The 115,343-nt window shown below is 63.3% G+C and carries 99 protein-coding genes and 1 pseudogene (2 of these 100 running past the window's edge); 70 read left to right on the top strand and 30 right to left on the bottom strand.

Annotation, left to right across the window (positions count from 1 at the left end):
• A protein-coding gene (locus tag P8T11_RS02070; protein WP_268078565.1) for a phosphocholine-specific phospholipase C crosses the window boundary here: on the top strand, positions 1–1,804 show its 3' portion. Its footprint begins 368 nt before the window's first position; only the last 1,804 of its 2,172 coding nucleotides appear in the window; its start codon lies off the left edge, out of view; the stop codon is at positions 1,802–1,804.
• Positions 1,805–1,807: 3 nt separating this feature from the next.
• Here the strand turns inward: P8T11_RS02070 and P8T11_RS02075 are convergent, their stop codons facing one another.
• Complete coding sequence (locus P8T11_RS02075) at positions 1,808–2,710, bottom strand: LysR family transcriptional regulator (RefSeq protein WP_259248781.1); 903 nt, start codon at positions 2,708–2,710, stop codon at positions 1,808–1,810.
• Positions 2,711–2,824: 114 nt separating this feature from the next.
• Here P8T11_RS02075 and ggt point away from each other — a divergent pair, with 114 nt between their 5' ends.
• From ggt to P8T11_RS02125, 10 genes are all read left to right on the top strand, one after another.
• Complete coding sequence (gene ggt, locus P8T11_RS02080) at positions 2,825–4,453, top strand: gamma-glutamyltransferase (RefSeq protein WP_268078564.1); 1,629 nt, start codon at positions 2,825–2,827, stop codon at positions 4,451–4,453.
• Positions 4,454–4,499: 46 nt separating this feature from the next.
• Positions 4,500–6,014 carry an ABC transporter substrate-binding protein gene (locus P8T11_RS02085; RefSeq protein WP_268078563.1) on the top strand — a complete coding sequence of 505 codons (1,515 nt, stop codon included), beginning with the start codon at positions 4,500–4,502 and terminating at the stop codon, positions 6,012–6,014.
• Positions 6,015–6,158: 144 nt separating this feature from the next.
• On the top strand, positions 6,159–7,103 hold the full coding sequence (locus P8T11_RS02090; protein WP_050449337.1) for an ABC transporter permease: 945 nt from the start codon (positions 6,159–6,161) through the stop codon (positions 7,101–7,103).
• Entirely contained in the window at positions 7,100–7,978 is an 879-nt protein-coding gene (gene nikC / locus P8T11_RS02095) for a nickel transporter permease (protein ID WP_050449336.1), read from the top strand. Before P8T11_RS02090 ends, nikC begins: the two co-directional genes overlap by 4 nt.
• 14 nt (positions 7,979–7,992) lie before the next feature.
• Positions 7,993–9,861, top strand: a complete 1,869-nt coding sequence (locus tag P8T11_RS02100; RefSeq protein WP_268078562.1) for a dipeptide ABC transporter ATP-binding protein — start codon at positions 7,993–7,995, stop codon at positions 9,859–9,861.
• Between the two features lie 357 nt (positions 9,862–10,218).
• Positions 10,219–10,539, top strand: a complete 321-nt coding sequence (locus P8T11_RS02105; RefSeq protein ID WP_268078561.1) for a hypothetical protein — start codon at positions 10,219–10,221, stop codon at positions 10,537–10,539.
• 197 nt (positions 10,540–10,736) lie between these two features.
• Positions 10,737–11,273: a YaeQ family protein gene (locus tag P8T11_RS02110; RefSeq protein WP_050449334.1), complete on the top strand. Its 537-nt coding sequence runs from the start codon at positions 10,737–10,739 to the stop codon at positions 11,271–11,273.
• Between the two features lie 137 nt (positions 11,274–11,410).
• Positions 11,411–12,001: a TetR/AcrR family transcriptional regulator gene (locus tag P8T11_RS02115; protein WP_268078560.1), complete on the top strand. Its 591-nt coding sequence runs from the start codon at positions 11,411–11,413 to the stop codon at positions 11,999–12,001.
• A 117-nt stretch (positions 12,002–12,118) separates the two neighbouring features.
• Complete coding sequence (locus tag P8T11_RS02120; protein WP_268078559.1) at positions 12,119–12,811, top strand: SDR family oxidoreductase; 693 nt, start codon at positions 12,119–12,121, stop codon at positions 12,809–12,811.
• Positions 12,812–12,830: 19 nt separating this feature from the next.
• The gene (locus P8T11_RS02125) at positions 12,831–14,261 is read left to right on the top strand and encodes an MFS transporter (RefSeq protein ID WP_268078558.1); all 1,431 of its coding nucleotides are present in this window, start codon (positions 12,831–12,833) and stop codon (positions 14,259–14,261) included.
• Positions 14,262–14,307: 46 nt separating this feature from the next.
• Here the strand turns inward: P8T11_RS02125 and P8T11_RS02130 are convergent, their stop codons facing one another.
• Positions 14,308–15,666: an ATP-binding protein gene (locus tag P8T11_RS02130; RefSeq protein ID WP_268078557.1), complete on the bottom strand. Its 1,359-nt coding sequence runs from the start codon at positions 15,664–15,666 to the stop codon at positions 14,308–14,310.
• Entirely contained in the window at positions 15,663–16,334 is a 672-nt protein-coding gene (locus P8T11_RS02135) for a response regulator (protein ID WP_268078556.1), read from the bottom strand. The genes P8T11_RS02130 and P8T11_RS02135 overlap by 4 nt, the downstream gene beginning before the upstream one ends.
• 136 nt (positions 16,335–16,470) lie before the next feature.
• Here P8T11_RS02135 and P8T11_RS02140 point away from each other — a divergent pair, with 136 nt between their 5' ends.
• From P8T11_RS02140 to P8T11_RS02170, 7 genes are all read left to right on the top strand, one after another.
• Positions 16,471–17,097 carry a thermostable hemolysin gene (locus tag P8T11_RS02140; protein ID WP_268078555.1) on the top strand — a complete coding sequence of 209 codons (627 nt, stop codon included), beginning with the start codon at positions 16,471–16,473 and terminating at the stop codon, positions 17,095–17,097.
• A complete protein-coding gene (locus tag P8T11_RS02145) occupies positions 17,094–18,575 on the top strand; it encodes an AMP-binding protein (protein ID WP_268078554.1) in 1,482 nt (493 codons plus the stop codon). The genes P8T11_RS02140 and P8T11_RS02145 overlap by 4 nt, the downstream gene beginning before the upstream one ends.
• A 6-nt stretch (positions 18,576–18,581) precedes the next feature.
• On the top strand, positions 18,582–19,253 hold the full coding sequence (locus P8T11_RS02150) for a TenA family transcriptional regulator (RefSeq protein ID WP_268078553.1): 672 nt from the start codon (positions 18,582–18,584) through the stop codon (positions 19,251–19,253).
• A complete protein-coding gene (locus P8T11_RS02155; RefSeq protein WP_268078552.1) occupies positions 19,250–20,065 on the top strand; it encodes an SDR family oxidoreductase in 816 nt (271 codons plus the stop codon). Before P8T11_RS02150 ends, P8T11_RS02155 begins: the two co-directional genes overlap by 4 nt.
• Entirely contained in the window at positions 20,062–20,727 is a 666-nt protein-coding gene (locus P8T11_RS02160; RefSeq protein WP_268078551.1) for a hypothetical protein, read from the top strand. The genes P8T11_RS02155 and P8T11_RS02160 overlap by 4 nt, the downstream gene beginning before the upstream one ends.
• A 100-nt stretch (positions 20,728–20,827) precedes the next feature.
• On the top strand, positions 20,828–21,289 hold the full coding sequence (locus P8T11_RS02165; protein ID WP_268078550.1) for a GNAT family N-acetyltransferase: 462 nt from the start codon (positions 20,828–20,830) through the stop codon (positions 21,287–21,289).
• Positions 21,290–21,374: 85 nt separating this feature from the next.
• On the top strand, positions 21,375–21,938 hold the full coding sequence (locus P8T11_RS02170) for a cysteine hydrolase family protein (RefSeq protein WP_268078549.1): 564 nt from the start codon (positions 21,375–21,377) through the stop codon (positions 21,936–21,938).
• Positions 21,939–21,948: 10 nt separating this feature from the next.
• Here P8T11_RS02170 and P8T11_RS02175 read toward each other — a convergent pair whose 3' ends face one another.
• The 6 genes from P8T11_RS02175 to P8T11_RS02200 form a co-directional block, all read right to left on the bottom strand.
• Positions 21,949–23,106, bottom strand: a complete 1,158-nt coding sequence (locus tag P8T11_RS02175; RefSeq protein WP_268078548.1) for a hypothetical protein — start codon at positions 23,104–23,106, stop codon at positions 21,949–21,951.
• Complete coding sequence (locus tag P8T11_RS02180; RefSeq protein ID WP_268078547.1) at positions 23,099–23,782, bottom strand: hypothetical protein; 684 nt, start codon at positions 23,780–23,782, stop codon at positions 23,099–23,101. The genes P8T11_RS02175 and P8T11_RS02180 overlap by 8 nt, the downstream gene beginning before the upstream one ends.
• 399 nt (positions 23,783–24,181) lie before the next feature.
• The gene (locus P8T11_RS02185; protein ID WP_268078546.1) at positions 24,182–25,165 is read right to left on the bottom strand and encodes a Bug family tripartite tricarboxylate transporter substrate binding protein; all 984 of its coding nucleotides are present in this window, start codon (positions 25,163–25,165) and stop codon (positions 24,182–24,184) included.
• 42 nt (positions 25,166–25,207) lie between these two features.
• A complete protein-coding gene (locus tag P8T11_RS02190; RefSeq protein ID WP_268078545.1) occupies positions 25,208–26,146 on the bottom strand; it encodes a phosphoglycerate dehydrogenase in 939 nt (312 codons plus the stop codon).
• A gap of 249 nt (positions 26,147–26,395) precedes the next feature.
• Positions 26,396–27,247 (bottom strand): HpcH/HpaI aldolase/citrate lyase family protein, encoded by an 852-nt coding sequence (locus tag P8T11_RS02195; RefSeq protein ID WP_268078544.1) that lies wholly within the window; start codon positions 27,245–27,247, stop codon positions 26,396–26,398.
• Entirely contained in the window at positions 27,238–28,515 is a 1,278-nt protein-coding gene (locus tag P8T11_RS02200; RefSeq protein ID WP_268078543.1) for a CaiB/BaiF CoA transferase family protein, read from the bottom strand. Before P8T11_RS02200 ends, P8T11_RS02195 begins: the two co-directional genes overlap by 10 nt.
• 83 nt (positions 28,516–28,598) lie before the next feature.
• Here P8T11_RS02200 and P8T11_RS02205 point away from each other — a divergent pair, with 83 nt between their 5' ends.
• A complete protein-coding gene (locus P8T11_RS02205; RefSeq protein WP_268078542.1) occupies positions 28,599–29,138 on the top strand; it encodes a MarR family winged helix-turn-helix transcriptional regulator in 540 nt (179 codons plus the stop codon).
• 141 nt (positions 29,139–29,279) lie between these two features.
• On the opposite strand, the gene P8T11_RS02210 is transcribed toward P8T11_RS02205, so the two are convergent.
• Positions 29,280–30,161, bottom strand: coding sequence for a LysR substrate-binding domain-containing protein (locus P8T11_RS02210; protein WP_268078541.1), 882 nt, complete (start codon positions 30,159–30,161; stop codon positions 29,280–29,282).
• 119 nt (positions 30,162–30,280) lie between these two features.
• Between P8T11_RS02210 and P8T11_RS02215 the strand changes: the two genes are divergently transcribed.
• Both P8T11_RS02215 and P8T11_RS02220 read left to right on the top strand, forming a co-directional pair.
• Complete coding sequence (locus P8T11_RS02215; protein ID WP_268078540.1) at positions 30,281–30,904, top strand: glutathione S-transferase family protein; 624 nt, start codon at positions 30,281–30,283, stop codon at positions 30,902–30,904.
• Between the two features lie 128 nt (positions 30,905–31,032).
• Complete coding sequence (locus P8T11_RS02220; RefSeq protein ID WP_268078539.1) at positions 31,033–31,992, top strand: LLM class oxidoreductase; 960 nt, start codon at positions 31,033–31,035, stop codon at positions 31,990–31,992.
• Positions 31,993–32,076: 84 nt separating this feature from the next.
• On the opposite strand, the gene P8T11_RS02225 is transcribed toward P8T11_RS02220, so the two are convergent.
• Complete coding sequence (locus P8T11_RS02225; protein WP_268078538.1) at positions 32,077–33,057, bottom strand: Bug family tripartite tricarboxylate transporter substrate binding protein; 981 nt, start codon at positions 33,055–33,057, stop codon at positions 32,077–32,079.
• A gap of 42 nt (positions 33,058–33,099) precedes the next feature.
• A complete protein-coding gene (gene argH, locus P8T11_RS02230) occupies positions 33,100–34,623 on the bottom strand; it encodes an argininosuccinate lyase (protein ID WP_268078537.1) in 1,524 nt (507 codons plus the stop codon).
• Between the two features lie 133 nt (positions 34,624–34,756).
• On the opposite strand from argH, the gene P8T11_RS02235 reads away from it, so the two are divergent.
• The 4 genes from P8T11_RS02235 (at position 34,757) to P8T11_RS02250 (ending at position 39,770) form a co-directional block, all read left to right on the top strand.
• Entirely contained in the window at positions 34,757–35,656 is a 900-nt protein-coding gene (locus tag P8T11_RS02235; protein ID WP_268078536.1) for a LysR substrate-binding domain-containing protein, read from the top strand.
• A gap of 81 nt (positions 35,657–35,737) precedes the next feature.
• Complete coding sequence (locus P8T11_RS02240; protein ID WP_268078535.1) at positions 35,738–36,265, top strand: sigma-70 family RNA polymerase sigma factor; 528 nt, start codon at positions 35,738–35,740, stop codon at positions 36,263–36,265.
• Positions 36,266–36,270: 5 nt separating this feature from the next.
• Positions 36,271–37,233: a FecR domain-containing protein gene (locus tag P8T11_RS02245; protein WP_268078534.1), complete on the top strand. Its 963-nt coding sequence runs from the start codon at positions 36,271–36,273 to the stop codon at positions 37,231–37,233.
• Positions 37,234–37,322: 89 nt separating this feature from the next.
• Positions 37,323–39,770 (top strand): TonB-dependent siderophore receptor, encoded by a 2,448-nt coding sequence (locus P8T11_RS02250; protein WP_268078533.1) that lies wholly within the window; start codon positions 37,323–37,325, stop codon positions 39,768–39,770.
• 86 nt (positions 39,771–39,856) lie between these two features.
• Here the strand turns inward: P8T11_RS02250 and P8T11_RS02255 are convergent, their stop codons facing one another.
• Positions 39,857–40,201 carry a winged helix-turn-helix transcriptional regulator gene (locus tag P8T11_RS02255; protein ID WP_259248722.1) on the bottom strand — a complete coding sequence of 115 codons (345 nt, stop codon included), beginning with the start codon at positions 40,199–40,201 and terminating at the stop codon, positions 39,857–39,859.
• A 144-nt stretch (positions 40,202–40,345) separates the two neighbouring features.
• Between P8T11_RS02255 and P8T11_RS02260 the strand changes: the two genes are divergently transcribed.
• The 6 genes from P8T11_RS02260 to P8T11_RS02285 all read left to right on the top strand — a co-directional run bounded on the left by P8T11_RS02260 (position 40,346) and on the right by P8T11_RS02285 (position 47,701).
• Positions 40,346–41,329: an NADPH:quinone reductase gene (locus P8T11_RS02260; protein WP_268078532.1), complete on the top strand. Its 984-nt coding sequence runs from the start codon at positions 40,346–40,348 to the stop codon at positions 41,327–41,329.
• Positions 41,330–41,541: 212 nt separating this feature from the next.
• A complete protein-coding gene (locus P8T11_RS02265) occupies positions 41,542–42,060 on the top strand; it encodes a sigma-70 family RNA polymerase sigma factor (protein ID WP_268078531.1) in 519 nt (172 codons plus the stop codon).
• Positions 42,057–43,019: a FecR domain-containing protein gene (locus P8T11_RS02270; protein WP_268078530.1), complete on the top strand. Its 963-nt coding sequence runs from the start codon at positions 42,057–42,059 to the stop codon at positions 43,017–43,019. Before P8T11_RS02265 ends, P8T11_RS02270 begins: the two co-directional genes overlap by 4 nt.
• A gap of 96 nt (positions 43,020–43,115) precedes the next feature.
• The gene (locus tag P8T11_RS02275) at positions 43,116–45,524 is read left to right on the top strand and encodes a TonB-dependent siderophore receptor (RefSeq protein WP_268078529.1); all 2,409 of its coding nucleotides are present in this window, start codon (positions 43,116–43,118) and stop codon (positions 45,522–45,524) included.
• A gap of 154 nt (positions 45,525–45,678) precedes the next feature.
• The gene (locus P8T11_RS02280; protein ID WP_326494500.1) at positions 45,679–46,470 is read left to right on the top strand and encodes a PAS domain-containing protein; all 792 of its coding nucleotides are present in this window, start codon (positions 45,679–45,681) and stop codon (positions 46,468–46,470) included.
• Between the two features lie 157 nt (positions 46,471–46,627).
• Complete coding sequence (locus P8T11_RS02285) at positions 46,628–47,701, top strand: hypothetical protein (protein ID WP_268078528.1); 1,074 nt, start codon at positions 46,628–46,630, stop codon at positions 47,699–47,701.
• Between the two features lie 106 nt (positions 47,702–47,807).
• Here P8T11_RS02285 and P8T11_RS02290 read toward each other — a convergent pair whose 3' ends face one another.
• Genes P8T11_RS02290 through P8T11_RS02300 form a run of 3 tightly spaced genes read right to left on the bottom strand, consistent with a single transcriptional unit; the run spans position 47,808 to position 52,875 of the window.
• Positions 47,808–49,403, bottom strand: coding sequence for a GMC family oxidoreductase (locus tag P8T11_RS02290; protein WP_268078527.1), 1,596 nt, complete (start codon positions 49,401–49,403; stop codon positions 47,808–47,810).
• A gap of 60 nt (positions 49,404–49,463) precedes the next feature.
• On the bottom strand, positions 49,464–50,444 hold the full coding sequence (locus P8T11_RS02295; RefSeq protein WP_268078526.1) for a Bug family tripartite tricarboxylate transporter substrate binding protein: 981 nt from the start codon (positions 50,442–50,444) through the stop codon (positions 49,464–49,466).
• 58 nt (positions 50,445–50,502) lie between these two features.
• Positions 50,503–52,875, bottom strand: coding sequence for an arylsulfatase (locus P8T11_RS02300; RefSeq protein WP_268078525.1), 2,373 nt, complete (start codon positions 52,873–52,875; stop codon positions 50,503–50,505).
• Here P8T11_RS02300 and P8T11_RS02305 point away from each other — a divergent pair.
• The 4 genes from P8T11_RS02305 (at position 52,874) to P8T11_RS02320 (ending at position 59,002) form a co-directional block, all read left to right on the top strand.
• A complete protein-coding gene (locus P8T11_RS02305) occupies positions 52,874–54,271 on the top strand; it encodes a PLP-dependent aminotransferase family protein (RefSeq protein WP_268078524.1) in 1,398 nt (465 codons plus the stop codon). The genes P8T11_RS02300 and P8T11_RS02305 overlap by 2 nt on opposite strands.
• Before the next feature lie 302 nt (positions 54,272–54,573).
• Complete coding sequence (locus tag P8T11_RS02310) at positions 54,574–55,290, top strand: transporter (protein WP_268078523.1); 717 nt, start codon at positions 54,574–54,576, stop codon at positions 55,288–55,290.
• Positions 55,291–55,418: 128 nt separating this feature from the next.
• Positions 55,419–56,897 (top strand): DUF1254 domain-containing protein, encoded by a 1,479-nt coding sequence (locus P8T11_RS02315; protein ID WP_268078522.1) that lies wholly within the window; start codon positions 55,419–55,421, stop codon positions 56,895–56,897.
• A gap of 416 nt (positions 56,898–57,313) precedes the next feature.
• Positions 57,314–59,002, top strand: coding sequence for a sensor domain-containing diguanylate cyclase (locus tag P8T11_RS02320; RefSeq protein WP_268078521.1), 1,689 nt, complete (start codon positions 57,314–57,316; stop codon positions 59,000–59,002).
• 110 nt (positions 59,003–59,112) lie between these two features.
• Here P8T11_RS02320 and P8T11_RS02325 read toward each other — a convergent pair whose 3' ends face one another.
• Entirely contained in the window at positions 59,113–60,024 is a 912-nt protein-coding gene (locus tag P8T11_RS02325) for a LysR family transcriptional regulator (protein WP_268078520.1), read from the bottom strand.
• Positions 60,025–60,172: 148 nt separating this feature from the next.
• Between P8T11_RS02325 and P8T11_RS02330 the strand changes: the two genes are divergently transcribed.
• The 9 genes and pseudogenes from P8T11_RS02330 (at position 60,173) to P8T11_RS02370 (ending at position 68,302) form a co-directional block, all read left to right on the top strand.
• Positions 60,173–61,231, top strand: a complete 1,059-nt coding sequence (locus tag P8T11_RS02330) for a TauD/TfdA family dioxygenase (protein WP_268078519.1) — start codon at positions 60,173–60,175, stop codon at positions 61,229–61,231.
• A 29-nt stretch (positions 61,232–61,260) separates the two neighbouring features.
• Positions 61,261–62,217, top strand: coding sequence for a Bug family tripartite tricarboxylate transporter substrate binding protein (locus P8T11_RS02335; protein WP_268078518.1), 957 nt, complete (start codon positions 61,261–61,263; stop codon positions 62,215–62,217).
• 75 nt (positions 62,218–62,292) lie between these two features.
• Positions 62,293–63,270, top strand: a complete 978-nt coding sequence (locus P8T11_RS02340; protein ID WP_268078517.1) for a nitrilase-related carbon-nitrogen hydrolase — start codon at positions 62,293–62,295, stop codon at positions 63,268–63,270.
• 108 nt (positions 63,271–63,378) lie between these two features.
• Positions 63,379–64,215, top strand: coding sequence for an ABC transporter substrate-binding protein (locus P8T11_RS02345; protein ID WP_277549449.1), 837 nt, complete (start codon positions 63,379–63,381; stop codon positions 64,213–64,215).
• 44 nt (positions 64,216–64,259) lie between these two features.
• Positions 64,260–64,961 (top strand): amino acid ABC transporter permease, encoded by a 702-nt coding sequence (locus tag P8T11_RS02350; RefSeq protein WP_268078514.1) that lies wholly within the window; start codon positions 64,260–64,262, stop codon positions 64,959–64,961.
• Complete coding sequence (locus P8T11_RS02355; protein WP_268078513.1) at positions 64,958–65,659, top strand: amino acid ABC transporter permease; 702 nt, start codon at positions 64,958–64,960, stop codon at positions 65,657–65,659. The genes P8T11_RS02350 and P8T11_RS02355 overlap by 4 nt, the downstream gene beginning before the upstream one ends.
• A gap of 1 nt (position 65,660) precedes the next feature.
• Entirely contained in the window at positions 65,661–66,389 is a 729-nt protein-coding gene (locus tag P8T11_RS02360; RefSeq protein ID WP_268078511.1) for an amino acid ABC transporter ATP-binding protein, read from the top strand.
• 16 nt (positions 66,390–66,405) lie between these two features.
• Complete coding sequence (locus P8T11_RS02365; RefSeq protein WP_268078509.1) at positions 66,406–67,611, top strand: pyridoxal phosphate-dependent aminotransferase; 1,206 nt, start codon at positions 66,406–66,408, stop codon at positions 67,609–67,611.
• A gap of 8 nt (positions 67,612–67,619) precedes the next feature.
• A pseudogene (locus P8T11_RS02370) lies at positions 67,620–68,302 on the top strand (RraA family protein).
• A 294-nt stretch (positions 68,303–68,596) separates the two neighbouring features.
• Here P8T11_RS02370 and P8T11_RS02375 read toward each other — a convergent pair.
• The 7 genes from P8T11_RS02375 to P8T11_RS02405 all read right to left on the bottom strand — a co-directional run bounded on the left by P8T11_RS02375 (position 68,597) and on the right by P8T11_RS02405 (position 74,009).
• Positions 68,597–69,340, bottom strand: coding sequence for an SDR family NAD(P)-dependent oxidoreductase (locus tag P8T11_RS02375; RefSeq protein WP_268078507.1), 744 nt, complete (start codon positions 69,338–69,340; stop codon positions 68,597–68,599).
• A gap of 44 nt (positions 69,341–69,384) precedes the next feature.
• A complete protein-coding gene (locus tag P8T11_RS02380) occupies positions 69,385–69,645 on the bottom strand; it encodes a hypothetical protein (protein WP_268078505.1) in 261 nt (86 codons plus the stop codon).
• 140 nt (positions 69,646–69,785) lie between these two features.
• A complete protein-coding gene (locus tag P8T11_RS02385; protein ID WP_268078503.1) occupies positions 69,786–70,811 on the bottom strand; it encodes a Bug family tripartite tricarboxylate transporter substrate binding protein in 1,026 nt (341 codons plus the stop codon).
• A 55-nt stretch (positions 70,812–70,866) separates the two neighbouring features.
• Entirely contained in the window at positions 70,867–71,640 is a 774-nt protein-coding gene (locus P8T11_RS02390) for an SDR family NAD(P)-dependent oxidoreductase (protein ID WP_268078502.1), read from the bottom strand.
• Complete coding sequence (locus tag P8T11_RS02395) at positions 71,637–72,356, bottom strand: SDR family NAD(P)-dependent oxidoreductase (protein WP_268078500.1); 720 nt, start codon at positions 72,354–72,356, stop codon at positions 71,637–71,639. Before P8T11_RS02395 ends, P8T11_RS02390 begins: the two co-directional genes overlap by 4 nt.
• A gap of 12 nt (positions 72,357–72,368) precedes the next feature.
• Positions 72,369–73,265, bottom strand: coding sequence for an isocitrate lyase/PEP mutase family protein (locus tag P8T11_RS02400; protein WP_268078498.1), 897 nt, complete (start codon positions 73,263–73,265; stop codon positions 72,369–72,371).
• 21 nt (positions 73,266–73,286) lie between these two features.
• Complete coding sequence (locus P8T11_RS02405) at positions 73,287–74,009, bottom strand: GntR family transcriptional regulator (RefSeq protein ID WP_268078496.1); 723 nt, start codon at positions 74,007–74,009, stop codon at positions 73,287–73,289.
• Positions 74,010–74,306: 297 nt separating this feature from the next.
• On the opposite strand from P8T11_RS02405, the gene acnA reads away from it, so the two are divergent.
• Genes acnA through P8T11_RS02425 form a run of 4 tightly spaced genes read left to right on the top strand, consistent with a single transcriptional unit; the run spans position 74,307 to position 80,169 of the window.
• Positions 74,307–77,000 carry an aconitate hydratase AcnA gene (gene acnA / locus P8T11_RS02410; protein WP_268078495.1) on the top strand — a complete coding sequence of 898 codons (2,694 nt, stop codon included), beginning with the start codon at positions 74,307–74,309 and terminating at the stop codon, positions 76,998–77,000.
• Positions 77,001–77,030: 30 nt separating this feature from the next.
• Positions 77,031–78,392, top strand: coding sequence for a dihydroorotase (locus P8T11_RS02415; RefSeq protein WP_268078494.1), 1,362 nt, complete (start codon positions 77,031–77,033; stop codon positions 78,390–78,392).
• Positions 78,393–78,425: 33 nt separating this feature from the next.
• Positions 78,426–79,154, top strand: a complete 729-nt coding sequence (locus tag P8T11_RS02420) for an isochorismatase family protein (RefSeq protein ID WP_268078493.1) — start codon at positions 78,426–78,428, stop codon at positions 79,152–79,154.
• Between the two features lie 22 nt (positions 79,155–79,176).
• Positions 79,177–80,169, top strand: coding sequence for a CobW family GTP-binding protein (locus P8T11_RS02425; RefSeq protein ID WP_268078491.1), 993 nt, complete (start codon positions 79,177–79,179; stop codon positions 80,167–80,169).
• Positions 80,170–80,221: 52 nt separating this feature from the next.
• Here the strand turns inward: P8T11_RS02425 and P8T11_RS02430 are convergent, their stop codons facing one another.
• The gene (locus P8T11_RS02430) at positions 80,222–81,445 is read right to left on the bottom strand and encodes an MFS transporter (protein ID WP_268078490.1); all 1,224 of its coding nucleotides are present in this window, start codon (positions 81,443–81,445) and stop codon (positions 80,222–80,224) included.
• A gap of 189 nt (positions 81,446–81,634) precedes the next feature.
• On the opposite strand from P8T11_RS02430, the gene P8T11_RS02435 reads away from it, so the two are divergent.
• Complete coding sequence (locus P8T11_RS02435) at positions 81,635–82,222, top strand: TetR/AcrR family transcriptional regulator (RefSeq protein ID WP_268078488.1); 588 nt, start codon at positions 81,635–81,637, stop codon at positions 82,220–82,222.
• Between the two features lie 158 nt (positions 82,223–82,380).
• Here the strand turns inward: P8T11_RS02435 and P8T11_RS02440 are convergent, their stop codons facing one another.
• Together P8T11_RS02440 and P8T11_RS02445 are read right to left on the bottom strand one after the other, a co-directional pair.
• Positions 82,381–82,752 (bottom strand): hypothetical protein, encoded by a 372-nt coding sequence (locus P8T11_RS02440; RefSeq protein ID WP_268078487.1) that lies wholly within the window; start codon positions 82,750–82,752, stop codon positions 82,381–82,383.
• A gap of 171 nt (positions 82,753–82,923) precedes the next feature.
• A complete protein-coding gene (locus tag P8T11_RS02445; protein WP_268078486.1) occupies positions 82,924–83,253 on the bottom strand; it encodes a YciI family protein in 330 nt (109 codons plus the stop codon).
• Between the two features lie 399 nt (positions 83,254–83,652).
• Here P8T11_RS02445 and P8T11_RS02450 point away from each other — a divergent pair, with 399 nt between their 5' ends.
• Positions 83,653–90,633 (top strand): autotransporter domain-containing protein, encoded by a 6,981-nt coding sequence (locus P8T11_RS02450; RefSeq protein ID WP_268078484.1) that lies wholly within the window; start codon positions 83,653–83,655, stop codon positions 90,631–90,633.
• A gap of 83 nt (positions 90,634–90,716) precedes the next feature.
• Here P8T11_RS02450 and P8T11_RS02455 read toward each other — a convergent pair whose 3' ends face one another.
• Positions 90,717–91,166 (bottom strand): GNAT family N-acetyltransferase, encoded by a 450-nt coding sequence (locus P8T11_RS02455; RefSeq protein ID WP_268078483.1) that lies wholly within the window; start codon positions 91,164–91,166, stop codon positions 90,717–90,719.
• Between the two features lie 108 nt (positions 91,167–91,274).
• Between P8T11_RS02455 and P8T11_RS02460 the strand changes: the two genes are divergently transcribed.
• Genes P8T11_RS02460 through P8T11_RS02520 form a run of 13 tightly spaced genes read left to right on the top strand, consistent with a single transcriptional unit; the run spans position 91,275 to position 105,213 of the window.
• The gene (locus tag P8T11_RS02460; RefSeq protein WP_259248644.1) at positions 91,275–92,072 is read left to right on the top strand and encodes a GntR family transcriptional regulator; all 798 of its coding nucleotides are present in this window, start codon (positions 91,275–91,277) and stop codon (positions 92,070–92,072) included.
• A gap of 18 nt (positions 92,073–92,090) precedes the next feature.
• Entirely contained in the window at positions 92,091–93,296 is a 1,206-nt protein-coding gene (locus tag P8T11_RS02465; protein ID WP_230695476.1) for an ABC transporter substrate-binding protein, read from the top strand.
• Between the two features lie 9 nt (positions 93,297–93,305).
• Positions 93,306–94,178 carry a branched-chain amino acid ABC transporter permease gene (locus P8T11_RS02470; RefSeq protein WP_268078481.1) on the top strand — a complete coding sequence of 291 codons (873 nt, stop codon included), beginning with the start codon at positions 93,306–93,308 and terminating at the stop codon, positions 94,176–94,178.
• 2 nt (positions 94,179–94,180) lie between these two features.
• Positions 94,181–95,149 (top strand): branched-chain amino acid ABC transporter permease, encoded by a 969-nt coding sequence (locus P8T11_RS02475; protein WP_268078480.1) that lies wholly within the window; start codon positions 94,181–94,183, stop codon positions 95,147–95,149.
• Positions 95,142–95,897 carry an ABC transporter ATP-binding protein gene (locus P8T11_RS02480; protein ID WP_268078479.1) on the top strand — a complete coding sequence of 252 codons (756 nt, stop codon included), beginning with the start codon at positions 95,142–95,144 and terminating at the stop codon, positions 95,895–95,897. The genes P8T11_RS02475 and P8T11_RS02480 overlap by 8 nt, the downstream gene beginning before the upstream one ends.
• Positions 95,894–96,604, top strand: coding sequence for an ABC transporter ATP-binding protein (locus P8T11_RS02485; RefSeq protein WP_268078478.1), 711 nt, complete (start codon positions 95,894–95,896; stop codon positions 96,602–96,604). Before P8T11_RS02480 ends, P8T11_RS02485 begins: the two co-directional genes overlap by 4 nt.
• 2 nt (positions 96,605–96,606) lie before the next feature.
• Complete coding sequence (locus tag P8T11_RS02490) at positions 96,607–97,926, top strand: 3-isopropylmalate dehydratase large subunit (protein ID WP_268078477.1); 1,320 nt, start codon at positions 96,607–96,609, stop codon at positions 97,924–97,926.
• Positions 97,923–98,471, top strand: a complete 549-nt coding sequence (locus tag P8T11_RS02495; RefSeq protein ID WP_268078476.1) for a 3-isopropylmalate dehydratase — start codon at positions 97,923–97,925, stop codon at positions 98,469–98,471. Before P8T11_RS02490 ends, P8T11_RS02495 begins: the two co-directional genes overlap by 4 nt.
• A gap of 10 nt (positions 98,472–98,481) precedes the next feature.
• Entirely contained in the window at positions 98,482–100,161 is a 1,680-nt protein-coding gene (locus tag P8T11_RS02500) for a hydantoinase B/oxoprolinase family protein (RefSeq protein WP_230695472.1), read from the top strand.
• Positions 100,158–102,251, top strand: a complete 2,094-nt coding sequence (locus tag P8T11_RS02505) for a hydantoinase/oxoprolinase family protein (protein WP_268078475.1) — start codon at positions 100,158–100,160, stop codon at positions 102,249–102,251. Before P8T11_RS02500 ends, P8T11_RS02505 begins: the two co-directional genes overlap by 4 nt.
• Positions 102,252–102,260: 9 nt before the next feature.
• Positions 102,261–102,869 (top strand): cysteine hydrolase family protein, encoded by a 609-nt coding sequence (locus P8T11_RS02510; protein WP_268078473.1) that lies wholly within the window; start codon positions 102,261–102,263, stop codon positions 102,867–102,869.
• Positions 102,866–104,356 carry an FAD-dependent oxidoreductase gene (locus P8T11_RS02515; RefSeq protein ID WP_268078472.1) on the top strand — a complete coding sequence of 497 codons (1,491 nt, stop codon included), beginning with the start codon at positions 102,866–102,868 and terminating at the stop codon, positions 104,354–104,356. Before P8T11_RS02510 ends, P8T11_RS02515 begins: the two co-directional genes overlap by 4 nt.
• Entirely contained in the window at positions 104,353–105,213 is an 861-nt protein-coding gene (locus P8T11_RS02520; protein ID WP_268078470.1) for an isocitrate lyase/PEP mutase family protein, read from the top strand. Before P8T11_RS02515 ends, P8T11_RS02520 begins: the two co-directional genes overlap by 4 nt.
• Before the next feature lie 31 nt (positions 105,214–105,244).
• On the opposite strand, the gene P8T11_RS02525 is transcribed toward P8T11_RS02520, so the two are convergent.
• Together P8T11_RS02525 and P8T11_RS02530 are read right to left on the bottom strand one after the other, a co-directional pair.
• A complete protein-coding gene (locus P8T11_RS02525) occupies positions 105,245–106,894 on the bottom strand; it encodes a SulP family inorganic anion transporter (RefSeq protein ID WP_268078469.1) in 1,650 nt (549 codons plus the stop codon).
• A gap of 132 nt (positions 106,895–107,026) precedes the next feature.
• Complete coding sequence (locus P8T11_RS02530; RefSeq protein WP_268078468.1) at positions 107,027–107,647, bottom strand: chorismate--pyruvate lyase family protein; 621 nt, start codon at positions 107,645–107,647, stop codon at positions 107,027–107,029.
• Positions 107,648–108,042: 395 nt separating this feature from the next.
• Between P8T11_RS02530 and P8T11_RS02535 the strand changes: the two genes are divergently transcribed.
• The 7 genes from P8T11_RS02535 to P8T11_RS02565 form a co-directional block, all read left to right on the top strand.
• Positions 108,043–108,933: a nitrilase family protein gene (locus tag P8T11_RS02535; RefSeq protein WP_268078467.1), complete on the top strand. Its 891-nt coding sequence runs from the start codon at positions 108,043–108,045 to the stop codon at positions 108,931–108,933.
• A 36-nt stretch (positions 108,934–108,969) separates the two neighbouring features.
• Positions 108,970–110,136: a substrate-binding protein gene (locus tag P8T11_RS02540; protein WP_268078466.1), complete on the top strand. Its 1,167-nt coding sequence runs from the start codon at positions 108,970–108,972 to the stop codon at positions 110,134–110,136.
• Between the two features lie 55 nt (positions 110,137–110,191).
• Entirely contained in the window at positions 110,192–111,025 is an 834-nt protein-coding gene (locus tag P8T11_RS02545) for a branched-chain amino acid ABC transporter permease (RefSeq protein WP_268078465.1), read from the top strand.
• Positions 111,018–112,835 carry an ABC transporter permease subunit gene (locus P8T11_RS02550; RefSeq protein WP_268078464.1) on the top strand — a complete coding sequence of 606 codons (1,818 nt, stop codon included), beginning with the start codon at positions 111,018–111,020 and terminating at the stop codon, positions 112,833–112,835. Before P8T11_RS02545 ends, P8T11_RS02550 begins: the two co-directional genes overlap by 8 nt.
• A complete protein-coding gene (locus P8T11_RS02555; protein WP_268078462.1) occupies positions 112,832–113,545 on the top strand; it encodes an ABC transporter ATP-binding protein in 714 nt (237 codons plus the stop codon). The genes P8T11_RS02550 and P8T11_RS02555 overlap by 4 nt, the downstream gene beginning before the upstream one ends.
• 61 nt (positions 113,546–113,606) lie before the next feature.
• Complete coding sequence (locus P8T11_RS02560; protein WP_268078461.1) at positions 113,607–114,770, top strand: transporter substrate-binding domain-containing protein; 1,164 nt, start codon at positions 113,607–113,609, stop codon at positions 114,768–114,770.
• 2 nt (positions 114,771–114,772) lie between these two features.
• Positions 114,773–115,343, top strand: partial view of an ANTAR domain-containing response regulator gene (locus P8T11_RS02565; RefSeq protein WP_268078460.1) — the 5' portion only. The gene runs 47 nt beyond the window's last position; only the first 571 of its 618 coding nucleotides appear in the window; its start codon is at positions 114,773–114,775; its stop codon lies off the right edge, out of view.

Below are 115,343 nucleotides of genomic sequence, written 5' to 3' on the forward strand. Positions count from 1 at the left end.
GCATGACTATATGGATGCACAGATGGCATGGGACGGCGGCCGCATGGAGCAATGGCCGCGCTACAAGCAGAACCAGTCCATGGGCTACTACCGCCAGAAAGAAGTGGACTTTCAGTTCCTGCTGGCCGAAGCCTTCACGCTGTGCGACGCCTACCACTGTTCCACCCACGGCGGCACCAACACCAACCGCCTGTTCCTGTGGACCGGCACCAACGACCCGCTGGCCCAAGGCAATGGCCCGTCGACCCGCAACCAGTGGGACAGCCTGGGCGCATCCACCACCGGCTGGACGTGGAAGACGTATCCGGAACGCCTGCAAGAGAATGGCGTCACGTGGAAGGTCTATCAGAACCTGCCCGAGAACTTCGGCGACAACTCGCTGGCGGGCTTCCAGCAATACCGCCGCGCCAACGAACAGGCCGGCAACGCCGCCAACGGCTCGCCGTATCCGGCCTGGACGCCCAGCATGGACGCCACCAACCCCTTGTACAAGGGCACGGCCAACACCATGCCGGACGGCGGCTTCCTGCAATCGCTGCGCGACGACGTCAACAACGGCACCTTGCCGCAAGTGTCCTGGATCGTGGCGCCCGCCACGTATTCCGAACACCCCGGCCCGTCCAGCCCCATCCAGGGCGCGTGGTACATCCAGGAAACGCTGGACGCGCTGACGGCCAACCCGGACGTCTGGAGCAAGACCGTCCTCTTGATCAACTTCGACGAAAACGACGGCTACTTTGACCACGTGCCGCCGCCCGCCGCGCCGTCGTTGAACGCCGATGGCTCGATGGCGGGCGCGTCCACCGTCAACACCGACCTGGAACGCCACACGCACGCCTCGGCCCAGGATGCGGCCGACAACCGTGTCTACGGCCCCGGCCCGCGTGTTCCGATGTACGTGGTGTCGCCGTGGAGCCGTGGCGGCTGGGTCAATTCCCAGGCGTTCGACCACACCTCGGTGCTGCGCTTCCTGGAAGCCCGCTTCGGTGTGCCCGAAGACAACATCAGCCCGTGGCGCCGCGCCGTGCTGGGCGACCTGACCTCGGCCTTCAACTTCGCCACACCCAACGACGAAGCGCTGCCCGACCTGAACAGCCTGACGCGCGCGGGCGCGGACCAGGTGCGCGCCGACCAGCAAGCCTTGACCGCCGTGCCGCTGCCGGACACGACGGTGCAGGCCAAGCCCGAGCAGGAAAAGGGCTATCGCTATGCGCGCCCCTTGCCGTATGAGCTGCATACCAGCGGCCGCAGCGAGCCCAGCATGGGCGCCATGTGGCTGCTGTTCTCCAACACCGGCAAGCAGGCGGCGGTCTTCCATGTGTATGACCGCCTGCATCTGGACCGCCTGCCGCGCCGCTACACGGTGGAGCCCGACAAGCAGTTGGAAGGCAGCTGGGACACGGCGGCCGACGGCGGCAAGTACGACCTGTGGGTGTTGGGCCCCAACGGCTATCTTCGCCACTTCGCGGGCGACCTGGCCCTGGCGCGCACGTCGCAGCTGGACCCGGAAATCCGCGTCTGCTACGACATCGCCAACGGCGACCTCTACGTCAGCTTCATCAACAGCGGCAAGGTCGATTGCACCTTTGAAGTCACGCCCAACGCCTACTACAGCAATAACGAGCGTTGGACCCTGACCGTGCCGGCCGGCGCCAAGGTCGAACAACACTGGGCGCTGGAAGGCAGCGGCCACTGGTACGACTTCACGGCCCGCCTGGCTGAAGACCCGGCCTACCTGCGCCGCTTTGCCGGCCACGTTGAAACCGGCAAGCCGTCGGTGACCGATCCGGCTATGGGGTCTTAAGGCTCAGGCGGCAGTTTGCGGCTCGCGCGCCCGGAAAGCCGTGGCGCACGCGTCGCAGATTGCCGCCGTAATGCCCTGGCGCGCATGTTCGCGCCGTTCCAGCATGCCGATGGCCCGCGAAAGCGGGCCTAAGTCTTGGGGCAGCGTCAGAATGCGTAGTTCGGGGCTGTGCTGCCAGTTGGACCCATTGATCAGCGGCAGCAGGGTCACGCCCACTTCCTGACGCACCAGTTCCACCAGCGTCTCGATGGCGTTGAGCTCCAGGAATTCGTTCAGCGGCACCGCCAGGCGCCGCAGCAGGCGGTCGATCTGCAAGCCCGTGCGCTGGGTGCGGTCAAAGCGCAGGAAGGGGTTGCCGGCCAGCACCTGGCGGGCGTCCTTGCCGGGCGCCGACGCGGGCGCAATCACCACCAGTTGCTCTTCATATAGCGGCGTCCAGCGCGTGCTGGCCATCTTGCGCCCCGCTTCCACCAGAAAGGCCGCGTCCAGTTCGCCGTCTTCGACCTTGCCGGCCAGTTCACTGGCCTTGCCCGACAGAATGCGCACGTCCAGCTTGGGGTGGGCCTTCTTCAACCCCGATACCACCTTGGACAGCGTGCCCATGCACGACACGATGCTGCCCACCGATACCGCGCCGGCTAATTCGCCCGGCACGGTTCTCGGCAGCCGCATTCGGTCGTATAAATCCAGTAAATGCTTGATTTCAGGTAGCAATTCACGGCCAGCTGCGTTAAGAATGGCAAGTCGGCCGCTGCGGTCAAAGAGTTCACGGCCCAGCTCGGCTTCCAATGAACGCATCTGGAAGCTGACGGCGGCCTGGGTCAGCGCCACTTGCTCGGCCGCTTCGGAAAAAGAGCCATGGTGGGCGACCGCCAGGAAAGTGCGTAAAAACCGGATGGTGCTCATAGCGGCAACCCATAAAAATTTCTTTTATGACGGAACAAAAAATCAAATTGATTTAATTAGATCACGAGAGTACCTTCGCCTGCTTAACCGTTCAGACCGTTTAGAGACAAGCACATGAAAACCTTCGACTGGGCCAACCCGTATCCTTCCGTCCGCATTCCGCTGTTCGCGCGCAACGTGGTGTCCACGTCGCACCCGCTGGCGGCCCAGGCGGGCCTGCGCATGCTGCTCAAGGGCGGCAACGCCGTGGACGCCGCCATTGCGGCCGCCGCCACGATCGTGCTGGTGGAACCGGTGTCTTGCGGCCTGGGCGGCGACTGCTTCGCCATCGTCTGGGATGGCAAGGAACTGCATGGCTTGAACTCGTCGGGCGTGGCGCCCGCCGCGTGGAATACCGAATACTTCAAGGCCAAGTACGGCACCGGCCCCGACGGTCTGGCCATCCAGCCCAAGCGCGGCTGGGACGCCGTGACGGTGCCGGGCGTGGTGGCCGGTTGGGCCGCGTTGCACGAAAAGCTGGGCAAGCTGCCGTTTGAACAACTGTTCGAACCCGCCATCGAAATCGCCGAGCGCGGCTATGCCGTGCCGCCGGTGGTGGCGCACAAGTGGGCCGCCGCCGCCGACGAACTGAAGTCGCAGCCGGGCTACGCCGCCGCCTTCATGCCCGAAGGCCACGCGCCCAAGGTCGGCGAACACTTCCGTTTTCCGGATGCCGCCAACACGCTGCGCCGCATCGCCGAATCCAAGGGCCGCGACTTTTATGAAGGCGAGCTGGCCGAACGCATCGCCGCCTTCAGCAAGGAATGCGGCGGCGCGATGACGCTGGAAGACCTGCGCAACTACCGTCCGGACTGGGTCAAGCCCATTTCCAAGTCGTACCGTGGCTACGAGCTGCACGAAATCCCGCCCAACGGGCAGGGCATCGCCGCGCTGATCGCGCTGGGCATCGTCGAGCGCTTTGATCTGGCTGACATGCCGGTGGATTCGGTGCAGTCGCAGCACATCCAGATCGAAGCCATGAAGCTGGCATTCGCCGACCTGTACCAGTACGTGGCCGACCCGCGTTCCATGCAGGTGACGCCGGAACAGATGCTGTCGGACGCCTACCTGGACAGCCGCGCCAAGCTGATCCGCCTGGACCAGGCCACCCATTTTGAAGCCGGCCGCCCGCATGCCGGCGGCACCATCTACCTGACCGCCGCCGACGAAAACGGCATGATGATCTCGTTCATCCAGTCCAACTACATGGGCTTCGGCTCGGGCGTGGTCGTGCCGGGCACCGGCATCAGCATGCAGAACCGTGGCGTGGGTTTCTCGATGGATCCCAAGTCGGCCAACGTGGTCGAAGGCGGCAAGCGCCCGTTCCACACCATCATCCCGGGCTTCCTGACGCGCGGCGGCAAGCCGGTCATGAGCTTTGGCGTGATGGGCGGCGACATGCAGCCCCAAGGCCACATGCAAACCGTGGTCCGCATGATCGACTACCACCAGAACCCGCAGGCCGCTTGCTGCGCGCCGCGCTGGAAGGTCAACCGCGACTTCACGCTGGACATCGAAACCAACATGAAGGCGTCCACCATTGCAGGCCTGAAAGACCTGGGGCATGCTTTGAAGTCGGTAGACGATCCGTACATGGACTTCGGCGCCGGCCAGTTCATCTGGCGTATGTCCGAAAACGACAACGAGCTGGGTTATGTCGCCGCCAGCGATAGCCGTCGCGACGGCCAGGCAGTCGGCTTCTAAACGGCTTCCATACGTAACGCTCTCAAGCACAAGGGGAAATACCACAATGAAACGCTTGACCTTGACCTTCGGCGCCAGCGTGCTGGCGCTGGCCGCCGGCGCCGCGTGCGCCCAGAACATCCGCATCGGCCTGCAGGAAGATCCGGACGTGCTGGACCCGCACCGCGCCCGCACCTATGTGGGCCGCATCGTGTTCACGTCGCTGTGCGACAAGCTGGTGGACATTGATCCCAAGCTGCACTTCGTGCCGCAACTGGCCACGTCGTGGTCGTTCAGCCCCGACAACAAGGTGCTGACCTTCAAGCTGCGTGACGACGCGCTGTTCCACGACGGCTCGAAGTTCGACGCCGCCGCGGCGAAAGCCAACATCGAACGCGCCAAGTCCCTGCCGGACAGCCTGCGCAAGGGCGAACTGGCCTCGGTCGACAAGGTAGACGCGCCGGATGCCACGACGCTGGTGCTTACCCTGAAGAAGCCGGATGCCACCTTGCTGGCACAGCTGTCCGACCGCGCCGGCATGATGCTGTCGCCCAAGACCTTCAATGATGCCGATGTGGCCGCCGTGGGCCGCAAGCCCATCTGCTCGGGCCCGTACAAGTTTGTGGAACGCATCCAGAACGACCGCATCGTGCTGGAGAAGTTCGACAAGTACTACGACGCCAAGGACTATGCCTTCCAGCGCATCACCTTCCTGCCCATCCCCGACACCACTGTGCGCTTGTCGAACCTGCGCGCGGGTGACCTGGACATGCTGGAACGCCTGAACCCGTCGGACGCGCCTCAAGTCAAGACCGACGCCAGCCTGACCTTCGCGCCGGTGGCCGGCCTGGGCTTCCAGCAGTTCATGTTCAACGTGGGCAACGGCAAGCGCGCGGAAGACAACCCGTTCAAGAACAAGCTGGTGCGCCAGGCGTTCCAGTACGCCATCGACCGCAACGTCATCAATGACGTGGCAGGCGGCGGCATCTTCGAACCCGCGCAGCAGCCGTTCCCGCCGGCAAGCCCCTATCACAGCGACAAGTTCCCCGTCACCAAGCGTGACGTGGCCAAGTCCAAGGCGCTGCTGAAGCAGGCCGGCATGGAACGCGTGAAGGCCGAGCTGGTGTTCGGCAACAACACGACCACGTCGTCCATCGCCGAAATCGTGCAGGCCATGGCGGCCGAGGCGGGCTTTGATCTGTCCTTGCGTCCCACGGAATACGCGGCCCTGCAGAAAGAAGCGTCGGCCGGCAACTTCCAGATCGTGATGCTGGGCTGGTCCGGCCGGGTTGACCCGGACGGCAACATCTATGCGTTTGTGACGTGCAAGGGCGCATTGAACGACGGCCATTACTGCAATCCGGAAGTGGACAAGCTGCTGAATGAAGCGCGCACCATTCCCGATGAAGCCCAGCGCAAGGTCATTTACGAAAAGGCGCTGACCATCATGCAGGACGAGCTGCCCGGCGTGTACAACTACTACCAGCCGTGGCCGTTCGTGATGGCCAAGAAGGTCAAGGGCTTCACGCCGTATCCCGATGGCATGATCCGTCTGAAGGGCGTGACGTTCGCGCAGAAGTGACGACGAGGCGCGGCGGCCCGCCTGTTTGGTGGCCGCCGCGCGCGTGGGACGCAGCGATGCGTCCCATGGCTTTTTGCGGCGGACGTGCGCCAGGTGCTGTTGGCCTGAGCCCGTCCGCCGTTCCTGTTCTACGGTTTTCCCCACATGCTTAAACTTATCTTGCGCCGCGTGATCGTCGCGATACCGACCCTGATACTGGTGTCGATGATCGTCTTCATGCTGCAGAAAATCTTGCCCGGTGACCCGGTGCTGACGCTGGCCGGTGAAGAGCGCGACCCGGCCGTGCTGGACTACCTGCGCGACAAATACCGCCTGAACGACCCGCTGCCCGTGCAATACGCGGCCTGGGCCGGGCAGGTGCTGCAAGGCGACCTGGGCAAGTCCCTGCGCACCGACGTGCCCGTCACGACGCTGATCGCGCAAAAGCTGCCCGTCACCTTGCAACTGGCCGCCATGGCCATGTTCTTTGCGCTCTTGATCGGCATTCCCATGGGGATCATTGCCGCGGTGCGCAAGGGCAAGCCCATTGAAATGGGCGCCAACATCGCGGCGCTGTCCGGCATGTCGATTCCAAACTTCTGGCTGGGCATCATCCTGATCATGGTGGTGTCGGTGCAATGGCGGCTGTTGCCGGCCTCGGGCTATGTGTCGCCGGCCGAAGACTTCTGGCTGTCGATCAAGACGATGCTGATGCCGTCGCTGGTGCTGTCCACGGCAATCGCGGCGTATCTGATGCGGCACACGCGTTCTTCCATGCTGGAGGCGCTGTCGGCTGACTACGTGCGCACCGCGCGGGCCAAGGGCGTATCGCCACGCAAGGTGGTGCTGCGCCATGCCTTGCGCAATGCGTTGATGCCGATCGTGACGCTGGTGACTTTGCTGTTTGGTGAATTGCTGGCCGGCGCGGTGTTGACCGAGCAGGTCTTCACGATTCCGGGCTTTGGCAAGCTGGTGGTGGACGCGGTGTTCACGCGTGATTACGCGGTGGTGCAGGGCGTGGTGCTCTGCGTGGCGGTGGGCTTCATTCTGATGAACCTGCTGGCCGACATTCTGTACATCCTGGTCAACCCCCGCCTGAGGCACTCATGAGCGCAAATACTGCAACGGCCGCTGCCGTCACGCCGCCCCGCAGCCGCAACCGCGCCTGGGGAAAATTCAAACGTAACCACATCGCGATGCTGGGTCTGGGCATCGTGGCGTTCTTTGTGCTGCTGGCCGTGCTGGCGCCGTTCATCGCCAACCACGATCCCTTGCAAACCAGCTTCACCACCATCCGCAAGGCGCCGTCGGCGTCGTATTGGCTGGGCACGGATGAACTGGGCCGCGATATTTTCAGCCGCATGGTCTATGGCGCCCGCGCGTCGTTGATGGCGGGTCTGGTGTCGGTGCTGATCGCTTTGGTGGTCGGGGTGCCGTTCGGGCTTGCCGCCGGTTACTTCGGCGGCTGGACGGACAGCATCATTTCGCGCGCCACGGAAGCGCTGCTGGCCATTCCGTTCCTGATCCTGGCGATTGCGCTGGCCGCGTTTCTTGGGCCCAGCCTGACCAACGCGATGATCGCCATTGGCGTATCGGCCGCGCCCAAGTTCGTGCGGCTGACGCGCGGGCAGGTGCTGGCGGTGAAGAACGAAGACTATGTGCAAAGCGCGCGCGCGCTGGGCGCGTCCGACTTGCGCATCATCGGCCGACACGTGTTTCCCAACGTGATGCCGCCGCTGATCGTGCAGGCCACCATCACCATCGCCACGGCCATCATCGCCGAGGCCAGTCTGTCGTTTCTGGGGCTGGGCCTGCAACCGCCGACGCCGTCGTGGGGCTCGATGCTGAACACGGCCAAGAACTTCATGACCCAGGCGCCCTGGATGTCGATCTTTCCCGGATCGGCCATTTTCCTGGTGGTGCTGGGCTTCAATCTGCTGGGTGACGGGCTGCGCGACGCGCTCGATCCGCGTCAGGAAAAGTAATCACTATGGCAACAATGGATTCCAAACGCGTCGTCGAGGTCAATGGCCTTTCCGTGCGCTTCAAGACCCCGGATCGCACGGTGGACGCCGTGCGCAATGTGTCGTTCCATGTGGACCGCGGCGAAACCCTGGCCATCGTGGGTGAGTCGGGTTCGGGTAAATCGGTGACGTCGCTGGCGCTGATGCGCCTGGTGGAGTATGGCGGCGGCAAGATCATCAATGGCGACATGTTCCTGCGCCGCCGCAATGGCGAGGTGCTGGACCTGGCGAACGCGCCGGACACGACGTTGCAGCGCGTGCGCGGTGCGGACGTGGCGATGATTTTCCAGGAGCCGATGACGTCGCTGAACCCCAGCTTCACGGCGGGCAACCAGATTGCCGAGGCCTTGCAACTGCATCAGGGGCTGGACGCGGCCGCAGCGCGGGCAGAGACGCTGCGCATGCTGGAGCGGGTGCGCATTCCCGAAGCGCGCGCCATTCTGGACCGTTATCCGCATCAGCTGTCTGGCGGGATGCGGCAGCGGGTGATGATCGCGATGGCGTTGTCGTGCAAGCCGCAATTGCTGATTGCGGATGAACCGACCACGGCGCTGGATGTGACGATTCAGGCGCAGATCCTGCAACTGATCCGCCAGTTGCAGGAAGAGATGGACATGGGGGTGATTTTCATCACGCACGATATGGGCGTGGTGGCGGAAGTGGCCGACCGGGTGCTGGTGATGTATCGGGGCGACAAGGTGGAAGAGGGCGGTTCGGACGAGATTTTCGCGCGTCCGCAGCATGCCTATACGCGCGCGTTGCTGTCGGCGGTGCCGCGCTTGGGCGCGATGCACGGCACGGATGAGCCGGCGCCGTTTCCGCTGCTGAAGCTGGAAGAGGCCGCGCAGGTGGTGAACCCGGCTGCGCTGGTGGATGCGCCAGTGGCGGCGCCGTCAACGGTGCGTCGCGAAAATGGTCCGGTGCTGAAGGTGCGGGACCTGACGACGAGTTTCGATATTACGGGCGGCATTCTGGGCCGGGTGCAGAAGCGTGTGCATGCGGTGGAGAAGGTCAGCTTTGATCTGTACCCGGGCGAGACGCTGTCGCTGGTGGGTGAGTCGGGCTGCGGCAAGACGACGACGGGTCGGTCGCTGTTGCAACTGGTGAAGAGCAAGGGTGGGACGATCGAGTTCGATGGTAAGAACATTGGTGCGTTGCGCGGTAGCGCGATGCAGACGTTGCGCCAACATATCCAGTTCATTTTCCAGGACCCGTTCGCGTCGCTGGACCCGCGCATGACGGTGGGGTATTCGATCATGGAACCCTTGCTGATCCACGGCGTGGCAAAGGGCAAGGCGGCCGAGGAACGGGTGCGCTGGCTGATGGAAAAGTGCGGGTTGCTGCCGGAAATGATCGACCGCTATCCGCATGAGTTTTCGGGTGGGCAGCGTCAGCGTATCTGCATTGCGCGGGCGTTGGCGTTGAATCCGAAGGTGGTGATTGCGGATGAGTCGGTGTCGGCGCTGGATGTGTCGATTCAGGCGCAGATCGTGAATTTGCTGCTGGATCTGCAACGGGAACTGGGGGTGTCGTTCCTGTTCATTTCGCACGATATGGCGGTGGTGGAACGCGTAAGCCACCGGGTGGCGGTGATGTATCTGGGTCAGATCGTCGAAATTGGCCCACGCCGCGCCATCTTCGAGAACCCGCAGCATCCGTATACGAAGAAGCTGATGGCGGCGGTCCCGATCGCGGATCCGCAACGGCGGCATCGCGAACGGTCGCTGCTGGTGGATGAGATTCCCAGCCCGATGAGAAAGCTGGGGGACGATCCGCTGGTGGAGCCGCTGGTTGCCGTCGGAGAAGGGCATTTCGTGGCGCGGCATTCGGTTGGGGTTTATTGAGGCTTGGGGTTCTTTTGGGGCGAGGTAGGTCCTGGAATTCGATGCGGATCCTAGGCTGCCGTGGCTCCTGGGCTGCGATGTAGCTACTGGCTGCGATGTCGATCCTAGGATGCGATGTCGATTCTAGGATGCGATGTTGGTTCTTAAGACGCGTTCGGCGTTGGGGCGAGGATGAGCTTGGCTCAACGATTGCGGTCCGGAGCCTTCGCTCCGGACTGCCCCTTCGTCATCCTCGTTGCCGCCTGCGGCGGCTGCCTTCGGATTCCCTCGGGCGCATCGACTCGCCGCGCTCACCCTCGCCCCAACGCCAAACGCTCCAGCCATAGCCGGTGACGGACGCTGGGGCGAGCGGCGTGCTTGGCATTCTTGCCACGGGGGTGGTTTGGCGGAAGGTCTTGCAGGGCCGCCAAAGCCGGCCGCGCGGGCGGCCTTTTTTGGCATTTGGGTGGTGCTTGCCGCGCTAGTTATTCCCTGCTGTCGGCGGATGCCACCCATGGCACGGGCTTTACGGATGCCACCCATGGCACGTGCTTCACCGATGCCACCCATGGCACCGGCTTCACCAATGCCGCCCATGGCACCGGTTTCATCGATGCCACCCATGGCACCGGCTTCACCATTACCACCCATGGCGCGGACCTCACCACTGTAGGATGGGTGAAGCGCGGCATGCCTTGAATAAAAACGCCAACCGCCATCGCGCGTAACCCATCAACCACCCCGCAAAAAAACCTACCCCCTCTCCACCGCCAATTTCAACCCAAACGCAATAAACACCGCGCCCGTCATCCGGTCCAATCCCCGCATGACTTCCGGCCAGGCGGTATCATGGCGGGCTTCACGCAATTCGCACCATTCACTACGGATTTTTCGCCATGGCCCTGCGCGCCACCATCTACAAGGCCGAACTCAACGTCGCCGACACGGACCGCCATTACTACGGCAGCCATGCGCTGACGGTCGCCCGTCACCCCTCTGAAACGGACGAACGCATGATGGTGCGCCTGGTGGCGTTTGCCCTGCATGCGCAGGAAGAACTGGCGTTCACCAAGGGTTTGAGCGACACCGACGAGCCCGACTTGTGGGTCAAGGACCTGACCGGCGCGGTCAAGCTGTGGATCGAAGTGGGCCAGCCCGAAGAGCGCCGCATTCTGCGCGCTTGTGGGCGTGCCGACGAAGTCATCATCTATTGCTACGGCGGGTCGGCCAGCAAGATCTGGTGGGACGGCGTGCGCAACAAGCTGGAACGCACCCGCAACCTGAAGGTGGTGAATTTGCCGTCCGACCAGAGCCGGGCGCTGGCCAAGCTGGCCGAGCGCACCATGCAACTGAACGCCAACATCTCGGACGGCATTGTGTATTTCTCGGCCGACAAGGGCGAGGTCAGCGTCGAACCCGAGGTCTGGCGCTAAGCGCCGCGCCTGCGGGGTGCATCGTCGCAAACCCCGCAGTTACATCCCCCTCCGTTACAAAATCCCCCCAGATTTTTCTTGCGCCCCAGATTTTTGCGGGATTAATATGATGATCATCATATTTCAGGATCCCAAGCATGTCTGGCCCCTCGAACCGCAAGGCGCTTTCTCACGAACGGATTGTTGATGCCGCTGCGCGCGCCATCCGTCGGGAAGGGTATGCCGGGGTGGGGGTGGCCGACATCATGAAGGAAGCCGGGTTGACGCATGGCGGGTTCTACGCGCATTTTCCGTCGCGCGACGCGCTCTTGGCTGCCGCGACGGAACGTGCCGGGCGCGATGGTGCATCGCGCATGATGCAAAGCATGGCCAAGCGCCAGGCCGAGGGCGCCAGCGCGCTGCGGGCCTGGGTGGACGCCTATCTGGGCGACGCGCATCTGCAAGGGTGCGAGCGGGGTTGCCCGGTGGCGGCGCTGGCTTCCGAGATGCCGCGCCAGTCTCCCGACGTGCGCGAGGTGTCGGCCGCGCGTGTGCAGCGGCTGATGCAGGCGGTGCGTGGCGTTTTGCCCCCGGACGCGGGCGAACACGCCGCCGCAGCGGTGACCAGTACGCTGGTGGGTGCGTTGCAACTGGCGCGCGCGCTGGGCGATAACCCCGAGGGGCGCGCCGTGTTGGCGTCGGCCCGACAGAGCATTCTTGACCAATACGACACGGTGGCGGCCTCATGAGTTTGACCGCCTACCGATTTCCAGGCCGCCGTGCGCGGCCTTTTTACCCGACATGAATATGATGATCATCATATTTAAACCTGCCAGCAGTCTCCACTTTCCGACAAGGACCCCATCATGAATCTCAGGAATGCAGTCGTGTTGATTACCGGCGCCAACCGCGGTCTGGGTTTGGCTTTTGCGCGCATTGCGTTGGCCCGTGGCGCCCGCAAGGTCTACGCCGCCGCGCGCGACCCATCCACGATCTCCTTGCCTGGGGTCGAGGCCATCAAGCTGGATGTGTCCAACCCCGCCGACGTGGCGGCCGCCGCGGCGCGCGCCACGGACGTGACGCTGGTCATCAACAACGCGGGCATCGCGGCCATGGGTGGCTTTCTGGACGGCGACGCCATCGAGTCGGCGCAACGCCACCTGGACGTCAATCTGTTCGGTTCGCTGCGCGTGGCGCAGGCATTCGCGCCCGTGCTGGCCGCCAATGGTGGCGGTGCTTTGTTGAACGTGCTGTCGATCGCCAGTTGGATCAACGGCCAACCGCTGGGCCTGTACGCGATGAGCAAGTCGGCCGCCTGGGCCATGACGAACGGCTTGCGTCACGACTTGCGCGCGCAGGGCACGCAGGTGCTGGGCTTGCATATGGGCTTTGTCGATACCGATCTGACCAAGGGCATAGATGGTCCGAAGTCCACGCCGGACGCCATCGTCAACCAAGCGTTCGACGGCCTGGAAGCGGGCGCGCAAGAGGTGTTGGCCGATGAGCGGACTCGCCAGGTCAAGCAAGGCTTGTCGGCCAACCCGCCGGTCTACCTGTAAGCGCGGGGCTAAGACCACCATGCATGCCAACGCGCATTCTCAAACGCCGCCGACCGCAGCGGCGACCGCAACGTCCACCGCCGCGCCCGTCACTGTTTCGCCCTGGCCCGTCTTCTGGGTGGCCAGCATTGCCGTGTTCCTGGTGTCTTTAGACGCCACCATGCTGTACGCGGCCTTTGGCGCTTTGCGCGCGGGCTTTCCCGAGGCGTCGGCCGCGGATATGTCCTGGGTGCTCAACGCCTACACCGTGGTGTACGCGGCCATGTTGATTCCGTCGGGCGGCCTGGCCGACACGCATGGCCGCAAGCGCATGTTCATGATTGGGGTGGTGTTGTTCCTGGCCGCCTCTGCCGCTTGTGGCCTGGCCGGCAGCGTGGGGTGGTTGATTGCCGCGCGCGTGTTGCAGGCGGTGGGCGCGGCGCTGTTGACGCCCGCGTCCCTGTCGATTGTGCTGGCGGCGTTTCCCCCGCAAAAGCGCGCGGTGGCGGTCAGCTTGTGGGGCGCGGTGGGCGGTTTGGCCGCGGCCATCGGCCCCAGCCTGGGCGCGTTCGTGGTGGACATGGCGGGCTGGCCCTGGGCGTTCTACATCAATCTGCCGCTGGGCGCGTTGTCGCTCTGGTTTGGCGCCGGGCTGTTGAAGGAATCGGTCAAGCCCGAGGCGCGCCGCCGTGTGGATGGCGTGGGCATGGTCTTGTTGATGGTGGCGGTGGGCGCGCTGGCGCTGGCGACGGTGCAATCGGAATCCCCGTCCTGGACCCGCGTGGAACTGCTGGTGGTGGCGGCGGTGAGCGTGGTGTCGATGGGCGCGTTCGTGGCCTGGGCGCGTTCCACGCCGCATCCGTTGGTGGATCTGGCCTTGTTCAAGCACCCCACCTACCGCTATGTGAACCTGGCCACGCTCAGCTTCGGCATTGCGTTCGCCATGATGTTCTTCGCCTTCTTCTTCTACATGACGGGCGTGTGGCACTACAGCCTGCCGCGCGCGGGCCTGGCGGTCACGCCCGGCCCCTTGCTGGTGATGCCGACGGCCATCATCACCGGCCGGCTGGCGGCGCGCCTGGGTCACCGGCCGTTCCTGGTGATGGGTTCCTTGATCTACGCGGCCAGCGGTCTGTGGTTCTTGCTGGTGCCGGGCGAACAACCCGCCTATCTGACGCAGTGGTTGCCGGGCCTGCTGTTAAGCGGCATCGGCGTGGGGATGGTGCTGCCGTCCTTGTCGGGCGCCGCCGTCAGCCGCTTGCCGGCGCAACACTACGCGGTGGGCAGCGCCGTCAACCAGGCTACGCGCCAGATCGGTGGGGTGATGGGCGTGGCGATCACGGTGTTGCTGCTGGGGCAGGGCGCGGTCAGCCACGCGGATTTCTCGCCCTTGTATATGGGGCATGTGGGGCTGGCGTTGTTGACGGCCTTGCTGTGCCTGGCGGTGGATACGCGGCCGGGCAAGGGGTGAACGGGTGGGGGCACGAAGTGCGCAATACTGAAGGAGGCAAGCCGCGCTAATCTCCGCGCCGTATCGTCACACGTAGCCCGGGCTCAAAGTCGATCGCCGCCTCACGCATTGCAAACCGGATGTTCATGCCGTGGTTGTGAGCAATGCGGCGAGCAATCGACACGCCCAGCCCACTACCGGCTTCTTCATGCCCCGCCGCGCGCAAGAATCGATCGCCCAGCCTGGGTAGTACGTCGGGGGCGATGCCCGGGCCTTCATCATCAACGGTGATGTCCGTTGCCGAGAACGTCAGGCGTACGCGGGAATGCCGGGGTCCGTAGCGTATCGCGTTGTCCAGAATGTTCTTGAGCATGATCGTCAGCGCGCTTTCATCGCCCGCCATCGGCAGCGGCAACACGCCGCTTTCAGGCCATTCCACGGCGATGTCGATATCGCGCCGGTCGGCGATCCACAGGCAGTCTCCCACCGCTTGTTCAGCCACCACCCGCCAATCGACGGAGCCGCCAAAGTCGGCGTGGTTGGCGCTGTCCAGACGGGCCATGGTCAACAATTGAGACACCAGCCGGTCCAGCCTTTCCATGCCCCGAGTGACGCTGTCCTGAGCCTGGCGCCGTTCAGCGGCATCTTGGGTACGTTGCACCACATCCCATTGGGCTCGTACTGCCGCCAAGGGCGTGCGCAACTCGTGAGCGGCGTCTGCCGTCAGGCGTCGCTCTTGTTCGATCAGTGTTCCGACGCGCGCCAGCAAGCCGTTCATTGCGTCCGTAAGCACCTTCAGTTCGCCCGGTACTTGCGAGCTTGACAAGGGCGTGGCGTCATCAGGGCGACGTCGCTCCAACTGCTTCGATAGATCTCGAACCGGCCGCATCGCCTGGCGTACGGCGAATATCAGCAAAGCGATCAGCACGGGTAGCCCCACCAGCCAGGGAACAATCTGGCCAGCGATGTAGGCAACCACCAGGTCGTTGCGTTCGCCGATGCGCTGTCCGACCGCAATGCGGGTTTGGTTGGACGCATCGCTCAAGTAGACCAGCCGCCAGGGCTCGCCATTGACGACGCTTTCGACGAATCCCTCCCTGTTTTCCTCACGCGGAAACTGCATCGCTTCGGGATCCAGCACCAGCGGGGCACCGGCGCCCCGCCAGATCGCAACAGAGAGATCGCCCAGCCCAGCGTCGCCCGCGTCCGACCGAGACGGCGTCTTCGCGGGCGTGGGCAGCAGGGTGGCGGACGGGGGAATCAGCGCCGAGATGGCCAGCGTCTGCTGCGCCAGCCGCAGCATATCCGTGTCGTAGAGCTCGTTGATCTCGTGCGAGGCGCGCCAGTAGGTTCCGGCGATGGTGATCAGCCAAGCGATTGGCGCGGCCAGCAGTACGGCAACGATAAGCCTGCGTTGCAAGGTCATGAGTCGGCGTCCACTTGGCCCAACGCGTAGCCTGATCCACGCACGGTGCGCACAATCTTGGGATGAATTTTCTTGCGCAGGTGGTGCACGAATACCTCGAGCGCATTGCTTTCGAGGTCCGAGTCCCAGTCGTAGAGTTTGTCGCGAATAAAGTCGCGGGTAAGGACGCGGTTTGGGTGCGTGAGAAATAGCTCGAGCAGCAGCGCTTCGCGCGTGGTCAGATCCACCTTCTGACCCTTCCAGTGCACTTCGTGCAGGGCAGGGTGGTAGTCCAGATGGCCATGGCGCCACACGGGTTCGGGCTTGCCCGCCACGCGTCGTGTCACCGCCCGCAAGCGTGCTGCCAGTTCGTCCAATGTAATGGGTTTGATCAGGTAGTCGTCCGCGCCGGCATCCAGCCCCGCGATGCGGCTTTCGACGGCTTCGCGCGCGGTCAGGATCACCACCGGCAAGCTGCGGCCATTGCGGCGCCAGCGCTTGAGCAGCGCCACACCGTCTTCGCCCGGCAATCCAAGATCCAGCACCACGGCATCGTAGTGCACCACGTCCATGGCCTGGTCGCCTTCGCGGCTGCTGGTGAACCAGTCGACGGCATAGCCCAGCAAGCGCAGGCCGGATTTCAAGCCATCGCCGATCAGCGGGTCGTCTTCAATGATGAGGATTCTCATTTATTGCCTTCGCATTGCCTTCGCGCGATATTCGGCTGAGATTACCACCACGTACCCGTTAATTTCTCATTAAGGTTGGCTGCCTAAGCTGCGCACCAGATGTCGATAAACCGACTCACATCGACCGGATGCCAGTATGCCGCAAACCAAGTTTTCATCGTCTTTCACGCAGAGTTCGATCGCCACGCAGCCAAGGCCTGTGCCCCGCACGCTGCATATCCACCCCGTCGGCGACCCCATGCGTGGCCGCGTGGAAACCTACATTCATCAACGCTATCAGCAACGATTCGGCGCAACGCTGAAAGATTGGCTGCCCACGCTCGTAAGCGTGCAGGAAGACGGAGAAATCCTCGCGGCCGCCGGCTACCGGGGCGCGGACGATCCCTTGTTTCTTGAACGCTACCTGGCGGCGCCGATTGAGCAGTACTTGCGTGACCAGGACGCGCCGGTCGCGCGCCGACTGATCGTGGAAGCCGGCCAGTTTGCCTCGGCGCGGCCGGGAGGCGGGCGGCTGTTGGTGCCACTGCTTGCTCGTCATTTGCACCAGCAAGGCTTCGACTGGGCGGTCAGCACCCTGACCAGCGAACTGCACCACCTGTTCGCCCGCATGGGCTTGGCGCACCAGCCGATTTCAGCGGCTACCTCGGATCATCTGAACGAGCAGGAACGTGGCGACTGGGGCGACTACTACGCCCATGCGCCCCATGTCTTCGCGGGACGCCTGCACGCCATTCTTGAACACTTTCCGGAGCAGGATGCATGAACGCCGCCGAGTTTTTCTCCCTGATGCGGGACCCGAGCCGCGCTGGCCATCTTGCGCTACAGGCCGGCAAGGAATCACTGGATTACGAAGGCTTGCTTGGCCGGGTGCAAACACGGGCAGATCTGCTCGGAACCCATCGCGCGCAAGTCACCGCGTCACTGATGGACAACGGCGCCGACTGGATCGTCCACGATCTGGCGTGCTTGCTGGCGGGCGTGGTGCATGTGCCCTTGCCCCTGTTCTTCACGCCGGATCAGTGGCGTCAAACGCTGGACGCAGCCGGCGTGAATACCGTTATCGGGCCGGTGTCGATGCAAGCCATGCTGCACGCATTCGGCTTCGAACTGGCCGAGGCGTTGCCGGATGCGTCGGCGCTGTTCCGGCGTGCTGCAAGTGCCGCGCCTTTGCCGCATGGAACCGCGAAGATCACGTTCACCTCCGGCTCAACCGGCAGCCCCAAGGGGGTGTGCCTGGGCGCCACCGAAATGCTGGCCGTGGGCGCCAGCCTGGCGGCCGCGACCAGGCCGCTGGGCATACGGCGCCACCTGACCGCCTTGCCGCTTCCGGTGCTGTTGGAGAACATTGCCGGCGTCTACTCGCCACTGATCGAGGGGGCCACCATCACGACGCGCCCCTTGAGCGAGACCGGCTTGCAGGGTTCATCCCGCTTTGATCCCGCCATTTTTCATGCGGCGCTTGTCGATGCTAAGGCGCAAAGCGTCATCGTCTTGCCGCAGATGCTGCGCGCTTATACCGGCTGGCTGCGGGCGACAGGCTTCGGCGCCCCACCTGAGCTTCGCTTGATGGCGGTTGGCGGCGCGGCGGTGGGCGAGGACTTGCTGGCCACCGCCCGCGCGCAAGGGCTGCCCGCCTACGAAGGCTACGGCCTGTCCGAAGCCTGCTCGGTGCAGACCCTGAACTTGCCCGGCGCCGATTGTCCGGGCTCGGCGGGCCGCCCCTTGCCGCATGCGCGCTTGCGCGTGTCCGCCGACGGTGAAATCGAGGTGGCCGGCACGCATGCGTTGGGTTACCTGGGCCAGCAGGCCGAGCCACGGCAGTGGCTGCCAACCGGTGACCTGGGTCGATTGGACGAAGCAGGGTTTCTGCACATTGATGGACGCAAGAAGAATCTGTTGATCACCGGCTTCGGGCGCAACGTGTCGCCCGAGTGGATAGAGCTGCGACTGGCGAACCAGGCCGCTATCGCCCAGGCCGTGGTGCTGGGCGAAGGCCAGTCCGAGCTGGGCGCGGTGATCTGGCCGCTGGGCGAGGTGGGTGACGAGGCCATACGCGCCAGCATCGATCGCGCCAACGCCGCACTTCCCGACTACGCACGGATCGGCCCGTGGATGCGCGCGCTGGCCGACTTCAACGCGGCCAGCGGCATGGCTACCGCCAACGGCCGACCGCGCCGCGCTGCCGTGGCGGACCTGCATGCCGACCTGTTTTCGCGGACAACCGCACAACCTCTGGTGTAAATCGTCATGACCTTTTTTGAAAAACTGATTGCTCAGACCCGTGAAAGCCGGGAATCGCTGGTGGCGATTCCGATCATCCAGGATTGCTTGCGCGGCAAGGTCGCCTTGCCCGCCTACATCGCATTCCTGCGCGAGGCCTACCACCACGTCAGCCATACCGTGCCGCTGATGCATGCGGCCCGTGCCCGCATGCCGGCCCGGCTGGCCTGGATGCTGGCGCCCATCGACGAGTACATCGAAGAGGAAACCGGGCACGACGCCTGGATCCTGAATGATCTGCGGGCGCTGGGGCAAGACGCCGACGAGATCCGCCTGGCCGGCCCAGGCCCCCAGACCGAGGTGATGGTGGCCTATGCCTATGACACGATCGCCCGCAAGAATCCGATGGGATTTTTCGGGATGGTTCACGTGCTGGAAGGCACCAGCGTCGCGCTTGCGTTGAACGCAGCCGATCAGATCCAGCAAAATCTGGGGCTTCCGGCGTCCGCCTTCAGCTATTTGCGCTCGCATGGCACGCTGGACCAGGAACACACCGCGCACTTCGCCGAACTGGTGAACCGGCTGGATGATGCCGGCGACCAGGCAGCGGTGATCCATGCCGCCAATATGTTCTATGCGCTGTATGGCGCGATTTTCCGCGCATTGCCACGTGCGCAGACGCAAGCGGAGGCCGCATGAGCCCGCGCGATGCCTCCATTGTGTTGACCGGCGCCGCGGGCGGCCTGGGCAGCGCGATTGCTCGGCAACTATTCGCTGAAGGCGCGCGCCTGCTTTTGATCGGGCGCACGGCGGGTCCGCTGCTGGCGCTGGCGCAATCGCTGAATGCCGGCGCGCAGGACCGCTCGCGCGTCGACGCCCTGGTGGTGGACGTGACGACGGATCACGGGCGTGCCGCGATCATCGACGCCGCTGCCGCCAGATGCGCGAATGTGCTGATCAACAACGCGGCAGTCGCGGCGTTTGGGTCCGCGCAGGATGTTCAGACCGAAGACGCACGTCGCGTGATGGAAACCAACGTCGTCGCGCCCATGATGCTGACGGCGGGGATGCTGCCGCTATTGCGTAGCCGTCCGCGCGCCCAGGTGTTGAATATCGGATCGACGCTGGGCAGCCTGGGCGTGCCCGGATTCTCGGTCTACGGCGCCAGCAAGGCCGCGCTTCGCATCTATACCGAGTCGCTGCGGCGTGAACTCGCGGACTCAACGGTTCGGGTGCAGTACTACGCGCCCCGGGCGATTGAAACGCCCTTCAATTCGCTTCAGGTCCAGGCTTTCAATAACGCCACCGGCTCCGCCAGCGATACGCCAGAGACGGTGGCGGCGTGCGTGTCACGCATGCTGCGCAGCGAATCGCGCCAAGGTTTCGCGGGCGGCTTCGAAGCGATTGCGGCACGTTTGAACGGCTTGTGTCCCGAGTGGCTGGACGGTGCATTCGCAAAACACCGCCGCGCGCTCACGTCCTTGAAATTTCCTTCAGGAGCCTCTTCATGATTAAAAGACTTCCCTTACTGAATGCCGCCGCGGGCTTACTGGCCAGCGCCGCACTGTCCTTCTCGGCCTTTGCCGCACCGGCGCCCGCGCCCGCCGAGCTTGATCAAGGCATACGCACCCTGCAAAACGACTGGGCGGTGATCCAGTACCAGACTCCCGTCAAGCAGCGCGAGACCCGCTTCGAAGCGCTGTCGCAGCAGGCGCACGCGCTGACGGCGCGCTACGCCACCCGGGCAGAACCGCATATCTGGGAAGGCATCATCCTTAGCTCTTGGGCGGGCGCTAAAGGGGGGCTGGGCGCGCTGGGCCTGGCCAAGCAGGCCAAAGCGGAATATGAAGCCGCGATCCGGATCGATAGCAAGGCGCTAGGCGGCTCCGCCTTGAACAGCCTGGGCGTCCTGTACTACAAGGTGCCCGGCTGGCCGGTGGGATTCGGCGACAACAAGAAAGCCGAAGCCTTGCTGCAACAGGCGCTGGCCGTGAATCCCGATGGGATCGACGCCAACTACTTCTATGCCGACTACCTGGTTTATCGGAACCGGAAGACCGAGGCCATTCCGTATCTTGAGAAAGCACTGAAGGCGCCGCCCCGGCCAGGCAGGGAAGTGGCGGATGCCGGGCGCAGACAGGAGGCCCAGGCGTTGCTGGATACGGTGCGATAGGGGGTGTTGTGATGCCCCTGCCGAAGGCCGCCCTACACTTGCGCCTTCTGATAGCCAGGCGCAAGATTCGGGCCAGCACTTTCAAAGGGACAACACGTACATGACGCTCTCGCTGCACGCCTTTGCCGAGATCCCGACAGAAGATTGGCTGGGCCTGCTGACCCACCCCGACGTGGTTCGTCATATGCCGCTTGCGACCGGCGATTGGTCCGAGGAAGCCGTCGCCGACTGGACCAGGGGAAAAGACGCGCAATGGCTGACCAACGGCTATGGTCCATGGGCCATGCGGATTGATGGCAGGTTTGCGGGCTGGGGCGGCTTTCAAAAGGAAGGCGACGAGGCCGACCTTGCGTTGGTGCTGCTGCCGAAGTTTTGGGGGCAGGGCGCGATGATCTTTCGCCACGTAATGAGCCGCCGCGATGAACTTGGTATCGGCCCGGTAAGCATCCTGCTGCCGCCCAGCCGGTCACGACTGAGAGGTTTGGCCAGGCTAGGCTTTGAGTTTGTGGGTGAACTGGCCTACGAAGGTCAACGCTTTCTGAAGTTTCAAGCCGTCGGGTAAGCGTTGGGGGCGGGAAAAATCCCCCTTGATGCCAAGGCACCTTACCGTCGACACTTTCAATCTTCCCAGAATACGCACCAGCCAAATGACCACCTTAGCGGATCGCCCCAACACGGCATTAGTCGTTATCGACCTTCAAAACGGTGTCGTCGCGACCGCGCACCGACGGCAAGAGGTGCTTAACGCGGTCAACGTTCTTATCGAGCGGGCACGAGCGGCGCGCGTGCCGGTCATCTGGATCCAGCATGCCGGCAAAGACCTGGAAGTGAATAGCGAGGCCTGGAAAATCGTTTCCGAGCTTACTCCGGCGCCAGGCGAGGATATTGTTGAAAAGCACTATCGCGACGCCTTTGAAGACACCCGGCTGGAGCAGGTGCTAGCAAGCCACCGCGTGGGCAAGCTGGTTGTGACGGGCGCCCAGACGGATATGTGCGTTCGGTCTACGTTGCACGGCGCCTTGGCGCGTGGCTATGACGCGACGCTGGTCGGCGACGCTCACACAACAGTAGACATGACGCACAACGGCGCACCGCCGCCTGCCGCCGTGATCAGCCATACAAATATGTACTGGGCAAATCAAAGGGCGCCGGGTCGATCGGGCGGCGTGGTCGAAAGCAAGGACGTGGATTTCACACGATCCGGTTCTTGAACTCAGCCGTTCAGCCCGCGCAAGCATCCGCGGCCCTGTTACCCGGGTCGCTACACGCCTTCCACTTTTCCGGTGGCATCGCGGGTAGCAGCATCACCCGTGTCATTGGGTCCGGGTAGAAAAAGACGCGCCCTGGGTGTTCGCCCATGGCTTGCCACACCTGCTTCTGCTGTACCGGCGTCAAGGCCGCGCCGTTGGGCGTGCCCTGCGCTCCTTCGGCCAGCACAATCTGCGTGTCCGGGTCCCACGACATCATGTCGTCGTCCAGCGGCACGTCGTCCTTGATCTTGACGACGCGCCACGGGTTTTCGGGCACCTCGACCGGTAGCGCGGCCAGTACTTCACGATGCAAGGGAAAGAGGCGATCGGACGGCTTGCCCGGTGGCGCGGGATAGGCAGTCAGCGCTAGGTTGACGCCCGGCGCGTGGTAGTTGGTGCTCTGGCGCACGTAGCGGGGGCCGGGCTTGCCTTGCGCATCCACGGTCTGGACCGCCACCGGCTGTTCCGAGGACACCTTGTCTATCACGCGCAGCAAGCGGCCAGAGGGGTCTCGCACGTATTGACGGCTGGGGCCGACGCCTTGGGCCTCACCGCAGCCGTCGTCGATAAAAGCAGTCAGTTGGCCCTTGGCGTCGCGCTGCAGGCAGGCTCGGCGGGTGGCGGTGTAGGGCTGCGCGCGGGATGCGTCGGTCTGTTGATAGTCGCGTTGGTATTCGCGTTGGTATTCGATATACGCCGCCAAGGCGCCCGCCGTGTCGTATGACAGCGCGAAGCCGCCATCAAGCACGGCCTGGCCGCGTAGGGCGCGGTAGCGTTCCACGCGGCACAGGCGGCCGTCCGGGGCGAAGTACAGCTTGGTTGGCGCGGCGCTCGCGGTCTTGCCGCTGGCGCGATAGGCGGACCAGTCGACTTTGTCCGCCCAGGTGCGCGGCATCAGGTCGCCGGTGTCGTCGATCCAGGCAAGCTTGCGATGGGTCGGCACGCGCTCGCCGCGCTTGCCAAGCAGCACGCGGTCGTCGTCCATGGCGATGGCGATGGGTACGGCGGGCAGGGCGGGCGCCACCGAGAAATCGATATCAGCCGGGCCGCACGCAGCGTGGCCATTTGAGGCGAACAACACCGGCGTGGCCGCCAATAACAGCATCAAGACGTGCGGCAGCTTACGCATATTGCAGCGCGTCCATGAACTTCACCAAGTCCCAGAATTCCTTGGACACGCCACCCAGGCGCAACGTGCCGTGGCTGTCTTCAAAGAGCAAGAAGGGGTAGGCGTTGCGCTCGAACACGCCCGGGTCCGGCAGCCGGTAGGGCTTGAAAATCTCTGGGTTGTTGAAGTAGCGTTCCAGCCGCCCGCCACCGTCCACATGCATGTATCGCACGCGCAAGGTCTGCGACTTGTACTCGTCTTGCAAGTCGGGATACACACCGCCATCACCGGCCACTACCGATTCGGACAAGGCGCCCAGGAACACGGGCAGGATGCCTACGAAGCGGATTTCACCGTGCGTGCTTGCGCCCGGCGCCTGCACCAGCGACTTGACCACTTGCGTGGCGCGCGAGCCGGGCACCAGCGTCTTGGCGAACAGCGCGTCGATGTCGGCGTTGGCCGGGTCGGGCGACTGGCGCAGTGTCTGGAGGTCTTGCCGGAAGGCGTCCAGCCATTGTTGGTAGCGCTGGTTTTCCAGTTGGCGGTCAAACGGCTGGGTCTGTGCTGCGCCTGCATGGGATTCAGCCGGATGCACTTCAGCCACATGCACTTCAGCCACATGTAGTGCAGCCGGATTTACCTCGGCCGCATGTGGCGCGCCGACATGCAGCGCGATCAATGCGGTCGTGGCGAGCATGCCGATGCGTCCAAGCCACGAGCCTGACGCATGAATGGGGGTGGACAGGTATGTGCGCATAGGAGAGCGATGATACTGCCGCGTTCAACGTCTGCCCATCTGCCCTCGAACGACTCCCGTCCTCGCGTCAACACGTGTAGCTAATGCCCAATTGGGCGGTCCACGTAGCGCACGCCCAGGCCCAGGCCAATCCGCGCGCCGGGCCTTCGTGGAATTCGTACATGTTCAGCAGGCTGAACGTGTAGACCATCCATATGCCTGGCCGTTCGGGTTAGGGTCGTTGGATCGTAGGGAGCGATGCGACCACAACTCATCTCCGAGTCGATGCCGCATCGCCAATCGGATGGCAGGCGGTAAGCGCTGTAAACACCACGACGCCGCATGGTTACCTATGCGCTGTCAGTCCACCTTCGCGCCGGACAGGCGCACGAGTTCGGCGGCCTCCGGCATCTGTTTTTTCACGAAGGCCCAGAACGCGTCGGGGCTTGTTGGCTTACCGGGAAATGCGCCTTGGTCGATAAACTGCTTCTGCATCTCCGGTTTGGTCAGTGTCTTTTTCAAGGCAGCGTTAAGTGTTTCAAGCACCGGCGTCGGCGTGCCGGCGGGCGCCACCAGTCCATACCAGTTGTCTGTAAACAGCTTCATGCCCGCTTCCTCGAAAGTGGGAACATCCGGCATCGCCGGATGACGCTCGTGCGCGGCAACAGCAAGGGCTCGCAGTTTTCCGCTGCGGACATACGGCACGGGACCCGTGGTGATCGTGAAGTCGACGCGTCCGGCCATCAGGTCAATCAACATTGGCCCCGATCCTTTAAAGGGGATATGGGCGATGTTTACGTTGGCGAGCTTGTTGAACTGTGCGCCGGCCAGATGCTGGGACGACCCCGAACCGCCGGAACCATAGTTCAGTTTGCCTGGTTGCGCCTTCGCTGCATCGACGATGTCCTGCAACGATTTGAATGGCGAATCTACCGGCACCAGCAATGTCCCTGGCGACGTGTTGATCTGGCCGATGGGCGAAAAGTCTTCTATCGGCTTATAGGGAAGACGGGAAAAGAGAGCGGAATTGAAGCCGTGAGATGCGGATGTAGCGAGCATGATTGTGTACCCGTCCGGCTTGGCCTCGGCGACCAACTTCGATGCGATGTTGCTGCCCGCGCCGGGCCTGTTGTCAACAATGATAGGCTGATGCAACGTCGCGGCCATATCGGCAGCGATGATACGTGCCAGAACGTCGGCGGAACCGCCTGCGGCCCAACCTACGACCAGGGTGATGGGCCGAGTGGGAAACTCCCCTTGTGCGAATGCGGGTACGTGCACGGCAGCAATTCCTGCGACGGCAAGGCCGAGTAGGTGCCGGCGGGTGAAGGCCAAAGTTGTCATGTCTCTCTCCTGTTTTTTTTCAAGCGGGTAAAAATGGAGACGCTAGGGTTTCCTTGCGTCGGCTACCACACAGCTGGCTGGGATCGGCTTGCCCTGTAGCGCCGCGATTACGCATTGCGCGGCAAGCGAATTGGCGCGAGCAAGACCTTCCCGACTTGATCCACCGGTGTGTTGGGTGCAAATAACGTTGGGCAGCGCGAGCAACTCGCGCGTAACGCCGTCGAGCGACGAGTTCCGTTCCGAACCGAGCACGTCAAGCCCGGCGCCTGCCAGCTTTCCGGCCTTGAGAGCCCCAAGTAATGCAGCGTCATCGACCAGCTCTCCACGCGCCGTGTTCACGAGAATGGCGTCGGACTTCATGGCACTGATGGTGAGGTCGTTGATGAGGTGGTGGGTGGAATCGTTTAGCAAGGTTTGCAGGCTGATGAAGTCGCTCTCTGCGAGCAGCTGCGGCAGCGGTTTCAATTCCACGCCGGCCTCTCGTGCTGCGCTTTGCTCGGCATATGGATCGTAGGCGAGCAGTCTCACGTCGAAGCCTCGAAGTCGTCGGGCTACCAGGCGCGCAATCCGCCCCAGCCCGACGAGGCCGACTGTCTTGCCAGACAGCTCGGTGCCCACAAGCACACCCGTCTCTCCTGCCTGCATACGGCGGTGCGATTCAAACAGGCGTCTCGCTACGGCGAGCATCAGACCTACGGCTTGGTCCGCCACGGTAGATTCGTTGCTGCCGGGAGTGATCGTGAGCACTCTTCCCAGTTGTTTCACTGCTGCGACGTCAATGGTGTCGTAGCCCACGCCGCGCCGCGAAAGTACCGTCAGGTGGGGGTACCGCTCCAGCAGGGCTGCGGAAACAGGTGGGATGCCCATGATCCATGCACTACATTGCCCGAGAGCTTCATGCATGCTTTCGGTAATTACCGAATCGACGCCATCGTGTGCAATGCCTCCGGTTCGCACCGAGATACCCGCGTCGCGGAGCATTTGGATCGCTCGAGCGTCAAAGAAGCGGGCGGTGACCAGGACCTCTGGCTGCGCTATCACAGTGTTTCCTCGGCGTCTCGCCGACCACTCAGGCCGGCCAAAAGCGATGAGGCATATTGAGCAGTACGTTGCGCAAGCGCGGGAGATACGCGCGTAATATCCTTACGGATCGGTTTCAGATCTGAGGGCATGGGGAGTAGGAAAAATTCGAGATGCTCGAGGAAGTTGATGCCGACGGCGCTCGCGCCGCTAGCGATCTTGGAGGACGATCCACCGTCTGGCGCGTTCGATCACGGGCCGATCGACCATTCGCCCGTCCAGCATCGCCACGCCCTGACCTTTGGCGGCCGCCTCTTCATCGGCTAACAAGACCCGTCGGGCCCAAGCCAATTCCTGTTCGTTGGGACCGAAGCCCTCATTGGCAACTGCAACCTGGCGGGGGTGTACGCATACCGTGCCGCTAAAGCCCGCAGCTCGAGCTAGCTGCACCAGTTGGGCAAACGCCGTCATGTCTTGAATTTCTGCGACGCTTCCCGGCAGTCCCCAGCAGGCCAGCCGGTAAGCTCTGGCGCAGCACGCTATTGCCTGCGCCGGCCACATGAGAGACTGCGGCTCCGGTGAAACTCCCATTTCAACCGCGTAATCTTCCGCCCCGAATCCCAGGGCGCCCACGGTCGGATGCGCGGTTGCAATGCTCTGTGCCTGAAGGACTCCCAGCGGGGATTCGATGAGCGCGGCAATTGGCAGGGATGGTGTGCCGGCTTCCTGGCGGTCCGCGAGCCTGGTGGCTAGTGCTTGCACTTGCGCCGCCGACTCGACCTTGGGCAGCAGCACGCCTTGCAAGCGCGATAGAGGCAGCGCTTCGAGGTCGAAAGGAAGCAGATCTTCCGACGCATTAACGCGAACAAGAATCGGAGTCTGGCCGACCAATTGTTCAATCGCTTTCCGGGCCAGATCGCGGGCCTCCGACTTCCGATGCAAAGGCACCGCGTCCTCCAGATCGATGACGATGGCGTCGGCGCCGCGCTGTGCAGCTTTCGCCCAGAGGTGTGGCGACGTGGCGGGAACAAAAAGCAGGGAACGAGCTTCGCTCAGGAGCACCGGATCGCTCCTCGCGCGGACATCGCTACAATTTCGGCTTGGTCGACACCTGCCTCCTGAAGCAATTCAGCGGTGTTTTCCCCTAGCGACGGTGCGGCATGGCGGATGAGGCCGGGCGTACGGCTAAGGCGAGGTACGACGTTGTGCATCACCGTGCCGTTGGTATGAGCAGGCGCGACGAAGCACTCGCGTTCGATCACATGTCGATCCGCGACGATTTCCGCGACGTTGTAGACAGGGCCGACGGTGACCCCTTTGGACCGAAATTGCGCGAGGCATGTATCCTGATCCAGTTGCGCGATGCAGTCCTGAATGAGGGCGTCTAGCTCAATGTCGTTTTCCAGGCGCGCAGCGTTGCTCGCGAACCGCGGTGCATCGGCAAGGTCGCCTCTGCCAATTGCCTCGAGTAGGCGGCGGGCCATAGAGTCCGTGGATCCCGACAAGGCGACCCATCGGCCGTCTCTGCACCGGTATGCACCTCGAGGAGAAGCGATCTTTACGGAAGGTTTCGGGACGCGCCCCGTAGCTGAATAAGCGGTCACGTCCGGCCCCATGATGGCCAGCATAGGTTCAAGCAGCGACAGGTCGATCACCTGCCCTTGTCCAGCGTTTACCTCAACCTCTCGCAGTGCACCCAAGGTTGCGAACGCGCCTGTCAGTCCGGCCACCATGTCGGCAAGCGCCAGGTTGGGCAGTTGAGGTACTCCATCGATGGAGTGCTTATGGGCGAAGCCGCAAAACCCCTCCAGCAGGCTGCCAAAACCTGGCAGATCTCGATACGGGCCGGTCTGGCCCCAGCCCGACACACGCACGACTACGAGCTTAGGATTTGTCTTGTGCAGCGTCGCGGGTGCGAGGCCCATGGATTCCAGGGTTCCTGGCCGAAAGCTCTCGATCAGCACTTGCGCGCGGTCTAGCAGCTTGCGCAGAACATCCAGAGCGCCATGATCGCGCAGATCCAGCGCCAAGCTTTTTTTATTCCGCCCGTATACGCGCCACCAACTGTCGAGCTTCTCGCCGTTGTCCTGTTCTTCGCACCAGTGACGCAACGTGTCACCTTCACGGGCGGATTCCACCTTAATCACATCCGCGCCGAAGTCGGCGAGTTGCAGCGACAACATATTGCCAGCCACTAGTCGGGATAGATCAATCACGCGTACGCCATTGAGCATTCCGACCGCGGCCGCTCCATAAGAATCGCTTGAAAGGCCGCGGGTGATGCCTGTATCAGCCATGTTGCTGCTAGGTGGGGTTGAAGCGTCGGTCATGATTGTCTGCGTAGGTTGGCGCGCGAGCATTAGAATGCAGCAAGCGCTCAATGATGACGCGATACTAACGTACAATATGTGCTATGGCAAATAGTGAAGTAGCAACAAAAATCGATCGAAAGGGCGGAAAGAAGCGGCAGCGCGCCTCGGTTGCGCAGGTCAACGCCCACCGGCCGGAAGTGCTGATCACGTATCGGATTTCCGTTTTGGCCCAAGTGCTATCTCGCCTGGTGGATGCGTCAGTGCGCGAGAACCTTGAGCTATCCAGCCGACAATGGCGCGTGCTTGTTGTTCTGAATCGACTTGGTGGCACATCAGCGTCAGGCGCTGTCGCGCGTATGGCGAGCTTTGATCACAGCCAGGTGAGTCGCGTCGCTATGGAGCTTTCCGAGAAGGGATTGATCGCGCTCTCGAACGACCCGACGGACCGTCGTAAGCAAATCCTTTCCCTCACTTCGGTAGGTATCGAACACTTGCGTAGCGGCTTGCCGCATTCCCTTGAGCGCGAGGCAAAGTTGCGGGGACGCCTGACTGACGAGGAGTACACGAGCTTCGGACGTGTTCTGAGCTTGCTCGAGGACGAAGCCAATAAATTGCTGGAAGAGATCAAGCGCCAGGGATAGGCCGGATACGCAACGTCAGAGCGCAACGTGGCCGCAGCCTACCAAAGCGGATTTCACGGTGCGTGCTTGCGTCCGACGCCCGCACCAGGGACTTGACCAATTGTGTTGCCCTCCAGCGAAGCAGGCATTAGATTGCCGACGCTACAGCGCAGCCTCTTCAACTATCCAGTCCAGGAACGCACGCACTTCCGAGCGTTCCGCAGCCCCTGGCCGAGTCACCGCGTAATACGCGAATCGCGCGGGCCACGGCTTGTCCAGGACCTGCACGAGCCGACCCGCCGCGATTTCATCTTGGGCATAGGCTTCTGGAACCAGCGCCAAGCCTTGGCCCGCTTCTGCCGCGCGGATCAGCAGGAAGTCATCCTCGAATGTGTTGCCGCGCTCTGCGCGCGCGTCGTCATCGACCCCGTGCGCCTTCAGCCAAAGCGACCAATCCGCGCGGTCGGAATCATGCAGCAGGGGGTAGTTGAGGCAATTGCGGGCTTCACGGATCTCCGCCTGCTGGTTCTGCATAAAGGCGGGCGAAGCCACGGGTATCAATACGGGTGCCATCAGCGGCCTGACATCCAGCCCGGGATAGTCGCCCAGCCCATGGCGCAAAGCCATGTCCACGCGATCACGGCGCAGGTCAACCAGCTCGGACGTGGCTTCCACGCGGACTTCGATATCGGGGTGCAATTGCTTGAAGCGTCCCAGCCTGGGCACCAGCCAGGAAGCTGCGAAGGAGGCGACCGTACTGACCGTCAGACTCTTGCCGCCCTTGGCTGCTTCCAAGGCATGTACCGCCTGGTCAATTTGAAGGAACGCATTCAGTAGCTTGGGGTGGAAGCTTGCGCCGGCAGCGGTCAGGCGCATGCCAAGGCGCTCGCGCTCCAGCAATACAACGCCCAGGCGGTCTTCCAGCAATCGAATTTGTTGGCTCACCGCGCCTGGCGTGACGTGCAGCGCCTGTGCCGCGGCCTTGATGCTGCCGCGCTGTCCCACTTCCACAAAGGTGCGCAGCGCTTGCAAGGGATAAGTCATTTGGAGTTTAGATTTACTAAATTTAATTGGCAGAAAGCATCGCTTCTAACGAAGCAGAATAAGCATGAGAATTCGTGCTCCCCCTGCGAACCCATTAATTTAGTTTATCTATAGCCGCTATGCTGCATCTTTATTCAGACAGTTCGCCCAATGGCTTCAAGGCAAGCATTGCACTAGAAGAGCTTGCCTTGCCGTATCGCCTGCACCACGTGCGCATCGATGAAGGCGAACATCGCCAGCCGGACTTTCTTGCGCTGAACCCGCATGGCCGCATTCCCGTGCTGGCGGACAGCGAGACGGGCGTGGTGCTTTTTGAATCCGCGGCCATTCTTCTGTACCTGGCTGACAAGACGGGCAAGCTGCTGCCCCCGGACCCGCTTGCCCGCTGGGAAGCCATCAAGTGGTTGCAGTTCCACGCGTCCAGCGTGGGGCCGATGCTGGGCCAGCGCGTGCACTTCGAGCTCTTTGCGCCGGAACCCATCCCCAGCGCCATCGACCGATATCGGCGTCTTACCGAAGACGCGTTCGTGGTGCTGGATCGCGTGCTGGCAAATCGCGCTTATCTGGCCGGTGATGACTATTCCATCGCGGACATCGCCCATTTCGGCTGGACGCACATCGCGCGAATCATCCATTTCGACTTCAGCCGGCATCGTCACTTGAGCGCATGGCATGAACGCGTGGCGGATCGACCCGCCGTGCGCAAGGGCATCACGTTACCGGCACCGGCAACCGGCGCGTGAAGACAAGGCACGGCCCAACCACCACCCGATCACAATCCGACCACAACCCAATGAACGCAACCCACTTTCCCGCACACACGAGCGGCGCGTCCTACGCCGCGTTTTACGCACACCCCGGATACCGTCGCATGTTCGCGCCGGATAAATTAACCGTTGGCATCTTTCTGCCGCTGCGCCACTACGCGGGCGACATGAGCGTGCTCGCCGGCCAGGCCGACCTGGTCAGCCAGATCGACAGGCAGGGCTTCGCCGCCGTCTGGGTCCGCGACGTGCCCTTGTTCGATCCGTCCTTTGGAGACGCCGGGCAGGTGTTCGACCCTTTCACCTATCTTGCGTACCTGGCCGCGCGTACGAAGCACGTGGCACTGGCCACCGGCAGCGCCGTTGTCTCTTTGCGTCACCCCATCGACCTTACCAAAGCCGCCACAACGATTGATCAGTTGTCTGGCGGCCGCCTGGTGATGGGCGTGGCGTCCGGCGACAGGCCGATTGAGTTCCCGGCTTATGGGCTGGAACACGGGGATAGGGCAGGGCGCTTCGCCCAAGCGCTCAGCTACATGCGCCAGCTTATGCAGGCCGGGCCGTTGGCCATCGATTCCCCGCTGGGTCACTTCAAGGGCGCCGAGTTCCTGCCCAAGCCCGTCGCGGGCGCGATTCCGATGATGGTGACGGGCTCGTCCGGCCAATCGCTCGCGTGGATTGCCGAACACGCGGATGGTTGGCTGACGTACCCCAACGCAACCCATACCGCCACAGGCCCTCAGCATCTGGCCGAAAAAATCCGTGCCTGGCGCGACCTTATTCCCGGGGGCGCATTTCGTCCGCACATGACCAACGAATGGATTGATCTGGTGGATGACCCCGACCATCCGCGCACGCCGTTGCACGGCGGCTATGTGCTGCGCACCGGGCGCAAGGGCCTGATGACGCTGTTGGAAGCGTGGCAGGCGGCGGGCGTGAACCACGCCGCCCTGGGAATACAGTTTTCGCAGCGCCCGGCATCCGAGGTGTTGGAGGAACTGGCCGCCGACGTGCTGCCGCATTTTCCATCGCACGGGGCGGTGCCTGCGTCGACGGTTGCGTGGTGAAGGCCTTGCGCAAGCCGTCCGGCCGGGGAGGGTGACGCGATAGCGGCGACGGCGGAAAGGGGCCCCGGTGACGGGCCCGCCGCCTCAATTCACCTGGATCTTCGCGCTGTCGATAATCTGCTTCCAGCGTCGTGTTTCCTCGGCGGACAGCTTCGCCAGGTCTTCGCTGCTGCCCGGGAACGGCACCGCGCCTTGCTCAGCCAGTTGCTCCTCCATCGCCTTGTCGCGGGCCAGGGCGACGACCGTGTCCTGCAGTTTGCGCAGCACCTGCGGATCGGTGCCGGCCGGCGCCATCACGCCATACCAGGACTCGACGACCGCGTTCTTCACACCGGCCTCGGCCAGCGTCGGGATATCGGCGATGGCATCGCTGCGCTTGTCGCTGGCCACCGCCAGCACCCGCACCTGCCCTGAATTCACGTAGGGCAGCACATTCGGCAGGTTGGCAAACAGCACCTGTACCTGGCCCGACAGCAGGTCCGACGTCGCGGGACCCGCGCCGCGATACGGCACGTGCTCGAAGCGGGCGCCGGAACGGAACATGAACAGCTCGCCCGTCATGTGATTGACTGAACCGATGCCGGCCGATGCCATGTTCAGCTTGCCGGGATTGGCCTTGCCATAGGCCACCAGTTCGGCCACGGTCGTGGCCGGTGTGTTCTTGGACACCGCCAGCACATTGGGTACCGTCGAAAACAGCGCTACCGGCGCGAAATCCTTGTCAGCGTTGTAGGGCAGGCTTTTCGATATCAGCGGCTGAATCGACTGCTGTCCCATCGTCGCCAGCAGCAGCGTATAGCCGTCCGGCGCCGCTTTGGCCACGAAGTTGGCGCCGATGCTGCCACCCCCGCCGGGCTTGTTTTCCACAATGACTGTCTGCCCCAGCGTCTCGGACATGCGGTTGGCCAGCAAGCGTCCCATCAGGTTGACCGTGCCGCCTGGGGCGAACGGAACCACCAGCGTGATCGGCTTGCTGGGATAGTCGCTAGCCGCGTGGGCCAACGGGTTGAGGCTGATGGCCGCGGTCAGCGCCGCCGCAAAAGAAAGTGCTTTGACTTTGAACATGATTGAATTCCCCTTGCCTTGGTTGATTTATACGGCGAAGCCTCAGGCGGCGGCTACGCCAGATTCCTGGTTGACCAGCGCATTGACGCGCCGGCGCAGCATTTCGCTGGCGTCGGCGGCGCGTTGCCGCGCCGCGTCAATCACCGCCTGCCGCGCGTCTAGAATCGTTTGCTGTTCCCGCAGATGTACTCGCACCGATTGCGGTGCCGGGCCGCCTAGCGACACACGCGCGGCCACGTTGCGCACCGGGTCCAGGCAGGCGGCGATGTCGTCGGCCGCCAGTGCCACCGGCCGGCCCAACTGTTCTTGCGCAGCGGCCGAAATCATGGCTGGGGTGATGGCGTGCGCCGGCAAACCCTGCTCCAGCGCCTGCCGAACCACCGCGCCGATGATATGGTGCGCATCGCGAAACGAGGCGTCGGCCTTGCGCACCAACAGGTCCGCAAGATCGGTCACGGTCGAGAAATCATCCGCTGCGCGTGCCGCCATGCGCGCCCGGTTGGGCTCGACCTGCTCCACCAGCAGGCGCATCAGTTCCAGCGCCTTCAGAGATTCTTCGCAGGCTTCCCAGCAGGTGCGCGTGCTTTCCCGGCTGCTGTCGCCGGAGTGGGTGAAATGGGTGGACTTGACCGTGGATAGTGCTGCGGCGGTCAGGCCGATCAGGTGCCCCGTCTTGCCGCGCAGGTACTCCAGCACCGCCGGATTCTTTTTCTGCGGCATGATGCTGGACGTGCTGGCGATACTGTCCGGGAACGACAGGTAGCCGAATTCGGGCGTGGACCAGATATAAAAATCCTGCACCATGCGGCTGCAGGTCACCATCATGATCGACAGCGTTGCGCTGAGTTCCAGCGCGAAATCGCGTGACGCCACGGCATCCAACGCATTGGCCAGCGGCGCGCTGAAGCCCAGCATGGCGCTGGTGTCGGCACGGTCGATCGGAAACGACGTGCCCGCCAAGGCGCAGGCGCCCAGCGGCGAGGCGTCCGCCGTGTCCAGCGCGTGCGCCAGGCGGCCGATGTCGCGCGACCAGGCATCCACCAGCGCCGACAGGTAATAGCCATAGGTAATGGGTTGCGCTGCCTGCATGTGGGTGTAGCCCGGCATCACCCAATCGGCATAGCGCTCGGCCTGGGCCAAGGCGACGCGCGCCACCTCGATCAGCGCGGTAGCGATGCGGGCGGCGAAATCGCGGGCTCGCATGCGGTCGATGGTAGCGCCGATGTCATTGCGGCTTCTTGCGGTGTGCAGACGGCCGCCCAGCTCCTGGCCAACCGCTTTGATCAGGTGCGCCTCGTAGTTGAAATAGGCCTCTTCACGCGCCGGGTCCAGTTCAACCGCATGGGGCCCGTCGGCCTGCATTGTGAGCAGCGCGCGCGCCAGACGCAGCGTGGCGTCGTGTTCCAGGATGCCTTGCTCGCGCAGCATCAGCAGGTGCGCCAGGTTGATCTGGGTAAGCATCTCGAAATTGGTGAAGAACTCCCGGTTCAGGCGCGGAAGGAAAATGTGCTGCAGCACCTCTTTGGCAAGAGGTTGCTTGAGACGGGCGCTGACTTTGGATTCCATATCGGTCCGGTGGCTGTGAGGCTTAAAACCGTAGTCTCCCGCCGCGCCAATTCATGCGTCAAATCAGAGTTTTACGGCTTCAAATACAAAACTGATATGATTTGAACGCTCATTTCCGGACCCGATCCCGCGCATGAATTTCAAACAAGTCGAGGCCTTTCGCGCCGTCATGATGACCCGCTCCATGACCACCGCGGCGGGCCTGCTGCACACGTCGCAACCGAACGTCAGCCGCTGGATCGCGCTGCTTGAGAAGGCGCTGGGCTTCGTGCTTTTTCAGCGGGTCGGCACCCGCATCATCCCCACGCCCGAGGCCGAAGCGTTCTACGCCGACGTCGAACGCGCCTTCATCGGCCTTGAATCGCTGAACGACAGCGCCAGTTCCATACGCCGTCGTGGCACCGGCCTGTTGCGCGTCGGCGCGGTCGGCTCCATCACCCAGTGCGTGTTGCCCGACGCGATCGCGCTGTTCCGGCGCAAGTTCTCGGACATCCCGGTGGTGGTCAACACCGGCGGTTCGGACGTGGTCGCCAAGTGGCTGGCCACCGGCGTCTGCGACATCGGCTTTTGCTCGCTGCATACCGATCTGCCCGGCGTGCGCTACGAGCGCATCAACACGGCCCATGGCGTCGGCATCGTGCCGCGCACCCATCGCTTGGCGACGAAAAGGAAACTGGCGCCGACGGACTTCCGCGACGAGAACTTCATCTCGCTACCCACCGGCAGTTTCAACCGCGCCGCCATCGATCGCCTCTTTCCCGACGATGCGCGCATCCTCTCGATCGAAACCCCCTATGCGACCACCATCTGCAGCATGGTCGCCAAGGGGTTGGGCGTCTCTATCGTCAACCCCGTGGTGCCGCGCGCCCTGGGCATTTCCGCGCTGCGTGAAATCCCGTTTTCGGAAAAGGTGGAATTTCACAGCTATGCCGTTACCTCCGACCACTTCCCGGTCAGCACGTTAGCGCGGCGTATGGCCGAATGCGTGCGCGAGACCTTGGCCGCGGTCAATGCGCCGGCCAAGCGACGCTGACGGCCCGATGAAACTTCTCGACAAGATCAATAATGATTACAATTCCCATTCGTAAATTTGGGAAGCGATCGCGCTGCCGCCATGTCGTCCTTGGAATCTCTGGAGCACCGCGAGCTGGGCTTGCTCTACCGCGACCACCACGGGTGGCTGCGGAGTTGGCTGCAACGGCGCTTGAGCGTGCCCGCCGAAGCTGCTGACCTGACGCAGGACACCTTCATGCGCCTGCTGGCATCGCCGGCGTCGATGGCGCAGTTGCAGGGGGTGCGGCAACCGCGCAGTTTTCTGGCAACGGTGGCTCAACGCACGTTGGTGGATCACATCCGCCGCCAAGTCTTGGAACGCGCCTGGCTGGAAACGCTGGCGCAGCAGCCCGAGGCGCACGCCATTTCCCCCGAGACGCAGGCCATCCTGCTGGAAACCATCCGCGAGATCGACGCCATGCTGCACGGCCTGGGGCACAAGGTGCGACGCGCCTTCCTGATGTCTCAGCTTGAAGGCGCCAGCTATGCGGACATCGCCGGGCAGTTGGGCGTCACGGTCAGTTCGGTCAAGAAGTACATGGCGCGCGCCACCGAGCATTGCCTGGTGTATGCCTTGGAAAGGCAGTAGCGCCGATGGCCGACAAGACCATCACCGCGGCGGCGCAATGGTATGCGCGCTTGTGCGCCGACGACGTCAGCGCGGCCGATGTGGCGGCGCATGGCCGCTGGCTAGCGGCCGACCCGGAACACGCGCGCATCTGGCGCCAGGTGGAGCGGCTGCGCGGCACCTTGGGCTCGGCGCCCGCCCGGCTTGCCGCCGACACGCTGAACCGCGCCGATCATCACTTCGCGCGGCGACGCGCCGTCTTGCGCAGCAGCCTGGGCGCGGTGGCGCTGATGGGCGCGGGCGGTGTGCTGGCCTGGCGCGTCTTGCCGGTTGAGCAGATGGTGGCCGGATATCTGGCCGACTACCGTATGGGCACGGGCGAACGCCGCGAGCTCTTGCTGACGGACGGCACGTTGCTGTGGTTGGACAGCGCCAGCGCGGTGGATGTGGCGGTGGACGCACGCGGGCGCCACATCACCGTGCATGCCGGCGAAGTCCTGATCGATACCGAACACGCTACGCCGGGCCTGCCGCCGCTACGGGTGAGCACGCGCCACGGCACCGTGCGCCCCTTGGGCACGCGCTTCACGGTCAACCGGCTGGATGACATGACGCGCGTGGCGGTGCTGCGCCATGCGGTCGAACTGCTGCCGGCCGATGGCGGGGCGGCGCTGGTGCTGAAGGCGGGCGAACAAGGCGTGCTGCAAACGGCCGCCGCCCGCAATGAAGGCGCGATCACCGGCGAACCCGACGCCTGGACGCGCGGCCTGTTGGTCGTGGATGGCATGCGCCTGGCCGACTTCGTGGCCCAATTGGATCGCTACCGTCCGGGCCACCTGCGCTGCGACGAGGCGGTTGCGCAGTTGCGTGTGTCGGGCGCGTTTCCCATTGACGACACCGACCGCGCGCTGGCCGCCGTGGAACGCGCCTTGCCCGTGCGGGTATCCCGCTTTACCCGCTACTACACCCGGATCACCACCCGGGGCTGAATTTATTTTCGCCGGGCATTGTCCTTTTTCCGCGCTCATCCGACTTAGCAGGGATTACGTCGGATTTGATTCACGGAAACCTTCATCCCATGCCTTCCTTACCGTCCAAACATCGCCACCCCGGCACCTTGGCGCCCGTTGCGTGCGCGCTCTTTACCGCCTTGATGGCGCTGGCGTCCGCCCCGCCCGCCTGGGCCCAAGCCGCTGATTCGGCCGCCAGCGCGCGTCGTTATGACGTGCCTGCCGGGCCGCTGGGCTTGGCCTTGAGCCGCTTTGCCGCGCAGGCGGGCGTCGTGCTGTCCTTCGATGCGTCGCTGACGCAGGGCAAGCAAAGCGCGGGCCTGCAAGGGGAATACGGCATTGCCTCGGGGCTGGCGGCAATGCTGGCGGACACGGGGCTGGAAGCGGTCAGCCAGGGCGGCAACAACTACGGCGTGCGGCGCGCGTCCGCGCAGACGCTGGCGCCCGTCGAGGTCCTGGGTTCGCGTGAACCCGGCCCTAGCGAAGGCACGGACTCGTACACGGTGGGCGTGTCCACCACGGCCACCAAGCTGCCGATGAGCTTGCGCGAGACGCCGCAGTCGGTGTCGGTGATGACGCGCCAACGCTTGTCGGACCAGGGGCTCAATACGCTGGAAGACGCCATCGCCAACACGCCCGGGCTGACCCTCAAGAAGAAGGGATCGGCCGACGACAACGAAAAAGGCTTGTACGCGCGCGGCATGGAAGTCACCAACATGCAGGTGGACGGCGTGCCCACGCACAAGGACTTCAATGCGCTGGGGCTGGACACTGCGCTGTATGACCGGATTGAAGTGGTGCGCGGGTCAACGGGCTTGTTGAACGGCGCGGGTAATCCGGCGGCGTCCATCAACCTGGTGCGCAAGCGGCCGACGCCGGAATTTCAGGCCGGCGTGGGCGCGGCGGTGGGGTCATGGGACTACAAGCGCACGGAATTTGATTTGGGCAGCCCGTTGGACGAAGCCGGCAAACTGCGCGGCCGCGTGGTGGGTGCGTGGCAAGAGGGCGGCTCGTTCATCGACCGCGTCAAGCAGGATTCGCAACTGCTCTATGGCGTGATCGAGGCCGACCTGGGCGAACGCACGATGCTGACCTTGGGCGGCGAGTACCAGCGCAAGCACTGCACGGCGTGCTCGTACTTCGGCTTTCCGGCTGCATACGCGGATGGCACGAAAACGGATTTCCGCCAGAGCTTCAACTCGGCCACCGACTGGAGCCGCCAGACCCGCACCCGCTACAACGTGTTCGCCACGCTGGACCACGAGTTTGCCCCGCTGTGGAAAGGCTCGGTAACCGTGTCGCACACGGGTGACGACAACGACCGCACCTATGGCTGGTTCAGCAGCAACGGCTGGGCGGATCCCAACACGGGCCGGGGCGCATCACTGTGGGTCGCCAAATGGCCGATTCCCAAAACCCAGAACGCCGTGGACGCCAGCCTGAGCGGCGCCTTCAACGCGTTCGGCCGCCAGCACGACCTGGTGGTCGGGGCCAGCCTGTCGCGCACCCGGGGCGACTACGACATGTACCCGCTGTGGACGGCGCCGGGCTATGACGCCAAGATCCCCGACATCCGCGATTGGTCCGGCAACATGCCCGAGCCCGACTGGCAGACCACGGGCAAGCGTTACTACACCGAGAAGCAATCGTCGATCTACGGCGCGCTGCGCCTGCGCCCGACGGATGCCTTGTCAGTGGTGCTGGGATCGCGCGTGACGTGGTGGGACCAGCAGGCGTCCTACAACTACAACGACGGTACGTCGTACCCGGACAATATGCGCGAGCAGGGCGTCTACACGCCTTACGCGGGCCTGGTCTACGACCTGACGCCCACCTTGTCGGCATACGCCAGCTACACCAGCATCTTCCAGCCGCAGCAGGCGCAGGACGTATCGGGCGGCGTGCTGGAACCCATCAAGGGCAATACCTACGAGATCGGCCTGAAGTCGACGTGGCTGGATGGCCAGCTGAACGGGTCGCTGGCATTGTTCCGCACGCGCCAGGACAACTACGCCATGATCGACGGCGACAAGCTGGCGCCCAATGGCGACAGCGCCTACGTGGCCGCCGATGGCGCGGTGATGCGCGGTGTCGAAGCAGAGCTCAGCGGCGAGCTGACCCCAGGGTGGCAGATGCAGTTGTCGTACGCCTATGTAGACCGCCGCCTGCCGCAAGGCTTCATCACGCAGGTAGGCCTGCCGCGCCACATCGCCAAGCTGTACACCACCTATCGCCTGCCGGGCGACCTGAGTGGGCTGACGGTGGGCGGCGGGGTGCGTTGGGAAAGCGGCAGCGACTATTCCATGCGTGGCCCCGGTGGGCAACAGTTTGAATCGTCGCAAAGCGGCTATGCGCTGGTGGACCTGATGGCTCGCTACCAGTTCAACCGCCAATGGTCGGCGACCTTGAACCTGAACAACATCTTCGATAAGAAGTACTACGCCAGCACCAACGTCTACAGCAACTACTACGGCGCGCCGTTCAGCGCCATGCTGGGCGTGAACTACAAGTATTGAATGCTGAGTCCGGCACGGCGGCGTAGGCGGCCGTGCCGGACTTAGGGGCGTCCTTTCTCCAAGCAGGGAAGGGTAGTGCGCTGCGCTTAGCCCTTCCTTTTGCGGGTCTTGCTCGCCACGTAGTGTTCGCCCCAGGACTTCATCGCTTCCAGCGTCGGAGCCAGCGTGGTTCCAAGTGCCGTCAACGTGTATTCCACCCGTGGCGGCACTTCGGCAAACACTTCACGGCTGACTATGCCGCTTGCTTCAAGCTCGCGCAGTTGCAACGTCAACGAGCGCTGCGTGACGCCGCCGATCAGCTTTTTCAGTTCGCCGAAACGCTTGGTTCCGCTTAGCAGGTAGTGAATGATCAAGGGCTTCCATTTGCCGCCCGCGATGTGGACGGTGATCTCCACCGCGCATCGGTATTGATCGAGCTTGCCTTGGGCCATAGATGCTCCGTTAGTACGCGTAAAGTCGCAATAGTATAGTTTTTATCCTTATGTATAAAAGGTGTGCCTACTTGTAAAAAAGACACTGGGTTTTGATAATGCCGGCTGACGGAAGGAGCGCCTTCCAACACGGAGAACAAATCCATGAGAGCCGCCTTTTACGAACGCCAAGGCCCCGCCGATGAGGTGCTTTGCGTTGCTGAACTACCCATTCCCCAACCCGGCCCCGGTGAAGTCCGCGTACGCGTACACGTGTCGGGGCTGAACCCCACTGACCTCAAGGCCCGCACCGGGTTCTCGTCCGCGATGCCGTACTCGCGGATCATTCCGCACCAGGACGGCGCGGGCGTCATTGATGCCGTTGGTGATTCGGAAGCGGAAAATCGGCTGGGCCAGCGGGTATGGATCTACGAGGCGCAGTACGGCAGGCCGACAGGAACCGCGGCCGAATATGTGGTGGTGCCATCCGCGCAAGCCGTGCCACTGCCCGACAACGTGTCTTTCGACGTCGGGGCATCACTGGGCATCCCGGCGTTGACGGCCCATCGCTGCCTCTTCGCCGATGGTGATATTCAGGGGAAAAATGTACTGGTGCAGGGCGGCGCGGGCGTGGTCGGCACCGCCGCCATCCTGCTGGCAAAGTGGGCGGGCGCGTGGGTCGCGGCCACCGTCATGAACGAAGCGCAGGCCGCCGTTGCGCGCGCGGCAGGGGCGGATCTGGTGCTGGACCGCCTGAACGACGATGTCGCCGCGGCAATCAAGGCACGTACCGGCAACGTGGGCGTGGACCGCGTCGTCGATGTCAACGTGAAGGCGAACCTGGATATCGATATGGCGTGCCTGGCCCCCGGGGGCATCATCAGTTCCTACGCGATGACGCATGCCACCGATACGCTCACGCTGCCGCTGTTAAGCGCAATGGTGCTTGGATGCGTGCTGCGATTCGTGTACATCTATTCGGTGCCCGTGGCGGCGAAAGCCGACGCGATCAGGGAGATCACCGCATGCTTGGCCAGCGGCAACTATGCGCCGCATATCGGGATGAGGGTGGAGCTGGAAAGGATTGCAGAAGCCCACAATGCGCTTGAATCGGCGTCGGTCATGGGCAAGGTACTTATCGCTTTGTGAGCGGCGGCTGGTGGTTGATTGAACCGCTGCACGCCGTAACACCCCTCTTGCTGCAGTGGATTGCCGTTGGCCGCGTTACTGGCGGGGTGCTTTCGACCCAAGCGGTCATCCGTGCAGACGTGGCATCAGCGCATCGACGCAGCCATATCGGGATGCCAGATGTAGAATGAGATAGATTCCCATTCATTCTTCAGCCACCCGTTGCGCCGCACATGCTCCCGCGTTCCACGCTTACATCGGACCAGCACCTTCTGGCCCGCATCTATACCGAAGACAGGCCATGGCTGCTGGGCCGCCTCTACACCCGGTTACGCAACATTGAGGATGCGGAGGACGTCGCGGGCGACACGTTCGTCCAGTTGATCCAGAACCCCATGTTGGCTTCGGCGCGCGAACCCCGCGCGCTCATCATCACGATCGCGAAGCGGCTGATCTGGAAACTGTGGCGCCGCCGGGAACTTGAAGCCGCCTGGTTCGAAAGCCTGTTGGACAAGGGCGAGCAGTTCGCCCCGTCCCCGCAGGAGCAGCTCATTATTCTGCAGACGCTGCACCAGGTGGACCAGATGCTCGATGGCCTGTCCGCCAAGGCGCGTGCGGCCTTCCTATACAGCCAGCTCGACGGCCTGACGCACAAAGAGATCGCCGTCGCGCTGGGCGTATCGGTGAGCATGGTGCGGCAGTACATCGCGCAGGCTTTGCAGCGCTGCTATGCGCTGGCGGAGGCGCCATGAGCCGCGAGCCGGCAACTACCGACACCGGCGACCGCGCGATCGGCTTCTGGCTGAAGCTGACGTCCGGCGAGGCGACGGAAGCCGACCGCAGCGCATGCGCGGCGTGGCGCGCGGCCGATCCCGCCCACGAACGTGCCTGGGCCCGGCTGCAGCAAGGGCTGAGCAATTCGGTGGGGCGGCTCGAAGCCGTAATGAAGAATGAGCATCACGCCTTGCGGCGTACGCTGGTGCGTCCCACGCGCCGTCGCATGCTGCTCAATGTCGCCGGCCTGGTGGGCGCGGCGACGACCGGAGCGTGGGTGGCGAACCGGGTCTCGCCGCTGAGCAATCTGGTGGCCGATCTGGGCACCGCCACCGGAGAGCGCCGGGAGTTCACCCTTCCGGACGGCAGCCTGTTGACGCTGGACGCGCGCAGCCGTGTAGACCTGGAGTTCACGGCACAGACGCGCAGCGTGCGTCTCCTGGAAGGTGCCCTGGTCGTCCAGCCGCGCGCGGGCCTTCCCGCATTGTTCGACGTGCATACACCGCACGGGCAGGTTCGCAGCGCAGGTGCCGGCTGCATGGTCCGGCTGGAGCCGCAGGCCAGCGTGGCGGTGGCGTTGCAAAACAGTATCGAGGTCCTCCCGCGCGAGGCCGAGCGACTAACACTGGCCTTCGGGGAAGGGGTGCGCTTTGGCAATGCCTGGGCGGACCGGCCGCAACCAATGGAAGACGCGGCATCTTGGCGCGAGGGGTGGCTCAAGGCCCGCGACCAGCCGCTGGGCGAGATTGTCGCCGCGCTGGGCCGCTACCGGACGGGCCTTCTGCGCGTGAGCCCCCGGGCCGCCGCCCTTGCGGTGTCCGGCCTGTACCCGCTGGACGATACCGACCGTGCGCTCAGCGCGCTGGAACATACCTTGCCGATCACCGTCAACCGCTACACGCGTTGGCTGACCTTGATCGACGTACGTTCGGCCTGACCGGCTTTTTCAACTTTTTTCGCATGGGGAGTGTCACTTTTCCGATCTCGCGGCACATGTCTACATATCGCTGTGCGCAACGTATCGGAGATCTTCATGCGCGTATTTCCTGTTCCCCATGTTCTATGCACCGCCGTAGTCCTGGCGGCATCCAGCCTCACCCTGCCGGCTTATGCCCAGCCGCGGGCGTCCATTGCGTTCGATCTGCCGGCTGGCAGCCTGGATGCCACCCTGACCGAGATCGCGCGGTTGAGCCGGACCGTGGTGTCCTACGACCCGCGGCTCGTGCGCGGCTTGAATGCCCCCGCCGTGCGGGGCGTCTACACCACGGACGCGGCGCTGCGTGCAGCCTTGGCGGGCAGCGGGCTCGAATCGACGCGGGCTGGGGATGGCACGTTGACCCTGCGGCGTGCGCCGGACGCCCAGACCACCACGCTCGCGCCGGTCACGGTGTCCGGCATGCTGCCGCCAGTGGACACCAGCGGCACGTACGTCGTGCAGGCGACGAACAGCGCCACGCGTCTGAACCTGTCGCCGCGCGAAACGCCACAATCGGTGACGGTGGTGACGCGCCAGCGCATGGACGACCAGTCCATGCAGAACCTGGACGATGTGCTGCAGGCGACCACCGGCATTTCGGTGGTGCAGAGCGGTTCCGAACGCTCGGTGTACCAGGCGCGTGGCCAGCAGATCGACAACCTGCAAATCGACGGCGTGCCGGTCAACATCACCAACCCGTATTCGTTCGACGCCATCAATAAGCCCACCACCGAGATCTATGACCGGGTCGAGGTGGTGCGCGGCGCCACCGGCCTTTTGGAAGGGGCGGGCAATCCGGCAGCTTCCATCAACCTGGTGCGCAAGAGGCCTGGCTACGAGACGACGGGTGTCATGACGCTGTCGGCGGGTTCGTGGGACGACTACCGCACCATGCTTGACGTGTCCTCGCCCCTGAACGACGCCAAGACGCTGCGCGGACGCGCCGTGATGGCCTACACCAACTCGGGCGACTTTCAGCAACACGCGGGCAAGGAGAACTCGCTTTTCTACGGCATCCTGGAGGCCGACATCACGCCCGCCACCACGGTAACGGCGGGCCTGACCTACCAGAAGGATCGCAACCAAGGCTACGACTGGTCCGGGTTGCCGACGCAGGCCGACGGTTCGTTCTACCCGATGTCGCGCAAGACGGCGCTGGTTGGCGACTGGAACTACGTCAACAAGCGCTACACAAACCTGTTCGCCGACATCAAGCACGAATTCGACAACGGCTGGAAGTTCACCCTGGCCGGGAACTGGCTGTCCGCCAAGTCGGATTTCCTGGGTAATTACACACAGCGCACCACCGGCGACCTCTTCACACTAAATCCGCGCCTCTTCCATTTCAACGATACGCAGTGGGGGGTGGACGCTTACGCGTCCGGTCCGTTCCAATTGCTGGGTCGTCAGCATGAGCTGGTGGTGGGCGCCTCCACGCGCAAGGACGATTTCGATTATCACGGCGGGCGCGACGCCAGCTATTCGTACCTGTTCGACATGAACGAGCTGGGCGCCTTCAATCCGCCCGAGCCGACCGGGCTGGACGTGGACATGTGGCAATACAACATCACGCAGAAGCAGCAGGGCATCTACTCCGCCGGCCGCTTCAGCCTGACCGACAGCACGACCTTCCTCGTGGGCGCGCGCATGAGCTGGTTCGAATACGACAGCTTCGCGCAGACCACCGTGCGCACGGGAAGCCGCTATGAGCAGCGCGGCAAGGTCACACCGTATGCCGGCGTGGTGCAGGACCTGAATGAAAACCTGTCGGCTTACGCCAGCTATACCGAAATTTTCAAACCGCAGGCGAACATTGGCGTCGACGGCAGCGTGCTGCCGCCGATGACGGGGCAGAACTACGAGGTCGGCCTGAAGGGCGAATTCATGGACCGCCGGGTGAACGCCGCGCTGGCGTTGTTCCAGACGGACCAGAAGGGCCGGGCCGACCAGATCGACGACATCGACTTGTGCCCGCCGGGCGTCCTTTCCTGCTTCCGTGCTGCCGAGAAGGTGCGAAACCGCGGCGTCGACTTTGAGATCAACGGCGCCATCACGCCGGCGTGGAACGTCAGCCTGGGCTACACGTACACCCAATCGAAGTACGCGCAGGGTCCGCAGGCCGGCCAGACGTTTGCGAGCACCTTTCCGCGCCACCTGCTGAAGGTGTCCACCGACTACCGCCTGCCGGACCAATGGAACAAGCTGCGCGTGGGCGGCTCGGTCTATGCGCAGAGCGGCATTTTCAACGCCAGCGCGCCGGGTGAAAACGAGTACAGGATCTCGCAGGGCGCCTACACGCTGGTCGGCCTGCACGCGGTCTACGACGTCAGCAAGAACCTGGCGGTGCAGTTCAATGTGGACAATCTCTTCGACCGGCGCTACTACCAGTCGGTGGGCAACACCAACTACTTCAATTACTTTGGCCAGCCGCGCACGTTCCAACTGGCGCTGCGCGCTACGTTCTAGCGGTCTCGGGCCGGGGCTGTGGGTCCACTGCGATTCGTCATTCATGCGCGACAGCAAGGAACGTGGCGATGCAATTTTGGTATGAAACGTGACAAAATGTGAGGAACGCGCCACCCGGCTGTACCGGTGACTCCCGCATTGATCAGGTCCTGAAATGTCCGTAATCGGCGATCCGAACCCAAACCGCTCCCCTGGTGATGCCGCGGGCGGCGCGCATTGCGAACTCGACGGCACCCTGGACCGGCTGGCGCGCCTGACCCGACGCTTGTTCAGCGTGGACATGGCACTGCTGGCGTACACCGACGCCGATGGCGCATGGCGGGCGGTGGACGGCACGCCGCCGCCCGCGGATTCCCCGCCTTGGTCCATCGAATGCCCCGTGCGCGCCGCCGATGGGCGTCTGTTGGGCGGCTTGCGGCTGCTGCACGGGCAGGCGCGCGACTTCAGCGACGAAGACCGCCAGGCCTTGCAGGAGATGGCTGGCCTGGCGGCCGCGGCCATCGAACAGCGCCAGGCGCTGATGCGCGAACGCGCCGATGAAGACAACTGGCGTGAAGAAGCCCGCAAGCTGTCGCTGGCCATCGCGGGTAGCGGCACGGGGGTCTGGGACCGCAACGTGGTGACGGGCGAGATTACCTATTCGCCGGGCTGGAAGGCCTTGCTTGGCTATGGTGAATCGGAACTCTCGACGCGCATCGAGGACGCCTATACCCGCCTGCATCCGGACGACCTGGGCTATGTGCGCGCCGCCATGCAAGACCATTTCGATGGCAAGACCGATAGCTACGAAGTCGAGCACCGCATCCGTTGCAAGGACGGCAGCTACAAATGGATCTGCAGCCGCGGCAAAGTGATCAGCCGGCATCTATGGTGTCAGACTGCAATTTCGGCGCGAAATGGCATCTATGGTGTCAGACTGCAATTTCGGCGCGAAATCGCAGTCTGACACCATTGTTCAACGAATTCCGGTTGCGTCGTCAGGCGCGCAGCATTTGGATATCATGGCCAGGCTATTTTTCCTGCGCGAGCCTGTCGCCGAGGGCTTTGCGCGTGCCGCACGCGCCGCAGGGCAATCCCCCGACCCAACATAGGAACGAAAAACGATGTCGCCTTTGCCGGTTCTCGCCCGTCTTTGTCTTGTTGGATTGCTGGCACCCAGTCTTGCGTTTGCGCTACCGCCTCCCGACCCAGAGCTGATCGCCAAATCCAAGGCCGCGGCCGAGCGGACGCGCGAGAACCGTGACAGCGGCTTGGCCGAATTTGTGCAGGAAGGCATGGCCTTGCTGGTGATTCCGACCCTGAACCTGGATGACGGCCCCAAGCGAGACTTCGACGATCGGGCAACGCGCGAGAAATTCCTGCGTCAGCAAAGCATGTTGACGCGTTGGAATCACAAGACTGATCACGGCTTGGCGATCACCGTCGGCCATGGCGCGCACAAGCTAGATATCCTGGATACGGGACCCTTGTTCCAGACCGCGCACGGCAGGATGACCTATCAGGTCATTCCCGTCTGGCCAGGCGAATACCAGCTAGACCGGATCACTTACCACGTGCCCAACACGACGATTCCGCGTATGACATGGCATCCGGACACCACGGCGTTGCTGCAGAAGATCGGCATGTCGACGATGCGGTACCGCGATGATGACGTCTTCAAGAAGACGGGCCCGTGGCCTCAGCCCAAGAACCCAACCGACGACGGCCTGGGCGAGGGCTGCCAGGTGGTGTTGCGGCTGGGCGGAGGCTGCGATGAAGCCGCCCGCGAATTCCGCTGGCAGCGCAGTGCGGAACTCGCTGTCACCGAGGGTACGGCCGAGCTGGACTCGGCGGCGGGCTTGGATGTGGATCTGACGTTTGAGCCGATCGCCTCGATCAAGTTGGAAGCGGGCGAGGTGGTGCTGACTGATGGCTTCGTCCCGATGGAAGGTCAACCGGTGCTGATCAAGCAGATGTGCGAGCCGGGAGGCGATCAGGTCAGATGCGCCATGCAATCGATCACGGTCGAGCGACTGAGCACCAGTGTGCAGGATTTCCGCCAGGCACCAAGCGCCGCGAGCTTCAACATGCCCAAGCTGAACGGTGTGCTGGACAAGCTGGTTTACCGGGCGCCGACACTGCATATGAAACCGGTGGACAAGGCATCGCCGAATGTGATGCGGGCGGAACCGAAGTAGCTATTGGCAGCGGTGTCGAATTTCATCCCACTTGAGCTTTGGTTTACTGAATTTGGCCCGTAAAAAACGGACGTGTCAGCCTGACCGATTGCACGTCCGTGTCTGTCTACGACCGCGCATCCTCAAGTATCAGGTCGGATGCCCTTTCCGCGACCATCATGACCGCAGCCTGAATGTTGCCCGATATCATGGCAGGCATGACGGAAGCGTCCACCACGCGCAAGTTCTGAAGTCCCTGCACGCGCAGGCGAGGGTCCACGACGGCTCGACTATCGTTGCCCATCCGGCATGTACCGATGGGATGATAGATGGATTGACCATTCTGCTGGGCGAAATCCAGCCATGCCTCATCGCTCAAGGTGTTCAGCCCCGGGCTCAATTCATGGTCGATGTAATGCTGCATGGCAGATTTTCCAACGATTTCGCGGGCTAGGCGCATGCCGCGCACCAGACACTCCTGATCGCTTACGGCAGACAAAAAGTTCGGACGGATGGATGGCTGGCAGTCCGGCTCGGTTGATTTGATATGGATGGATCCCGTCGATTCCGGGCGTAGTTGGGATACCCCGATCGTCATGCCGGGTTTGCGGTCCAGAATGCGCTCTGCCGCGTTGGCATAGCTGGCGTGGACAAAGAAGTACTGGCAGTCTGCTTCGGAAAGCTGTGGCTCGGTTTTTACGAAAGCGTTAACCAGACCGGTGCCAAGCGTCAGTATTCCCTTACGGGTCGCGCCGTACTGTAGAACCGCTCTTGCCAAGCGCCAGCCACGTGCCATCTCGTTGAGGGTGACGGTGTTCTTGACCCGCCAGTTCATTCGCGTTGCGTAGTGGTCTATGTAGTTCTCACCCACGCCGGGCAGGGCATGGCGCACGGGAATCCCTATCGATGCCAGCAAGTCAGGTTGCCCGATGCCCGAGAGCTCAAGCACCTGCGGAGATTGCACGGCGCCAGCGGACAGGATGACTTCTGCCTTTGCGCTTGCGCATACCTGCTGTCTACCGATCCGATAAGTCACGCCAACACATCGTTTGCCGTCCAGGTTCAGCCGGAGTACCTGAGCGTTTGTGACCACGGTTAGATTCGGGCGCGCAAGCGCCGGGCGGAGGTAGGCATCATAGGCGCTCCATCTGCGGCCCTTATGCTGCGTAACTTGATAGAAGCCCACGCCAAATTGTTGAGCGCCGTTGTAGTCTTCGTTGTAGGGAAGCCCTGCCTGCTTTGCTGCGTCGATGAACGCGCTGGCAATTGGAAACCGCTCGCGCACGCGTTCCACGTGCACAGGCCCTTCGCGTCCTCGCTGCAAACTGGATTCCGCGTAGTGTTCGACTCTGTGGAAGTAGGGGGCCACCGTGTGATAGTCCCAACCCTGCGCACCCAGCCTATGCCAAGCGTCGTAGTCACAGGGACGGCCTCGCACGTAAATCATGCCATTGATCAACGTCGACCCGCCCAGGCCCTTGCCCCGTGGAATCGCGATGATGCGTTGCTTGGTGCCGGCCTCTGCCTCGGTGCTAAAGCGCCAGTTGTAGTTCCGGTTCACCAGCAGCTTGCTGAAGCCGGCGGGAATGTTGATCCAAGGGTTGCGGGGCTTGCCGCCGGCTTCCAAGAGCAAGACGCGGAATCGGCCCGTCGCGGACAGCCGGTTTGCCAGAATGCAACCGGCCGTGCCGCCGCCAACAATGATGTAGTCGAATTGATTCATGAATCGACGCGCTCAGGCGAAAAGTTATGCGTGTGGCAAACAGGCCGCTTGGGCGCCAGATTATTTGGCGAGCTGCACATTAGCGTCTTGCAGAAGCTTGGGCCAGCGCTCGCGCTCCTTCTCGATCAGCTCATGCAATGCCTTTCCATCGCTAAGCTGAGGTTCGGCGCCCATGAATGCAAGCGCATCCAGAAAATCTTTATTCGTTTTGAGCGCGGCGATTGCTTGCTCTAGCTTTGCCACGACTGCCGGGTTCATTTTTGCGGGGCCGAAAAGCGCAAACCATGCCGTGACATCAAAGTCGCTCATGCCCTGCTCTTGAACAGTCGGAATCTGGGGCAGGGACGGGGACCGGCTCACGCTGGTCACGGCCAGCGCCGTCAGTTTTCCTGACTGGATGAATGGCAGGGATGAGGTCAAATTGTCGAAGCCAAAATCCACTTCCCCACTGAGCAGGGCGGTGATTTCAGGCGCCGCGCCTTGATACGGAACGTGTGTTGAATCCGCCCCAACCCTTGCTTTGAACAACTCGCCAGTCAGGTGAGGGCCATTGCCTACCCCGGTCGAACCAAAAAAGGTGCCCTTGGTGGTTTTCAGATGGGATATCAAGTCTTGCAGTGATTTGATGGGCGATTTTCCGGCGACGAAAATCACATTTGGAACATCGGCGAGTACGCTTATCGGGGTGATGTCCTTACGCGAATCGTAGGGAATATTCTTGTAGGAAACATAGTTCAGAGCCAGGTTCCCCGCGGTGCCGACGCCAAGCGTGTAACCATCGGGATCAGCCTTCGCGACGATGGCTGCCCCCACATTACCCCCGGCGCCCGGCTTGTTTTCTACGACGATGGACTGGCCCAAACTGGCACCGAGTTCCTTTGCCAGCCTTCTGGCAAGCAAGTCGGTCGTGCCTCCAGGCGGATACGCAACAATCAATCGAATAGGCCGTTCCGGGTATGCGGCCGCCGCGGTTGGCGGAGCCGCGGTGGCGGCCGTCAGAAGCAGCGCACACAGTCCGCGCACTAATGCTGTTGTAAACATTGTCTCTCTCCACGGAATAATTATGGTTTTGCCGGGGATTTTTTCTCCCCGGAGATCACTACTGTTGCTTGAATACGGTCCAGGCCTGAGCCTCGCGATGGTCTCCGCCGTCGTCGGCCAGTTCTACGATCACGCGTTCAATTCCAGCCTGGAACCGGAAGGGCGGCTTGTAGTTCTCGCTTAATGGGACGCCGGCAAGGCCGCAGGTCAGGCCCGATGTTGTGCTGTATGTCCACCACATCTTGGGTAGGTCAATCGCGGCGGCGCGCGCTCCATTGACGATCATTTCCATCGTTCCCGCATTGGTTCCCGTTCGGGTAAAGCGGATTTCTACAGAGGCGTCGCCGGTGGGAAGGTCCGCCTGCATCTGATGAGAGACGGATTCTGTGTACGCATATTCGTAAACCAGTTTTCCCGCCAACGCATACAGCGCGAACCCTGCAAAGCGGCTTCCCCATGAAACAATTACGCCTTCGGTATCTTGCCGCAGGTCTTTCAAGATCGAGGTAATCGAATAGCTGCGATCACTGATTTCTGGCACCAGGAACCGGTCCACCCGCGCCATGTCAGGTAGGAACTCATACCGTGAACGCTTGGAGGCAAACAGGAATTCCCGGGCCCGTTCGGACTCTCGGTCGTCGAGCGGCAGAACGCCAAACTCATCGGCTTGCTGCCACCAGCGGTCTTGCATCTCTTTTAATTTCTCAGGATGGCTTTGCGACAAGTCCTTGGTTTCGGTGAAGTCTTCATCTAGCTTGTAGAGTTCCCAACGATCTTGAGTGTCGTAATCCTCGCCTTTCTTATGGCGTACGACTGCCTTCCAGCCTTCATGCCAGATGGCGCGGTCGCCCAGCAGCTCGAAATACTGCGTCGTTTTGTTGGTGGGTGCCTGATGCGCGTCAAAGCTATATCGCATGCTTTGACCGTGGATAGGCAGTTGCTCGGTACCTTGATAAACCTTCGGCGCTTGCACACCGATGCAGTCGAGCACGGTGGGAACGATGTCGACCACATGATGAAACTGCGTGCGGACCTCACCACGTGCGCTAATGCCTGCAGGCCAATGGACGATCAGCGGGGCGCGAATCCCACCGCCATGGGTGTCTTTTTTGTACCATTTGAGCGGCGTGTTCGAAACCTGAGCCCATCCCATCGGATAGTGGCTGAACGAGTACTCGCTACCGATCGTGTCCAGCTTGCCCAAGGCGTCAGCCACGGTTTCCTGTTCGTGCGTCATATGCTTGCGCATATTGATGGCGCCGGTCGGTCCGCCTTCGGGGCTTGCGCCATTGTCCGACACGAGAACGATGAGCGTATTGTCCAATTGCCCGGTGGATTCTAGAAAGTCGACCAATCGGCCGATCTCATTGTCGGTGTGTTCAAGGAATGCGGAATAGGTTTCTTGAAGGCGGCAGCCGAGCTTGCGCATGTCTGCCGGTATGTCCTCCCAGGCATCAACACCGGGGTTGCGGCCAGCCATCGTGGCCGAGCCCGGGACGATACCCATGGCCTTCTGCCGCTTGAAGCGTTCGTCGCGAATGGCATCCCACCCCTTCTCATAGGTACCCCGATAGCCTTGGATGTACGAGTCAGGTACCTGGTGCGGCCAATGGCAGGCGCCAAAAGCGAGATACGTAAAAAAAGGCTTGGCGTCGGACGACGTGACGTGGTCGCGAATGTGGCCAATGGCACGGTCCACCAAGTCTGTCGAAAGGTGGTAATCGGGCTCAGGTTCTTTATGAAAAGGGTGATTGTCTTCGTATAGCTCCGGGTTCCATTGGTCTATCAACGCGCCATGGAAACCGTACCAACGTGAAAAACCGCGGCCCAGGGGCCAGTCGCCATGCGGGCCGGAAGCACCGTAGTCGGCCATGTTGGTCAAGTGCCACTTTCCCGAGGCATAGCAGCCGTAGGCATGGTCGCCGAGAATCTCGGGTAAGGTGGCCGCCTTCCGGGTGATTCTTCCCTGATAGGCGGGAAAGCCGTTTGCCCATTCGGAAATAATGCCCACACCCACGGAGTGCGCATTTCGGCCTGTCATCAAGCAGGCGCGAGTGGGAGAACACATTGCCGTGACATGAAAGTTGCTGTACCTCAGTCCGCCAGCTGCCAATGCGTCCATGCGCGGAGTTCTGATCTCTGATCCATAGCAACCGAGGTCGGAAAAGCCGACGTCATCAAGCACGATGAAGACGACATTGGGTGAGCCGGCCGGCGCGCTGGCTTTCTTGGGCCAATCCGGGCGGGAATCCTTGTAGGTTCTACCTATGACGCCGTTGAAGCTGTCTTCTGATGATCCTGGCATGACTTTGTCTCCGATGAGTTCTTGGCCTTGGAGACGACTATAGATTGGTGTACCTACAAAATATTGGTACAGTTGTCCGCAACAGTTGACGACACTTGACCTTGTCAGGGCAGCGGTAATCTTCATGGAAATCTTCAAACCATTGACGCGTCAGATCGCTGACCAGATTCGGCTTCAGATCGCGAGCGGCCATTTCCCGCCGGAGTCAAAACTGCCTTCGCTGCGCACTCATGCCGAAATGCAAGGGGTCGCCAAGAACACGATGGTTCAGGCGTATGAGCTATTGGTCGCGGAAGGTGTTCTGGAGCCACGGCGCGGCGCGGGCTTTTACGTGACGGGCGCGCGGGGGGCTCCGATTTCGGCCGACGGCTGGGCACCCGCGCTGGATCAGGCGCTGGCTTCGGTAGGCATTGACCGATCGCAGTTCCACGCATTGGGCGGTAGCCCCTCGATCGGCGACGGTCTACCCCCCTCGAAGTGGTTGGAGACTTGCAGGCTGGATCGGTACATGCAAAAGATCGGTCGCAGTGGCCTGGGTACGAACTTCCGCTACGGTGATCCGTTCGGCTATCTTCCTCTACGACAGAGCATCGCACGCAAACTCGACGCCTACGGGATCTCCGCGCGCACCGATCAGATCGTTCTGACACAAGGCTCGTATCAGGCGGTCGACATCATGATTCGGCGATTTGTGCGGCCAGGGGACACCGTATTGGTAGACGTCCCAGGGTTCTACCCCACGTATAACAAACTGCGATTGCAGGGCGCGAATATTGTTGGCATACCCCGTACTCCAGAGGGCCCCGATCTACCGTCGTTCCGACAGGCCATCAGCCGGTTCAAGCCCAAGCTGTTCTTTACTCAGTCCACCGCACACAATCCGACGGGCAGTGATATCACCGAGGAAGTTGCCTCGGCGTTGATGCGCTTGGCGTCGAAGGCCGGAGTGTTGGTAGTAGATGACGATGCACTTGCTGACTTCAAGCCGCCGCAGAGCCTCCGGCTTTCTCGCCTTGACCGGGAGCTCGACCATTCGGTTTATGTAGGCAGCTTTTCCAAGAGTCTATCGAGCATGGTCAGAGTGGGCTTTCTGGTGTGTTCGCCAGCACTGGCTCGTGCGCTGGTGGAGGTCAAGACCACGCTGTCGCTCAATAGCTCGCCTTATGCCGAGCGCACAGTGGACGCTGTCATTACGGAAGGACGGTTCGAACGCCATGTTGTCGATCTCCAGAACCGGGCCAGGCGCGCGACACAGGTCGCGCTGGCCGAGCTCGAGAGCCATGGGGCAAGCGTCTTCTGCTCTCCGGAATGCACCTTGTTCTTGTGGGCGAGGCTGCCGGGTGTAAACGATTCGACGGCCTTCGCCAAAAAGTTGTTGGAGCGTGGGATAACGCTTGCGCCAGGCTCGATATTCCTGCCGAATAGCAGCGGTCGATCGCCTTGGTTCCGCTTCAACGTTGGCTTCATGGAAGCTACCGATCATATGGAGCTTGTTTGGCAAGAAGTGAATCGGTGGCGCTGATTTGAGCATGAGATCAATGTGGGGCGCGCGCAGTTTGAAATCACCTGGATCAGGCCGGTGCGTCGATCGATTGCATCAAAATTTGACGATTGAGAAATATCCGCCTGGGTCGGTGTAATCTAAATTTCGTCAAAAATTCCGTCGCCTCAAGCTGCATGCTTGCCGTCGGCATGAAAGTCCGCTGTCAGACCATCAGGAAAGCCAGGAGGAATTGATTGCGAGGAAATTGCATACCAATAGCATTGACGGCGATAGGTGCCACGGCATATGCCGGTTGTGCAGTGGCTGCGGATAGCGCGGCATTGGCCAAGCAACTGAGCAACCCGGTCGCGGCCTTGATCAGCGTACCTTTCCAGTACAACTATGATCATCGCATCGGCCCCGAACGCGGTTATCGCAACACGTTGAACATTCAGCCTGTGGTGCCGATCACGCTAAACAACGACTGGAACCTGATTTCCCGGACCGTCCTGCCGGTCGTCTGGCAAAGCGACGTGGCGGGCGACTCGGGTCGTCAAAGTGGTCTGGGCGACACGGTACAGAGCTTTTTTCTTTCCCCCTCCAAGCCCACCGCGGGCGGCACGATCTGGGGGGTGGGCCCGGCCTTTCTCGTACCAACCGGTAATGATGCGCTCCTCAGTAACCGAAAGTGGGGGGCTGGCCCTACGGGTGTGGTGCTTAATCAGAGCGGCCCGTGGACCTATGGCGGCCTGGCGAACCATATCTGGTCGGTAGCGGGGCCGTCTTCTCGCGCCAGCGTGTCGTCCACTTTTCTGCAGCCGTTCCTTGCATACACCACGCAGGATGCCATCACCTACGGCGTCAATAGCGAGTCCACCTATGACTGGAAAGGCTCTGCCTGGTCGGTGCCAATCAACTTGCAGGTCTCCAAGGTGACAAAAATCGGCGACCAACCCATCAGTTTCCAGGTGGGGCTGCGCTACTGGGCTGAGTCTCCGGACAGCGGTCCTAAAGGTTGGGGAGGCCGCTTTACCGTGACACTTCTCTTTCCTAAATGAACCGGCTCTACCGGGTCGTGAAGCCTGTGGCGACATCCACAGCATGCATTCCCCGCTGTCGCTCGGGTGGCGGCTACGCGTTGAAGATTCAAAGGCAATGTTCTGAATTCATTTTGGAGAAGTGACAGATGGCAAAGCTACGGGTTCTGATTGTCGCAATCGCCGCGTTGACGGGCAGCGCCGTACAGGCCGCTCCGTCTATGTTGCAGAGTCCACCACCCAAGTCGGTTGCCGAGGTTCCAAAAATACCCTCTGGAACAGTCATAACCAAAGAGACGGCCGATGTCATCGCGCGCGACACCTACCTATGGGGCTGGGCGATCGTCAATGCGTTTCACCGGCGCGCGTCGTTCGCAAACGCGCCCGAACCGGGGCTGCAAGGCGGGATACTCCCTGTCGCGCCCACCGGTTATGTTTCGATGTTGAGTCATTACATCGCGCCCGAACAGCGCTGGGTGGCGCATCCGAACCAGGACGTTGTCTATGGTTTCGGATATGCCGCCGTTGACAAGGAACCCGTTGTCTTGCAGGTGCCTGACTTCGGCAATCGCTTTTGGGTGTATGCCTTGTACGACGCCCGCAGCGATGAATTCTCCCAGATCGGAAAGCAGTACGGCACCAAGCCAGGTAGCTATCTGGTGGTCGGTCCTAAATGGAAGGGCTCCGTACCCAAAGGCATTACCGGCGTCGTTCATGCGCCCACGGATCTTGTTGCGATGGGCCCACGGATCTTTCTGGATGACAGCGATGCCGATCGCGCGGCCATCCAGAAGGTGCTGAATCAGGTCGTCATCTATCCATTGAGCAAATACGACGGCAAAAAGAAAACGACGGATTGGAGCAAGGCCCCGCACTTCCCGGCGCCGAGTTCCGCCGATCCGAATTCGAAATCAGAGACCTCGTGGGTCAACCCCGAGACATTCTTCGACGAACTGCCAGCCATTCTTGACCAGGTACCCCCACTGCCTGGCGAGGAAAGCCGCTATGCCATCATGCGCGCCTTGCTCGATGCCGCGAACAAGGATGCCGAGATCATGAAGGCGATCAAACTCGCCGCGGCTGAAACGGAAAAGAATGTCATCGGTCCGTTGTTTAACTTTCGCACTAACGGAATCACGCTCGACGGCGGGTGGAATACGCCCAGAAATGGTGCTGCGTTCGGCTATGACTACATCACGCGCACGGCAACCGCCAAGTCGAATATGTACGTGAACAAGCCCACCGAGACGCGCTACTTTTTCATCGAAGTCGACGGGGATGGACAGCGCTTAAGCGGCGACCATCGCTATACGCTGACCTTTCCGAAGGGCAAGACACCGCCGGTGAATGGCTTCTGGTCTTTGACCATGTACGGCCCGCAGCATTTCTTCGCGCCGAACGATCTGAAGCGCTATTCGGTGGGCACCAAGAACGTCAAGAACATGGCTTACAACGGCGACGGCTCCTTGACGGTCTATGTGCAGAACGACTCTCCAGGCAAGGACAAAGAGGCCAACTGGCTTCCCGCCCCGAAAGGCGAGTTCGAGATGACTATACGCACCTACTGGCCAAAGCCGGAAGTGAACGCCGGAGGCTGGACGCCGCCCGCGGTCATGCGGGCGAAGTAAGGCACTTATTTCGTGTTGAGCGCGCTCTCGATTTAGGGCGGCTTCCGTTGCCGGGGAGCGCCTGCTCGCCGCAAAAAAAAACGCGTGGCGGCTCGCACCCTTCAGGCTGTCTCCCTTGCGTGCCCAATTTTCCATTGCATCCTGGAAGCAGGGATGCTCGTTTATCGAGCAGGCTGAGACGCTTCACTGCCATGCGTCGCATCGCCCGTTGCCAGGTCGAAACCCTCGTCTGAGCAAGCGGTGATCCCGCCTGGCATCACGTCACCGGCCGCCCCAACTGGGCCGCTCTGGCTGATTCGTCATTCATGCGCGACAGCAAGGAACGTGGCGATGCCATTTTGGTATGAAATGTGACAGAATGTGAGGAACGCGCCACCCGGCTGTACCGGTGAATCCCGCATTGATCAGGTCCTGAAATGTCCGTAATCGGCGATCCGAACCCAAACCGCTCCCCTGGCGATGCCGAGGGTGGCGCGCATTGCGAACTCGACGGCACCCTGGACCGGCTGGCGCGCCTGACCCGACGCTTGTTTAGTGTGGACATGGCAGTGCTGGCGTGCACGGACGCCGATGGCGCATGGCGGGCGGTGGATGGCACGCCGCCGCCCGCGGATCCCCCGCCGTGGTCTTTCGAATGCTCCGTGCGCGCCGCCGATGGGCGTCTGTTGGGCGGCTTGCAACTGCTGCACGGGCAGGCGCGCGATTTCAGCGACGAAGACTGCCAGGTTTTACAGGAGCTGGCTGACCTGGCGGCCGCGGCCATCGAACAGCGCCAGGCGCTGATGCGCGAACGCGCCGATGAAGACAACTGGCGTGAAGAAGCCCGCAAGCTGTCGCTGGCCATCGCGGGTAGCGGCACGGGGGTCTGGGACCGCAACGTGGTGACGGGCGAGATCACTTATTCGCCGGGCTGGAAGGCCTTGCTTGGCTATGGTGAATCGGAACTCTCGACGCGCATCGAGGACGCCTATACCCGCCTGCATCCGGACGACCTGGGCTATGTGCGCGCCGCCATGCAAGACCATTTCGATGGCAAGACCGATAGCTACGAAGTCGAGCACCGCATCCGTTGCAAGGACGGCAGCTACAAATGGATCTGCAGCCGCGGCAAAGTGATCAGCCGGGACGCAACGGGCAGGGCTTTGCGGATGATGGGCACGACCACCGACATCAGCGCAATGCGCGCCATGTCTGAGCGGCTCAAGCGCACGGCGGACCTTGTCGTCAACCTCACCGATGCCGTGCCCGGCCTGGTCTTTCAGTGTCGGGCGGTGCCCGAGGGCGGCTCGTGGTTCTCGTATGTCAGCGCAGGCATCCGGGACATGTTCGAGCTCAGCGCCGACGACGTGCTCGCAAGTACCACCGCTATCGAACAGCGCATCCACCCCGAGGACCTGCCCGCCTACCGTTCATCGCTGCAAGCGGCGGCCGCCGCGCTCAAGCCGTGGCACCTGGAGTTCCGAGTCTGCCTGCCGTTGCAGGGCGTACGGTGGCGGCAGGGAGATGCCAGCCCGCGCCGCGACGTCGACAATGGCGTGGTGTGGCACGGGTTCGTCACCGACATCACCGACCGCAAGCGCGCTGAATTCGAATTGCGCGAGCTTGCTGCGACGGACGCGCTGACGACCTTGCCCAACCGCCGCCATTTCATGTCGCGCATCGCCGCGGAGCTTACGCGGATCAAAGGCCACGGCGGTCTGGGGTCGGCGGTGCTGATGTGCGATCTGGACCACTTCAAGCACATCAACGACACCTGGGGCCATGCCATCGGCGATGGCGTGTTGCAGCATTTTGCGATTCTGCTGCGAGCCCAGTTGCGCGATACCGACCTGGTGGGGCGCATCGGCGGCGAAGAGTTCGCCGTTGTTTTGCCCGATACCGATATCGAAAGCGCGCACCTGTTCGCGCGCAACGTGCAGCGCCAGATCGCGGATACGCCGTATTCATCGGGCGGGCGGGACATACCGCTGACGGTCAGCATTGGCATTTCCTCGCTGCATACGAAGGACGACGACGCGGAGCTGGCGCTCAGCCGCAGCGACCGCGCGCTCTATTACGCCAAGCAACGAGGGCGCAACCGGATCGAATCCGTGTTTTTCCGATAGACCGACCCGCTTCTTGGGCGGCCCCGCCAGCGTGGGTTGGTCTGTGGATGGCAGCGGCCAGAAGTGCCAACGTCGGCAGTGACCGGGGCAAGGTCAGCGCCGAAATTACCTCATGGCCGTTCGGAAGCCGCCTGGAATGGCCGATCGAATGCGCAACACTCTCTGGCCATCCGGACGACGTCGGTCACTAAAGTACTGGTTCGATCTGCACGCTGAACGGCAACATAGGACACGTCGGGTACGTTCGGTGTCACATGCAATACCTGAAGCAGACCCGCGCGAATCATGGGCCTCAGGCAGCGCTTTGGTAGATGACTTACGCCCAGACCTGACACCGTCATGCCGATGATGGCCACCAGGTTATTGCTGGTGATGCGTTCAACAGGCGCCAACCCAGCCGCTTTGAACCACTCGTCGTAAAGAATGCCTGTGGCGGATAAATTCGCCTGAGTAAGCAGGCGCTGCTCAGCAATGTCGTGAACTCGCAGCTTTGCATTTCCGTCCAGAAGCCCCGGCTTGCACATCCAGGCGTTTTGCACCGTACCGATGCGGGTCTTCAGCAGGCGTGTGTCCTCGAAAAGGTCGGGCACGACGATAAGGTCCAGCCGTTCGCTCAGCAGCTTCTCACGTAGCCGGAAACTGTCGTCGACATCGGGCTCGAAATGCGCTTTGGGGTAGCGACTCTGCACCGCATTAACCAACCTCGGTAGCCAAGTCATGGCGGGCAATTCGGTCATGCCGATCCGCAGTCGGCGCTCAACGACTTCCGGGCGTTCGAACTGTTCAAGTGCCTCGTCTCGCTGGCGCAGGAACCGCTTGGCGATCAGGAACATCTCTTCCCCTTTCTCGGTCAGGCGGGCGCTTCTTTGCGAGCGGTCAAATAACTGCGTCGCGACAACGTCCTCGAGCTCCTGCACCCGCTTGGACACCGCAGATTGCGTCGTGGCCAACTTGTCCGCAGCGTGCGCGAAGCCACCCAGCTGAACGACCCAGAAGAACGCTTCGAGTTGCTTGAAGGTCATGGTAAGTCCTGATTAGGTAAACCCGTGTATTCCAATATGCGATGTTTTTCAATCGATAAATATCGCTTTTTCTTATGTTTCGGCGATCTTACCATCCGTTTTAGTAGCAGCTCTTATGCGACTTTTCACGGCTTCAGGGAGATCTCAAGTGACCGAACGCAAACCTATCGAAGATGCCAGCGCTTGGACTGCAGTCCAAGTCAATAGCGACCATAGTTGGATCTACCGCTTCACTGCAGACCAGATTGCCGAACTCAATGCGGCGCTGGAGAAAGTGAAGCACATGCCGATCACCGACATCACCAAGGACGACTTTCCACTCGACAAAACGTTGGTGATGCTCAACAAGGTAGCTGCGCAAGTTGAAGATGGCATCGGCATGGCCGTGCTGCGTGGCCTACCTGTTCTCAACTATTCCAAAGACGACGCGTCGCGGATTTATTGGGGCATTGGGCGGCATTTAGGGCAGCCAGTTACGCAGAATTCGCGTGCTCATTTGCTTGGCCACGTGAAGGACGAGGGCGTGAAGTATGGGCACAAGACACGGGGCTACAACACCAGCGCTAAGCTCAACTTCCATTCAGACAACTGCGATGTAGTCGGTCTGTTGTGTCTGCGTGTGGCGCGTTCGGGCGGCTTAAGCCGCATTACGAGCACCACCGCGATTCATAACGAAATACTCAAACGCAGACCAGAACTGCTCGAGCCGCTGTACGCTGGATTTTTCTATGACCTGAAGGGTGAGCATCTTCCCGGTCGTACGCCGCTATCCGATCATCGCATCCCAGTGTTTAGTTTGTGCAATGGCAAGCTTAGTTGCCGCTACCTGCGAAATGCGATTGAGCCGGCATTCGAGAAAAGTGGTGTCCCCGCGACACCCGAGCAGATTGAAGCGATGAATCTGTTTGACGAACTCGCAGGCAGCAATGAATTGTGCTTCGAGATGGAGATGGAGCCGGGCGACATGCAGTTATTGAACAACCATGTCACGGTGCATTCGCGCACAGCCTTTGAAGACTACGAAGACGAGGACAAGAAGCGCCACCTGTTGCGCTTGTGGCTGCGTACGGATAAGCGTCCGCTTGCCCCTGAGTTTGCCGAGCGCTTCGGCCCTGGCACGGCGCGCATGGGGGTCCCTGCGCCCGAGGCTTTTGGCCTTCCGCCCCGTCCGCCACTTGAGCACGGCCTGCCAGAAATGGCGCACTGATTGATCAACACCTCTCTGTCGAACACGCCATGAAAATCATCTTGAAGATCGCTGCGCTCACCTGCTTTTTGTTGGCGGGCCCCGCACACGCCGCCTTTCCCGAGCGTCCCATAACAATGGTGGTGCCGTACGCCCCTGGCGGGGCTGCCGATGTGGTGGCCCGTCAGTTGGCGGTGCGTATGGGAACTAATTTAGGTACCACTGTGATTGTCGAAAATCGGCCTGGCGCAAGTGGCGTCATCGGCAAATCAGCTGTGGCCAGGGCGCATGCCGACGGCTACACCCTGCTGTACGACGCAACGCCTTCTTCGATCAATCCAGCGCTGATCAAGAATCTTCCTTTCTCAGACAAGGATTTTCAGCCGCTATCGCTGGTGACGTTGATGCCCAACGTCATTGTCGTCAACAGCAACTCTCCGATTAAAGATCAGGCTGATCTGATCAAACGCGCCCGCGCTCAACCGGGCAAGTTGACATTTGCGTCTGGCGGTAGCGGTACCGTGCAGCGCATGGCCGCCGAACTATATCGCCAAGGCTTGGGGCTGGACATGCTGCATGTGCCTTATAAGAGCGGAAGTCCAGCTATCGCGGACACGATGGGTGGGCAGGTCGACTTTATGTTCAGCAATGTGGCGGCCTGTTATCCGCTGATCGCCTCAGGCAAGTTGCGCGCGCTGGCCATATCGGCGCCGGAACGCTCGCCGTTGTTGCCCGATGCGCCATCGATTTCACAGACGTCGTTGCCGGGCTTTGAAGCGTACGAATGGGCTGGGCTGCTCCTGCCGGCGGGCACACCGGAGCCGGTCGTCAGTCGACTGCATAAGGCGGTGGTTGAATCGCTTCAAGAAGAAGAAATGAAGAAGCGATTTGCCGAGATGGGTGCGCAGCCCGTGGGCAACACGCCAGCCGAGTTTTCGGCCTTTCTGCAGAAGGAAGCTTCCAAGTGGGCAGAGACTGTCCGGAAGGGCAATATCAAACTCGAATGACCCGCGATGCGCTGCGGCGCGCACTGACTGAGGCTTAGTCGATGGCCTCATTCACCTAATTTCCGTACAAATACCATGAATAGAAAATTCAAGGCTGCAGTTGTGCAGTCGGCGGCCGTCGCCTTTGACAACGAGCGAACTCTGCTTCGCATGAAAGAGGCGGCCACCCAAGCACGTGACCAAGGCGCCTCGCTAGTCGTTTTTCCCGAAGCGATGCTGGGTACTTACCCCAAGGGCAGCACTTTTGGGGCCTATGTCGGCGGCAGAAGTATGCAGGGGCGCGACGAGTTTCTGCGCTATCACCGCAACGCTATCGACGTCCCTGGCCCCCACATCGACGAACTCGCCGTCCTGGCGAAAGACTTGGGCATCTATCTCGTCACTGGCGTGATTGAGCGTTCCGGCGGCACGCTTTATTGCACGGTCGTTTTCTTCGACGACAAGGGAAGCTTCCTGGGTAAACATCGAAAGCTTATGCCCACTGGAAGCGAACGCACCGTCTGGGGCTTTGGTGATGGCTCGACGCTTCCTGTCTATGCAACAGATATCGGCAAGCTCGGCGCCGTGATCTGTTGGGAAAACTACATGCCCCTACTGCGCACGACCATGTATTCCAAGGGCGTCGAGCTGTACTGCGCGCCAACGCTTGCCAGCTCCACCACATGGCCATCCTCGATGCAGCACATCGCCATAGAAGGGCGCTGCTTTGTGTTCAGCGCCAACCAATACGCCACGGCAGCAGACTACCCCCAAGACTACGTCAGCGCTGCAGACCCCGGTCCCTCAGAACCGCTCACGGCTGGTGGCAGTTGCATCGTCGATCCGTTCGGGAATTTCTTGGCCGGTCCCAATTTTGAGGGCGCGGCAGTGATGGTGGCTGAGATCGATCTCGACAACATTATTCGTGGCAAATATGACCTTGATGTCGTTGGTCATTACGCGCGCCCTGATGTGTTCCAGCTCTTCGTAGACGAACGTGCAAAGAATGCCGTTCAGTCGATGGTTAACGAACGACCGCAAGCCGAACAGCAAGGCGGAAAACAGGTCGAATGAATCTCAGCCGAGACTGTTCACGGACAACCGGCTAAGCCCAGCATGCACAAGGCTCCAGCTATAGGAGCCACCCGTGACGATCGTCCAATTCATAACACAGGAGTCAACATGTTCAAGACATTCAAACGCTTTACCACCCATACACTTGGCCGCTGCCTGTTGATTGCGCTCTGTGCGGTTGCGACCACGGCAAATGCCAACCGCCTGGAGGAAATCAAGAGCCGAGGTCGCCTGATCTGCGCAACGCTGTCCGGTACCGAGCCCCTGGCCTTCCAGGATCCCCGCACCCGTCAATACATGGGCTTCGACATTGACCTTTGTAATGCGTTGGCTAAACGATTTGGCGTCACCCTCGAACATAAGCCCGTTGCCGTCGAGGCCCGCATCCCCGAGCTGACGTTGGGGCGCGTTGACGTTGTAGCTGCTGCCATGGGCTACACGAAAGAACGAGCCGAGCAAATCGCTTTCTCTGACATTCACTACCAGTTGCCGATCAAGATCATTGTGTCGAAAGCATCGGGCATCAAAACGTTTGCGGACCTGGGCGGCAAGAAGATCAGCGCCAACAAGGGCAGCACACCCGAGACATTCACACGCGCCCGTATTCCAACTGCGGAAGTCGTGACTTATCAGGACAGCCCCACCGCCTTCCTGGCGCTGGTCCAGGGCAGGGTTCAAGGTCAGGCCATCGGACAAGCGGCAGGCGTGCGCTTTATTCAAGAAGGTGGCGGCCGCTTTAGGTTTCTGGACGAGGCATTGTTTTTTGAGCCGACTGGACTGGGGATGAAGAAAGACGAACCTGAGCTGCGTGACGCCGTGAACAAGGCACTGTCCGAGATGGAAAGCAGCGGCGAGCTCGATGCGATGTGGGACAAGTGGTATGGCCCTGACACGAAGTTCCAGATTCCCCGCGAGAAGAAGCTGACTCCCCTGTCTGCTTTCTGATCGATCCGCGCAACGCTTCACTGTCGACATTCACTGCGGACATTATGGAATTGCTTAATTTCGGAGTCGTGCTCCAGGCCAAATACGTGACTTGGCTAGTGGCCGGCGCAGCGATGGCGCTTGGGCTCTTCGCTGCGTCCTGGGTTGCGGGATTTGTCATCGCGCTCATGTTGCTTGCCCTGCGAGAGTCCGGCGTCAGGTTGTTTGAGGCGCTGACGCAAGCCTTTGTTGCCTACCACCGCAATGTGCCGCAACTGGTGCAGGTATTTCTTTGGTACTTCGGCGTGCCGCAACTATTGCCAGATTCCTGGCAGGCATGGATCAATGCTCATAACAGCGAGTTCGTTCTTGTCTGGATCGCCCTGTCCCTAAACAGCGCCGCATACATGTCGGAGGATCTGCGCAGTGGCCTGCGGTCATTGCCGAATACTCAATTGGAAGCCGCGCGCGCGATCGGAATGACCTATCTGCAGTCGATGCGCATCGTAGTGATACCGCAGGCACTGCGGGCAGCCTTCCCCCCTCTTGTGAATCAATCGCTCAGTCTATTCAAGTCAACCAGCCTGGCGATGACTGTTGGCCTGGCAGAAGTTACTTATGCATCGCGACAGATTGAAAACGAGACCTACCGCACCTTTGAGGCCTTCGCACTTGCTTCCGCCTTCTATTGGATATGTTCCTTTGTGCTGACCGCCACTGGTCACTACTGGAGTGAACGGCTGAAAATCGCGGGGAAACGCGCATGATCGATATCCTGGACAAATACGGCCTTCTGCTATTGATCGGCCAATATCCATACGGTCCTGTGGGGGGCCTCGCGCTCACCCTGTTCATCGCTGTCGCTGGGCTCGTGATCTCGTTTCCGTTGGCGGTACTGATTGGCATGGCGCGCACGAGCCCATTTCGTGCACCGCGTCTTTTTGCTGGTGTGATTGTCAACGCCGTGCGTGGGCTGCCCGTCCTGTTGCTGATCTTCTGGGCCTATTTCATCGTGCCCCTGGTGATTGGGCGCTCGATCTCAGGGACGACAACCGTTATCTGCGCGTTAGTTCTGTATGAACTTGCCTTTATGGGCGAAGTTGTTCGTGCCGGGATCGAAGCCATCCCGAAGGGGCAGGTCGAGGCTGCGCGCGCGGTAGGCATGACCTATATGCAGACAATGCGAAAGATTGTGCTGCCTCAGGCCCTTGTGAACATGACGCCCAGCATCCTGAACCAGTTCATCAACCTCATCAAGAATACGTCGCTGGGCTACATCATCAGCGTTAATGAACTGACCTACGCCGCTTATCAGGTCAATGCGCAACTGCTCACTAAGCCGTTTGAGGTCTACCTAATCCTCGCAGCCACTTACTTTCTCATCTGCTGGTCGCTCAGCTTGGCCGTCGGAAAGCTGGAGAAAACCATCAATATGCGCCGCAACGTGGTGCTAAGGAATGCCTAACATGATCACCTTCCGTGATGTCCAGAAATACTACGGCGATTACAAGGCGCTGGATGGTATTTCCGAAACCATTGCCAAGGGCGAGGTCGTTGTCATTTGCGGCCCATCCGGTTCGGGCAAGTCCACCCTGATCCGCACGATCAACCGACTTGAGCCGATCTCTGGGGGCACGATCACGGTGGACGGCCAGGACGTCCACGCGCCAAAGGTCAACGTCAACGATCTACGCAGCCGCATCGGCTTCGTTTTCCAGAGCTTCAACCTCTTTCCTCACCTGAGCGTGATGGAGAACGTATCTATCGGTCCGAAAACAGTTTCGCGTGTGGGCGTGCAGCAAGCGCGTGATCGGTCTCTGGCGCTGCTGGAAAAAGTCGGCCTGGCCACCAAGGCAGACGCCTTTCCCCCGCAGCTATCCGGCGGGCAGCAACAGCGTGTGGCGATCGCGCGAGCCCTCGCCATGGAGCCACCGGTCATGCTCTTCGATGAACCCACCAGCGCGCTGGACCCGGAGATGGTGGGCGAAGTTCTCAATGTGATGAAGCAGCTCGCAACCGATGGCATGACGATGGTCTGTGTCACCCACGAAATGGGCTTTGCCCGTGAAGTGGCCGATCGCATCGTGTTCATGGACGCGGGCGCCATTCTGGAGCGGGCGACGCCGGAAGAGTTTTTCAATAATCCTAAACACCCACGCGCCCAAAAGTTCGTGTCGGACATTCGGCATGCTTAAACGGCGCTAGAGATCCATGACCTATCTTTCTTCTTCACTATCCCGTATCAAACCATCAAGCACGATCGCCGCTAGTCAGCGTGCGCGCGACTTGGCCGCACAAGGCCGCGACGTCATCGCGTTGAGCACAGGCGAGCCCGACTTCGATACCCCCGACAATATCTGCATCGCCGCCGTTCGTGCCATCACCCAGGGAAGAACTCGGTATACGCCCGTCAGCGGCATTCCTGAGTTACGTGACGCCATCACAAGGAAGCTCGAGCGAGACAATGGCCTTCAATACAAGCGGGAAGAAACCATCGTATGCAGCGGCGGCAAACAGGTCATTGCCAACGCGCTGCTGGCCACCCTGAACGAGGGCGACGAGGTCATCATCCCTGCTCCTTATTGGGTGTCCTATCCCGAGATCGTGGCGCTGTGCAACGGCACACCGGTCATCGTGAACACCAGCCAGGATCACGGGCTGAAGCTCACTCCCGACGCGCTAGCCGCTTCCATCACGTCCAAAACCAAGTGGGTGATCCTGAATTCGCCATCCAATCCCTCGGGCGCGGCTTACAGTGAGCAGGAGCTGCTCGCGCTGGCTCAGGTGCTCCTGCGCCACGAACATGTGTTGGTGATGAGCGATGACATCTACGAGCACCTGGTCTATGACGGTTTTTCTTATCGCACCATTGCGCAGGTCGAGCCTCGGCTGAAAGACCGTACGCTGACCATCAACGGAGTATCCAAAGGCCATGCGATGACGGGTTGGCGCATAGGCTACGGTGCTGGCCCGCTCAAGCTGATCAAGGCAATGGAAGTGCTCCAGAGTCAAATCACCTCGGGTTCAAGTTCGGTAGCCCAATGGGCTGCCGTCGAGGCCCTGGACGGACCGCAAGATTACCTGACCTCCCGCCGCGAAGCGTTCCGACGCCGACGCGACATGGTGGTCGATGGACTGAACGAGTGCGTCGGTATTCGTTGCTTGCCGCCGCAAGGCGCCTTTTATGTATTTCCGTCGTGTGAAAGCACTTTCGGAAGAATGACGCCATCTGGCGTGCGAATCGACGACGACGAGGTCTTTGCACTCGAACTGCTCAACGCCGAAGGTGTGGCGGTCGTCCAGGGCAGCGCGTTCGGAACCGCCGGTCACTTTCGCATTTCCTACGCAGCTAGTGAAGAAAACCTCACCGAGGCCCTCAAACGGATCCGGCGCTTTTGCGCCAGCCTTCAATCGTGACTTCGCACATGACCACCTCAAACATAAATCGAGACTTCGCCCGCGTCTCTGCCGAGCATGTCCAGCAGGCAGCGCAATACCAGGCGGCGATATTTGCCGACGTGAATGGTCGTCGCGGCGCAATGCATGGGCGCATAGCCGCCGTTCAGCCGAGCATGAAGCTCGTTGGACCCGCATTCACCGTCGATGTTCGTCCCGGCGACAACCTGATGATTCATGCCGCAATCGCGCTCGCGCAGCCTGGAGACGTGCTGGTCATTGACGGCAAGGGCGATATGACCGCAGCGTTGATGGGTGCGCTGATGATAAACGCCTGCAAAGTCCGAAAACTCGCAGGCGTCATTGTCGACGGCGCGGTGCGCGATTGCGACGAACTCCGAGAATTGGGCTTTCCCGTCTTTGCCATTGGAACCAATCCTAACGGGCCTACAAAAAACGTCGCTGGCCGCATCGGCGCATCGGTGAGCTGCGGAGGGGTGACCGTAAACCCGGAGATCTGGTCATAGGCGACATTGACGGTGTCGTCGCTCTCGAACGTGAGCACGTCGCGACGCTTCTGCCCTTGGCGGCGAAGAAGGTAGCTGACGAAGCTAAGCGCATGGATCAGATTCAGCGCGGTGACACCTCAGCTTCCTGGCTCGAAGGTGCGCTGCGCACTGCCGGCGCGCTTGCAGAGGGTGAGCGGCTTTAAGCGGAAAGGGCGCGAAACCCTCGTGCGCTGGTCCGTTCATTCGCACAAAGGTCGATTCGCAACTGAACGCGTCAATGTTGACAAACTGTCGTTTGAATCCGGGCAGTAGCGTTGCGTCGGCCGCGTTAGAGATGTTCCCTGAGTCTTTCCTTGTACGTAGTAATGGCCGCCTCGTTGCGTTTTAAAAAGGCCCATCGGCCGATGCGGTGAACCGTCACGAACTCCGCGTTGGTCGTGTGGAAGATCGTTCCGGATATCCAAATGAGGCCGCCGCTCAATGCGGTTCGCTCCGCCTTACGTGAGATTCAATCCGCCATCGGAAAGCAAAATCTCGCCCGTCAAATAGTTGGATTCAATGAGCATTGATATCGCTTGTGCAATATCTGCCGGGCTCGCCGCCCGCCGCATCGGCGCACGCTCTCGCCACAGCTGCTGAGCCTGCGTCCAGTCAGCCGTCAACGGGGTATCCACCAGCCCAGGGGCGACGGCATTCACACGAATATCGGGAGCAAGTGAGACCGCGAGCAAGCGCGTGACATGATTCAGCGCCGCCTTCGTCGCGGCATAAGGGATGGAAGCCCCTTTCGGACGAACGCCCGCATGCGAACTCACGTTAATCACGCAAGCAGGCACGCCGTCAACGGCAGACGCCCGCAGTGCGGCCTCCGCTTCCGCAACGATACGAAACGGCGCAATGACATTGACCTCGTGCAGCTCGCGCCAGATGTCAGGAGTGGCAGCTGCCATGTCGGCATGGGGAACCACGCGGCTGATTCCTGCATTGTTCACGACCACGTCCAAGCGACCCCATTGCGCGACCGCTTCTTGCACCAGTCGTATCCGGTCTGCGTCTACAGCGAGGTCAGCTTGCACATAAGCAGCCAAACCCAGCTCGCGCGCCATGGAAATGCCTGCATCCACAGAGCTACGCGAATGCAGAACGACGGCATAGCCATCCTTGGACAGCCGGCGCGCTATCGCATTTCCAATACCTGAAGTCGACCCTGTGATGAGAGCAACGCGCTGTGGTTTAGGCATAGAGAAGTCAAAGGAAATTGAAGAGTGGTTTTTGACTCCGGACCCTATATGCGTTCGATGCCGTATTTGCCTGGGGCGATGACGCCATTCGGGTCCAGGGCAGCTTTGATCGATGCGCACGCGCGCACGAACTCGGGCATGCGCTGAGCCTGGTGGAAGTCGTGGTACATGGTCGGTGCGCGGCCTACGAAGATGCCGCGATCGGCGAACAGCTTGGACAGCGAACGATAGCAGGTGTCGGCGCGGGCGGCCTCGTCGGCGTCTTGAAGAAGGTGTCTGACTGCAAATAAAAGCTGGGGGCTCAATATCGCGAACGCGAGATCGGCTGAATGACAACGACCCCGAACTTGTGTTTGTGAAGCCCCAGTCATCCTTTTGATTTCCCCCAGACGTTTGGAGGTGGCCGATTGCCCATCCCGCGGTTGCAGGATGGGCGGGGTGGTGCTTAGTCTATGCGGGCGCCGGAGATCTTGACGGCCTCGGCCCACTTTGCGATTTCCTTCTGCACGAAGGACTGGAACTGCTCAGGCGTCGACGGCGTAAATTCGCTGCCGGCGGCGATCATTTTTTCTTTTGCCTTCGGGTCGGACATGACTTCACGCATGTCCGACGAGATCTTCTCCACCAGCGACTTGGGCGTGCCCTTGGGCGCGAAGAAGCCAGACCAGGGCGGCGCGGCATAGCCCGCGAAGCCCTGTTCGGCCACCGTAGGGTAGTTGGGCGCGCTTGCAAAGCGGTCGGCCGTGGTCAGCGCAATGATTTTCAGCTTCCCGCTCTTCGCATAGGCCTGCACAGCGGGCAATCCCGTAATGCCGACCTGGATCTGGCCGCCCAACAGGTCGGTCACCATCGGGGCACTGCCGCGGTACGGAATATGCGAAAGCTCGAACTTGCCCTGGTTCTTGAGCATTTCCATGCCCAGATGGGAAGCCGTGCCGTTGCCGTCGGAACCATACGAGTAGTGCGCATCCGGCTTCTTCAACAGCGCGATGAGTTCCTGCAGGTTGTTGGCCGGCACGTCATTGTTGACGATGATGGCGTTGGGGTAGAGCGTGGCTTGCGTGACCGCCTCGAAATCCTTGATCGGGTCGTAGCGCATGTTCTTGTAGAGCGAGGTGTTGATGCCGTGCGAACCCGTGACGCCCAGCACCAGGGTGTAGCCATCGGGCGCGGCGCGCGCCACGTATTCCGAGCCGACGTTACCGCCCGCGCCCGGTTTGTTTTCGACGACGACGGGCTGGCCCCACTTCTTGGACAGGCCTTCGGCCACCAGGCGCGCGGTGATGTCGGTGGCGCCACCGGCCGGGAACGGCACCACGATAGTGACCGGGTGCGTGGGAAAGTTGTCCGTGCCTTGCGCAAAGGCAGGCGCGGCGGCCAGTCCGGCGGCGCCGACAAGGATAGCCAGCGCGCCAAGGACCTTGCGGCGCGGCATGCGCCCGTGGGTTGCTGAGGTAATCGAGTGCGTCATGTTTCAAGCCCCTTGTTATGTGGTGTATGTACTGCGTGAAGAAACGGCGGCCGCGCTATTGCGCGGTGTATCCGCCGTCGGCACGAATGTCCGTGCCCGTGATGAACGAGGCAGCCTCGCTGATCAGAAAAACCGTGGTCTGCGCGACCTCTTCGGCGGTGCCGAGTCGCCCGACCGGATACTTGGTGGCCAATGCGGCATTGGCCTCCTGCGCGCTGCCGTAACGATCCACCAGCCGGCTGGTCAAGACCGCGCCGGGCGACAGGCTCAAGGCGCGGATGCCGTCGGCCGCGTGGTCCACGGCGATGGCGCGCGCCAGCGCGATCAGGCCAGCCTTGCTTGCGCTGTAGGCGCCACGCCCCGGCGCGGCGACGCTTCCTAATTGCGAAGCAATGTTCAGCACGACGCCGCCGCCAGCGCGCGCCATGTGCGCAATCGCCCACTTGCTCATCAGCCATGCACCGGTCAGGTTCACGTCCAGCGCTAGCCGCCATTGTTCCGGCGTCAGGTCAGCGACCTTCACGCCTGGCGTGACCGTGGCGGCGTTGTTCACCAACTTGTCGATGGAGCCCCAGTGCGTGGCGACCTGTTCCACGGCCGACCGGGAGGCGCTGACGTCCGCGACGTCGCAGCTAAGGGCCAAGATTCGGGATGGCGCGACGGCAAACGTCCGGCAGCATTGCGCCAGCATGTCCGCGTCCCGATCCAATAGCGCCACGCGGGCGCCCGCATCCAGGCAATGCTTGGCGATAGCCTGTCCTAATCCGCCGGCAGCGCCGGTCACAATCACAATCTTCCCGTCCAACACGGGTGCGCTCGTCGTTGTCATGGCGTCATTGCCCCCAACGAGGCGCCGCCGCACACATAGAGCGTCTGCCCCGTGATGGCTCCCGCCTCGTCGCTCAGAAAGAAGGCGATGGTCGCGGCGACTTCGCGCGCGTCTATCAGGCGGCCAAGCGGCAGCTCGACGCTCGGCGCGGCCCCGCGTTTCGGATCGTTCAGCATGGGAGTGTCGACCGCGCCGGGCGCAATCACGTTGACCGTGATGCCCCGGCCGACGAGTTCCGCGGCCAAGCTTCGCGCCAAGCCAATCTGCGCCGACTTGGTGGCGGCATACGCCAAGCGGTGCGCGCGACCCAGCACGGCGCGGCTGGACACCAGCACAATGCGGCCGCGGCCGTCGGGTAGTTGTGGCGCCAAGGCCCTGACCAGCGCCATCGGCGCGGCGCCATGCAGGCGCCAGAGCAACTCTGCGTCTTCCGGCCGCGTATCCAGTGCACCGCCGGTGCGCACCAGGCCGGCGCAGTGCACCAGCGCGGTTGGGTCGCAACTGTCCAAGCCGGCACACAAGGCGTGCAACGCGGCGGGGTCGGACAAGTCGCAAACCAGATGGCGGTACTGTGCGTGGCTCTTGACGGCGGCGGGCGCGATATCCACGCCGGTTACCCACCAGCCGGCCGCCAGCAGTCGCTCGGTCAGCGCCAGTCCAATGCCGGATGCCGCACCTGTCAGGACGCAATGCGCCGACACGTTACGCTCGTTCATGGCAGTGCTCGGTCAGGTGTCCAGCGTCGTCAGGCGCTTTTCCATGGCGCGCATCTGCTCGTAGCCCATCAGTTGCATGATGTCTTCGATGCCCGCCACCAGATCGGGACGGTCGACCGGTTCGCCCGTGGCGATCACGCCTTGCATGACCTGCAGCGCTTGGCGCATGCCGTAGATGGCGGCGGCGGGCAGCATGCGGGGCAGGCTGATCCGCTTGACGCCAATTTCCTTCAGGCGCGGCAGCGGAATCAGCGGCGTGGTGGGACGGTTGCGGATGCCGAAGCCCATGTTGATGCTGACCGGGATGCCCGCGGCGTCCACCAGTCGCTTGATATCGTCTTCAGTGCGCACAGCATCGGGAAAAAGCATGTCCGCGCCTGCGCGGGCGTATGCGCGCGCACGCTTGACCGCGCCTTCAATGCCCTCGATGGCGAGCGAGTCCGTGCGGGCGATGATGACGAAATCGTCGTCGCGCCGCGCCAGGCATGCGGCCTCGATCTTCTTGACCATCTCGGCTTCGCTGACGACGTCTTTGCCGGGCATGTGGCCGCAGCGCTTGGGGCTGACCTGGTCTTCAAGATTGATCCCCGCGACGCCGGCTTCCTCGAACATCTGCACGGTATGGTAGACATTGACCGGATTGCCGTAGCCGGTGTCTGCGTCGGCAGTGAGCGGGATGGAGACGGACCTTGCCAGGTGGCGGCAGTGGGTGACGTTTTCGGCCAGGCCCATTACGCCGATATCGGCGATGCCCAATAGCGCGTTCGACACGGCCGCGCCGCTGGTGCAGGCGGTCTTGAAACCAGCGGCTTCAACCAGGCGGACGCTGTATCCATCGTAAACACCGGGGGACACGAGGAAGGGTTCGTTCTTCAGCAATTGCCGGAACTGGTTGCGCGGGTTGTTCATGTCGTGCTGCTCCAAAGGGCGTTATGCGGCCGAGACGGGGTGCCCGGCGATGCCGGACGCCCCTTCTGCCAGGTGTTCAAACAGGTGTTGCGCTGCGCGTTCGATGTGGGAGCGCATGAGCGACTCCGCCAGCTCAGCATCGCGCGTACGAATGGCGCGCAAGATCTGCCAGTGTTCGGCGTAGGCGTCGTCCTTGCGTTCAAGCACGGTGCCGGAGTGCCGGCGATAGACGCGCAACAGGTGATAGAGGTCGCCGCACAGGGCGTTGATGATGCGGGTGTTGCCGCTGGCCAGCACGATGCGCTCGTGGAAGTCGAAGACACGGGGCGCCGGTGCGCCGCCGTTGGCGGCCTCCAGGTGGCGCTGGCGGTCCTGCTCCAGCTCGACCAGCAACTGCGCGACTTCCTCGTCGCTCATGCGGCGAGTGGCCAAATTGCAGGCCACGCCTTCCAGCGCCATCCGCATTTGGAAGAGTTCCAGCGCGGACTCCGCCGATAGCGTCACGACGCGCGCCTTGATGTAGGGCTCGCGTGTGACCAGCTGGATGCCTTGAAGGCGGCGAACCGCTTCGCGAACCGGGCCGCGGCTGACGCCGAATTCCTGCGCCAGTGCAACCTCATTAATGACGCTGCCCGGCGCCAGCCTGCCTTGGTAGATCGCATCCAGCACGCGGTCGAACACCACGTCGGCCAGTGGGCCGGTGGCGTCTTCCTTGGTGACAGTGGAGGGCGTGGAAATGTCCATAGTGTTAACAGCCTATCAAAGGGGTCTAAAAAGTGTCAACTCTTTTGCGATCTGGTTTATTGCGTCGCAGTTTGAGGTTGCCAGAACTTTCCATAGCTTTCAGCGGAGATTACGCCTATTTTAAAGGGTTTTCCCTGATATAAAAGACAGGTGGCTATCTATCAACACTTTCAAGGAGCTTGTTCGGTCTTGTTTTTGGGGAAGGTAGGCATGCCTTGTTTATCTCTATAGTGTTGACACTATTGTTTTTAAGGTCGTAAGATGGTCTCAGTTGAGATTCTCCCTATTCCCGCTGCCATGATCCAGTCTTTCTCCTGTCGCGGCAGGGCGCTGCACTATGCGGACCTGTCCGCCGCCGCCCAAGCCGAAGGTCGCGACATCCAGGCGTATCCCTATGTCATCCGCGTGCTGCTGGAGAACCTCCTGCGGCACCAAGCCTGGGGCGCGGCCGTATCCGAAGCGGAAATCGGCAGGCTTTGGGATTGGGGGCGGCACCCTGGGGCCGATCTGCCGCTGCATGTAGCTCGGGTGATCCTGCCGGACTCCAGCGGGCTGCCTGTGCTGCAGGACCTGGCGGCCTTGCGCGACGCGGTGGCCCAGGCAGGCGGGGACGCCGCGCAAGTCGACACGCAAATTCCCGTGGATCTGATCGTGGATCATTCGCTTCAGGTCGACTATTGGGGCGACGTCGGAGCGGTGCAGCGCAACCTGCGCCGCGAATTCGAACGCAACGACGAACGCTACCGATTCTTGAAGTGGGCGCAGCAAGCCTACAAGGGATTGCGCGTCATCACGCCCGGCATCGGGATCATCCATCAGGTCAACCTGGAATACTTGGCACCGGTAGTGGCGTGCCAGACAAGGCCGGACGGCGAGTGGGCCTACCCGGATTTCGTGATCGGCGGCGATTCCCATACGCCCATGGTCAACGCGCTTGGCGTGCTGGGCTGGGGAGTGGGCGGCATCGACGCCGAGGCGGCCCTGCTGGGCCATGCCTACACCTTCCCGATCCCGGAGGTCGTGGGGGTGCGGTTGCACGGCGCCATTGAAGCGCCGGCCCTCACCACGGATGCCGCGCTGTTGGTTACGCAGCAACTTCGCATCGCGGGCGTGGTAGGCAGCATGGTCGAATTCTTCGGCCCGGCGGTGGCGGGGCTCAGTGTGCCCGAGCGCGCCACGATCGCCAACATGGCACCGGAATACGGCGCCACTTGCGGGTTCTTTCCGATCGACGCGCGCACGCTGGACTACGCACGCATGACCGGGCGCGACGAAGAGCAACTGGCGCTGATCGAAGCCTACGCGCGCGTCAACCTGCTATGGCGCGACGCTACGCAAGACGCGCCGGCCTATAGCCGGGTGATCGATATCGACCTGTCGGCGGCGCGTCCCAGCTTGGCGGGTCCGCGCCGTCCGCAGGACCGCATGGATGTTGCGGATGTCGCCGCGGACTTCCGCCGCCGCCTGGGCGCGCCGCAGTCGGAAGGCGGGTTCGATGTGGACATGGCCGCCGCCCTGCCGGTGGTCCGCGACGTCGTCGGTCATGGCTCGGTGGCGCTGGCGGCGATCACCTCTTGCACCAACACGTCCAACCCCAGCGTGATGCTGGCGGCCGGCCTGATCGCGCAGAAAGCGCTGGCGCGTGGCCTGACGCCGCCCGCATGGGTCAAGCGATCGCTGGCGCCCGGCTCGCGCGCCGTCACTCGCTATCTGGAGTCCGCGGGGTTGCTGACGGCCCTGCAAGCCCAGGGTTTTTACGTCATCGGTTACGGCTGCACCACTTGCGGCGGTAAATCAGGCCCGCTGGATTCGGGGGTGGCGGACGCCATCGTCGAAGGTAGTCTGGTCGCCACCGCCGTGCTGTCGGGCAATCGGAATTTCGAAGGACGCATCCACAAACTGCTGCGCGCCAATTACATCGGGTCGCCCGCGATGGTGGTGCTGTATGCGCTGGCGGGCCGCATCGACGTGGACTTCGAGCGCGAGCCGCTGGGGCCGGGCGCGGACGGCGAGCCAGTCTATCTGCGCGATGTCTGGCCCCGCCAAGACGAGATCGCAGCCTTGTTGCCGCTTGCTTCGGACCCGGCGCTGTTTGCCGAAGTCTATGACCCAGCCAGCCTGGACAGCGTGATCTGGCGAGACCTGGCCGCGCCAGTGGGCTTGCGCTTTCCTTGGGATCCGGATTCTCAATACCTGGTCGAACCGCCGTTCTTCAAGACCGAACCCGGCCGCGACGCGTTGGCCGACTTGGCGGCTGGCCTGGCGCACGGGCGCGTGCTGGCGGCGTTTGGCGATTCCCTGACCACAGACCACATTTCGCCCAGCGGTGAGATCCCGGCCGACACGCCCGCGGGCATGTACCTGATCGGCAAGGGTGTGGCGCCGCGCGACTTCAACACCTATGTGGCCCGCCGTTGCAACCATCACGTCATGACGCGCGCCACCTTCGCCAACATCCGCATCAAGAACGCCCTGACACCGGGCGTGGAAGGCGGCGTCACTCGCCACTACCCAAGCGGCAGGCTCATGCCGATTGTCGATGCCGCGACGGCCTACCGCGAGGCGGGCGAGGCCTGCGTCATCCTGGGCGGCAAGGACTACGGCATGGGCAGCAGCCGCGATTGGGCCGCGAAAGGCTCGGCACTGCTGGGCGTGCGCGCGGTGATCGCGGAGTCGTTCGAGCGCATTCATCGCGCCAATCTGGTGGGTATGGGCGTGCTACCGCTGGCGTTTGCGCCCGGCCAGGGCTGGCGCCAGTTGGGGCTGACCGGCGCGGAGACGCTGCGCTTGGAGAATGTGGCCGATGGCGTGTTGAAGGGGGAACCCATTGACGTGACCGCCGAGGACGGGGATCGCCGAGTGCGCTTCCAGGCCTATGCCCAGGTGCTTACGCACGCCGAACGCAAGCTCATGGCGGAAGGCGGAATCCCCGCCAGCGTCCTCAATGCTTTCTTGACCGGCACTACGGCCGCCGACGCGGCCCATTGCTGACAACACGCATCATTCGGGAAACACGACATCATGCTGGATCTCTTACTGACCAATGCAAGGCTGCTGCTGCCGCAGCAGGGCCTGACCGAGGGTGTGCTGGGCGTCATTGACGGCCGCATCGCCATCATTGCCGAACCCGGTACGCCGCTTGAGGCCCGCGAAACGATCGATTGCCAGGGGCTGTGGGTGCTGCCCGGCCTGATCGACCCTCACGTGCACTTCGGCTTTGGTTCGCCGGAGACCGACTTCGAGACCGAGTCGCGCTTCGCCGCGCTGGGCGGCACCACTACCGTGCTGTCGTTCCATCGGTCCGCGGACATCCGCGAATCATTTGAAAAGGTGCGCGACCGCGCGCTGTCGCAAAGCTGCGTGGACTTCGGCTTCCATTTCGGCATCACCAGCAATCTGCATGTGGAAACGCTTGAGGAAATTTCACGCCGTTTCGGCGTGTCTTCCTACAAGCTCTACATGATGTACAAAGGCGCCGCGGGCCTGTCCAAGGGCTTCACCGACATCGACGACGGCTTGCTGTATTCGGCCTTGCGCGCCACGGCCGCCATCCCCGGCGCGATCATGGGCGTGCACTGCGAAAACGTCGAGGTCATCCCCGTGCTGAGAGACCCTCTGCGCGCGGCCGGCCGCGACGATTTGAAGGCTTGGAACGAGCAGAGCCCGGACTTCCTGGAAGCCGAGAACGTGCACCGCGTGTGCTACTTCGCGGCGAAGACGGGCGCCGCGGTCAATATCGTGCACCTGAGCAGCCGCGAAGCGCTGGACGAGGCGCGGCGCCATCGGCGCACCCCCGGCGCGCCGCCCATTTATGTCGAGACCTGCCCGCACTACCTCTTCCTGAACGACGAGTCGCCCGCCGGGACCTATGCCAAGGTCAATCCGCCGGTGCGAGGCCAAAGCGATGTGGACGCCATGTGGGAAGGCGTGCTGGATGGCTCCATCACCACGATAGGCACCGACCACGTGCCCCGCAAGCGGGCAACCAAAGACACGGACATCTGGGCCGCCAGCAACGGGTTCCCGGGCACCGGCCTGATGCTGCCGATCTTGCTGCACGAAGGCTATCACCGCCGCGGAGTCCCCCTGGAGACGCTGATGAAGGTCAGTGCCGAAAGCTCAGCTCGCATCTATCGCATGCCGGGCAAGGGCAGCATCGAGATCGGCAAGGACGCGGATCTGGTGATCGTTGACCCTGACCTGGAACGCACCGTCGATCCGGCCAACCTGGAATCGAACTCCGACTACTCGCCATACGAGGGCATGTCCCTGAAAGGCTGGCCCGTGCGCACGCTGGTGCGCGGACGGACCGTGGCGCTCGACGGCCGCATCACCGACGCAGCCCGCGCCAATCCTGGCGGCCGTTATCTCAAGCGTCTTTGAACTGAATCCAACTTCTTTCCGACGGACACCACTATGAGCGACACCAAGCGAATCTGGGACGACTTCCTCACCGAACGCGATAAGCAAGTGCTGGCGCAGGCCGGCTACGGCAAGCGCGGCGGCTTCGGCAAGCGTCCCGCACTTTTCATCATCGATGTGCAATACAACTTTTGCGGCGATACGCCCCAGGACATCCTGGAAGGCTTGAAGCAATACCGCACCCACTGCGGCCGCGAGGCCTGGGACGCGGTCGCGCATATCGTGCCGCTGCTGGAACTGGCGCGCGACAAGAACATTCCCGTCTTCTATACCGAGAGTGCCCGGCGCGCAGACCTGCTGGACAGCGGCGTGCAAGTGGGCAAGAACCACCGCGGCGGTGAGAAGACCGTGCTGGCAAACACCCATGCGACGCAGACCGTGGAGCCGCTGGCCCCGCGTCCGCAAGACATCCGCATTACCAAACAGAAGCCGTCCTGCTTCTTCGGCACGATCTTCATGAGCCATCTGAACTTCCTCGACGTGGACACGCTGATCCTGGTGGGCTGCACGTCGTCTGGATGCCTGCGCGCCACGACGGTTGACGCCTACTCGTACAATTTCAAGGTCATCATCCCCGAAGAGGCGGCGTTCGACCGCTTCCAGTCCAGCCACGCGATGAGCTTGTTCGACCTCAACTGCAAGTATGCGGACGTGATTCCCTCGCGCGAGGTGCAGGACTACCTGCGCGGCCTGCCCGCGCCCGCCGACGCGGCCCGGGACTGAGCCGGAGCAGGCTGCTGACGCCATGGCCATCACTACCGGACCGATTCCCGTCTACCTATTGACCGGCTTCCTGGGAAGCGGCAAGACCACGCTGTTGTCGCGCCTGGTGCGTAGTCCGCGCTTTGCCGATACGGCGGTGGTCATCAACGAGTTCGGCGAGATCGGACTGGATCACATGCTGGTGGGCAAGGCGGACGACACCGACGTCGTGCTGCTGGATTCCGGCTGCCTGTGCTGCGCGGCCACAAGCTCCCTGCAGGACACGCTTGAGTCGTTGTACTACCGGCGCCAGCGCGGAGAGATTCCCATGTTTACGCGGGTGGTGGTAGAAACCTCGGGCCTGGCGGATCCGTGTCCCGTCATCAACACGCTGTCGGCCGATCCCCTGATCGCTCGCCACTACCGCTTCGGCGGTGTGGTGGCGACGGCTGACGCGCTGCACGGGATGGCCACGCTGGACGCCTATCGCGAGGCCAGCACCCAGGTCGCGATCGCCGATCGCATTGCGCTGACCAAGGTCGATCTAGCCGACGGCCGCGCGGTACAGGCAATGAGGTCCGCGCTGAGGGGGTACAACGCCAGCGCGCCGATCCGCACGGTATCGCCCGACACGGTGGACGAGGACGCGCCGGCGCTGTTCGACGGCTTGCGTCCCGAGCATCTGGACGCGGCCGCGTTAGCGGCGGCTCAGCCTGTCTCCGACAGTTCGCTGGCGCACGTACTTCGCTACGGCATTGTGTCCTATGCGTTCCGGCAGCATGCGCCAGTAAGCTGGGAAGCCTACGCGAACTGGACCCGACATATGCAGCGCCATGTTGGTGAACGCCTTCTGCGGGCCAAGGGTCTGTTGCGCTGGTCCGACGGAAGCCTGCGCGCGGTGCATGGCGTGCGGCATGTCTTCGCCACGCCTGAGCCTATCGCCGCGCCGGAAGGTGCGGCGGGCGCCATGGTCCTGATCGTGCGAGACCTGTCGGCCGAAGAAATCGAGCAAGCGATGGGGCCGCTGGGTATGTGAGGTACGGGTGACGCGTCACCGAAGGCGAAACTCCATCGCATCCTCTGCTCGATCAATATTTTGCAGGGTGGGATGGTTGGGCCAATTCATCCCTGCGCCGATCGCGCAGGCCTACGCCCAAGGTCAGCAATAACGCCGTGGCCGCGAACCCACCTGCCAGCCAAAGGCTGGCGATGAGACCGAATCCATCCACGATCTGGCCGCCGCTCCACGATCCCAGCGCAATCCCGATATTGAAAGCGCCCACATAGAGCGCCGTGGCAATCTCGATGGCGCGTGGCGCGGCGTGCATCATCCACGTCATCAAGCCCACTGACACGCCGCCGTAGGCCAGTCCCCATGCCAACAGCGCGACACCCCCACCAAGGTTAGAACCGCCGACGGTCAGGAACAGCATCGGTGTCATCAGCAGGCCCAGCGCAATCACCATCAAGGTCAGCACCGTGCGTCGCGCGGCAACGACGCCAGCCAGGAAGTTGCCGAGAATGCCGGCGATGCCGTAGGCGAACAGCAGCGCGCCGATCCATTGCGCATCGAATCCCGACACCGACTGCAATAGTGGGCGCACGAAGGTGAAGGCCATGAAGTGCCCAGCCACCAGCAGCAGCGTCAGCATCAACCCGACTTGCAATTTGCGATTGGCAAGTTGATCGCCGAACTGACGCAAGGTGGCCGAGTTGGCAACGGGCAGGGCGGGTATGACGGCAAGATGAAGTGCCAGCACCAGCCCACTCAACAGGGCCATGCCGCCGAAGGCCCAGCGCCATCCGGCAAAGTCACCAATCAGCGCCCCGAGTGGCACCCCCAGGACGGATGCCGCCGCCACGCCGCCGAAGATGATGGAGGTTGCCAAGCCGATGGCGTGGCCCGGAACGAGCCGAGCCGCCAAGCCACCGGCTATGGCCCATATGCCCCCCATGCAGAAGCCGACCAGGACTCGCGCGGCCAACATCCAACCCCAACTGGGGGCGAGTGCTGAAGCCATGTTGGCGATCACCAGCAGGCCCAACAATCCGTACAGAATCTTGCGCCGATCCATGCCTCCGGATGCGATCACCACCAGCGGCGCGAACAACGCGGCAAGCAGTGCAGGCAGGGAAATCATCAGCCCGGCCGTTCCCGTGGACGTGTCCAGAGCATCGGCAATCGGAGTCAGGAGGCCGACTGGAAGCATTTCCGTTGTCACAACCGAAAAGGTGGCAAGGCCAACGGCGGTCACGGCCAGCCAAGGGTATTGGATGTTGCTTTGCACGGCTGCGGATGTCGATGTGCTCATGACTAAGATCCTTGAAACGACGAATTCGGATGTGCCGCCATGACGCGGCACTCGATGGTTCTCCGTGGGCGTCTGCTTGCCATGGCCATCGGACACGCCGACAATACATACATCGCGTATGAATAAGATCTTATATTCATACGCGATGTATGTAAATAAACATACGCTTGGTATGTAAGGAGATAGCGAATGGTCCGCCGCACCCGCGTCGAGATGGAAGAAACCCGAGCCACGTTGCTGGCAACCGCCCGCAAGGTCTTTAGCGAGCACGGCTATGCCGAGGCCTCCATGGATGACCTCACTGCGCAGGCGGGCCTGACCCGTGGCGCGCTCTATCACCACTTCGGTGACAAGAAGGGGTTGCTGGCAGCGGTGGTGGAACAGATCGACGCCGACATGGACCAGCGTCTGCAAGCCATCTCCGATAGCGCCTCGGACCCATGGGAAGGTTTTCGCAGCCGCTGCCGCGCGTATCTGGAGATGGCGCTGGAGCCGGAAATCCAGCGCATCGTGCTGCGCGATGCCAGGGCGGTGCTGGGGGGCGCCTCGCCAACATCGCAACGGCATTGCATAGCTTCAATGCAAGGCCTGATCAACAACCTGATCCAACAAGGCGTGGTGGCCAAGGCCGATCCGCAGGCATTGGCTTCGTTGATCTACGGCTGCCTGGCCGAAGCTGCGTTCTGGATCGCTGACGGCGAGGACGGCAATGCGCGCTTGGCGCAAGGGGTTGCTGCGCTGGACCTGTTGCTGCGTGGGTTGTTGGTGCAGCGATAGCCTTGCGAGATGGGGTGATTCGCCCGTGAAAGCACTTGTCTTGATCGGATAGGCGCGCAATAAGCAGGCCCCAGGCCCGCCGTGTCTATCGTGGGCTGCTACGCCGTGGCGATCTTGCGGGACGTAAGAAGACCCGTCGTCCCCCAAGGCATTACGGCTCAGGCAAGCTCGAAATTCGATGCGCGCCCACTGCTTGCATTCTCTTTAACGCGTTCAGTGATGCGCTCTTGCACGAGTCGGGCAATCTCTTCCTTTTCCGCTGGCGTCATCGCCTCATATTCTTCCTTTGAGATGCCTAGCGACCGCAGCGTCATTTCAAAAAAGCGCTCTTCGGCGGACATGCTCACAAAATCGTGCAGCTCCTGTTCAGCGTCAGACAGGGGGGCAGGGGGCTTGCCCGACTTGAATCTGTCCATATTGCGCTGGGTTTCTTCCAGCGTGTCAGCGAACGAGGCATTGGACGCGCTGGCGCGCCCCTGTTTCGCTAACGAAGCGCTTATGTTCATTGTCGATAATTCAACTCTGTTCATGGTTGTACCTATTCTTCCGGTTGACTAGAAGAATATTGAACGACATTCGACATCAGCCCAAAGCGCCGAACTCGGCATTCTTTTCCTCTCCTCTGCGCGGTTAAGCGGAGGTTCGCGCGCGATGGGGGCACGGCCGTCGAAGGCGTCGAAACGTCGGAATACTCTGCCGCGCTACGGCTGTTCCAGTGGCCATACTTCCACCACACCGTGGGCAACGGCGCAGGGTGTTCTGGCCACCAGATCGATCGCCTCGGCCAGATCAGCGGCTTCGATGATGGCGAAGCCGGCCACCGGCAAGGGTGAGCGCATATAGGCTTCGTTCGTCGTTTCAACACGACCGGCCTCGGTGTTGCGCACCTGGACCGGGGCGCCCGCAATGCCCATCAATACTCCCTTATCCCGAAGTTTCTTGTCATGCGCGTGAGCCGCGTTTCTGACACTGAGCGGGGTGCGGTCATAGCCCGCTTGGTCTCCATATCCGATGGTGATGAACTTTGGCATGGATCGTCTCCTGACGTTATCCGCTGTCAGGGTTATTCCCTGTAGGGATTGGGTTGAACAGGTGGGGTGATTTCGAGTAAATGGCTGGGCAGTCGGCTGAATGGGGACACAGTTAAAAAAGCCGTGGCATCCCCTAAATTTCCCCCTGGGTCTGCCGATAACAGGGGTAGTCGGCGCACGGTTTTGTAATCAATTAAGCAAATTCCATGGCGTGGAATTAATCGCGCTGACTCAAGAAGAACAGCGGCGCCCGGCACATCGGGCTGACGGCCTTTGCAACTTCCGCTTGTTCGCTTCGCCTGTAGTGGAACGTCCGATTGACTGTCCTGGCCAACAATAAACCTTTGTACGCCGGGCTTGCTTACGTCAACAACAACCCTCTCACCCGAGACATTGCCCATGCGTACCCCCTCTGCCGCCCGCAAGCTGAAACTTAGCCCCGGCTATCTGGCGCTTGCCGCTGCAACCTGCATGCCTCTTGCTGTCACCCCGTCGTTCGCAGCCGACCTGCTGGTGGGCAACGGTGGTAATGGCGGCGTGTCGTCTGGCGCTTCTCTCGCTGGCAGCGGTGGCGGCGGCGGTATTGGCGGCGGCGGTGGCGGCGGCGGGTCTGGCGCCAGCGGCGGCGCGGGGGGTGGTTTGGCGCGCGGTGGCGACGGGGCAGTTGGTGATGGTTCGGCTGGCGGAAGCAGCGGTGGCGCTGGCGGCGCATCGGGCACCTTAGGCGGGCTGAGCGGCGTTGGTGGCGGCGGCGGCGCTGGTGGCCCAACGGACAATTCGGGAGGCGGCGGCAGCGGCGGTGGCGCGCTGGGGGCTGGCGGCGGCCTGGGCAACGGTGGGGCAGGCGCCGATGGCGGCGCTATTGTCACCCTCGACGGAACGCCTTTTTCGGGCACGGCAGGCCAGGGCGCCCAAGGGGCTTCCTCGGGCGTTCTCAACTCGGCAGGCCCAGCGTACGACTACATCGGTATTGGCGGTGGGGGCGGTGGTGCGGGTACATTCGCGGATGGTGGGGACGGCACGGCGGGCAGCCTGACGGGCAGCGGTGCGTTTCTGGTCGTATTGAACTCAATGCTGGTGGGCGGGGCAGGCGGAGGCAACAGTCTGGGAGCCACCGGTGGCCGCGGGGGAGACGGCGAACTGGCGCTGACAGGCTCCACGCTTTTTCTGTATGAGACGCTACAGATCGGCGGCGCTGGCGGCGGTGGCTCGGCGTCCGTGCCGACAGGCGGCCAAGGCGGCGACGGCAAGGTGACTGTGGATGACGATACCAACCTGCACTTCCTCGGCCCGGGGAGGGCGCTGGTGGTAGGAGGCGGAACCGGTGGCGGAGCTGGCGTGCTGAACTTGGGCAAGGGGTCCCTGGTTTTCTCGAATGGTGGGACGTTCACCATTAACGCCAATGGCACCGTCAATATCGGAAACGAAACGCTTGATGCAACGACGGGTGGCACGATCACCAACCTGCCTACCCTGGTCAACAACGGAACGATCAATTTCAACCAGCTCGGGTCCGTCCAGCTGGACTCGGACATCACAGGTTCTGGTTCCCTGCACATCAACACCAACGGTGGCGTGGTGCTTACCGGCACCAACACGTATACAGGCGGAACGACCGTATCCGCGGGCACCCTGAACATCGGCCTGAGCGGCGCGACGGGCTCGATCAGCGGCGATATCGTCAACAACGCGTTGGTCGTTTTCAGCAGAAGCGATACCTCCGAGTACGCCGGCAACATGAGCGGCTCGGGCATGTTGCACAAGGTCGGCACAGGCCTGCTGCGCCTGACGGGTGCGAACACCGCAAAAGGAGACGTCCTTGTTGGCAACGGTTCCCTGGAAGTGACGGGCGCTGCGGCGCGCTTGGGGAGTGCGACGTCGGACGTGAACATCGGGACGGGCAGCGCGGTGGGAATAACCGTGAGCAACGGCGCACAATTGACGTCCCATGATGTGCGAGTCGGCTACTTTTCTGATACCAGTACCGCCATCGTGACGGGAGCAGATTCGACGTGGTCGGCCAACTACCTTGCGGTTGGTGCCGGCGTTGGCGCGGAGGGCCGGTTGGAAGTCATGAACGGCGCTCAGCTATCGGCCGCGAAGAGCTTCGTTGGCGCTTCTGCCAACGGGACAGCCCTGGTCTCTGGCGCGAATACGCGATGGGACAGCACGTTCGGGATCATGATCGGCAGCGTGGCAGGCAGCGGGACGAGCTCGGTGGTCGTGGACAGCGGCGCGACGTTGAGCGCCCAGCAGGTAGAGATTTCCGATGGCGGCGGAAGCTTGCAAGTCAATGGATCGGACGCTACCGGGCGCGGCGTCCTGCAGGCAGCGTACGTTGACAGACACGCCGGTACCCCGATAGGCACCGTCGATTTCAATGGCGGTGTGTTGCGGGCGACAGCCTCGGAAGCCAACCTCTTCCGAGGCTTCAGCGCCGGCGAAATCACGCTGGGCGCGGGCGGCCTGTACCTGGATTCCAACGGCTTCGACGTGGGTACCTCTACGGTGCTGGACGGCACCGGTCAGCTCACCAAAACCGGCGCGGGCACGCTGACGCTGTCCGGCGCCAACACGTATTCGGGCGGCACCGCCATTCAGAACGGCACGCTGTCGGTATCGGCCGACGTCAGTCTGGGCGCGGCCGTCGGGGACCTGGAGATGTCCGGCGGCACGCTGGCCACGACCGCCAGCTTCGACACGGGTCGCAACGTCTCCTTGGCGCAGGACGGCACGTTCAATGTGGCAAACGGCACGCAGCTGGGCTTGACCGGCACGGTCTCGGGCGCTGGCGCCTTGGTCAAGCGTGGCGCGGGTACCCTGACGCTATCGGGCGCCAACACCTATGACAGCACGCAAGTGCTGGACGGCACCCTGATCGGCAACAGCGCGTCGATCCGGGGCGACTTGCTCAACAATGGCTCGGTCATCTTCGACCAGGGCGTGGACGGCAGCGCGGCGGGTTCGATGTCGGGCACGGGCGCCATCACCAAGCGTGGCGCGGGCGTTCTGACCCTGACCGGCACGAACGCGCTGAACTGGAACATCGAACAGGGCACGCTTGCCAGCGAGGCCTCGCGCTATAGCGGCGACGCCACCATCGGCGCCGCGGGCACGCTGCGCTTTGCGCAAGCGGGCAACGCCAGCTACGCCGGCCAGATCTCCGGCAGCGGCATCTTCGAGAAAACCGGCGCGGGCGCGCTGACCCTGAGTGCGGACAACAGCGCCTACACCGGCACCACGCGCGTGCAGGCCGGCATGCTGACCGTGGCCAACCAACTGGGCGGCAATGCGGACGTGGTGGGCGGCCGCCTGCATGTGACGGGCGCACTAAGCGGCAATGCCGCCATCGGCAACACCGCCATTCTGTCGGGCACCGGCACCATCGGCCAGAACGTCACGCTGACGGGCGGCACGCTGCAAGGCGCGCAAGGCGGAACGCTGACCATCAGCGGCGATCTCACGCTGGACAACGCCAGCCAGGTCAACGTGGCGTTGGGCAATGCCCCGTCCAACGCGCTGTTCGATGTGCAGGGCAACCTGGCCTTGGCCGGTACGCTGAACGTTACCGACGATGGCGGCTTTGGCCCCGGCGTCTATCGCCTGTTCGACTATGGCGGCACGCTGACCTCGAACACGCTGGCCATCGGCGTCGCACCCACGGGCGTTACGGCCGATGACCTGCGCATCCAGACGGCCGTCAACGGTCAGGTCAACCTGATGTCCACCGCCGGCGCCACGCTGAGCTTCTGGGACGGCAGCAATGTCGCGCAGCGTGACAACAGCGCTATTGATGGCGGCTCGGGCGCCTGGCGCACCGATGGCATGAACTGGACCAACGAAGACGGCACCCTGAACGGCCGCTTCCAGCCCAACCCCACTTTTGCCGTGTTCCAGGGCCAGGCAGGCACCGTGTCGGTGGACGACACGGCGGGTGCGGTGAGCGTGACGGGGATGCAGATCGCGTCGAACGGATACCGTATTGAAGGCGATTCGATTGCACTGGCTGGTGGCACGGAAACCATCGTGCGCGTGGGCTCGGGCGATGTGTCCGGCGCGGCCATCACCGGCACCATCGCGTCGAACCTGACCGGGGCAAGCAAGCTTGTGAAGGCCGACTACGGCACGCTGGTGCTGACGGGCGCCAACACGTATACGGGCGGCACCGAAGTGCGCACGGGCACGTTGGTGGGCAATGAGGCGTCGATTCGGGGCAATCTGCTGAACAACGGCGCTGTCGTGTTCAACCAGGCCACCGATGCGACCTATTCGGGCGATGTCTCCGGCACGGGCACGATGGCCAAGCAAGGCGCGGGTACGCTGACGCTGACCGGTCTTAACGCGCAAGACTGGCGCGTTGATGCAGGCACGCTGGCAGTCAGCGCAGGCGGCTACAACAGCAACACCACCATCGCCTCGGGCGCCCAGGCGCGTTTCGACCAAACCAGCAACGCATCGTTTAACGGCGTGCTGACGGGCGCGGGGCGGGTCACGAAGACCGGCGCGGGCACGCTTCAACTGCTGGCCGACAGCAGCGGTTTTACCGGTCAGACACAGGTTCAAGCCGGCACCGTGCAGGTGTCGAACGCACTGGGTGGTTCCGCCTCGGTCACGGGCGGGCGCCTGGTCAACAACGGCGTCCTGGGGGGCAACGTCGCGGTCAGCGGCGCGGGCGTCTTGTCTGGCGCGGGCCGCATCAACGGCGACGCCACGCTGACCGGCGGCGTGCTGGAAGGCGTGCAAGGGCAGACACTGGCTGTTGGCGGCGACTTGTCGCTGTCCAACACCAGCCAGGTCAACGTGGCACTGGGCCTGGCGCCGAACAACGCCCTGTTTGATGTGGGCGGCAACCTGACCCTGGCTGGCACGCTGAACGTGACGGACCAAGGCGGCTTTGGCGCCGGTGTTTATCGCTTGTTCGACTACGGTGGCAGCTTGGTCGACAACGGCCTGACCGTGGGCACCACGCCTTCTGGCGTCGATGCCAGCGCGTTGGCCGTGCAGACGGCGGTGGGCGGACAAGTGAACCTGGCCTCGACATCCGGCGCAACGCTGGGCTTCTGGGACGGCGATGACACTGCCCGCCACGATAACGGCGCCATCGATGGCGGCGCGGGCACCTGGCGCGCCGATGGTCGCAACTGGGCCAACACGAACGGCACGCTGAACGGTCCGTTCCAACCCAACCCCACCTACGCGGTCTTTCAAGCGCGGGCAGGCACGGTCACGGTGGACGCCTCGGCCGGCGCGATCGGCATCACCGGCATGCAGATTGCCACCGATGGCTACCGCATCGAAGGCGACGCCATCGCGCTGCAAGGCGCGGGCGGTGAGAGCATCATCCGCGTGGGGGCAGGGTCGTCGGCGGACGCCAGCATGGCGGGCACCATTGCCTCCAGCCTGACCGGCGCCAGCAAACTGGCCAAGGCCGATTACGGCCGCCTGGTGCTGACCGCCGACAACACCTACACCGGCGGCACGGATGTGCGCCTGGGCACGCTGTCGGTGTCCAAGGACGCCAACCTGGGCGCGGCCGCGGGCGGTGTGACGCTGAGCGGCGGCGTGCTGGCCACGACGGCCAGCTTCACTACCAACCGCGCCATCACGCTGACGCAGTCGAGCGGCATCGATGTGTCGTCCGGCACGACGCTCGGCTTGTCCGGCGCGATCAGCGGCAACGGTGACTTGAGCAAGGCAGGGGCGGGCGTGCTTACCGTGTCGGGTGACGGCAGCGGCTACACCGGCAGCATGTTGGTGCAGGAAGGCGCGTTGAACCTTGCATCGACCGGAAAGCTCGGCGGCACCTTGACCTTGGCCAGCGGCACGCTGTTGCAAGGCGCGGGCCAGGTCGGCACGACCACGCTGCAAAGCGGCGCCATTCTGGCGCCGGGCAAGGTCAACGGCACCTTGAACGTGGCGGGTAATCTGACCTTCATGCCGGGGTCCGTCTATCAAGTGGCGGCCGATCCGGCGTCATCCGACAGCGCCCGCGTGGCCGTCAGCGGCGTTGCCAATCTGGCCGGCTCGGTGGTGCACGTCGGGCCGGAAGGCGGCTTTGAAACCACGCGCCAGTACACCATCCTGAGCGCCAACGCCATCAACGGCCAGTTCGACAACGTGTCGTCGAACTACGCCTTCCTGGCGCCGGCCCTGAGCTACGGCGCGCAGGATGTCACGCTGCAACTCGGACGCAAGGTGGTGCCGGCCGAGCCAAGCACGCCCTCCCGTCCGATCGCCTTTGCCGACGCCGCGCGCACCGGCAATCAACGCGCCGTCGCCAATGCGCTGGACAGCCTGCCGACCGACAATGCGCTGCACCAATACATCCTGACCTTGCCCGAAGGCGCGCCGCCGGCCGCCTTCAACAGCCTGTCCGGCGAAGCGCACGCCAGCGTCGCGTCCAGCCTGATGGGTTCCAGCAGCACCACGCGCACGCTGCCGCTGTCGCACCTGCGGGCGAACCTGAACGCCGGTATGAGCCCAGGCGCGCCCACGGCGCAAGCGGGCGGCACGCTGTCCGCGTCCGCCTTGCCGTCGTCGAATGCCCAGCCCGCGTGGGCCGAGCTGGTCGGCAACTGGCAAACGCAGAACGCCACGGACAACACCGCGCAAGTCCGTCAACACACCGGCGGCGTCTTCGTTGGGGCGGACCATGCCGTGGGCAACGGCTGGCGTGTGGGCGGGGCCGTCGGCTACACCGACAGCAAGATCCGGGTCGACGATCGTTCGTCCAACGCGGACGTGTCCGGCTACAGCGCGGCCATCTACGGCGGTAAATCGTTTGAGGCGGGTGCGGGCAAGCTGAACCTGCTGGTCGGCACGTCGTACACCTGGCACGACGTCAGCACCGAACGCTACGCCACCGTGGCCGGCGCATCGCAAAAGCTGACCGCTGACTACGGCGCCAGCACCACTCAGCTCTTCACCGAACTGGGCTACGCCATGCCATTGTCAGACCGCACCACGCTTGAGCCCTTCGTGGGCCTGGCCTGGAGCGACCTGCGCAGCCGCAGCTTCAAGGAATCCGGCGGCTCGGCGGCCTTGAGCGGCCAAAGCAGCAGCGACAAGCAAACCAGCAGCACGCTGGGCATGCGCGCCCAAACAGACTTCACGCTGAACGGCGCCGAAGGCCGCTTGCAAGCCACGCTGGGCTGGCGTCATGCGTTTGGCGATGTGCTGCCGCAATCCACCATGGCGTTTGACGGCGGTCAGGCGTTCACGGTGTCGGGTTCACCGATTGCGCGTAACGCGGCGGTTGCCGAGCTGGGCGCGGAAGTGGCGGTGTCCAAGAATGCGTCGTTGGGCTTGAACTACAGCGGGCAGTACGGCGGCGGCAATCGCGAACACGCGGGGTCGCTGAACGTGCGCTGGCGGTATTGAGGAAATATGGTGTCAGACTGGATATATGGTGTCAGACTGCAATTCCCAGGTGATATTGCAGTCTGACACCTTAAAACAACACCTTAAAACAAGTACTCCAGCACCTCATCGCCCGCGTCATTGAACGTGCCGGTCGAGCGCCATCCCAGGTGCCGATAAAACCCATAAGACCGCACCGCCGGATCCGTGGCGCAGCCAAGGAACACACGCGCGAACCCGCGCGTGCGTAGCGCCTCAAGCACCATGCCCAAGAGCGTCTTGCCCACTCCCAAGCCTTCATAGGCGGGCAGCAAGGCCAGCACGACGATCTCGCCGGTATCCCGGTGCGCGAAGCAATAGCCCGCCAGCACATCGCCGTCCAGCGCGACCACGCCGGGGTATAGGCCCGCGTCGATCCCCGCCGCCCAGGTTTCGCGCGTGATGCCGGCGGCGGCGAGTTCCGCTTCGGTGACCGCGTTTTCGCGGGTCTGGGTCCGCAGCGTGATGCACGCGGCGGCGTCGTCGGCAATGGCGGATCGGTAGGTGATTGGCATGGCGCTTACCCTAACAGATGTCACCACGTCAGTGTTTTCCCGATAGAACAACCCTCCCAGCCATTTGTTCCATTGACGGTACATTAGGACACCCCTAGAGTTTCCGGCATGGGAACCACACTGCCTCTGCCGAAATACCACCAGATCTATCTTGTGCTGCGCGAGCAGTTGCAAGAGGGCCGTTTCGATCAGGACGGATTGCCGGGCGAGCACGCCCTGGCCGACCAGTTTGACGTGGCTCGCATCACCATTCGCAAGGCCATGGAAATGCTGGTGGCGGATGGCCTGGTGTCGCGGCGTCCGGGCTTGGGGACCTGGCCCTTGCGCGGGGCGTCCCGCACGCAGGCTCCGCCCGCGGCCAACGCGTCGCAGAAGGCGCACCTGACGGGGCTGCTTGAGAACATCGTCAACATGGGCCTGCGCACCTCTGTGCAGGTGCTGGACAGTGCGCTGGTGTCCGCGCCGCCCACGGTGGCTGAGTCGCTGGGCATTCCGGTGGGCACGCCGGTCCACAAGAGCCTGCGCGTGCGCAGCACCGAGGCCGGGCCGCTGTCGCACATCACCACTTATGTACCGCAGGCCGTGGCCGACTTCACGCGCGAAGACCTGGAACGCGAACCCTTGCTGATGCTGCTGGAAGCGGCCGGCGTGGAGTTCGGTGGCGCCACGCAAACCATTTCGGCGCGCCTGGCCGATGCGCAGGTCGCGCGCCATCTGGATGTGTCGGTGGGGTCGGCGCTACTGGCCGTGACCCGCGTCGTACGCGACGTGAACGACCGCCCCGTGCAGCTCTTGCAGGGCCTGTATCGGCCCGACCGCTACCAATACCAATTGCAGTTGTCGCGCGTCGGCAGCATCGACGCCAAAGTCTGGGTCAGCGAAGAGCTGTCGGCCCAATTTCATTGAACCCCTCGGAGATCTCCCATGAATTCGCGCCGCACTTTTCTGTATCGATCCGCCGCCGCCACGGCGCTGTTGTCCGCGCCCTGGGTGGCGCGCGCGCAAGGCGCCACGCCCGTGAAGGTGGGTGTGCTGCACCCGGTGACCGGCGCCTTGGCGTATTCGGGGCAGCAATGCCGGCTGGGCGCGCTGCTGGCCATTGAAGACATCAACAAGGCGGGCGGCATCAAATCCTTGGGCGGCGCGCCGTTGTCGGCCGTGTTGGGTGACGCGCAGTCGCGCCCCGAGGCGGGTTCGGCGGAAGTGGAGAAGATGAACGAGGCGGGCGTGTCGGCCATTGTCGGCGCGTATGCGTCGGCGATCTGCCTGGCCACCACGCAGACGGCGGCCAAATACAACCTGCCGCATGTGGTGGACGTGGGCGTGGCGGACCAGATTGTGGAGCGCGGCCTGAAGAACACCTTCCGTTTCGGGCCGGGCTACCGTGCCTGTAGCGAACGCGCCATTGCCGACCTGGTGGCCTTGAACGATGCCGCCGGCAAGCCGGCCAAGACCGTGATGATCGTGCACGAGGAGTCGCTGTTCGGCACCGGCACGGCGGCGTTGCTGTCGAAGTCGCTGCCGCAGTACGGCTTCGAGGTGAAGGAAGTGGTGAAGCACCCGAACCCCACGCGCGATTTCAACAACATCGTGCTGCGCATGCGGTCCGTGAACCCGGACATCGTCATCCCGGCCAACTACTACAACGAATATGCGTTGCTGCTGCGCGCGATGAAGCAGCAGAAGGTACAGCCCAAGGCTATTTTTTCCGTGCTGGGGGGCGCGGCGTCCAGCTACAAGTTCCTGAAGGAATTTCCGGACATCGCCAACGGCATCATCGACTGCAACCACTGGTTCAACCCCAAGGATGCGCGCGTGGCGCCGTTGAAGGCCCGCGTGGAAGAGAAGGGCGCGTACTTCAGCTACGAGGTCTTCATGACTTACGTTGCCGTGCAGTTGCTGGCCGACGCCATCGAACGCGCCAAGTCCGCCGACCGCGCCGCCATCACCGACGCGCTGGCGTCCAGCACCTTCCACGACAACCTCATGCCGTATGGCCCGACCAAGTTCGTCAACGGCCAGAACACGGGCGCGCAGCCGCTCTTGACGCAAGTCATCGGTGGCGACATCAAGGTGATCATTCCGGCGGAATACCGCCAGGCCGACGCCATTTTTCCCTTGAAGGCCTGAGCGCGCAGCATGCTGGATCCCGCCATCCTCTTTTCATCGGTGCTGAACGGCCTGACGACCGGCGCGGTGTACGCGCTGATCGCCCTGGGGCTGACCCTGATCTACGGGGTGCTGCACATCATCAACTTTGCCCATGGCGCCGCGCTGATGGTGGCGCTGTACGCCGTCTACCTGCTGAAAGACCGGCTGGGCATCGACCCTTATGCGGCGTTGCCCCTGGTGGTGGCGGGCATGTTCGTGCTGGGCTATGCGCTGCAGCGCGTTGTGATCAACCGCGCCAGCCATGGCAAGGACGAGAACATTCTGCTGGTGACGCTGGGCCTGGCCATCGTGCTGGAAAATCTGGCGCTGGTGTGGTTCAAGTCGGACACGCGCAGCATCGACACGGCCTACACGCTCAGCACGGTCGAGATCGGCCCCGCCATGATCGCGCTGCCCAAGGTCATCGCCTTCTTTGGGGCGCTGGCCGTGGCGGCGGTGCTGTTCTGGATTATCCGCAGCACCGACCTGGGCCGCGCCATACGCGCGGTGGCCCGCGAAAAGCAGGGTGCCAAGCTGATGGGCATAGATGTTGAGAAAGTCTATGCGCTGTCCTTCGGCATCGGCATGGCCTGCCTGGGCGCGGCGGCCTGCTTCCTGCTGCCCGCCTACTACGTCAACCCGCAGGTGGGCAGCGGCTTTGTGCTGGTGGCTTTCACCATCGTGGTGCTGGGCGGTATGGGCAGCTTCGTGGGGGCGCTGGTGGGCGGCTTGCTGATTGGCGTGGTGGAGTCCATCGGGGGCCTGTTCCTGGGTGACTCGCTGGGTCAGATGGGCATTTTTGCGATCTTCATCGCGGTGCTGCTGTTTCGCCCGCAGGGGCTGTTCGGGGCGAGGGGCTGAGCATGAACCGGGATTTATTTTCTATCGCGTTGTTCGGGGTGGCGCTGGCCGTCTTGGCGACGTTCGCGCAGTCTGGCGTGTTGCTGACGTTTGTGATGATGTCGCTGTACGCGGCGTTGCTGTCGCAGGCCTGGAACATTCTGGGCGGCTACGGCGGCCAGTTGTCATTTGGCCATGCGCTGTTCTTTGGCGTGGGCGCCTATGCCCAGGCGCTGGGCCAGCTTAGTCTGGGCATCAACCCCTGGCTGGCGCTGCCGATGGCCATTGCGCTGGGCGCGTTGACGGGCCTGGCCGTGGGCGGGCTGACGTTCCGCTACGGGCTCAAGGGATCGTACTTTGCGCTGGTGACGCTGGCGTTTGCCGAGGTCTTCCGCATCCTGGCCTTGTCGGCGCCCTTCACGGGCGGCGGGGTGGGGCTGATGGTGCCGCTGCAAGAGGGCGCGGCCAACATGCAGTTCGTGTCGCGCCGGGGCTATATCTATCTACTGCTGGCGTTCGTGGTGTTGGCGCTGGCAGTCACCGCATGGCTGCGCCATTCGCGCTTTGGCGCGTACCTGCAAGCGGTGCGCGACAACGAAGACGCCGCGCGCGCCATCGGCGTGAATCCGCTGCGCGTGAAGCTGGGCGGCATTGCCTTGTCGGCGGCGTTCATGAGCGCGGCGGGCGCCTTCTACGTGCAGGTGTTTCAGTACATCGACCCGGGTATCGCCTTCGGGTCGGCCGTGTCGGTGGAAGCCCTGGTGGGCGCCATCGTGGGCGGCATGGGTACGTTGTGGGGGCCGGTGCTGGGCGCGGTGGCGCTGCATGGCCTGGCCGACCTGACGCGCAACCTGTTCGGGGAATTGCCCGGCATCAGCATGGTGATCTACGGCGTGGTGCTGATCCTGATCGTGATGTTCCTGCCGCGCGGCATCAGCGGCAGCGGCCAGTCGCTGCGTGGGCTGTTCAGCAAGGAGCGCGCCCGTGTCTGAGATCCTGCTGCAAGCCCGCAAACTGTCTATTTCCTTTGGTGGTCTGAAGGCGGTTCAGGACGTGAACCTGGCCGTGCCGCAAGGCTCGCTGACCGCGTTGGTCGGCCCCAACGGCGCCGGCAAGACCACGCTGTTCGCGCTGCTGTCCGGGTTTCTGAAACCCGGCGCGGGCTCGGTGCATTTTGCCGGGCAGGACATCACGGGGCGTGCCCCGCACGAGTCCGCGCAGTTGGGCCTGACGCGTACCTTCCAGATCGTGCAGCCCTTTGGCGCGCAAACGGTGCGCCAGAACATCGCGGTGGGCGCGCACTTGCGTCTGCGCGACCGGCGCGCCGCCCTGGCCGAGGCCGAAGCGGTGGCCGCGCGCGTCAACCTGCAAGGCGTGCTGGACAAGCCCGCCGCCGACCTCACGGTAGCGGGGCGCAAGCGGCTGGAACTGGCCCGCGCGCTGGCCACGCGCCCGCGCCTGCTGCTGCTTGACGAGGTGCTGGCCGGCCTGAATCCGAGTGAGATCGACGAGATGATTCCGGTGGTGAAAAAGCTGGTGGACGATGGCGTCACCGTGCTGATGATCGAACACGTCATGCGCGCGGTGATGAGCCTTGCCGAACACGTATGGGTGCTGGCGCAAGGGCGCTTGATTGCGTCGGGCACGCCTGGCGAAGTGACGCGCGACCCGACGGTGGTGGAAGCCTATCTGGGGCACGGCGCGGCGGCCCGGCTGGCCGCGCAAGGGGCGCCGGCATGAGCGCGCTGCTGGAAGTTACCGGCCTGCGGGCGGGCTACGGGCGTATGGAAGTGCTGCGCGGCGTGGATCTGACGGTGGGTGAAGGCGAGATCGTCGTGCTGCTGGGCAGCAACGGCGCGGGCAAGTCCACCTTGAACAACACCGTCTGCGGGCTGTGCAAGCCTTGGGGCGGATCGGTGCGCTTTGAAGGGCAGGACCTGACCGGGCGGCATTACCGTGACGTGGTCAAGGCCGGCCTGATTCAGGTGCCCGAAGGCCGCCGCATCTTCCCGAACCTTAGCGTGCGCGAAAACCTGGAGCTGGGTTCGTTCACCCGGGCGCGCGAGCACCGCGCGGCCAACCTGGACCGCGTGCTGGACATCTTCCCGCGCCTGCGCGAACGGCTGGCGCAACTGGCCGGCACCATGTCGGGCGGCGAACAGCAGATGCTGGCAATCGGGCGGGGCCTGATGGCCGAGCCCCGGCTGCTGATCCTGGACGAACCGTCGTTGGGGCTGTCGCCCTTGATGGTGGAAGAACTGTTTGGCCTGATCCAGCGCCTGCATGCCGATGGGCTGGCGATTTTGCTGGTTGAGCAGAACGTGGGCCAGTCGCTGGAAACGGGTCAGCGCGCCTACGTGATGGAAAACGGCGCCATCCGATATAGCGGCCCATGTGCGCAATTGATGGCCAGCGACGACGTGCGCCGTGCCTATCTGGGGATGTAGCGATGTCTGTTGATCAAGCCGCGCGGCCGCAAAGTCCGCCCCATAGCCCACCCCCCAGTCCGCCACAAACCCTGGCCCAGAAACTGATCGCCGCCGCCTGTGGGCGCGCGTCAGTCGAGCAGGGCGAAATCGTGACCTGTGCCGTGGACCTGGCGATGTTCCATGATTCCAGCGGCCCCCGGCGCTTGCAGCCCATGCTGGAAGAACTGGGCGCGTCGCTGTGGGATCCGAAAAAAATCGTGCTGGTCATCGACCATTACGTGCCCGAATCCGATGATGAATCGCGCCGCATCGTCCGCATTGCGCGCGACTGGGCGGCGGGGCAGCAACTGCCCAACGTGTACGACTCGGTCGGCATCTGCCACGTGGTCGTGCCGCAGCATGGGCATATTCGCCCCGGCATGTTCTGCGTGGGCGGAGATTCGCATTCGCCCACGGGCGGCGCGTTCGGCGCGTACATGTTCGGCATCGGCAGCACCGAAATGCTGGGCGTGGCCGTCACCGGCAAGATCTGGGTCAAGGTGCCGCAGACGCTGATGATGCGCTGGAACGGGCGGCTGGCCGCCGGTGTGACCGCCAAGGACATGATGCTGCACATGATCGGCCGCTACGGCATGAACGGCGGGCGCTACCAGGCCGTGGAATTCTGCGGCGAGGCCGTGCGCGCGCTGCCCATGCAAGAACGCATGACCTTGTCGAACATGAGCGCCGAGCTGGGCTCGCAGGTGGGTCTGATCGCGCCTGACGAGACTACAGCCGCCTACCTGCGCGCGGCGGGCGTGGCCGACGCGCTGGACCTGCCCCGCTGGCAAAGCGATGCGGGCGCGGACGCCGAATGGCACGACTTCGACGCCGCCTCGTTGGCGCCGCAAGTGGCCGCGCCCCACAGCCCGGCGAATGCGCGCGATGTGGATCAATACCGCGACGTGCCGGTGCAAGTGGCCTATATCGGCGCCTGCACGGGCGCCAAGCTGGAGGACTTGCGCGCGGCGGCCAGCGTGTTGCGCGGGCGCCGCCTGGCGGCAGGCATGCGCCTGATGGTCGCGCCGGCCAGCCGCCTGGACCAGCAGCAGGCGGAACAGGAAGGGGTGATGCAGGTGCTGCAAGACGCCGGCGCCCAGGTGCTGGCCACGTCTTGCGGGGCCTGTGCCGGCTATGGCGGATCCATCCCCGACGACGCCAGCGTCATCTCCACCACCGCGCGCAACTTCAAGGGCCGCATGGGGTCGGAGACGGCGCAGGTGTATCTGGCCTCGCCCTACACCGTGGCGGCGTCGGCCGTGGCCGGCCGCATCGCAGACCCGCGCGAGGTGATGGCATGACGGACCGGATTGCAACACCCCCCGTCGCAACCGAAGCCGCCGCCACGCACGGCACATCCACCCATCGCGTCTGGCGCGTGGGGGCCGACATCGACACCGACGCGCTGGCGCCAGGTGCCTACATGAAGTTCGGCATCGACGAGATTGCGCGGCATTGCCTGCAACGGGTCCGCCCGGAATTCGCGGGGCAGGTGCAGCCGGGCGACGTCCTGGTGGCTGGGCCGAATTTCGGTATCGGCTCGTCGCGCGAGCAGGCGGCCTCGGCGCTGGTGCGCCTGGGCGTGGCCGCGGTGATCGCGCCATCCTTCAACGGCCTGTACTTTCGCAACGCCTTCAATGTCGGCCTGCTGCTCTTGACCTGCCCGCAGGCGGACGCGTTGGCGGAAGGCGAGCGCATCACCCTGGACCCCGAGTCTGGTCACATCGGCCGCGCGGCCGGCGTCGACCCGTCTGAACTGCATTGCGAAACCGTACCCGCCTTCCTGATGGACATGGTGCGGGCCGGCGGACTGCTGAATCTGCTGAAACAGCGTCAAACCTCTTAGGAAGAACACGATGCTTGATCCCGTCACCCTGGCGGTCCTGAAGGGCCGTCTGGAACAGATTGCCGATGAGATGGACGCGACGCTGTACCGCAGCGCGTTCAACCCCATCATTGCCGAGGCCCACGACGCCTGCCACGGCATGTACGACGCGGCCACCGGCGCCACGCTGATCCAGGGCAAGTCCGGCCTGCCCGTGTTCGTGGGCGCGATGGCCTTTGCCGTGAAGGCGGCGGCCAAGGTGGCCGCCGAGCGCGGTGGCATGGTGGATGGCGATGTCTGGCTCTTTAACGACCCCTACGAAGGCGGCACGCACGCGAATGACTTCAAGCTGGTGCGCCCGGTGTTCCGGGGCGCAAAGCTGTTCTGCTTTCTGGCGTCGGCCGCGCACTGGCACGACGTGGGTGGCGCGGTGCCGGGCAACTACAACCCGGCCGCCACCGAATGCTGGCAGGAAGCGGTGCAGATTCCGCCCGTGCGCATCCTGCGCGCAGGCGTGCTGGACCAGGACGTGCTGGCCATCCTGAAAGCCAACACGCGTCTGCCCGACAGCCTGTGGGGCGACCTGAACGGCCAACTGGCCGCGCTGGAACTGGGTGCGCGCCGGCTGGATGGCCTGCTGGACGAATACGGCGACGACACGGTGCTGGAATCGCTGGATACCTTGCGCGAGCGCGCGCGCCGCTTGATGCGCGACCACATCGCGCGGCTGCCCGACGGCGAGTACGCGTTTGAAGACATGCTGGACAACGACGGCGTGCGCGACGTGGCGCTGCGCATCGCGCTGAAGCTGACGATCGCCGGCGACCGGCTGACCTTGGACTTCAACGGCACCTCGCCCGCCTGCGCGGGACCGGTGAATATTTCCCGCGCCACCGCCATTGCGGCCTGCTACGTGGCCTTGAAGCACCTGTTTCCCGACGTGCCGGCCAACGCGGGCGTGCTGGACGCGGTGGACGTGGTGCTGCCGGACGGCCTGGTGATTTCGGCCGACCGCCCGCGCCCCGTGGGCGGCTATACCGAAACCATCCTGCGCATGATCGACGTGATTTTCTGCGCGATGGCGCAGGCGGCACCCCAGCGCGCCATGGCGCAGGCTTACGGCACGATCAACGCCTTGTCCATCGCGGGCTATCGCAGCGATGCGGCGCGCAAGGGGCAGCGCTGGGTGATGTTCAGCTTCTTTGGCGGCGGCCACGGCGGGCATTCCGACGGCGACGGGCTCAGCCACGGCAACGCGCCGATCTCCACCGCTACCATTCCGCCGCTGGAAATCCTGGAAGCCGCCTATCCCGTGCGCTTCACGCAGTGGGCGCTGCGCCCGGATTCGGCGGGCGCCGGCACGCATCGCGGCGGCCTGGGCGCCATCTACGAGATTGAATTGCTGGAAGACAGCGCCGAAGCCTTCATCTTCGGCGAACGCGGCCGCAGCGCGCCCAAGGGCATTGCGGGCGGCGGTGAGGCCGCCTTGAACGTGTTCCGCTATCAGCAGGACGGGCAGTGGCGTACCCCGCCCATGAGCTCCAAGATGCTGGGCATTCAATTGCAGCGCGGTGACCGCGTGCGCCTGGAAACACCGGGCGGGGGCGGTTATGGCGACCCGGCCGGCCGTGCGCCGGAAGCGCGTGAGCACGACCGCAAGATGGGCTATGTGGGCGATATCGCCAACAACAAGAAGGAGCAGTTGGCATGAGCGCGGCGGGAAAGAACACGGCAGAAAAGGGCACGACAGGAACGAGCACGAAACAAGGACTCGTCGTCGGCGTCGACGTGGGCGGCACGTTCACGGACCTGTTCGTGCTGGACGAGGCAGCCGGCACGGCGCGCGTGGTCAAGGTGCCGTCCACGCGCGGCGAAGAGGCGCGCGGCTTCATGAACGGCATCGCGCGCGTGGCCGACGGCGCAAGCGCCATTGCCACCATCGTTCACGGCACCACCGTGGGCACCAACGCGCTGCTGGAACGCAAGGTGGCCCGCACCGGCATCATCACAACGGCGGGCTTTCGGGATGTGCTGGAAATGCGCCGGCGCGATCGTCCCCAGACCTGGGGCCTGCGCGGCAACTACGAACCGGTCGTGCCACGTGATCTGCGCCTGGAAGTGGCCGAGCGCGTGCTGGCCGACGGCACGGTGCATACGCCCGTGGACCTGGATCAGGTGGAAGCGGCGGCGCGCGCGCTGCTGGCGCAGGGTTGCGAGGCCGTGTGCGTGTTCTTCGTCAACGCCTACGCCAACCCGGTGAACGAAGCCCAGGCCGCGGCCCGCGTGCGCGCCATCTGGCCGAACGGCAACGTTACGGCAGCCACCGAGGTGCTGCCAGAAATCCGTGAATTTGAACGCTGCTCGACGGCGGTGCTGAACGCCGCCTTGCAGCCCGTGGTGGGCAGCTACCTGACGCGCCTGGAATCTGACCTGAAGCAGAACGGCTTTGACGGCGAGCTGCTGGTGGTGCAAAGCAACGGTGGTGTGATGTCGCGCCAGACCGCGTGCGACGTGCCGGTGCGCACCGCGCTGTCCGGCCCGGCGGCGGGCGTGATCGCCTGCGCCGCCATTGCGCGCGCTTCCGGCTTTCCCAATGTGGTGACGGGCGACATGGGCGGCACCTCGTTCGACGTGTCCTTGGTGGCGGGCGGCGAAGCGTCGCTGTCGGCGCAGACTTCCATCGACTTCGGCATGGTGGTGCGCGCCCCGATGATCCAGATTGAAACCATCGGCGCGGGCGGCGGCTCGATTGCCAGTGTGGATGCGGGCGGCCTGTTGCAAGTGGGCCCGGAATCCGCCGGCAGCATTCCCGGCCCGGCCTGCTATGGCCGTGGCAATACCCGGCCCACCGTCACCGACGCCAACGTGCTGCTGGGCCGCATTTCCGCCGAGCGCCCGCTGGGCGGCGGGCTGCTGGCCACCATGAATGTGGACCTGGCGCGCGCGGCCATCGACGAGCATGTGGCGCGGCCGCTGGGGCTAAGCGTGCATGCGGCGGCCGAGGCCATCCTGACCGTGGCCAACGCCAAGATGGCGGGCGCGATCCGCGTGGTGTCGATTGAACGCGGGCACGACCCGCGCAAGTTCGCCTACATGCCGTTCGGCGGCGGCGGGGCGCTGCACGTGTGCGCCATGATGAACGAAGTGGACGCGGCCCACGGCATCGTGCCGCGCTACCCGGGCGTGACGTCCGCGCTGGGCTGCGTCATGGCCGACATGCGGCACGACGGCGTGCAGACGCTGAACACCGCGCTGGATGCGCTGGATGCCGCCGACCTGCTGGCGCGCATCGACGGCCTGGCGCTGGCCTGCCAGGAACGGCTGGATTCTGCGGGCGTGGCCTTCGAAGGCATTCGCGAAAGCATCGAGCTGGACATGCTGTACGTGGGCCAAAGCCATACCGTGCGCGTGGAACTCACGCGCGCCGAGCTGGACCGCGCGGGCATCGCCGCCGCCTTTGACCGCGCTTACCGCGCGTCCTTCGGCCGCAGTCTGGACGGCATTGCCGTGCGCATCCTGAACCTGCGCTATGCGCGCATCGGCCAACGCCCCAAGTTTGATCTGGCGCTGCTGGCGCCCACCTGCCAGGACATGCCCGCCACGCTGGGCACACAAGCGGTGTTTCACGCGGGCCAGTGGCACGACGCCGTGCGCTACGCGCGCCTGGACCTGCCCGTGGGGGCGGAGGTGGCCGGTCCTGCCATTCTTGAACAGCCCGACACCACCATCTGGATCGAACCCGGCTTTGCCGGCCGCGTCGACGCGCTGGGCAATCTGCTGATCACGCGCCAGACCGCCTAGGAGACCGCCATGCACGTCTTGGACCCTCGTACCACCGCCTTGCTCATCATCGATCTGCAAAATGATTTTCTGGCGCCGGGCGGCGCCTATGACCGGGGCGGCGCGGTCAGCCGCGAGGCGCGCGCCTTGCCTGCCCGCGTGGCGCCGCTTGCCCGCGCGCTCAAGGCGCAAGGCGGCCTGGTCGCCGCCAGCCTGTTTACCTTGTGGCCCGATGCGCATGGCGAGCCCATGATTTCGCCGCACCTGAAGCAACTGCGCCCGTTCCTGGCAAAAGGCGATTTCGCGGCCGGCTCGCACGGCCAGGCGAATGTGGCCGAGCTGGACGGGCTGGTGGATGTGTCGGTCTGGAAGGTGGCGTATTCGGCCTTCTTCAATACGCAACTGGATTGGGTGCTGCGGCGCGCTGGCGTATCCAGCGTGGTCATCGCCGGCATCGTCACCAACGGCGGCGTGGCGAGCACCGCGCGCGATGCCCACATGCGCGACTATCACGTGACGGTGCTGGCCGACGGCTGCGCCGCGTCCACGCCCGCCATGCACGATGCCGCGCTGGCGGACCTGCGCACGGTGGCGGACGTGATCACGTGCGCGGACTTCGCGGGCAGGCTGGCGTCGTGAGCGCGCCTGTCGTCAGGTGGGGCAGTCCCGGTAGCACCCCCGTCAGCACGCCGGACGCAGACATGATGCAGGTGCCGGTGCTGATCATCGGCGCTGGCGCCTGCGGGCTGACCGCCGCGCTGCGGCTGGCGCAGGCCGGCATTGAAACCGTATTGATCGAGCGCGACGCCGCGCCCAGCGGCTCGTCGGCGTTGTCGTCGGGATTCATACCGGCGGCGGGGTCGGCTGTGCAGCGCGCGGCCGGCATCGATGACAGCGCGGAGCGTTTCGCCGCCGACATCCAGGCCAAGGCTCATGGCACGGCCGCGCCGCATCTGGTCGCGGCGTACACGGACGCGGCGGCTCCGGCCATGGATATGTTGGCGCGGCACGGCTTGGTGTTCGACGTGTTGGACGGCTTTCTGTATCCCGGCCACAGCGCGCGTCGCATGCACGCCTTGCCGGAACGCACGGGCGTGGCCTTGGTGACCGCGCTGGAACGCGCCGCCACGGGCGCGGGCGCGCACCTGTTGACGCGCGCGTTGGCCCGAGAAATCTGGGTTGAAGAATCCACTGGGCACGACGGCGGCCGCATCACCGCCGTGGGTTGCGAACGACCTGACGGATCCGTCGACGTGATCGGCTGCCAGGTGCTGATCCTGGCCTGCAACGGATTCGGCGGCAACGCGTCCATGGTGGCCGAACACTTACCCGCCATGCGCGAGGCCGTCTACGGCGGCCACGTGGGCAATGACGGTAGCGCCATCGAATGGGGCAAGGCCTTGGGCGCGCGCCTGGCCGACCTGGGCGCCTATCAGGGTCACGGGTCCTGGGCCACACCGCAAGGCGCGCTGATCTCCTGGGCCGTCATGATGGACGGCGGAGTGCAGATCAATCGCGACGGCCTGCGCTTTCATGACGAGACACAGGGCTATTCCGAAGCCGCCGTCCACGTCCTGGCGCAGCCGGGCGGGGTGGCCTGGAACGTATTTGACGAACGCACGCTGGCATTGGCGCGCGGCTTCCCGGATTTTGTCGCGGCCGAAGCGGGCCATGCAGTGAAGACCTGCGCCGACGTGCCGGCGCTGGCCGCGTTGATCGGCTGCGATCCGGATGTGTTGCAACAGACCTTGCAAGGCATCGGCCCGGATGCGGTCGATTCCCAAGGCAATGACCCCCATGGCACAGCCCTCCATCGCACAGACCCCCATGGCCGCCGCTTTGAACGCACCCTGCAAGCGCCATATCACGCCGTCAAGGTGACCGGCGCGCTGTTCCATACCCAAGGCGGCCTGGACATCGATGCGCAGTGCCGCGTCTTGAATCGCGATGGGCGGGCCTTGCCCAATCTGCTGGCTGCCGGAGGCGCCGCGCGCGGCGTGTCGGGCAACGACGTGTCCGGCTATCTGTCCGGCAATGGACTGCTTAGCGCGGTGGCGGGCGGCTATATCGCCGCAGCGACCGCCGCCGCAATGCTGGGACACGAGCTTGATCAGGAATCACCATGAAGCAAACACTAAAAACGCAGTTGGCCACGGGAGCCATCTTGGCGCCCGGCATCTACGACGCCCTGTCGGCGCTCATCGCCGAGCAGGCGGGCTTTGACGCGCTGTACCTGTCGGGCGCGTCCATCGCCTACACGCGGCTGGGGCGCTCGGACATCGGCCTGACCACGTATTCGGAAGTGGAGGACACGCTGGCGCGGATCACCGAGCGCGTGGCCACGCCGGTCATCGTGGACGCCGACACGGGCTTTGGCAATGCGCTGAACACGCAACGCACGGTGCGTGGCTTTGAACGCGCCGGCGCCGCGATGATCCAGTTGGAAGACCAGACCTTTCCCAAGCGCTGCGGCCACCTGGATGGCAAGACGGTGATCCCCGCCTCCGAAATGTGCGGCAAGCTGCGCGCCGCCGTGGATGCGCGGGTGGATGCGTCCACGTTGATCCTGGCGCGCACCGATGCGGTGGCCGTCGACGGCCTGGAAGCCGCCCTGGACCGCGCCGAAGCCTATCTGGAAGCGGGCGCGGACGCGCTATTCATCGAAGCGCTGCGCACGCCCGAACAGATGCAGGCGGCCTGCGCGCGCTTTGCCGCCCGCGTGCCGCTGCTGGCCAATATGGTGGAAGGCGGCAAGACCCCCGTGCAAAGCGCCGACGCCTTGACCGCATTGGGCTTTCGCATTGTTATCTTTCCCGGCGGCACGGCCCGCGCCGTGGCGCACACCTTGCAGGGCTATTACGGCAGCCTGCGCCAACACGGCACAACCGCGCCGTGGCAACAGCAGATGCTGGATTTCGACGGTTTGAATACGGTGATCGGCACGCCGGAACTGCTGGAGCAAGGGCGGCGGTATGAGGGGTAGACGCGAGCGGTAGATAGTCAACAGATGCCTGTCAGGACGCATGCAGCCTGGTGTCCTGGTATTTGTGGACGGCCTCTTCAAGCGTTTGGAACAGGCCGTCCGTGCCCAAGGTTTCGCCTAGGGGTGATCGTCTTACCGTGGCCAGTACGCCTGGGGTTAGATTCGCCAGCCAAAGCTGGACGCCGTCGCGCCTTAACCGACGTTCCGCATCGCTCATCAATTTCAGCGCGGTGTATTCGATATCGAAAACACTTCCCATATCGAGTACGACCACCTTGGGGTGGTTTGCGTTGATCAATTGGGTGATCTTCTGGCCAATATTGTTTGCATTAACAAAGAAGATGCGTCCCTCGGGCCGAAGCAGCAAGATGCCTTCAAGCGCCTCATCGTCGGGATGGTCCGGGGACGCCGGACGGAACAGGTTCGTGTTCGGCTTACGCAGCAGCCGATGCAAGGGCGGGTTGGACACCTGGTGGGCCAGGGCGACAAGCGACACGATGATGGCGACGAGTATCCCTTGCAGCGTGCCCAGCAGCACGACACCGGCAAGCGCCACCAAGGCCCAGACAAGCTCTGTGCGCCGCACTCTGGCAATCGCACGGAACTCAGCCGGGTCGAACAGGCCAACCGAGTACACGATGACCACCGCCGCCAGGGTTGCATGCGGCATCGCGCCAATCAACGGCGCCAGCAGCAGCATGACGCCCAGCGTGACCCCGGCGGTAACGCACTCGGCTACCTGGGTGCGTGCGCCGGCGCGCCGATTCACGGCGGTTTGGGACGTTCCGCCGCCCGCCGGCATGGCGCCGAAGAGCGCGCCGCCTGCGTTCGAAAATCCCGTGGCCAACAATTCCCGATTGGCGTTCGGCAGGGCCTCGCCCGCTTTCGCAAAGGCTCGTCCCGCGGCGATCGTTTCGGTGAAACTCATCAACGCGATTCCCAGCGCCATGGGCCAAAGCTCACCTATCAAAGACGGATTCGGCAGGGTCAACGACGGTAAGCCCGTGGGCACATGGCCCACCGTTTGCACGCCAAGATCAGCCAGTCCGAACATGCTGGTTGCCGCGATGGCAATCGCGACCGTGACCAGCGGCGCAGGCACGCGCGGCATGAATCGTTCCATGATGAGAAGCAGGCCCAACGTGATCGCGCCGACGGCGGTGGTGGCGATCGATAGCTGTGTAAACCCGTCAAATATTGCCAGCACGTTCGACAGAAACGGCCCCTTCGTGAAGTGAAGGCCAAGCAGTTTCGGTATTTGGTCGACCACGATCACGATGGCGATGCCCGCCTTGAAGCCGACCAATACCGGCTCCGAAATAAAGCTGGCCAGGTAGCCAAGCCGCAACAGGGACGCGGCGATCAGCACGACGCCAACCAGCAGCGCCAGCGTGGCCGTGGCAACCAGCAGTTGCGTGGCGTCGCCGCCAGGCACGGCCCGATCCAACGCTGTCGCGGTAAGGATGGCGAGCGTGGTCGTTGTGCTGACACTAAGCGGCCGGGATGTGCCGAGGAAGGCGTAAACCAGCATCGGCACGAACGCGGTGTAGAGCCCCACCTGAACCGGTAACCCCGCTACGGCGGCATAGGCCAGCGCTTTCGGAATGACGACGGCGGCGGTCGTCAGCCCGGCGGTGACATCATCCTTTATCGGGCTTGTAGAGGGCAGGTCGCATGGCATGGCGTCTCAACCGGGGGCCACCGCCTGCTGTACCGATGCGGGCGGCTGAGATTGATTGTGAGCGCAGCCGCCGCGTGGCGTCCATGATGATTCCGGCGAAATGCCGTAAGAATCGCGCTCAACGATCAATGATCACCGCGCGGTGCGCTGATGCGGCACCAGCGGCGGCACCGGCTGGTCGGCGATCTCTTCCCAGAACCCGGGCAGAAAGCATTCGGCCACCAACAACGGCTGACCTTGGCGCCAAAACACAGACCGGCGCGCCCAGACCCGGGCGGCGTCCTGCTCCCGGCGTTCAGCCGGCAAGGCCCCGCGCGCCGTGGCGTAAAACGGCACCGGCGACGCCAAACGGCGGCAGGCGAAGGGTGAGCGGATGACGGTGCTGTCGTGATACAGCATGTCGGCAAGCGGCCGGGTCAATAACCGGCGCATGCCTTGCCAGGCGCCGTGCGAGGCGCGTAGTGGCGTCAGGCTGCGGGCGGGCACGCTGTCCACGCCGTTCACCGACATCAGCACTTCGCGGATCCAGACAGGCGAGCCGGGCGCGATGCCCATGGCGCGCGCTTCGTCGGGCGGCGCGCCGTCGGCGTATTCGGCCAGCACGCGCAGGCGCACCTGGCCCACCTGGCGCAAGCCGGCGGTGAGCGCGCCCGGGCGGAACAGCCAGTGGCGCATGGCGGGGGGCAGGACGGGCGGCGTGATGGCCAGCCAGCCGGAAGCAAGCGGGGGGTGATGGGCTGCGGGTTTCATCATGGCTGCGTATTATGCCAAGCCCGGCTGACAGCCCCCATGCGTCGCAGTGACGCAGCGCGGATGGCGACACGCAACGCACAAGCCAACGCACAAGCCAACGCGCCAAGAGGCGTGGCGCGGCAACGGCCGGCAGGCGGTTCCTGCGTCCGGGAAAGCACTGATTGTCCCGCTAATGGCGCTCTCTCTATGATTTGTTCACGGTCAACACTGACCTGAATGCCTTTCCTCCCGTTGACGGGACCCGCAACCGGCTTTGGTGGTTCCGGGCAAGGCATGCAGTACCCCGCAGCAATAATTGCTGCTTGAACATTTGGTATGGCTATAGAAGCCCCCGACTTGCACGCGATGCGTGGTCGGGGGCTTTTTCGTTTTCAATTTTCGAATACGGAGATCGCATGCACGCGTTGGACCCGCAGAGTTCCCCGGCCGTAGCGACCTGGGTGGCCAGTGTGCAGATGGCCCCGATGATCGGCGACGTCGCCGCCAATATGGCCCGGTCGGTTGAGCTGGTGGAGCAGGCCGCGGCCCAGGGCGCGCGGCTGGTGGTGCTGCCCGAATTGGCGAACACGGGCTACGTGTTCGAAAGCCGCCAAGAGGCCTATGCGTTGGCCGAGGTGGTGCCGGGCGGCCCCAGCTCGCAGGCCTGGATCGCGCTGGCGCAGCGCCTGGGCATCTACCTGGTGGCGGGCATTGCCGAACGCAGTGGCGACCGCCTCTACAACGCCGCCCTGATCGCGGGGCCGGCCGGTTATATCGGCACCTACCGCAAGCTGCATTTGTGGGGCGACGAGAACCTGTATTTTGAGCCTGGGGATCTGGGTTTGCCGGTGTTCCATACCGAACTGGGCCGCTTGGGGGTCGCCATCTGCTATGACGGCTGGTTTCCCGAGGTCTACCGGCTGCTGGCGGTGCGTGGCGCGGACATCGTGGCCGTGCCGACCAACTGGGTGCCGATGCCAGGGCAGACGCCCGACGGGCCGGTCATGGCGCATGCGCTGACCATCGCGGGCGCGCACAGCAACGGTTTGACCGTGGTGTGCGCCGACCGCGTGGGCACCGAACGCGGCCAGCCTTTCGTGGGCCGCAGCCTGATCGTCGGATCGCAAGGCTGGACCGCCGCGGGCCCGGCCAGCGCCGACCAGGAAGAAGTGCTGCTGGCACCCATCGACGTGCAGGCCTCGCGCCGGGCGCGTCAATTGAACGATTTCAACCACGTGCTGCGCGACAGGCGCTGCGATATCTACGACGAGCAACTGGGCGCCTTGGCCGCCCTGGGGCAACGTTAAGCGATGGCCAATGGCCGACTCCCAAGGAGCAACCTTATGAAAAACCTGTTCAGCAGCTTCCCCATCCGCTTGTCGTGCGTCGCGTTACTGGCTGCCGTTGCCAGCGCGCACGCGGCGGAACCCTTGCGCATCGGCGTGCCCGTCGGTCTGTCGGGCGCCAACAGCGTTGTGGCGCCTGGCGTGGTGCAGGCGTCCCAGTTGGCGGCTGACGAGATCAACGCGGCCGGCGGCATTCTGGGCCGCCAGATCGTGCTGGAGATCGCCGACGACGCATCGGGCGCCGTTGGCGCGCAAAAGGCTTATGACACGCTGGTCTTTCAGAAGAAGGTCGATGCCATCATCGCCATGGAAACCAGCGCGGCGCGCAATGCCGCGCTGCCCATCGTGTCGCGGGGCAAGGTGCCGTATATCTATACCTCTTTCTACGAAGGTCGCTCGTGCAACCGCTGGATGCATGTGAACGGCTGGGTGCCGGAGCAACAGGTTGCGCCGGTGGTGGACCACTTCATGCAAGAGCGCAAGGCCAAGACCTTCTTCCTGGTCGGCAGCGACTACGCGTTCGGGCGTGGCATGCTGAAGTTCACGCGGGAATACATCGAGAAGCAGGGCGGGCGCGTGGTGGGCGAGGAATACCTGCCCATCGATGGTTCGGACTGGACGCCGGTGGTGTCCAAGATTCGTTCGGCAAACCCGGATGCGCTGATCAGTTCCACGGCGGGCGGCGGGCCCAACGTGAGCCTGGCCAAGCAGATCAAGGCGGCGGGGTTGTCCATGCCCTACGGCAACCTGGCGATCGACGAAGGCACGGCCAAGACCATGGGCGATACGGCGGTGGGCATGTACATGTCGGCGTCGTACCTGACCAGTATCGATACGCCGCAAAACCGAAAATTCCTGGATGGCCTGAAGGCCAAGTTCGGCAACGATGCCAAGACCGCGAACGAATTTTCCGGCCCGCAGTACGAAGCCTTCTATCTGTACAAGGCGGCGGTCGAGAAGGCCGGCGGCCTGGATCCGCAAAAGGTGGTGCAGGCCTTGAGCGAAGTGTCGTTCGACGGCCCCCGGGGACCGGTCAAGATGGACCGCCAACGGCATGCGGCGCTGACCATGCGCCTGGGCCAGGTGCAGCAGGACGGTTCCATCAAGATCCTGCAAACCTTCAACCAGGTGGACCCGGGCGCGCAATGCCCGAACCTGAAGTGACGCCACGGTAAGGGGATACGCGCCGCCGGCCTGGCTGGCGGCGCCGGAGATCGATATGGGTTTGCTGCTGGACATCTTGAGCACGGCCGCCATGCTCTTCATCGTGACGTCGGGGTTGATGATCATCTTCGGTGTGATGAAGATCGTCAATTTCGCGCATGGGGCGATTCTTACCCTGGGAAGCTATGCCAGTCTGGTTGTGACCCAGTTGGGCCTGAACCCTTGGGTGGCGCTGCCGTTCGCGCTGGCGGTTGGCGTGCTGGTGGGCATGGGGGTGGAACGCCTGATCGTGCAGCCGCTGTACAAGCGGCCGCTGGACGCGATCCTGGCTACGTGGGGCTTGGGCATCGTGATCGGTCAGCTCATTACCGTGGCGTTCGGGCGTGAAGTGCAGTTCGTGGACTCGCCGATCCAGGGCGCCGTGTCTTTTCTGGGCATGGAATATTCGGCGTACCGCCTGTTCCTGGTGCCCGCGGCGTTGCTGATCTATGCCGCCATGACGCTGCTGCTTAACGGCACCCGCTTCGGCGTGCGGACCCGCGCCGTGATCATGAACGAAGACCTGGCGCGCGGCCTGGGCATCAATGCCGAGCGCATACGCTTCACCACGTTTGGCCTGGGCGCCGGCTTGGGTGCGTTGGCCGGCGCACTGATCACACCGTTGTCCAGCGTGGACCCGAACATGGGCCTGCCGTGGCTGGTCAGCGCATTCATGCTGGTCATGGTGTCGGGGCATTCGATCACCGCGCTGTTGCTGACCTGCGTGGTCTATGGCGCTTGCCAGGTGCTGGTGAGCATTTTCGTCAGCCCGATCCTGGGCGGCGTCACCATCGCCGTCCTGGCCGCGTTGACGCTGCGCCTGCGTCCTCAAGGATTCGCCCATGACTGAGCATTCGCTTACCCAGGCCGCGCAGGCGGGTTCCGCGCCCGCCTCACGCAGGCCGCTTGGCCGCGGGCTGCCGTGGTTGGCCGCCGCGTGCCTGATACTGACTGTGGCCGGCCCCTGGCTGTTCGACACCTACTTGCTCAATGTGCTGATCAAGGCGCTGTTTTTTGCGATGGCGGCGGTGACCGTGGACGTGCTGTGGGGCTACACCGGCCATCTGACGTTCGGCCAGTCCGCCTTCTTTGGGGTGGGTGCCTATGCCGCCGGCCTGGCCTTCACGCATTACGGGTTTTCGCCCACCACCGCCGTGCTGGCCGCATTCGCGGCCGTGGGCGCCGCGGTGGTGCTGGCGCTGGTGACCGGGTGGCTGTCGTTCTATCGGGGGGCGTCGCCGTTCTTTGCGACGGTCATCTCGCTGGTGCTGCCGATCGTGCTGATGCAGTTGGTGTTGGCCGGTGGCACCTATACCGGGTCGTCCTCGGGCCTGACGGGCTACGAGACGTTCGATCTGTCGCTCGAGGCCTGGTATGTGATTGCGGCCGGCACGTTGTCGGTCGTGGCCTTGCTGGCGTGGGTCGTGGTGCGCAGCGATGGTGGTCGCATTCTGGTGGCGCTGCGCGACAACGAGTCGCGTTGCAGCTATCTGGGCCTGAACACCGCCCACTGGCGCATTGTGCTGCTGGTGGTGTGCGGCGCCGTCGCCAGTCTGGCGGGGTTCGGCTATGGCGCGTTCAGCGGCGTGGTGGCGCCAGAGCTCACGGGTTTCGTGTTCGGCACGGAATTGATCATCTGGGTGGCGCTGGGGGGGCGCGGGACCATCTGGGGGCCGGTGCTGGGCGCCATCCTCATCAATGTGGCGGGTTCCTACCTGAGCGGGAATCTGCCGTTCCTGTGGCAGTTGCTGCTGGGCGTGACGTTCATCCTGGTGATCCTGCTGTTGCCGCGCGGGCTGCTGCCGCTGCTGACCGCGCCGTTTTTGCGGCGCGGCGCCACGGCCCCCGTGCCGGTGCTTGGCGTGCGTGCCGGGCAGGCGCCGCCGGCCAGCGGGACGTCGTGGGCGTTGAGCCTGTCTGGCGTCGCCAAGCGCTTCGGCAGCCTGAAAGTGCTGGAAGGCATCGACCTGCAAGCCCGGGGCGGCGAACTGGTGGGCCTGATCGGTCCCAACGGCGCGGGTAAAACCACGCTGATGCGCTGCATCGCCGATGGCGCCGAGCGGTCCGAAGGAGAATTGGCGCTTTACGGCCAGCGCGTGTTGCAAGATGGCCCAGAGCAATGCGTGCGCTACGGCCTGGGGCGCAAGTTCCAGAACGCCAATGTGTTCGACACGATGACGGTGGCCGAAAGCCTGCGCATCGCGACGACCTTGCGCGAACAGCCATCGTGGTGGCGGCGGTCGCCCACGCTGGATTTGCCGCCTTACGCGTTGGAGGTGCTGCGGGTGACCGGGCTGGACCAATCCCTGGCCAGCGTGGCCCGCGACCTGTCGCACGGGCAGCAACAGGCCCTGGAACTGGCGATGGTGCTGGCGCTGGAGCCGCGCATCGTGCTGCTGGACGAGCCCACGGCGGGCCTGAGCAAGGCCGAGCGGGCGCAGATCGGCCAGATGCTGTCATCGCTGGCGCACAAGTACGGCTTGTGCTGCCTGCTGGTGGAACATGATCTGGATTTTGTGAAGGAAGTGGCGACACGGATCGTCGTCTTGCACCAAGGCCGGATCGTCATGGACGGGAGCTTTCGCGACGTCGTGGAATCCGAGCTGGTGCGTACCATTTACGCGGGCAGCGCGCAGGCTGCACAAGGAGCAGGGCAATGACGGGAATGGGGCCGGCATTAAGCCTGGAAGGCGTGGCCAGCGGCTACAAAGGCTCGGTGGTGCTGAACGATGTGTCGCTGTCGGTCGAGCGGGGCGCCTGCGTGGCGCTGCTGGGCAAGAACGGCATGGGAAAAAGCACACTGCTCAAGACCATCATGGGGTACCTGCCCAAGCTGCGCGGTCGTGTCAGCGTGGGTGGGGTGGACACCACGCGCTTGCGCCCGCACGAAGTGGCGCGCTGCGGCGTTGCCTACGCGGCGCAGGAGCAGCCCCTGTTTCCCGACCTGAGCATCCGCGACAACCTGCGCCTGGGCCTGCCGCGGGAGAGTCTCTTCGACGAGCGCTTTGCCGACATCGTCGAGCTCTTCCCGGTGTTCGCGACTCGGCTGCGCCAGCACGCCGGCACCTTGTCGGGCGGAGAGCAGAAGATGCTGCTGGTGGCGCGCGGGCTGATGCAACGGCCCGATTTGTTGCTGCTCGATGAAATCACCGAAGGGCTGCAACCATCGGTGATCGAACGGCTGGGCCGCGCCCTGAACTGGGAGCGAGAACGGCGCGGCACGACCCTGTTCATCGTCGAACAGAACGTGGCGTTTGCGTTGGACGTGGCCGACCGCTATCTGGTGCTCAAGCAGGGCGCCATCGTGGACGAGGGCGATGCTGGTGCGCCCCAGGCCATCGGCAATATCATTGACCATCTCAAGGTATGAACGCCGCCATGTCGGTTGTCGCCATGGCCAGCCTGCGGGTTTTACGCTTAAGGACGTCATCATGACCTCGCTCCAGGACAAGGACGCAGACCGGCCCGGGTGGCGCATCGGCGTGCTGTATTCGCGCAGCGGCGTCACGGGCACGACCGAGTCGCAGCATTTCTTCGGGACGGTGCTGGCCGTGGAAGAGATCAACGCCTTGGGCGGCGTGCTGGGCCGGCCATTGGAACCGGTGGTGTACGACCCGCGCAGCGACGCCGAGGAGTACCGGCGCCTGGCGGCCCGCCTGCTGCTGGACGACGAAGTCAGCGTTATTTTCGGCGGCTGCACCTCGCATTGCCGCAAAGCGATGCTGCCCGTGGTGGAGCGCAGCAACTCCCTGCTGTGGTACGGCTCGGTCTACGAAGGCTTCGAGTATTCGCCCAACGTCATCTACACCGGGGCGGCGCCCAACCAGGGCAGCATGCAGTTGGCCGCATACCTGATCCAGCACTGCGGCTCGCGCATTTTTCTGGTGGGGGCGGACTACATCTACCCGCGTGAAACGAACCGCATCATGCGCGAGACCGTGGAGGAGCACGGCGGGGAGATCCTGGACGAGACCTATCTGGCCTTGGGCTGCGATGAAAGCGACATCATCGACGTGGTGGCGGACATCCGGCGCATCCAGCCGGATGTGGTGTTTTCCACCCTGATCGGCGATGACGCCCAGCGCTTCTATCGGCGCTACCACGAGGCCTGCCAGCAGGCGGGGGCGGAAACGGCTCATATTCCCATCGCCAGCCTGACCATGGCGGAATCCGAGGTTGCCGAGATTGGGCCGCGGCTTTGCGTGGGCCACATCACCGCCGCGACCTATTTCAACACCGTCGATACGCCCGCCAACCAGCATTTCCTGGCGCGCTGGCGCGACCGCTTCGGCGAGCGTCCCGCCAGCGTCTATGCCGAAACCTGCTACAGCCAGGTGCACCTGTTCGCGCGGGCGCTGCAGCGCGTGGGCAGCATGGACACGCGCAAGCTGGTGCGGGCGGTACACCAGGTCCAGTTCGACGCGCCGGATGGGCAGATGTCCATCCTGGCGGAAAATAACCACTGTGTGCTGACGCCGCGCATCGGCGTGTGCCGGGCGGACGGGCGGTTCGATATCGTCTGGGAAAGCGACCAGCCGGTGAAGCCGGACCCTTATCTGACGGCGTTCGGTCTGGACGATTTCTGGTTGAAATGAGCATGGACCATAGCCTACGCCGCCTCTACGAGGACTTGCGCAGTGTGGCCGTCGCGGTGGTGTACCCACCGGGCGAAGACCGCGATGTGCTGGTCGAGCAACTCAAGCGCATCGGTTGCCGCATCCATTTGCATTGGCCGTTTCCGGACGCCGCGCCCGCCGGCGCCGATGTCATCTTCTTCCAGGTTTCGCAGTGCGTGCAGAACAGTTCGGCCTGGTCCGCCAGCGAAGTCGAAGCCACCTTGATCGCGCTGTCCGAATACGAAACGCCCACCACGCTCAAGCTATTGCTCAAAACCAATGCCCACGGGGTGCTGACGCGGCCATTCCGTTCGGCCGGCATCCTCAGCACGCTGGTGCTGGCGCGGTCGGCCAAGCAGTTCCAAAGCCGGCAGCAGGTCAAGATCGACAAGTTGGAGAACACCATCAAGGCGCGGCGCGTCATTGAAAAGGCGATCCGCGTGCTGATGGACCATCAGCGGCTGGACGAACGCGCGGCCTATGAACACATGCGGACCCGCGCCACGGGTCTGCGCGTCAGTGTGGCGGAAGTGGCCGCGATGATCATCGAGG

It is taken from the genome of Achromobacter spanius (assembly GCF_029637605.1).
Taxonomy (GTDB): domain Bacteria; phylum Pseudomonadota; class Gammaproteobacteria; order Burkholderiales; family Burkholderiaceae_B; genus Achromobacter; species Achromobacter spanius_E.

What these genes read in the sequence shown, in the direction of transcription:
- P8T11_RS02075 (WP_259248781.1), bottom strand. Translation starts at nt 2,710, where the DNA reads ATGAGCACCATCCGGTTTTTACGCACTTTCCTGGCGGTCGCCCACCAT.
- ggt (WP_268078564.1), top strand. Translation starts at nt 2,825, where the DNA reads ATGAAAACCTTCGACTGGGCCAACCCGTATCCTTCCGTCCGCATTCCG.
- P8T11_RS02085 (WP_268078563.1), top strand. Translation starts at nt 4,500, where the DNA reads ATGAAACGCTTGACCTTGACCTTCGGCGCCAGCGTGCTGGCGCTGGCC.
- P8T11_RS02090 (WP_050449337.1), top strand. Translation starts at nt 6,159, where the DNA reads ATGCTTAAACTTATCTTGCGCCGCGTGATCGTCGCGATACCGACCCTG.
- nikC (WP_050449336.1), top strand. Translation starts at nt 7,100, where the DNA reads ATGAGCGCAAATACTGCAACGGCCGCTGCCGTCACGCCGCCCCGCAGC.
- P8T11_RS02100 (WP_268078562.1), top strand. Translation starts at nt 7,993, where the DNA reads ATGGATTCCAAACGCGTCGTCGAGGTCAATGGCCTTTCCGTGCGCTTC.
- P8T11_RS02110 (WP_050449334.1), top strand. Translation starts at nt 10,737, where the DNA reads ATGGCCCTGCGCGCCACCATCTACAAGGCCGAACTCAACGTCGCCGAC.
- P8T11_RS02115 (WP_268078560.1), top strand. Translation starts at nt 11,411, where the DNA reads ATGTCTGGCCCCTCGAACCGCAAGGCGCTTTCTCACGAACGGATTGTT.
- P8T11_RS02120 (WP_268078559.1), top strand. Translation starts at nt 12,119, where the DNA reads ATGAATCTCAGGAATGCAGTCGTGTTGATTACCGGCGCCAACCGCGGT.
- P8T11_RS02125 (WP_268078558.1), top strand. Translation starts at nt 12,831, where the DNA reads ATGCATGCCAACGCGCATTCTCAAACGCCGCCGACCGCAGCGGCGACC.
- P8T11_RS02130 (WP_268078557.1), bottom strand. Translation starts at nt 15,666, where the DNA reads ATGACCTTGCAACGCAGGCTTATCGTTGCCGTACTGCTGGCCGCGCCA.
- P8T11_RS02135 (WP_268078556.1), bottom strand. Translation starts at nt 16,334, where the DNA reads ATGAGAATCCTCATCATTGAAGACGACCCGCTGATCGGCGATGGCTTG.
- P8T11_RS02140 (WP_268078555.1), top strand. Translation starts at nt 16,471, where the DNA reads ATGCCGCAAACCAAGTTTTCATCGTCTTTCACGCAGAGTTCGATCGCC.
- P8T11_RS02145 (WP_268078554.1), top strand. Translation starts at nt 17,094, where the DNA reads ATGAACGCCGCCGAGTTTTTCTCCCTGATGCGGGACCCGAGCCGCGCT.
- P8T11_RS02150 (WP_268078553.1), top strand. Translation starts at nt 18,582, where the DNA reads ATGACCTTTTTTGAAAAACTGATTGCTCAGACCCGTGAAAGCCGGGAA.
- P8T11_RS02155 (WP_268078552.1), top strand. Translation starts at nt 19,250, where the DNA reads ATGAGCCCGCGCGATGCCTCCATTGTGTTGACCGGCGCCGCGGGCGGC.
- P8T11_RS02160 (WP_268078551.1), top strand. Translation starts at nt 20,062, where the DNA reads ATGATTAAAAGACTTCCCTTACTGAATGCCGCCGCGGGCTTACTGGCC.
- P8T11_RS02165 (WP_268078550.1), top strand. Translation starts at nt 20,828, where the DNA reads ATGACGCTCTCGCTGCACGCCTTTGCCGAGATCCCGACAGAAGATTGG.
- P8T11_RS02170 (WP_268078549.1), top strand. Translation starts at nt 21,375, where the DNA reads ATGACCACCTTAGCGGATCGCCCCAACACGGCATTAGTCGTTATCGAC.
- P8T11_RS02175 (WP_268078548.1), bottom strand. Translation starts at nt 23,106, where the DNA reads ATGCGTAAGCTGCCGCACGTCTTGATGCTGTTATTGGCGGCCACGCCG.
- P8T11_RS02180 (WP_268078547.1), bottom strand. Translation starts at nt 23,782, where the DNA reads ATGCTCGCCACGACCGCATTGATCGCGCTGCATGTCGGCGCGCCACAT.
- P8T11_RS02185 (WP_268078546.1), bottom strand. Translation starts at nt 25,165, where the DNA reads ATGACAACTTTGGCCTTCACCCGCCGGCACCTACTCGGCCTTGCCGTC.
- P8T11_RS02190 (WP_268078545.1), bottom strand. Translation starts at nt 26,146, where the DNA reads ATGCTCCGCGACGCGGGTATCTCGGTGCGAACCGGAGGCATTGCACAC.
- P8T11_RS02200 (WP_268078543.1), bottom strand. Translation starts at nt 28,515, where the DNA reads ATGACCGACGCTTCAACCCCACCTAGCAGCAACATGGCTGATACAGGC.
- P8T11_RS02205 (WP_268078542.1), top strand. Translation starts at nt 28,599, where the DNA reads ATGGCAAATAGTGAAGTAGCAACAAAAATCGATCGAAAGGGCGGAAAG.
- P8T11_RS02210 (WP_268078541.1), bottom strand. Translation starts at nt 30,161, where the DNA reads ATGACTTATCCCTTGCAAGCGCTGCGCACCTTTGTGGAAGTGGGACAG.
- P8T11_RS02215 (WP_268078540.1), top strand. Translation starts at nt 30,281, where the DNA reads ATGCTGCATCTTTATTCAGACAGTTCGCCCAATGGCTTCAAGGCAAGC.
- P8T11_RS02220 (WP_268078539.1), top strand. Translation starts at nt 31,033, where the DNA reads ATGTTCGCGCCGGATAAATTAACCGTTGGCATCTTTCTGCCGCTGCGC.
- P8T11_RS02225 (WP_268078538.1), bottom strand. Translation starts at nt 33,057, where the DNA reads ATGTTCAAAGTCAAAGCACTTTCTTTTGCGGCGGCGCTGACCGCGGCC.
- argH (WP_268078537.1), bottom strand. Translation starts at nt 34,623, where the DNA reads ATGGAATCCAAAGTCAGCGCCCGTCTCAAGCAACCTCTTGCCAAAGAG.
- P8T11_RS02235 (WP_268078536.1), top strand. Translation starts at nt 34,757, where the DNA reads ATGAATTTCAAACAAGTCGAGGCCTTTCGCGCCGTCATGATGACCCGC.
- P8T11_RS02240 (WP_268078535.1), top strand. Translation starts at nt 35,738, where the DNA reads ATGTCGTCCTTGGAATCTCTGGAGCACCGCGAGCTGGGCTTGCTCTAC.
- P8T11_RS02245 (WP_268078534.1), top strand. Translation starts at nt 36,271, where the DNA reads ATGGCCGACAAGACCATCACCGCGGCGGCGCAATGGTATGCGCGCTTG.
- P8T11_RS02250 (WP_268078533.1), top strand. Translation starts at nt 37,323, where the DNA reads ATGCCTTCCTTACCGTCCAAACATCGCCACCCCGGCACCTTGGCGCCC.
- P8T11_RS02255 (WP_259248722.1), bottom strand. Translation starts at nt 40,201, where the DNA reads ATGGCCCAAGGCAAGCTCGATCAATACCGATGCGCGGTGGAGATCACC.
- P8T11_RS02260 (WP_268078532.1), top strand. Translation starts at nt 40,346, where the DNA reads ATGAGAGCCGCCTTTTACGAACGCCAAGGCCCCGCCGATGAGGTGCTT.
- P8T11_RS02265 (WP_268078531.1), top strand. Translation starts at nt 41,542, where the DNA reads ATGCTCCCGCGTTCCACGCTTACATCGGACCAGCACCTTCTGGCCCGC.
- P8T11_RS02270 (WP_268078530.1), top strand. Translation starts at nt 42,057, where the DNA reads ATGAGCCGCGAGCCGGCAACTACCGACACCGGCGACCGCGCGATCGGC.
- P8T11_RS02275 (WP_268078529.1), top strand. Translation starts at nt 43,116, where the DNA reads ATGCGCGTATTTCCTGTTCCCCATGTTCTATGCACCGCCGTAGTCCTG.
- P8T11_RS02280 (WP_326494500.1), top strand. Translation starts at nt 45,679, where the DNA reads ATGTCCGTAATCGGCGATCCGAACCCAAACCGCTCCCCTGGTGATGCC.
- P8T11_RS02285 (WP_268078528.1), top strand. Translation starts at nt 46,628, where the DNA reads ATGTCGCCTTTGCCGGTTCTCGCCCGTCTTTGTCTTGTTGGATTGCTG.
- P8T11_RS02290 (WP_268078527.1), bottom strand. Translation starts at nt 49,403, where the DNA reads ATGAATCAATTCGACTACATCATTGTTGGCGGCGGCACGGCCGGTTGC.
- P8T11_RS02295 (WP_268078526.1), bottom strand. Translation starts at nt 50,444, where the DNA reads ATGTTTACAACAGCATTAGTGCGCGGACTGTGTGCGCTGCTTCTGACG.
- P8T11_RS02305 (WP_268078524.1), top strand. Translation starts at nt 52,874, where the DNA reads ATGGAAATCTTCAAACCATTGACGCGTCAGATCGCTGACCAGATTCGG.
- P8T11_RS02300 (WP_268078525.1), bottom strand. Translation starts at nt 52,875, where the DNA reads ATGAAGATTACCGCTGCCCTGACAAGGTCAAGTGTCGTCAACTGTTGC.
- P8T11_RS02315 (WP_268078522.1), top strand. Translation starts at nt 55,419, where the DNA reads ATGGCAAAGCTACGGGTTCTGATTGTCGCAATCGCCGCGTTGACGGGC.
- P8T11_RS02320 (WP_268078521.1), top strand. Translation starts at nt 57,314, where the DNA reads ATGTCCGTAATCGGCGATCCGAACCCAAACCGCTCCCCTGGCGATGCC.
- P8T11_RS02325 (WP_268078520.1), bottom strand. Translation starts at nt 60,024, where the DNA reads ATGACCTTCAAGCAACTCGAAGCGTTCTTCTGGGTCGTTCAGCTGGGT.
- P8T11_RS02335 (WP_268078518.1), top strand. Translation starts at nt 61,261, where the DNA reads ATGAAAATCATCTTGAAGATCGCTGCGCTCACCTGCTTTTTGTTGGCG.
- P8T11_RS02340 (WP_268078517.1), top strand. Translation starts at nt 62,293, where the DNA reads ATGAATAGAAAATTCAAGGCTGCAGTTGTGCAGTCGGCGGCCGTCGCC.
- P8T11_RS02345 (WP_277549449.1), top strand. Translation starts at nt 63,379, where the DNA reads ATGTTCAAGACATTCAAACGCTTTACCACCCATACACTTGGCCGCTGC.
- P8T11_RS02350 (WP_268078514.1), top strand. Translation starts at nt 64,260, where the DNA reads ATGGAATTGCTTAATTTCGGAGTCGTGCTCCAGGCCAAATACGTGACT.
- P8T11_RS02355 (WP_268078513.1), top strand. Translation starts at nt 64,958, where the DNA reads ATGATCGATATCCTGGACAAATACGGCCTTCTGCTATTGATCGGCCAA.
- P8T11_RS02360 (WP_268078511.1), top strand. Translation starts at nt 65,661, where the DNA reads ATGATCACCTTCCGTGATGTCCAGAAATACTACGGCGATTACAAGGCG.
- P8T11_RS02365 (WP_268078509.1), top strand. Translation starts at nt 66,406, where the DNA reads ATGACCTATCTTTCTTCTTCACTATCCCGTATCAAACCATCAAGCACG.
- P8T11_RS02375 (WP_268078507.1), bottom strand. Translation starts at nt 69,340, where the DNA reads ATGCCTAAACCACAGCGCGTTGCTCTCATCACAGGGTCGACTTCAGGT.
- P8T11_RS02385 (WP_268078503.1), bottom strand. Translation starts at nt 70,811, where the DNA reads ATGACGCACTCGATTACCTCAGCAACCCACGGGCGCATGCCGCGCCGC.
- P8T11_RS02390 (WP_268078502.1), bottom strand. Translation starts at nt 71,640, where the DNA reads ATGACAACGACGAGCGCACCCGTGTTGGACGGGAAGATTGTGATTGTG.
- P8T11_RS02395 (WP_268078500.1), bottom strand. Translation starts at nt 72,356, where the DNA reads ATGAACGAGCGTAACGTGTCGGCGCATTGCGTCCTGACAGGTGCGGCA.
- P8T11_RS02400 (WP_268078498.1), bottom strand. Translation starts at nt 73,265, where the DNA reads ATGAACAACCCGCGCAACCAGTTCCGGCAATTGCTGAAGAACGAACCC.
- P8T11_RS02405 (WP_268078496.1), bottom strand. Translation starts at nt 74,009, where the DNA reads ATGGACATTTCCACGCCCTCCACTGTCACCAAGGAAGACGCCACCGGC.
- acnA (WP_268078495.1), top strand. Translation starts at nt 74,307, where the DNA reads ATGATCCAGTCTTTCTCCTGTCGCGGCAGGGCGCTGCACTATGCGGAC.
- P8T11_RS02415 (WP_268078494.1), top strand. Translation starts at nt 77,031, where the DNA reads ATGCTGGATCTCTTACTGACCAATGCAAGGCTGCTGCTGCCGCAGCAG.
- P8T11_RS02420 (WP_268078493.1), top strand. Translation starts at nt 78,426, where the DNA reads ATGAGCGACACCAAGCGAATCTGGGACGACTTCCTCACCGAACGCGAT.
- P8T11_RS02425 (WP_268078491.1), top strand. Translation starts at nt 79,177, where the DNA reads ATGGCCATCACTACCGGACCGATTCCCGTCTACCTATTGACCGGCTTC.
- P8T11_RS02430 (WP_268078490.1), bottom strand. Translation starts at nt 81,445, where the DNA reads ATGAGCACATCGACATCCGCAGCCGTGCAAAGCAACATCCAATACCCT.
- P8T11_RS02435 (WP_268078488.1), top strand. Translation starts at nt 81,635, where the DNA reads ATGGTCCGCCGCACCCGCGTCGAGATGGAAGAAACCCGAGCCACGTTG.
- P8T11_RS02440 (WP_268078487.1), bottom strand. Translation starts at nt 82,752, where the DNA reads ATGAACAGAGTTGAATTATCGACAATGAACATAAGCGCTTCGTTAGCG.
- P8T11_RS02445 (WP_268078486.1), bottom strand. Translation starts at nt 83,253, where the DNA reads ATGCCAAAGTTCATCACCATCGGATATGGAGACCAAGCGGGCTATGAC.
- P8T11_RS02450 (WP_268078484.1), top strand. Translation starts at nt 83,653, where the DNA reads ATGCGTACCCCCTCTGCCGCCCGCAAGCTGAAACTTAGCCCCGGCTAT.
- P8T11_RS02455 (WP_268078483.1), bottom strand. Translation starts at nt 91,166, where the DNA reads ATGCCAATCACCTACCGATCCGCCATTGCCGACGACGCCGCCGCGTGC.
- P8T11_RS02460 (WP_259248644.1), top strand. Translation starts at nt 91,275, where the DNA reads ATGGGAACCACACTGCCTCTGCCGAAATACCACCAGATCTATCTTGTG.
- P8T11_RS02465 (WP_230695476.1), top strand. Translation starts at nt 92,091, where the DNA reads ATGAATTCGCGCCGCACTTTTCTGTATCGATCCGCCGCCGCCACGGCG.
- P8T11_RS02470 (WP_268078481.1), top strand. Translation starts at nt 93,306, where the DNA reads ATGCTGGATCCCGCCATCCTCTTTTCATCGGTGCTGAACGGCCTGACG.
- P8T11_RS02475 (WP_268078480.1), top strand. Translation starts at nt 94,181, where the DNA reads ATGAACCGGGATTTATTTTCTATCGCGTTGTTCGGGGTGGCGCTGGCC.
- P8T11_RS02485 (WP_268078478.1), top strand. Translation starts at nt 95,894, where the DNA reads ATGAGCGCGCTGCTGGAAGTTACCGGCCTGCGGGCGGGCTACGGGCGT.
- P8T11_RS02490 (WP_268078477.1), top strand. Translation starts at nt 96,607, where the DNA reads ATGTCTGTTGATCAAGCCGCGCGGCCGCAAAGTCCGCCCCATAGCCCA.
- P8T11_RS02495 (WP_268078476.1), top strand. Translation starts at nt 97,923, where the DNA reads ATGACGGACCGGATTGCAACACCCCCCGTCGCAACCGAAGCCGCCGCC.
- P8T11_RS02500 (WP_230695472.1), top strand. Translation starts at nt 98,482, where the DNA reads ATGCTTGATCCCGTCACCCTGGCGGTCCTGAAGGGCCGTCTGGAACAG.
- P8T11_RS02505 (WP_268078475.1), top strand. Translation starts at nt 100,158, where the DNA reads ATGAGCGCGGCGGGAAAGAACACGGCAGAAAAGGGCACGACAGGAACG.
- P8T11_RS02510 (WP_268078473.1), top strand. Translation starts at nt 102,261, where the DNA reads ATGCACGTCTTGGACCCTCGTACCACCGCCTTGCTCATCATCGATCTG.
- P8T11_RS02520 (WP_268078470.1), top strand. Translation starts at nt 104,353, where the DNA reads ATGAAGCAAACACTAAAAACGCAGTTGGCCACGGGAGCCATCTTGGCG.
- P8T11_RS02525 (WP_268078469.1), bottom strand. Translation starts at nt 106,894, where the DNA reads ATGCCATGCGACCTGCCCTCTACAAGCCCGATAAAGGATGATGTCACC.
- P8T11_RS02530 (WP_268078468.1), bottom strand. Translation starts at nt 107,647, where the DNA reads ATGATGAAACCCGCAGCCCATCACCCCCCGCTTGCTTCCGGCTGGCTG.
- P8T11_RS02535 (WP_268078467.1), top strand. Translation starts at nt 108,043, where the DNA reads ATGCACGCGTTGGACCCGCAGAGTTCCCCGGCCGTAGCGACCTGGGTG.
- P8T11_RS02540 (WP_268078466.1), top strand. Translation starts at nt 108,970, where the DNA reads ATGAAAAACCTGTTCAGCAGCTTCCCCATCCGCTTGTCGTGCGTCGCG.
- P8T11_RS02545 (WP_268078465.1), top strand. Translation starts at nt 110,192, where the DNA reads ATGGGTTTGCTGCTGGACATCTTGAGCACGGCCGCCATGCTCTTCATC.
- P8T11_RS02550 (WP_268078464.1), top strand. Translation starts at nt 111,018, where the DNA reads ATGACTGAGCATTCGCTTACCCAGGCCGCGCAGGCGGGTTCCGCGCCC.
- P8T11_RS02555 (WP_268078462.1), top strand. Translation starts at nt 112,832, where the DNA reads ATGACGGGAATGGGGCCGGCATTAAGCCTGGAAGGCGTGGCCAGCGGC.
- P8T11_RS02560 (WP_268078461.1), top strand. Translation starts at nt 113,607, where the DNA reads ATGACCTCGCTCCAGGACAAGGACGCAGACCGGCCCGGGTGGCGCATC.